At 38.4% G+C, this 115,343-nt stretch carries 105 protein-coding genes, 23 tRNA genes, 1 pseudogene and 2 other annotated features (2 of these 131 running past the window's edge); of the genes and pseudogenes, 31 read left to right on the top strand and 98 right to left on the bottom strand.

Going from position 1 to position 115,343, the window contains the following annotated elements; genetic code table 11:
- Nucleotides 1-404, bottom strand: the 5' end (the start) of a protein-coding gene (locus tag IGJ24_RS01695; RefSeq protein WP_129193940.1) for an o-succinylbenzoate--CoA ligase. Its footprint begins 1,054 nt before the window's first position; only the first 404 of its 1,458 coding nucleotides appear in the window; it begins with the start codon at nt 402-404; its stop codon lies off the left edge, out of view.
- Between the two features lie 4 nt (nt 405-408).
- Nucleotides 409-1,278, bottom strand: coding sequence for a 1,4-dihydroxy-2-naphthoyl-CoA synthase (gene menB, locus IGJ24_RS01690; RefSeq protein WP_002391106.1), 870 nt, complete (start codon nt 1,276-1,278; stop codon nt 409-411).
- Nucleotides 1,279-1,376: 98 nt separating this feature from the next.
- On the opposite strand from menB, the gene IGJ24_RS01685 reads away from it, so the two are divergent.
- Nucleotides 1,377-1,757 (top strand): PaaI family thioesterase, encoded by a 381-nt coding sequence (locus tag IGJ24_RS01685; protein ID WP_156190052.1) that lies wholly within the window; start codon nt 1,377-1,379, stop codon nt 1,755-1,757.
- A gap of 69 nt (nt 1,758-1,826) precedes the next feature.
- On the opposite strand, the gene IGJ24_RS01680 is transcribed toward IGJ24_RS01685, so the two are convergent.
- Nucleotides 1,827-2,426: a LysM peptidoglycan-binding domain-containing protein gene (locus IGJ24_RS01680; RefSeq protein WP_002355317.1), complete on the bottom strand. Its 600-nt coding sequence runs from the start codon at nt 2,424-2,426 to the stop codon at nt 1,827-1,829.
- Between the two features lie 817 nt (nt 2,427-3,243).
- On the opposite strand from IGJ24_RS01680, the gene IGJ24_RS01675 reads away from it, so the two are divergent.
- Together IGJ24_RS01675 and IGJ24_RS01670 are read left to right on the top strand one after the other, a co-directional pair.
- Nucleotides 3,244-4,725: a peptide MFS transporter gene (locus IGJ24_RS01675; protein WP_002355315.1), complete on the top strand. Its 1,482-nt coding sequence runs from the start codon at nt 3,244-3,246 to the stop codon at nt 4,723-4,725.
- A gap of 105 nt (nt 4,726-4,830) precedes the next feature.
- On the top strand, nt 4,831-5,031 hold the full coding sequence (locus IGJ24_RS01670; protein ID WP_002355314.1) for a hypothetical protein: 201 nt from the start codon (nt 4,831-4,833) through the stop codon (nt 5,029-5,031).
- A gap of 61 nt (nt 5,032-5,092) precedes the next feature.
- Here IGJ24_RS01670 and IGJ24_RS01665 read toward each other — a convergent pair whose 3' ends face one another.
- From IGJ24_RS01665 to IGJ24_RS01640, 6 genes are all read right to left on the bottom strand, one after another.
- The gene (locus IGJ24_RS01665; RefSeq protein ID WP_002362994.1) at nt 5,093-5,881 is read right to left on the bottom strand and encodes a gluconate 5-dehydrogenase; all 789 of its coding nucleotides are present in this window, start codon (nt 5,879-5,881) and stop codon (nt 5,093-5,095) included.
- A 21-nt stretch (nt 5,882-5,902) separates the two neighbouring features.
- Nucleotides 5,903-6,742 carry a 5-dehydro-4-deoxy-D-glucuronate isomerase gene (kduI, locus tag IGJ24_RS01660; protein ID WP_002355301.1) on the bottom strand — a complete coding sequence of 280 codons (840 nt, stop codon included), beginning with the start codon at nt 6,740-6,742 and terminating at the stop codon, nt 5,903-5,905.
- A 12-nt stretch (nt 6,743-6,754) separates the two neighbouring features.
- Nucleotides 6,755-7,762: a sugar kinase gene (locus IGJ24_RS01655; protein WP_289865492.1), complete on the bottom strand. Its 1,008-nt coding sequence runs from the start codon at nt 7,760-7,762 to the stop codon at nt 6,755-6,757.
- A 4-nt stretch (nt 7,763-7,766) separates the two neighbouring features.
- Nucleotides 7,767-8,414: a bifunctional 4-hydroxy-2-oxoglutarate aldolase/2-dehydro-3-deoxy-phosphogluconate aldolase gene (locus IGJ24_RS01650; protein ID WP_129193899.1), complete on the bottom strand. Its 648-nt coding sequence runs from the start codon at nt 8,412-8,414 to the stop codon at nt 7,767-7,769.
- Between the two features lie 160 nt (nt 8,415-8,574).
- Nucleotides 8,575-9,327: an IclR family transcriptional regulator gene (locus IGJ24_RS01645; protein WP_002355294.1), complete on the bottom strand. Its 753-nt coding sequence runs from the start codon at nt 9,325-9,327 to the stop codon at nt 8,575-8,577.
- A 130-nt stretch (nt 9,328-9,457) separates the two neighbouring features.
- Nucleotides 9,458-9,925, bottom strand: a complete 468-nt coding sequence (locus tag IGJ24_RS01640; protein WP_002383688.1) for a MerR family transcriptional regulator — start codon at nt 9,923-9,925, stop codon at nt 9,458-9,460.
- A 100-nt stretch (nt 9,926-10,025) separates the two neighbouring features.
- Between IGJ24_RS01640 and IGJ24_RS01635 the strand changes: the two genes are divergently transcribed.
- Nucleotides 10,026-11,543, top strand: coding sequence for an MDR family MFS transporter (locus IGJ24_RS01635; protein ID WP_002389910.1), 1,518 nt, complete (start codon nt 10,026-10,028; stop codon nt 11,541-11,543).
- Nucleotides 11,543-12,247: a DUF4811 domain-containing protein gene (locus IGJ24_RS01630; protein ID WP_129193898.1), complete on the top strand. Its 705-nt coding sequence runs from the start codon at nt 11,543-11,545 to the stop codon at nt 12,245-12,247. Before IGJ24_RS01635 ends, IGJ24_RS01630 begins: the two co-directional genes overlap by 1 nt.
- 54 nt (nt 12,248-12,301) lie before the next feature.
- Here IGJ24_RS01630 and IGJ24_RS01625 read toward each other — a convergent pair whose 3' ends face one another.
- Genes IGJ24_RS01625 through IGJ24_RS01615 form a run of 3 tightly spaced genes read right to left on the bottom strand, consistent with a single transcriptional unit; the run spans nt 12,302 to nt 15,426 of the window.
- On the bottom strand, nt 12,302-13,531 hold the full coding sequence (locus tag IGJ24_RS01625) for an ABC transporter permease (RefSeq protein WP_002355288.1): 1,230 nt from the start codon (nt 13,529-13,531) through the stop codon (nt 12,302-12,304).
- Nucleotides 13,528-14,238, bottom strand: a complete 711-nt coding sequence (locus IGJ24_RS01620; RefSeq protein WP_002383683.1) for an ABC transporter ATP-binding protein — start codon at nt 14,236-14,238, stop codon at nt 13,528-13,530. Before IGJ24_RS01620 ends, IGJ24_RS01625 begins: the two co-directional genes overlap by 4 nt.
- Nucleotides 14,239-14,247: 9 nt before the next feature.
- Nucleotides 14,248-15,426, bottom strand: a complete 1,179-nt coding sequence (locus IGJ24_RS01615) for an efflux RND transporter periplasmic adaptor subunit (RefSeq protein ID WP_002355284.1) — start codon at nt 15,424-15,426, stop codon at nt 14,248-14,250.
- A 320-nt stretch (nt 15,427-15,746) separates the two neighbouring features.
- Here IGJ24_RS01615 and IGJ24_RS01610 point away from each other — a divergent pair, with 320 nt between their 5' ends.
- Complete coding sequence (locus IGJ24_RS01610) at nt 15,747-16,385, top strand: NAD(P)H-binding protein (protein ID WP_129193897.1); 639 nt, start codon at nt 15,747-15,749, stop codon at nt 16,383-16,385.
- A 78-nt stretch (nt 16,386-16,463) separates the two neighbouring features.
- Nucleotides 16,464-17,579 carry an NAD(P)/FAD-dependent oxidoreductase gene (locus IGJ24_RS01605; protein ID WP_129193896.1) on the top strand — a complete coding sequence of 372 codons (1,116 nt, stop codon included), beginning with the start codon at nt 16,464-16,466 and terminating at the stop codon, nt 17,577-17,579.
- 67 nt (nt 17,580-17,646) lie between these two features.
- On the opposite strand, the gene IGJ24_RS01600 is transcribed toward IGJ24_RS01605, so the two are convergent.
- Genes IGJ24_RS01600 through IGJ24_RS01590 form a run of 3 tightly spaced genes read right to left on the bottom strand, consistent with a single transcriptional unit; the run spans nt 17,647 to nt 21,040 of the window.
- Nucleotides 17,647-18,801 (bottom strand): mannitol-1-phosphate 5-dehydrogenase, encoded by a 1,155-nt coding sequence (locus IGJ24_RS01600; protein ID WP_002355280.1) that lies wholly within the window; start codon nt 18,799-18,801, stop codon nt 17,647-17,649.
- Nucleotides 18,802-18,815: 14 nt separating this feature from the next.
- A complete protein-coding gene (locus IGJ24_RS01595; RefSeq protein ID WP_002355279.1) occupies nt 18,816-19,253 on the bottom strand; it encodes a PTS sugar transporter subunit IIA in 438 nt (145 codons plus the stop codon).
- A gap of 14 nt (nt 19,254-19,267) precedes the next feature.
- On the bottom strand, nt 19,268-21,040 hold the full coding sequence (locus IGJ24_RS01590; RefSeq protein ID WP_289865491.1) for a PTS mannitol-specific transporter subunit IIBC: 1,773 nt from the start codon (nt 21,038-21,040) through the stop codon (nt 19,268-19,270).
- Nucleotides 21,041-21,861: 821 nt separating this feature from the next.
- Between IGJ24_RS01590 and ltrA the strand changes: the two genes are divergently transcribed.
- Nucleotides 21,862-23,337: a group II intron reverse transcriptase/maturase gene (gene ltrA / locus IGJ24_RS01585; protein WP_438775344.1), complete on the top strand. Its 1,476-nt coding sequence runs from the start codon at nt 21,862-21,864 to the stop codon at nt 23,335-23,337.
- Between the two features lie 90 nt (nt 23,338-23,427).
- Nucleotides 23,428-23,523, top strand: coding sequence for a type I toxin-antitoxin system Fst family toxin (locus tag IGJ24_RS01580; protein ID WP_015543884.1), 96 nt, complete (start codon nt 23,428-23,430; stop codon nt 23,521-23,523).
- 255 nt (nt 23,524-23,778) lie between these two features.
- Here the strand turns inward: IGJ24_RS01580 and IGJ24_RS01575 are convergent, their stop codons facing one another.
- Genes IGJ24_RS01575 through IGJ24_RS01565 form a run of 3 tightly spaced genes read right to left on the bottom strand, consistent with a single transcriptional unit; the run spans nt 23,779 to nt 27,990 of the window.
- On the bottom strand, nt 23,779-24,213 hold the full coding sequence (locus IGJ24_RS01575) for a PTS sugar transporter subunit IIA (RefSeq protein WP_002358391.1): 435 nt from the start codon (nt 24,211-24,213) through the stop codon (nt 23,779-23,781).
- A gap of 10 nt (nt 24,214-24,223) precedes the next feature.
- Complete coding sequence (locus tag IGJ24_RS01570; RefSeq protein WP_002361171.1) at nt 24,224-26,257, bottom strand: BglG family transcription antiterminator; 2,034 nt, start codon at nt 26,255-26,257, stop codon at nt 24,224-24,226.
- Nucleotides 26,248-27,990, bottom strand: a complete 1,743-nt coding sequence (locus IGJ24_RS01565) for a PTS transporter subunit EIIC (protein ID WP_289865488.1) — start codon at nt 27,988-27,990, stop codon at nt 26,248-26,250. The genes IGJ24_RS01570 and IGJ24_RS01565 overlap by 10 nt, the downstream gene beginning before the upstream one ends.
- 183 nt (nt 27,991-28,173) lie before the next feature.
- On the opposite strand from IGJ24_RS01565, the gene IGJ24_RS01560 reads away from it, so the two are divergent.
- On the top strand, nt 28,174-29,007 hold the full coding sequence (locus IGJ24_RS01560; RefSeq protein ID WP_002355273.1) for a Cof-type HAD-IIB family hydrolase: 834 nt from the start codon (nt 28,174-28,176) through the stop codon (nt 29,005-29,007).
- A gap of 42 nt (nt 29,008-29,049) precedes the next feature.
- Here the strand turns inward: IGJ24_RS01560 and IGJ24_RS01555 are convergent, their stop codons facing one another.
- The 6 genes from IGJ24_RS01555 to IGJ24_RS01530 all read right to left on the bottom strand — a co-directional run bounded on the left by IGJ24_RS01555 (nt 29,050) and on the right by IGJ24_RS01530 (nt 34,409).
- Nucleotides 29,050-29,685, bottom strand: a complete 636-nt coding sequence (locus IGJ24_RS01555) for a nitroreductase family protein (RefSeq protein ID WP_002358386.1) — start codon at nt 29,683-29,685, stop codon at nt 29,050-29,052.
- Between the two features lie 4 nt (nt 29,686-29,689).
- Nucleotides 29,690-30,124, bottom strand: coding sequence for a MarR family winged helix-turn-helix transcriptional regulator (locus tag IGJ24_RS01550; protein WP_002362972.1), 435 nt, complete (start codon nt 30,122-30,124; stop codon nt 29,690-29,692).
- A gap of 153 nt (nt 30,125-30,277) precedes the next feature.
- A complete protein-coding gene (gene nhaC / locus IGJ24_RS01545) occupies nt 30,278-31,723 on the bottom strand; it encodes a Na+/H+ antiporter NhaC (RefSeq protein ID WP_002383673.1) in 1,446 nt (481 codons plus the stop codon).
- 89 nt (nt 31,724-31,812) lie between these two features.
- Nucleotides 31,813-31,988, bottom strand: a binding site (T-box leader).
- Between the two features lie 136 nt (nt 31,989-32,124).
- Nucleotides 32,125-32,766: a pyroglutamyl-peptidase I gene (gene pcp / locus IGJ24_RS01540; RefSeq protein WP_025187812.1), complete on the bottom strand. Its 642-nt coding sequence runs from the start codon at nt 32,764-32,766 to the stop codon at nt 32,125-32,127.
- Between the two features lie 15 nt (nt 32,767-32,781).
- Complete coding sequence (locus IGJ24_RS01535) at nt 32,782-33,726, bottom strand: DUF979 domain-containing protein (RefSeq protein WP_002355267.1); 945 nt, start codon at nt 33,724-33,726, stop codon at nt 32,782-32,784.
- Nucleotides 33,723-34,409 (bottom strand): DUF969 domain-containing protein, encoded by a 687-nt coding sequence (locus tag IGJ24_RS01530; protein WP_002355265.1) that lies wholly within the window; start codon nt 34,407-34,409, stop codon nt 33,723-33,725. Before IGJ24_RS01530 ends, IGJ24_RS01535 begins: the two co-directional genes overlap by 4 nt.
- 192 nt (nt 34,410-34,601) lie before the next feature.
- Here IGJ24_RS01530 and IGJ24_RS01525 point away from each other — a divergent pair, with 192 nt between their 5' ends.
- The gene (locus tag IGJ24_RS01525) at nt 34,602-35,117 is read left to right on the top strand and encodes an HdeD family acid-resistance protein (protein WP_002381189.1); all 516 of its coding nucleotides are present in this window, start codon (nt 34,602-34,604) and stop codon (nt 35,115-35,117) included.
- A 15-nt stretch (nt 35,118-35,132) separates the two neighbouring features.
- On the top strand, nt 35,133-36,317 hold the full coding sequence (locus tag IGJ24_RS01520) for an AI-2E family transporter (protein ID WP_002355262.1): 1,185 nt from the start codon (nt 35,133-35,135) through the stop codon (nt 36,315-36,317).
- A 51-nt stretch (nt 36,318-36,368) separates the two neighbouring features.
- Here IGJ24_RS01520 and IGJ24_RS01515 read toward each other — a convergent pair whose 3' ends face one another.
- Both IGJ24_RS01515 and IGJ24_RS01510 read right to left on the bottom strand, forming a co-directional pair.
- Nucleotides 36,369-37,496 carry a 5-methyltetrahydropteroyltriglutamate--homocysteine S-methyltransferase gene (locus IGJ24_RS01515; protein WP_169062916.1) on the bottom strand — a complete coding sequence of 376 codons (1,128 nt, stop codon included), beginning with the start codon at nt 37,494-37,496 and terminating at the stop codon, nt 36,369-36,371.
- A gap of 60 nt (nt 37,497-37,556) precedes the next feature.
- Nucleotides 37,557-37,786: a binding site (T-box leader), on the bottom strand.
- Nucleotides 37,787-37,903: 117 nt separating this feature from the next.
- A complete protein-coding gene (locus tag IGJ24_RS01510; RefSeq protein ID WP_289865486.1) occupies nt 37,904-39,277 on the bottom strand; it encodes a PcsB-like coiled-coil domain-containing protein in 1,374 nt (457 codons plus the stop codon).
- Between the two features lie 185 nt (nt 39,278-39,462).
- Between IGJ24_RS01510 and IGJ24_RS01505 the strand changes: the two genes are divergently transcribed.
- Nucleotides 39,463-39,642 carry a hypothetical protein gene (locus tag IGJ24_RS01505; protein WP_016632398.1) on the top strand — a complete coding sequence of 60 codons (180 nt, stop codon included), beginning with the start codon at nt 39,463-39,465 and terminating at the stop codon, nt 39,640-39,642.
- A gap of 91 nt (nt 39,643-39,733) precedes the next feature.
- Here the strand turns inward: IGJ24_RS01505 and IGJ24_RS01500 are convergent, their stop codons facing one another.
- The 9 genes from IGJ24_RS01500 to fdrA all read right to left on the bottom strand — a co-directional run bounded on the left by IGJ24_RS01500 (nt 39,734) and on the right by fdrA (nt 53,695).
- A complete protein-coding gene (locus tag IGJ24_RS01500; RefSeq protein WP_289865485.1) occupies nt 39,734-42,028 on the bottom strand; it encodes a WxL domain-containing protein in 2,295 nt (764 codons plus the stop codon).
- A gap of 446 nt (nt 42,029-42,474) precedes the next feature.
- Nucleotides 42,475-43,698: an amidohydrolase family protein gene (locus IGJ24_RS01495; RefSeq protein ID WP_289865484.1), complete on the bottom strand. Its 1,224-nt coding sequence runs from the start codon at nt 43,696-43,698 to the stop codon at nt 42,475-42,477.
- Between the two features lie 24 nt (nt 43,699-43,722).
- Nucleotides 43,723-45,144, bottom strand: coding sequence for a hypothetical protein (locus IGJ24_RS01490; protein WP_002385370.1), 1,422 nt, complete (start codon nt 45,142-45,144; stop codon nt 43,723-43,725).
- A complete protein-coding gene (gene allD, locus IGJ24_RS01485) occupies nt 45,144-46,205 on the bottom strand; it encodes an ureidoglycolate dehydrogenase (protein WP_002413499.1) in 1,062 nt (353 codons plus the stop codon). The genes IGJ24_RS01490 and allD overlap by 1 nt, the downstream gene beginning before the upstream one ends.
- Before the next feature lie 89 nt (nt 46,206-46,294).
- Nucleotides 46,295-47,515, bottom strand: a complete 1,221-nt coding sequence (locus tag IGJ24_RS01480; protein WP_002361159.1) for a dicarboxylate/amino acid:cation symporter — start codon at nt 47,513-47,515, stop codon at nt 46,295-46,297.
- A 6-nt stretch (nt 47,516-47,521) separates the two neighbouring features.
- Entirely contained in the window at nt 47,522-48,460 is a 939-nt protein-coding gene (gene arcC / locus IGJ24_RS01475) for a carbamate kinase (RefSeq protein ID WP_002355252.1), read from the bottom strand.
- Nucleotides 48,461-48,594: 134 nt separating this feature from the next.
- A complete protein-coding gene (locus IGJ24_RS01470; protein ID WP_002355251.1) occupies nt 48,595-49,848 on the bottom strand; it encodes an MFS transporter in 1,254 nt (417 codons plus the stop codon).
- A gap of 9 nt (nt 49,849-49,857) precedes the next feature.
- Nucleotides 49,858-50,691, bottom strand: coding sequence for a DUF2877 domain-containing protein (locus IGJ24_RS01465; protein WP_129193891.1), 834 nt, complete (start codon nt 50,689-50,691; stop codon nt 49,858-49,860).
- The gene (gene fdrA / locus IGJ24_RS01460; protein WP_002355249.1) at nt 50,684-53,695 is read right to left on the bottom strand and encodes a DUF1116 domain-containing protein; all 3,012 of its coding nucleotides are present in this window, start codon (nt 53,693-53,695) and stop codon (nt 50,684-50,686) included. The genes IGJ24_RS01465 and fdrA overlap by 8 nt, the downstream gene beginning before the upstream one ends.
- 122 nt (nt 53,696-53,817) lie before the next feature.
- Between fdrA and IGJ24_RS01455 the strand changes: the two genes are divergently transcribed.
- From IGJ24_RS01455 to tnpA, 3 genes are all read left to right on the top strand, one after another.
- The gene (locus IGJ24_RS01455) at nt 53,818-55,410 is read left to right on the top strand and encodes a PucR family transcriptional regulator (protein WP_002355248.1); all 1,593 of its coding nucleotides are present in this window, start codon (nt 53,818-53,820) and stop codon (nt 55,408-55,410) included.
- Complete coding sequence (locus IGJ24_RS01450; protein WP_164980800.1) at nt 55,385-56,197, top strand: alpha/beta hydrolase; 813 nt, start codon at nt 55,385-55,387, stop codon at nt 56,195-56,197. Before IGJ24_RS01455 ends, IGJ24_RS01450 begins: the two co-directional genes overlap by 26 nt.
- Before the next feature lie 192 nt (nt 56,198-56,389).
- The gene (tnpA, locus tag IGJ24_RS01445; protein WP_002411089.1) at nt 56,390-56,845 is read left to right on the top strand and encodes an IS200/IS605 family transposase; all 456 of its coding nucleotides are present in this window, start codon (nt 56,390-56,392) and stop codon (nt 56,843-56,845) included.
- 125 nt (nt 56,846-56,970) lie between these two features.
- Here the strand turns inward: tnpA and IGJ24_RS01440 are convergent, their stop codons facing one another.
- The 5 genes from IGJ24_RS01440 to IGJ24_RS01420 all read right to left on the bottom strand — a co-directional run bounded on the left by IGJ24_RS01440 (nt 56,971) and on the right by IGJ24_RS01420 (nt 62,600).
- Nucleotides 56,971-58,182: an amidohydrolase family protein gene (locus IGJ24_RS01440; RefSeq protein WP_113803160.1), complete on the bottom strand. Its 1,212-nt coding sequence runs from the start codon at nt 58,180-58,182 to the stop codon at nt 56,971-56,973.
- 51 nt (nt 58,183-58,233) lie between these two features.
- Entirely contained in the window at nt 58,234-59,037 is an 804-nt protein-coding gene (locus IGJ24_RS01435) for an ankyrin repeat domain-containing protein (protein WP_164980799.1), read from the bottom strand.
- A 173-nt stretch (nt 59,038-59,210) separates the two neighbouring features.
- The gene (locus IGJ24_RS01430) at nt 59,211-60,254 is read right to left on the bottom strand and encodes a DUF4822 domain-containing protein (protein WP_010817001.1); all 1,044 of its coding nucleotides are present in this window, start codon (nt 60,252-60,254) and stop codon (nt 59,211-59,213) included.
- A gap of 218 nt (nt 60,255-60,472) precedes the next feature.
- Nucleotides 60,473-61,438, bottom strand: a complete 966-nt coding sequence (locus tag IGJ24_RS01425; RefSeq protein ID WP_289865482.1) for a DUF4822 domain-containing protein — start codon at nt 61,436-61,438, stop codon at nt 60,473-60,475.
- 184 nt (nt 61,439-61,622) lie between these two features.
- On the bottom strand, nt 61,623-62,600 hold the full coding sequence (locus tag IGJ24_RS01420; RefSeq protein ID WP_002367855.1) for a DUF4822 domain-containing protein: 978 nt from the start codon (nt 62,598-62,600) through the stop codon (nt 61,623-61,625).
- Nucleotides 62,601-62,924: 324 nt separating this feature from the next.
- Between IGJ24_RS01420 and IGJ24_RS01415 the strand changes: the two genes are divergently transcribed.
- Both IGJ24_RS01415 and IGJ24_RS01410 read left to right on the top strand, forming a co-directional pair.
- Nucleotides 62,925-64,268 (top strand): sensor histidine kinase, encoded by a 1,344-nt coding sequence (locus tag IGJ24_RS01415; protein ID WP_164980811.1) that lies wholly within the window; start codon nt 62,925-62,927, stop codon nt 64,266-64,268.
- The gene (locus IGJ24_RS01410; protein WP_002355236.1) at nt 64,265-64,957 is read left to right on the top strand and encodes a response regulator transcription factor; all 693 of its coding nucleotides are present in this window, start codon (nt 64,265-64,267) and stop codon (nt 64,955-64,957) included. Before IGJ24_RS01415 ends, IGJ24_RS01410 begins: the two co-directional genes overlap by 4 nt.
- Nucleotides 64,958-65,011: 54 nt before the next feature.
- Here the strand turns inward: IGJ24_RS01410 and IGJ24_RS01405 are convergent, their stop codons facing one another.
- From IGJ24_RS01405 to IGJ24_RS01395, 3 genes are all read right to left on the bottom strand, one after another.
- On the bottom strand, nt 65,012-66,157 hold the full coding sequence (locus IGJ24_RS01405) for a cysteine desulfurase family protein (RefSeq protein ID WP_002358363.1): 1,146 nt from the start codon (nt 66,155-66,157) through the stop codon (nt 65,012-65,014).
- Between the two features lie 125 nt (nt 66,158-66,282).
- Entirely contained in the window at nt 66,283-68,019 is a 1,737-nt protein-coding gene (gene ezrA, locus IGJ24_RS01400; RefSeq protein ID WP_010822459.1) for a septation ring formation regulator EzrA, read from the bottom strand.
- A 185-nt stretch (nt 68,020-68,204) separates the two neighbouring features.
- Complete coding sequence (locus IGJ24_RS01395; RefSeq protein ID WP_002355232.1) at nt 68,205-68,891, bottom strand: HAD family hydrolase; 687 nt, start codon at nt 68,889-68,891, stop codon at nt 68,205-68,207.
- Nucleotides 68,892-69,077: 186 nt separating this feature from the next.
- On the opposite strand from IGJ24_RS01395, the gene IGJ24_RS01390 reads away from it, so the two are divergent.
- Nucleotides 69,078-70,430 carry an aspartate kinase gene (locus IGJ24_RS01390; protein WP_002385384.1) on the top strand — a complete coding sequence of 451 codons (1,353 nt, stop codon included), beginning with the start codon at nt 69,078-69,080 and terminating at the stop codon, nt 70,428-70,430.
- Between the two features lie 22 nt (nt 70,431-70,452).
- Here the strand turns inward: IGJ24_RS01390 and IGJ24_RS01385 are convergent, their stop codons facing one another.
- Genes IGJ24_RS01385 through IGJ24_RS01375 form a run of 3 tightly spaced genes read right to left on the bottom strand, consistent with a single transcriptional unit; the run spans nt 70,453 to nt 72,624 of the window.
- Nucleotides 70,453-70,989 (bottom strand): HAD family hydrolase, encoded by a 537-nt coding sequence (locus IGJ24_RS01385; RefSeq protein WP_129193885.1) that lies wholly within the window; start codon nt 70,987-70,989, stop codon nt 70,453-70,455.
- Between the two features lie 16 nt (nt 70,990-71,005).
- The gene (locus tag IGJ24_RS01380; protein ID WP_002358361.1) at nt 71,006-71,839 is read right to left on the bottom strand and encodes a DUF72 domain-containing protein; all 834 of its coding nucleotides are present in this window, start codon (nt 71,837-71,839) and stop codon (nt 71,006-71,008) included.
- A gap of 50 nt (nt 71,840-71,889) precedes the next feature.
- Nucleotides 71,890-72,624, bottom strand: coding sequence for an acyl-ACP thioesterase domain-containing protein (locus IGJ24_RS01375; protein WP_002355227.1), 735 nt, complete (start codon nt 72,622-72,624; stop codon nt 71,890-71,892).
- Between the two features lie 273 nt (nt 72,625-72,897).
- Between IGJ24_RS01375 and IGJ24_RS01370 the strand changes: the two genes are divergently transcribed.
- Together IGJ24_RS01370 and IGJ24_RS01365 are read left to right on the top strand one after the other, a co-directional pair.
- Nucleotides 72,898-73,482, top strand: coding sequence for a lytic polysaccharide monooxygenase (locus IGJ24_RS01370; protein ID WP_002355225.1), 585 nt, complete (start codon nt 72,898-72,900; stop codon nt 73,480-73,482).
- Nucleotides 73,483-73,524: 42 nt separating this feature from the next.
- The gene (locus IGJ24_RS01365; protein WP_289865481.1) at nt 73,525-74,571 is read left to right on the top strand and encodes a chitinase; all 1,047 of its coding nucleotides are present in this window, start codon (nt 73,525-73,527) and stop codon (nt 74,569-74,571) included.
- Between the two features lie 95 nt (nt 74,572-74,666).
- Here IGJ24_RS01365 and IGJ24_RS01360 read toward each other — a convergent pair whose 3' ends face one another.
- Together IGJ24_RS01360 and IGJ24_RS01355 are read right to left on the bottom strand one after the other, a co-directional pair.
- Complete coding sequence (locus tag IGJ24_RS01360; RefSeq protein ID WP_002355223.1) at nt 74,667-74,978, bottom strand: DMT family transporter; 312 nt, start codon at nt 74,976-74,978, stop codon at nt 74,667-74,669.
- On the bottom strand, nt 74,975-75,331 hold the full coding sequence (locus IGJ24_RS01355) for a DMT family transporter (protein ID WP_002386054.1): 357 nt from the start codon (nt 75,329-75,331) through the stop codon (nt 74,975-74,977). Before IGJ24_RS01355 ends, IGJ24_RS01360 begins: the two co-directional genes overlap by 4 nt.
- Before the next feature lie 265 nt (nt 75,332-75,596).
- On the opposite strand from IGJ24_RS01355, the gene IGJ24_RS01350 reads away from it, so the two are divergent.
- Complete coding sequence (locus IGJ24_RS01350; protein ID WP_002355221.1) at nt 75,597-76,571, top strand: ring-cleaving dioxygenase; 975 nt, start codon at nt 75,597-75,599, stop codon at nt 76,569-76,571.
- Between the two features lie 21 nt (nt 76,572-76,592).
- A complete protein-coding gene (locus IGJ24_RS01345; protein ID WP_002361147.1) occupies nt 76,593-77,213 on the top strand; it encodes a flavin reductase family protein in 621 nt (206 codons plus the stop codon).
- 43 nt (nt 77,214-77,256) lie between these two features.
- Here IGJ24_RS01345 and IGJ24_RS01340 read toward each other — a convergent pair whose 3' ends face one another.
- The gene (locus IGJ24_RS01340) at nt 77,257-78,585 is read right to left on the bottom strand and encodes an aminopeptidase C (RefSeq protein ID WP_002358357.1); all 1,329 of its coding nucleotides are present in this window, start codon (nt 78,583-78,585) and stop codon (nt 77,257-77,259) included.
- A 149-nt stretch (nt 78,586-78,734) separates the two neighbouring features.
- Between IGJ24_RS01340 and IGJ24_RS01335 the strand changes: the two genes are divergently transcribed.
- Together IGJ24_RS01335 and IGJ24_RS01330 are read left to right on the top strand one after the other, a co-directional pair.
- Entirely contained in the window at nt 78,735-79,124 is a 390-nt protein-coding gene (locus tag IGJ24_RS01335) for a GntR family transcriptional regulator (protein ID WP_002358356.1), read from the top strand.
- Nucleotides 79,124-80,494: a DUF5808 domain-containing protein gene (locus tag IGJ24_RS01330; protein ID WP_002355216.1), complete on the top strand. Its 1,371-nt coding sequence runs from the start codon at nt 79,124-79,126 to the stop codon at nt 80,492-80,494. Before IGJ24_RS01335 ends, IGJ24_RS01330 begins: the two co-directional genes overlap by 1 nt.
- Before the next feature lie 44 nt (nt 80,495-80,538).
- Here the strand turns inward: IGJ24_RS01330 and IGJ24_RS01325 are convergent, their stop codons facing one another.
- From IGJ24_RS01325 to IGJ24_RS01300, 6 genes are all read right to left on the bottom strand, one after another.
- Complete coding sequence (locus IGJ24_RS01325) at nt 80,539-80,745, bottom strand: heavy-metal-associated domain-containing protein (RefSeq protein WP_002355215.1); 207 nt, start codon at nt 80,743-80,745, stop codon at nt 80,539-80,541.
- Nucleotides 80,746-80,766: 21 nt separating this feature from the next.
- Entirely contained in the window at nt 80,767-83,253 is a 2,487-nt protein-coding gene (locus IGJ24_RS01320; RefSeq protein WP_289865479.1) for a heavy metal translocating P-type ATPase, read from the bottom strand.
- A 16-nt stretch (nt 83,254-83,269) separates the two neighbouring features.
- Entirely contained in the window at nt 83,270-83,710 is a 441-nt protein-coding gene (locus IGJ24_RS01315) for a CopY/TcrY family copper transport repressor (protein WP_002358353.1), read from the bottom strand.
- Between the two features lie 127 nt (nt 83,711-83,837).
- Nucleotides 83,838-85,001, bottom strand: coding sequence for a cation:proton antiporter (locus IGJ24_RS01310; RefSeq protein WP_289865478.1), 1,164 nt, complete (start codon nt 84,999-85,001; stop codon nt 83,838-83,840).
- 20 nt (nt 85,002-85,021) lie between these two features.
- On the bottom strand, nt 85,022-86,389 hold the full coding sequence (locus IGJ24_RS01305; protein ID WP_428831518.1) for a TrkH family potassium uptake protein: 1,368 nt from the start codon (nt 86,387-86,389) through the stop codon (nt 85,022-85,024).
- Nucleotides 86,390-86,520: 131 nt separating this feature from the next.
- Entirely contained in the window at nt 86,521-87,111 is a 591-nt protein-coding gene (locus tag IGJ24_RS01300; protein ID WP_002386047.1) for a dihydrofolate reductase family protein, read from the bottom strand.
- 198 nt (nt 87,112-87,309) lie between these two features.
- On the opposite strand from IGJ24_RS01300, the gene genR reads away from it, so the two are divergent.
- The 3 genes from genR to genA all read left to right on the top strand — a co-directional run bounded on the left by genR (nt 87,310) and on the right by genA (nt 91,036).
- Nucleotides 87,310-88,071 (top strand): transcriptional regulator GenR, encoded by a 762-nt coding sequence (genR, locus tag IGJ24_RS01295; RefSeq protein WP_174090871.1) that lies wholly within the window; start codon nt 87,310-87,312, stop codon nt 88,069-88,071.
- A gap of 173 nt (nt 88,072-88,244) precedes the next feature.
- On the top strand, nt 88,245-89,579 hold the full coding sequence (gene genB, locus IGJ24_RS01290) for a PTS sugar transporter subunit IIC (protein ID WP_002355207.1): 1,335 nt from the start codon (nt 88,245-88,247) through the stop codon (nt 89,577-89,579).
- Nucleotides 89,580-89,605: 26 nt separating this feature from the next.
- Nucleotides 89,606-91,036: a 6-phospho-beta-glucosidase GenA gene (gene genA, locus IGJ24_RS01285; protein WP_002355206.1), complete on the top strand. Its 1,431-nt coding sequence runs from the start codon at nt 89,606-89,608 to the stop codon at nt 91,034-91,036.
- 36 nt (nt 91,037-91,072) lie between these two features.
- Here genA and IGJ24_RS01280 read toward each other — a convergent pair whose 3' ends face one another.
- The 4 genes from IGJ24_RS01280 to efp all read right to left on the bottom strand — a co-directional run bounded on the left by IGJ24_RS01280 (nt 91,073) and on the right by efp (nt 94,096).
- Entirely contained in the window at nt 91,073-92,209 is a 1,137-nt protein-coding gene (locus IGJ24_RS01280; protein WP_174090873.1) for a cystathionine gamma-synthase, read from the bottom strand.
- 13 nt (nt 92,210-92,222) lie between these two features.
- Nucleotides 92,223-93,140 (bottom strand): PLP-dependent cysteine synthase family protein, encoded by a 918-nt coding sequence (locus IGJ24_RS01275; protein WP_002361143.1) that lies wholly within the window; start codon nt 93,138-93,140, stop codon nt 92,223-92,225.
- An 89-nt stretch (nt 93,141-93,229) separates the two neighbouring features.
- On the bottom strand, nt 93,230-93,367 hold the full coding sequence (locus IGJ24_RS01270) for a hypothetical protein (protein WP_002355203.1): 138 nt from the start codon (nt 93,365-93,367) through the stop codon (nt 93,230-93,232).
- Between the two features lie 168 nt (nt 93,368-93,535).
- Nucleotides 93,536-94,096: an elongation factor P gene (efp, locus tag IGJ24_RS01265; RefSeq protein WP_002355202.1), complete on the bottom strand. Its 561-nt coding sequence runs from the start codon at nt 94,094-94,096 to the stop codon at nt 93,536-93,538.
- 353 nt (nt 94,097-94,449) lie between these two features.
- Here efp and IGJ24_RS01260 point away from each other — a divergent pair, with 353 nt between their 5' ends.
- Entirely contained in the window at nt 94,450-95,097 is a 648-nt protein-coding gene (locus IGJ24_RS01260) for a FusB/FusC family EF-G-binding protein (protein ID WP_002355200.1), read from the top strand.
- Nucleotides 95,098-95,135: 38 nt separating this feature from the next.
- Here IGJ24_RS01260 and IGJ24_RS01255 read toward each other — a convergent pair whose 3' ends face one another.
- The 5 genes and pseudogenes from IGJ24_RS01255 to fabF all read right to left on the bottom strand — a co-directional run bounded on the left by IGJ24_RS01255 (nt 95,136) and on the right by fabF (nt 100,335).
- Nucleotides 95,136-96,104, bottom strand: coding sequence for a dihydroorotate oxidase (locus IGJ24_RS01255; RefSeq protein WP_002386045.1), 969 nt, complete (start codon nt 96,102-96,104; stop codon nt 95,136-95,138).
- Between the two features lie 58 nt (nt 96,105-96,162).
- Entirely contained in the window at nt 96,163-97,053 is an 891-nt protein-coding gene (locus IGJ24_RS01250; RefSeq protein ID WP_002361140.1) for a hypothetical protein, read from the bottom strand.
- Nucleotides 97,054-97,173: 120 nt separating this feature from the next.
- Nucleotides 97,174-98,576: pseudogene (locus IGJ24_RS01245) on the bottom strand (IS3 family transposase).
- An 84-nt stretch (nt 98,577-98,660) separates the two neighbouring features.
- The gene (gene fabZ, locus IGJ24_RS01240) at nt 98,661-99,095 is read right to left on the bottom strand and encodes a 3-hydroxyacyl-ACP dehydratase FabZ (protein ID WP_002355197.1); all 435 of its coding nucleotides are present in this window, start codon (nt 99,093-99,095) and stop codon (nt 98,661-98,663) included.
- Nucleotide 99,096: 1 nt separating this feature from the next.
- Nucleotides 99,097-100,335: a beta-ketoacyl-ACP synthase II gene (fabF, locus tag IGJ24_RS01235; RefSeq protein ID WP_002358339.1), complete on the bottom strand. Its 1,239-nt coding sequence runs from the start codon at nt 100,333-100,335 to the stop codon at nt 99,097-99,099.
- Nucleotides 100,336-100,632: 297 nt separating this feature from the next.
- On the opposite strand from fabF, the gene fabI reads away from it, so the two are divergent.
- A complete protein-coding gene (fabI, locus tag IGJ24_RS01230) occupies nt 100,633-101,385 on the top strand; it encodes an enoyl-ACP reductase FabI (protein ID WP_002358338.1) in 753 nt (250 codons plus the stop codon).
- A 98-nt stretch (nt 101,386-101,483) separates the two neighbouring features.
- On the opposite strand, the gene IGJ24_RS01225 is transcribed toward fabI, so the two are convergent.
- The 5 genes from IGJ24_RS01225 to IGJ24_RS01205 all read right to left on the bottom strand — a co-directional run bounded on the left by IGJ24_RS01225 (nt 101,484) and on the right by IGJ24_RS01205 (nt 104,708).
- Nucleotides 101,484-101,897, bottom strand: a complete 414-nt coding sequence (locus tag IGJ24_RS01225) for a DUF4809 family protein (protein WP_002355192.1) — start codon at nt 101,895-101,897, stop codon at nt 101,484-101,486.
- Between the two features lie 29 nt (nt 101,898-101,926).
- Nucleotides 101,927-102,862, bottom strand: coding sequence for a cation diffusion facilitator family transporter (locus tag IGJ24_RS01220; RefSeq protein ID WP_002355191.1), 936 nt, complete (start codon nt 102,860-102,862; stop codon nt 101,927-101,929).
- A gap of 142 nt (nt 102,863-103,004) precedes the next feature.
- On the bottom strand, nt 103,005-103,679 hold the full coding sequence (locus IGJ24_RS01215; protein ID WP_002355190.1) for an HD domain-containing protein: 675 nt from the start codon (nt 103,677-103,679) through the stop codon (nt 103,005-103,007).
- A gap of 12 nt (nt 103,680-103,691) precedes the next feature.
- On the bottom strand, nt 103,692-104,204 hold the full coding sequence (locus IGJ24_RS01210; protein ID WP_002355189.1) for a DNA-3-methyladenine glycosylase I: 513 nt from the start codon (nt 104,202-104,204) through the stop codon (nt 103,692-103,694).
- 12 nt (nt 104,205-104,216) lie between these two features.
- Nucleotides 104,217-104,708 carry a methylated-DNA--[protein]-cysteine S-methyltransferase gene (locus tag IGJ24_RS01205; RefSeq protein WP_002387648.1) on the bottom strand — a complete coding sequence of 164 codons (492 nt, stop codon included), beginning with the start codon at nt 104,706-104,708 and terminating at the stop codon, nt 104,217-104,219.
- Nucleotides 104,709-104,818: 110 nt separating this feature from the next.
- Here IGJ24_RS01205 and IGJ24_RS01200 point away from each other — a divergent pair, with 110 nt between their 5' ends.
- The gene (locus IGJ24_RS01200) at nt 104,819-105,412 is read left to right on the top strand and encodes a bifunctional transcriptional activator/DNA repair enzyme AdaA (RefSeq protein ID WP_289865914.1); all 594 of its coding nucleotides are present in this window, start codon (nt 104,819-104,821) and stop codon (nt 105,410-105,412) included.
- A 17-nt stretch (nt 105,413-105,429) separates the two neighbouring features.
- Here IGJ24_RS01200 and IGJ24_RS01195 read toward each other — a convergent pair whose 3' ends face one another.
- The 29 genes from IGJ24_RS01195 to IGJ24_RS01055 all read right to left on the bottom strand — a co-directional run.
- Nucleotides 105,430-106,173, bottom strand: coding sequence for an alpha/beta hydrolase (locus tag IGJ24_RS01195; RefSeq protein ID WP_010816987.1), 744 nt, complete (start codon nt 106,171-106,173; stop codon nt 105,430-105,432).
- A gap of 137 nt (nt 106,174-106,310) precedes the next feature.
- A complete protein-coding gene (locus IGJ24_RS01190) occupies nt 106,311-107,129 on the bottom strand; it encodes a histidine phosphatase family protein (protein WP_002358330.1) in 819 nt (272 codons plus the stop codon).
- Between the two features lie 20 nt (nt 107,130-107,149).
- Nucleotides 107,150-108,616 (bottom strand): glycoside hydrolase family 1 protein, encoded by a 1,467-nt coding sequence (locus IGJ24_RS01185; RefSeq protein ID WP_194178197.1) that lies wholly within the window; start codon nt 108,614-108,616, stop codon nt 107,150-107,152.
- A gap of 122 nt (nt 108,617-108,738) precedes the next feature.
- Entirely contained in the window at nt 108,739-110,169 is a 1,431-nt protein-coding gene (locus IGJ24_RS01180) for a 6-phospho-beta-glucosidase (protein ID WP_129193872.1), read from the bottom strand.
- A 23-nt stretch (nt 110,170-110,192) separates the two neighbouring features.
- Nucleotides 110,193-112,091 carry a beta-glucoside-specific PTS transporter subunit IIABC gene (locus IGJ24_RS01175; protein WP_002358327.1) on the bottom strand — a complete coding sequence of 633 codons (1,899 nt, stop codon included), beginning with the start codon at nt 112,089-112,091 and terminating at the stop codon, nt 110,193-110,195.
- A 73-nt stretch (nt 112,092-112,164) separates the two neighbouring features.
- Nucleotides 112,165-113,007 (bottom strand): BglG family transcription antiterminator LicT, encoded by an 843-nt coding sequence (gene licT, locus IGJ24_RS01170; RefSeq protein ID WP_002355181.1) that lies wholly within the window; start codon nt 113,005-113,007, stop codon nt 112,165-112,167.
- A 242-nt stretch (nt 113,008-113,249) separates the two neighbouring features.
- Nucleotides 113,250-113,321, bottom strand: a tRNA-Glu gene (locus IGJ24_RS01165).
- 15 nt (nt 113,322-113,336) lie between these two features.
- A tRNA-Ser gene (locus IGJ24_RS01160) sits at nt 113,337-113,424 on the bottom strand.
- Between the two features lie 10 nt (nt 113,425-113,434).
- Nucleotides 113,435-113,508, bottom strand: a tRNA-Ile gene (locus tag IGJ24_RS01155).
- A gap of 13 nt (nt 113,509-113,521) precedes the next feature.
- A tRNA-Gly gene (locus IGJ24_RS01150) sits at nt 113,522-113,592 on the bottom strand.
- A gap of 14 nt (nt 113,593-113,606) precedes the next feature.
- Nucleotides 113,607-113,679, bottom strand: a tRNA-Phe gene (locus tag IGJ24_RS01145).
- A gap of 5 nt (nt 113,680-113,684) precedes the next feature.
- A tRNA-Asp gene (locus IGJ24_RS01140) sits at nt 113,685-113,758 on the bottom strand.
- 48 nt (nt 113,759-113,806) lie between these two features.
- Nucleotides 113,807-113,880 (bottom strand) — tRNA-Met (locus IGJ24_RS01135).
- 33 nt (nt 113,881-113,913) lie between these two features.
- Nucleotides 113,914-114,003 (bottom strand) — tRNA-Ser (locus IGJ24_RS01130).
- 12 nt (nt 114,004-114,015) lie between these two features.
- Nucleotides 114,016-114,087 (bottom strand) — tRNA-Glu (locus IGJ24_RS01125).
- A 14-nt stretch (nt 114,088-114,101) separates the two neighbouring features.
- Nucleotides 114,102-114,175, bottom strand: a tRNA-Ile gene (locus IGJ24_RS01120).
- 9 nt (nt 114,176-114,184) lie between these two features.
- A tRNA-Gly gene (locus IGJ24_RS01115) sits at nt 114,185-114,255 on the bottom strand.
- A gap of 1 nt (nt 114,256) precedes the next feature.
- Nucleotides 114,257-114,333 (bottom strand) — tRNA-Asp (locus IGJ24_RS01110).
- Nucleotides 114,334-114,371: 38 nt separating this feature from the next.
- Nucleotides 114,372-114,445 (bottom strand) — tRNA-Met (locus IGJ24_RS01105).
- A gap of 33 nt (nt 114,446-114,478) precedes the next feature.
- A tRNA-Ser gene (locus IGJ24_RS01100) sits at nt 114,479-114,568 on the bottom strand.
- Nucleotides 114,569-114,601: 33 nt separating this feature from the next.
- Nucleotides 114,602-114,675 (bottom strand) — tRNA-Ile (locus IGJ24_RS01095).
- A gap of 20 nt (nt 114,676-114,695) precedes the next feature.
- Nucleotides 114,696-114,769 (bottom strand) — tRNA-Met (locus IGJ24_RS01090).
- Between the two features lie 23 nt (nt 114,770-114,792).
- Nucleotides 114,793-114,865, bottom strand: a tRNA-Ala gene (locus tag IGJ24_RS01085).
- Between the two features lie 13 nt (nt 114,866-114,878).
- Nucleotides 114,879-114,952: transfer RNA gene (locus IGJ24_RS01080), tRNA-Pro, on the bottom strand.
- An 11-nt stretch (nt 114,953-114,963) separates the two neighbouring features.
- Nucleotides 114,964-115,037: transfer RNA gene (locus IGJ24_RS01075), tRNA-Arg, on the bottom strand.
- A gap of 14 nt (nt 115,038-115,051) precedes the next feature.
- Nucleotides 115,052-115,137, bottom strand: a tRNA-Leu gene (locus tag IGJ24_RS01070).
- 15 nt (nt 115,138-115,152) lie between these two features.
- Nucleotides 115,153-115,224 (bottom strand) — tRNA-Gly (locus tag IGJ24_RS01065).
- A 4-nt stretch (nt 115,225-115,228) separates the two neighbouring features.
- A tRNA-Thr gene (locus tag IGJ24_RS01060) sits at nt 115,229-115,304 on the bottom strand.
- A 6-nt stretch (nt 115,305-115,310) separates the two neighbouring features.
- Nucleotides 115,311-115,343, bottom strand: a tRNA-Leu gene (locus IGJ24_RS01055); it runs 49 nt beyond the window's last position.

The raw sequence follows: 115,343 nt of genomic DNA, 5'->3' as shown, positions 1-115,343 counted from the left end.
GGCTGTTGAAACTCCTGACGTGAAAGACTATGCTGTTTTTTAATCATTGGCTGAACGTCGACAAAAGAAATTTCTTCTAACAAAGCCTGCGTTTCAGGCGCACCAATAATCGTTTTAACTTGCGCATCTTTTAACTGAAAAGTCAGTTCAGCAAGTGTCAAATGCGTATTTAAAAATAATAACTCTTTCCCCAATTCCCATAAGGCTAGAATTGAAAAATACAACTCTTTGCTGTTCTTACTGAATAAAGCCACACGTTTTTCTTCTGGTGCAAGCACCTGTTGATATGTGGCTACCCAATGGCTGACTTCTTGTTGCACTTCTAAAAACGTCCAAGATTCATCCTGAAAATAAAAAGCAGGATGATCGGGACGTTTTTGTACTTGTTTATTTAACCAAGTCATTGGTTTATGGGAATTTAGGGAATTGATCGAAATCTGGTGTCCGTTTTTCTTTAAATGCATCTCGGCCTTCTTGTGCTTCAGCCATTGTATAGTAAAGAAGTGTCGCATCACCAGCTAATTGTTGCACACCAGCCAAGCCATCTGTATCGGCATTTAAAGAGGCTTTAATCATCCGTAAAGCAATCGGGCTTTTGGTTAACATTTCTTCTGCCCACTCCATTGTCACATCTTCTACTTGATCCAATGGAACAACGGTATTAATCCAGCCCATATCTAAAGCTTCTTGGGCAGAATATTGTTTACACATAAACCAAACTTCTTTCGCTTTTTTATGGCCGATAACGCGCGCCAAGTAACCTGAGCCGTATCCACCATCAAAGCTACCGACATTTGGTCCTGTTTGCCCAAACTTAGCATTTTCAGCCGCAATTGTTAAATCACAAACTAATTGTAAAACATTGCCGCCGCCAATGGACCAGCCTTTCACCATTGCGATTACTGGTTTGGGAATGACACGGATTAACCGTTGTAAATCTAACACATTTAAACGTGGAATGTTGTCTTCGCCAACGTAACCACCATTACCTCGAACTTTTTGATCGCCACCAGAACAGAATGCTTGGTCACCTGCGCCTGTTAAAATAATAACCCCGACATCTTCTTTATCACGACTAATGTTGAATGCATCAATCATTTCCATGACTGTTTTTGGTGTGAATGCGTTGTGAACATGCGGGCGGTTGATAGTAATTTTTGCTACTTTGCCTGCTTGCTCAAATAAAATTTCATCATATTCTTTAATTGTTGTCCAGTTTCTCATTAGGAAACCTCCTTCATTAATCTCATCTTTTCTATTATACACAAGAATCGGCACTTTAGAGAAAAAGTCGCTTGAATTTTAAGAAAAAACATGGCTATTTCAAATTTTCTTCATTCCTGTATAATAAATAAAAAACCTTTTATTAGAAAGGACTGATTACTATTCATCTTTTAGAGTATTTAGGCATCACGATTCAACAGGTTTCTGCTGAGAAATGTCAGCTTACTTTAGCGGTAAAAGACGTGCATAAACAACCCTATGGCCTTGTCCACGGGGGCTTAAACGGCGTCTTAATTGAAACTGCCTGTAGTTTAGGTGCGAACGAAAACGTTCCTGAAAACACTTTTGCTGTCGGCATAGACTTACAAGTAAATCATCTTCGTAGTGTCCATGATGGTAGCCTTACCGTGATTGCGACACCCGATCACTCGGGAAAGACCCTTCAAGTTTGGGAAGCAAAAATATATAACGCAGACCACCAATTGACGAGCGTGGGGCGTTGTACCTTAACAAATCGACAAAAAAAACAGTAATCTTTACAGGTTACTGTTTTTTTGTTTATGGTTTTTAATAAGTAATTAGATTACTTCGTTTATTTAATTTTAGTACCAACCATTTGCTAACCAGAATGATTTAGCTGCATCCCATGAACCATAGCGACCTGCTACGTACTGATCTGCCACGCGTTCTTGGTTGGCAGGTGAATAGTCACCATTTAAATAAGAGGCAGATAATTGGTAACGACCGATATACTGACCGTTTGTTGCATCGTAAGAACCACTAGATTCACGTTGTGCGATCCACTCTTTTGCATCACTGCTTGCGGCAGGTGCTGCTGGTTGCGCTACTTCTTGAGCAACAGGTTGTTGTACTTCTTGTTGTACTGGTTGTGCAACAGGTTGTTCAACTACTTGTTGAACTGGTGCAACTTCTACAGCTGGTGCTGGAGTATTAGCAACTTCTTTTTCTGAACGAATAACTAATTGTTCTCCTTCAAAAATTAAATCAAGGTTTGGCAATTTGTTATCAGAAGCAATTTTTTGAATTAAGCTATTGTCTCCTGCAAATTGATGAGAAATTGTTGATAAAGTATCTCCTGCTTTAACTGTATATAAGCTTTCTGCGTTTGCGTCTGTTCCTAAGAATAATCCTAAACCTGCGGCCAAAGTTGTTCCAAGTAAAATCGTTTTGATTGATTTCATGTATGTTTCTCCTTTGTAATTAAAAATATTTGATTGTTGCTCTTAGCACTCGGCAACAACCACGTCTGCTTCGCTTTATCGAAACGACTTCACATACTTTATCATCGAATGGCCGGCCGTAGGTGAATATCTCGTGACAATTTATTACTAGAATGTCGGTTTTGTTACATTTTGTAATAAAAAGCTGCTGGAAGCTTGATATTATCCTGTTTATATTTTGCGAAAAAAAGTTAAAAAAACAGGATTTTATTTTTGAGAAACCGTTTTCCAACCCTTGATTAGCCCTTAAATGTCGGTTTTTTTACATTCGTTTCAGTCAAAAAGTAACAAAATGTTAAAGATACTAGACATAAGAATGTTTTTTTCAAAAACTCACGCCTAAAAAGAACAGGTGTTTTCTTTGAATTTTTTTATCATTCACTATTTATATTTTTCCTTCTATTATATAGATAAATTTTTTGTCGTATTCATTTTTCGATTCTGAAAAAACACTAAGCACTTCCTATTGAAACAAAAAGAGTTAAACAAAAAAATCTTATATTTTGCTTGTTATTTATTCATTTTAATCTTATTCAAAAAAGGAACAGCTAAAGCAACTATGAAAACAAAGTATTGAAAATAAAGCAGAATAAATATTTATTTTTATTGTAATTCACGAATAAAAAACAAACAATCACTCGAACGCTTGTTATTTAAAAACGTAATCAGTTTTTTCTCTTTCTATTTTCCAATCTATGAGTAATAAAATATATGAATCTACATTTAAGTCATTTTATTATCAAATATTCTGAATATTATAAGAATTGGAGTTTTATCTATGAGTGACAAAGAACAACTTGAGAAATTAGACAAATCCTTTCTGGGACAACCGAAAGGACTAGCAACACTGTTCTTCACAGAAATGTGGGAACGTTTCAGTTACTACGGCATGCGTGCTATTCTAATGTATTACATTTACGATACCGTAGCCAATGGCGGTTTAGGTCTCCCCAAAGCAACTGCCTTAGCCATCATGTCCATTTATGGATCAATGGTTTTCATGTCCAGTATCATTGGCGGTTGGGTCTCTGACCGTGTCTTAGGTTCAAGGAAAACTGTTTTTATTGGTGGTTTGTTAATCATTGCTGGACATATTGTTCTCGCTACCCCATTTGGTGTCCCCGCCTTATTCGTTTCTATTATGTTAATTGTATTTGGGACTGGGATGTTAAAACCAAACGTTTCAGGGATGGTTGGCCATCTTTATTCAAAAACTGACTTACGTAGAGATGCAGGCTTCTCCATTTTTTACATGGGGATTAATATCGGAGCCTTAATCGCTCCCCTTGTTGTCGGAACTTTAGGACAAGAATATAATTATCATTTAGGCTTTTCCGTTGCCGCAGTTGGGATGTTCTTCGGGTTACTACAATATTATTTCCAAGGACGTAAATCTCTGGCTGGGATTGGTCAGGCCCCAACTAATCCAATGTCTAAAGAAGAGCAAAAGAAATTTGCTAAAGCATTTATGTTGGCAATTGTCGTTGCTTTACTTATTTTTGGTGGCGCCTATGTCACAGGACATTTAACAATTGATTTCTTTATTAATACCATCAGCGTGTTAGGAATCCTGTTACCTGTTTATTATTTCAGCAAAATGTTAACGTCTAAAGATGTCACTGCTGAAGAAAAACCAAAAGTTCTGGCTTACTTGCCATTATTCTTAGCAGCAATTGTTTTCTGGTCATTGGAAGAACAAGGTTCGTCTATTCTTGCTCTATTTGCAAATGAACGGACGCAAACGAGTTTGTTTGGCTTCCCGATTGCCGCTAGCTGGTTCCAATCATTAAATCCTGTATTCGTAGTTATTTTGACCCCTATTTTTGTTACATTATGGACAAAACTAGGTAAACGTCAACCATCAACAGTTGTGAAGTTTTCACTAGGGCTAGTCTTTGCTGGTCTTTCCTTCGTCTTATTAATGTTGCCAGGTCTACTTTATGGTACCGAAGGACGGGTGAGTCCACTTTGGTTATTCTTTAGTTTCTTCATTATGATTGTCGGAGAAATGTGTTTATCTCCCGTTGGCTTATCGATTACTACAAAATTAGCACCGAAAGCTTTTGAAGCTCAAACCGTTGCTATTTGGTTATTAGCAGATGCCGCTTCACAAGCCATTAATGCTCAAATTGCTCGTTTCTATACACCTGGAACAGAGTCAGCCTATTTTGGGATTGTCGGACTTGTAGCTGTCGTTGCCGGGATTCTCTTATTCATTGTGAAAAAACCAATCCAAAACTTAATGGGTGACGTCCGTTAAACCGTCAAAAAGTTGCCTTTCTCTTTTTTTAAAGGCAACTTTTTTATACAGTATTTTGATAACGTTTTCAACAAGTGGTATACTAAATAGAAGGAGGACGAGGACATGCGTTACTTAATTGGCGGTATTTTTTTATTGATTAGTATCTGGCAATTCATTGTTACTGGACGGACATTTTCCTACTTAAAGAAAGAGGGCGGTAAAAGAACCTCACCATTTATTCTGTTAGGACTATGGAGTAGTTTAGTGTTTGCTATTATTTCATTTGCTGTGGCGATTGCTTCTTTCTTTTATGTGAGTTTTTAGTAGAAGGCTAGCCATAAGTAAAAGGAGCGAGATTGCTAGTCTCGCTCCTTTTACTTATTTTTTATGGTTGTTTTCCAATATAAGCTAAAATTCCACCATCGACATATAAGATATGTCCGTTAACAAAGTCAGAAGCGTTAGATGCTAAGAAAACTGCTGGGCCAGCTAAGTCTGCTGGTGTGCCCCAACGATTAGCAGGTGTTCGTCCCAAGATGAATTCGTTAAATGGATGCCCTGGTTCTCTTAATGGCGCCGTCTGTGGCGTTTCAATGTAGCCAGGTCCAATCCCATTACATTGAATATTATATTGTCCATATTCAGAAGCAATATTTTTCGTTAACATTTTTAGTCCGCCTTTTGCTGCCGCGTACGCACTAACTGTTTCACGACCTAGTTCACTCATCATTGAACAGATATTGATAATTTTGCCATGACCCTTTTCAATCATATCTGGAATAACCGCTTTTGCCATAATAAATGGCGCATTCAAGTCAACATCAATCACTTGACGGAACTCTTCTGCTGACATATCCACCATTGGAATTCGTTTAATAATTCCCGCATTATTGACTAAAATATCAATAGAGCCGACTTCTTCTTTAATCTGAGCAACCATCGCTTGAACTTGCTCTTCATCAGTGACATCACACACATAACCACGTGCTTCAATCCCTGCAGCCCGATAATTTTCCAAACCTTGTTCAACTGATTCAGGAGATAAGTTATTAAAAACAATTGTTGCTCCTGCTTCAGCTAGGGATTTCGCAATCTCAAAGCCAATCCCATAAACAGCACCTGTAATTAACGCTACTTTTCCATCTAATTGAAAATCATTCATTTTAAATTCCATGTTTTCTCCTCTTTCTTTGGTTTATTTTAATTGATCCATCGCAACCATATCCATGTCTGTGTACGTAATATTTTCTCCGCACATGGCCCAAATAAAGGAATAATTACTTGTACCAACCCCAGAATGAATTGACCAGCTTGGTGAAATGGCTGCTTGTTCATTACTCATTACTAAATGTTTCGTTTCATCTGGTTTACCCATCATGTGGAAAATCCGCGTATCTTCTTCCATATCAAAATAAACATACGCTTCCATCCGACGTTCATGTGTATGACAAGGCATTGTATTCCAAGCGCTACCTGGTTCTAAAATGGTGTAACCCATTTGTAACTGGCAACTTTCACAAACGTTCGGATGAATGTATTGGTAAATTTTACGTTGGTTCAATGTTAATGGATCACCCGTTTCCATTGGGGTAATTTCATCAATACTAATTTTTACGTTCGGATATTTATGATGTGCTGGGACACAACTAATGTAAAATTTCGCTGGATTATCAGGGTTTTCTGAAGAAAAACGAACATGTTTTGTTTCTTTCCCAATATAATAGCCATCTTGTTTTTTCATTGTTTCTTTGGCGCCATCAATTTCAATAAAGCCTGGTCCCCCAATATTAATAACTCCTAGTTCACGGCGTTCTAAGAAATAATCAACTCCTAATTCCTTGTCCAAAATAATTTCTAATTCTTCTGTGGTTGGTGTCACACCACCAAAAATCATCCGATCATTATGTGTGTAGGTTAAGCTGATTGCACCTGGAATAAAAACTTTCTCTACTAAAAATTCATCTCTCAATTGTTCTGTTGAATAGTGACGGATATCCGCCGGACTATGTGTATAACGTGTTTCCATATTTTGCATAACTAAAATCTCCTATCTATTTATTTTTCCTGAGCCCGTTGCCAAAAAAGCAAGGACTTCTTTTTGACTAAATTGATTACAATCACCATGGACAGTATGTTTTAACGCACTAGCTGCTGTCGCAAAATCAATACAGGTTTGTGGATCATAGGCAGCTAATAAACCATGTAAAACCCCACCAGCAAACGCATCACCGGCACCGACACGGTCAACAATCGGTTGTAATCGATGACATTTAGACGTATAATACGCACCTTTGTACCATAGCGTTCCGATTAATTCATTATCTGTCGCTGAATGAACTTGACGTTTGGTTGAATAAAATACTTGAATGTTGGGATAACGTTCTTGCATTTTTCGGTAGTACCACGTTAATGCGTCTTCAAGTTCTTCCTCTGGTTCTGGAATCTCCAGTAAATAACGAGCATCTAATACCCCAGCTGAACAAATATCAACAAATGGAAGAATGGCCTTCAATGCCACGCTCGCTTCTTTCTGGGACCAAAGTTTCCCTCGATAATTAATGTCAAAACTTACTTGGCACCCTGCTTGCTTCGCTACTTTAACTAGCGCAACCGTCATACTTTGCCACGTTTTTGATAACGCCGCTGTAATCCCTGAAATATGAAAGATCTCTACTCCTGAAAACAGCTCATGTAAGTCCCATTCCATTTCTTCGATTTGAGCAAAGCTTGAATAGGCGCGATCATAGACAACACTGGCTGCTCGTTCTCCTGTACCAGTTTCCAAGTAATACGTTCCTAGACGTGTTCCGCCAGTTCGTACAAATTCCGTTGAAACCCCATAACGACTTAAATGCTTTTTGGCGGCTTCTCCTAATGAATTATCGGGCACTTTACTAGCAAAAGTCACTTGGTGGCCATAGTTCGCTAACGAAATCGCTACATTCGCTTCACCACCGCCGTAATGTACAGCGAAATTTTCTGTTTGTGCTACGCGTATTCCGACAGGCGTTGACAAACGCAACATGAGTTCTCCCAATGTTACGACTTTCCCCATGTGCCTACACCCCTTTGATTGCTTGGAATTTTTCCATATAGGTTTGGGCAACCTCACGAACTTTTTCAAAATCCCCAGTTGCTGCTGGCGCTAACAGATTGCCACCAACACCGACAGCCGTCACACCTGCAGCAAACCACTCGGCCATATTTTCCAAACTGACACCACCCGTTGGCATAATATTTAACTGAGGAAATGGCGCTTTAAATGCCGAAATAACACTCGGTCCATAAACACTTCCCGGAAATAGTTTAATAATATCTGCTCCGCTTTTCAGTGCTTCTTTCATTTCTGTGATGGTCATACAGCCTGGCAAATAGGGAACTTGATATAAATTGCAAATTTTAGCGGTTTCTTCATCGAAGCTTGGACTCACAATATATTCAGCTCCTGCTACAATAGCTAAACGAGCAGTCGTAGCATCCAAAACTGTCCCCGCACCAATGACTACGTCAGGATTCTCTTTGTATAACGCAACTAATTCCTGAATCACTTCTGTTGCTTGAGGAACAGTAAAGGTTAACTCAATCCCCCGCATACCGCCTGCTACAATGGCTTGACTAGCTTTTAGCGCTTCCTCTTTTGTCTTTCCGCGAACCACAGCAATCACGCCAGCATTTTCTAATTTTTTTAAAATTGATACTCGCTTCAACAGACTCCCTCATTTCTTATTTAGAAATATATATTTATTATAAAGAAATTCACAACTTCATTATACAGATAAAAAAAGAAAATGCAAACGTTTTTACAAAAATAAAAAAAGAAAGACAAACAAAAATCCCAATCGACTTTTGTTTGTCTTTCTTTTTCTACTATAATTTCGCTTCAATCGCTGCTTTTGTTGCTAAAAGGGCTTGATTAATCGTCGTTTTATTTTCCTCTGTCAAACGATATTTCGGCATGCTTACACTAAAAGCACCCGCAATTTCGCCATCTTTCATTAAAGATACTCCGCTACAGAAAATATCTTGTTCAATTTCTTCATCATCGTAAGCAACCCCCGTTTGTTGCACTTGTTTTAATTCTTTTTTCAAACGCAAGGGATTGGTAATCGTATTTTCGGTATAGGGAATTAATGTCTGCGTGTCTAAATATTGTTGCACTTGTTCTTCCGAAAATTCTGCTAAAACGGCTTTACCCATGGCCGAATTATACAAAGGTCGAGTAATTCCCACTTTCGAGGACATGCGAATCGTTTGATTTTTCGGTTCTAATTTATTGATATACAGAATTTCATTATTATTTAAAATCCCTAAATGAATGGTTTCATCGACCGTATTTTGAAGGTTTTCTAAATAAGGTACCGCAATTTCAGCTAAATCGATTTGCTCCACACTTTGATTCGCATAACGAATCAATTTTGTTCCTAAGCGGTACGTTTTGTTCGTGTCTTTTTGAACATAGCCAATTAATGTTAAGGTTTCTAAAATTTTGATTGCCGTTGATGCCGTCATTTCGGTATTCTTTGCAATTTCCTGTAAGGTTTGATCGGGTTGTAAACTTAGACAGTCCATGATTTTAGCCGCTTTTAACAAGACTGTTCCGTAAGGTTTTGTTTCTTTCATCGAAACCCTCCTTTTCCATATAAGAAATTATATAGAAAAATAAAGAAATTGCAAGAAAAAAAGAACTCGAAGATTCATTCAGTAACGTTTTACTTTCACTTCAGGTCTTTCTCCCAGTCCTATTTCATTCTTATTTTCTTTTCTTTAACTCATCAGAAACATCTGCATCCTTAGGGATTAAAAGATACTCACTGACTTCTGTGGTTTCATTAAATACGACATATAATTTTTGTTCTTCATCGAAATCGCCCAAATCAATCGCTACGTAATTGGGACAAACTTCTGAGATACCATGAAACATTTGACTAAAGATTTTTTTCGTCATCCCCACATTACGATGCTGCTCTTCTGCTTTTTCCACCGCACTTTGTAACGTATATCCTTCATCTAAAAAACGCTTGATCCAATGCACTTTGACGACTGTATGTAACCGATATTTCCGTGGGCCGTTTGCGTCTTTCGCAATGGAAGAAATATACCCTTTTTCTTCCCAATAACGAAGTTGACGTGGCGAAACTTCAGCAATTTCACTTAGTTCACTAATTCCTATCAACAAATTTTCTTCATTTAACAAACGCTGAATCATTTTTGACCACATTAGTTTAACTTCCTTTCCCTTATCCTTTCCTTAATTGTAGTTTTTTTTACACCTTTGTCAAGTAAGTTGACAAAGATTCTAATTAGTTGTAAAGTAGTTAATGCAATTTAATTTGAAACTTACAGAAAAAGGAGCGATATATGTGACTTCACAACAACCTGTGGATATTCACGGAAAACCTTATAACCGGTCGTTACTAGTCGGTGTTTTACTAATCGGAACATTTTGTACGATTTTAAACCAAACACTTTTAACGACGGCCTTACCTACATTAATGAAAGAATTTGATATCTCAGCTTCAAGTGTACAGTGGCTAACCACTGGATTCCTACTTGTGAACGGCATTATGATTCCCATCAGTGCTTGGTTGATTAACAAATTCAGTTCAAAAAAATTATACATAACAGCGATGTCAACGTTCTTAATCGGAACCATCATCTGTTTTGTAGCTCAAGACTTCGGCATGTTATTGACTGGACGTCTTGTTCAAGCCGCAGGGGTCGGCGTATCTATGCCTCTTTTACAAACAATTATGCTTTCAATTTTCCCGCCTGAAAAACGTGGCGCTGCCATGGGCACAACGGGAATTGTTATCGGATTAGCACCCGCTTTAGGTCCAACATTGTCTGGTTGGATTATTGATTCTTATACATGGCGTGACCTTTTTGGGATGGTCATTCCAATTGTTGTTTTAGTCCTAATTTTGGCTTCATTTTTAATGAAAAATGTCATCCAATTATCTAATCCAAGTATCGATGTCTTATCGGTCATTCTTTCTACTCTCGGCTTCGGTAGCTTACTTTACGGCTTCTCAAGCGTTGGTGATAAAGGGTGGGGTAGCCCGCAAGTCTATGGATTCTTAATTGTTGGTGCGATTGTTTTATGTCTTTTTACATATCGACAATTGCATTTAGAACAACCTTTCTTAGAACTACGCGTTTTTAAATCAAAAGTCTTTACTGTTGCAGCCATTTTATCTGGCGTAACCAACATGGCAATGATTGGTGCCGAAATGGTTTTACCTTTGTATATCCAAAATATTCGTGGCGAATCTGCCTTCCATTCAGGGTTAATGCTTTTACCAGGAGCGTTAGTCATGGGACTTATGATGCCAGTAACGGGTCGCATTTTTGATAAAATTGGTGCCCGTCGTCTTGCGATTACTGGGATGTTTATTTTAACAGCTGCAACGTTACCGTTTGCTTTCTTAACAAAAGCAACACCTATTATTTATATCATTGTCCTATATGCGATTCGGATGTTTGGTATTTCGATGGTCATGATGCCTGTGACAACTTCTGGCATGAATGCTTTACCAATGAATTTATTAAGTCACGGAACTGCTGTAAACAACACCTTCCGACAAGTAGCCAGCTCAATTGGAACAGCTGTTTTGATTAGTGTTTTAACAAATGTTACCAAAGACGGCTTACCTGCATCGGACTTATTAAAAACAGCCCCACTCGCTTATCGCGACCAAGCAACAAACGCAACACTAAACGGTTATCACGCAGCCTTCTTCGTGGCAACAATCTTTGGCGTTCTCGGCTTGGCGATCACTTTCTTCTTAAATAAAAAAGAAGCGATGCCTGTTAAGGAAGTAGGTGCAATGAAATAATGATTATTTTCCTTTTAATCCTTTGCGTGTTAGGCTTTGCCTATACGAATGTATTTGGCCGAAAAGTCTGGCATAAATTCTGTATGGTTATTTTTGGTTTAGGGTTCTTAGCTTCGTTAAGTCTTATCGTTTTAAACGATAAAGATCATTTTGGTATGACCGAAGTTACTCAGGACAAAACGTTTGAACTAAAAAGCAGTAGTTCAAGCAAAGATGGCCCCAACATGTTATTGTACCAGCCGTTGGGCGATGGTTCCGAAAAAGTTTATTTATATAACACACCAGATAAAAAGAAACTACAAAAAACAGGAACGGAAAACGTCACAAACACAGTTCAAAAAGATGCTCAAAAAGCCACATTAGTCCAAAAAACGACGAAATGGTCCTATCAAGAGTCTTGGGCCAAAACACTATTTGGCCTTGCTGATAACGATAACCAATTTGCAAAACAAGAAAACACCTTCAACGTTGCTAGTGACTGGCTAGTTTTAAGTGCTGATCAAGCCAAAAAATTAGGCGAATATATGGAACAACATGCCGCTGATATCAAAAAAGAAGGGACTGAAACAGTTGGCAAAAAAATGATGGCCGCTATGATGGCGAATCCATCAATGTCCCAAGAAGAACAAGCAAAACTCACCGAACAATATACCAAAGAGTTTCAACAAGAATTGATTCAGAAAATTCTTAGTGATATGGAATAAAAAAGCGAGCTTGATAGGATCATCAAAAAAGATGTGACTACCAAGCTCTTCTTTTTAATTATAAATCGCTTTAATCGGATCCATCCTCGAGGCACCAATTGCTGGAATAATCCCGAAAAAGATACCTGTGAAGACCGAAACCAATGTTGAAATAGCAAAGATGGACGGCGTAATAATTGGCGTAATCGAAATATACCCACCGACCACAGTTGCCAATAAGTAGCCGCAGCCGACACCAATCAAACCACCAATCAATGTGATAAACGCTGCTTCCATTAAAAATTGGAATAAAATGACTCGTGGTTTAGCACCAATGGCCCGACGAATCCCGATTTCTCGTTTCCGTTCCGTGACAGACACATACATGATGTTCATGACGCCAATTCCCCCGACTAATAGGGAGATTGCAGTAATTGCCATCAGAAACATTGTCATACCCGTGACCATTTCTTCCATTTGTTGTTGGAGTTGTTGGTCTTGGTCGTTTTCTTTAAACGTTCCTTTCACTTCAGGATGATTTTCACTTAAAATAGTGATTGCCTGTCCTAAAATTGCTTCACGGTCCGCTCCCTCACGAACCTTAATATTGATGCCGCTAATTGCTTTTGTTTTTGCTAATTTATTGTATGATTCTCGAGAAACAAAACTGCTCATAGCAGTTGCCCAATCATCATTCATACCCAAACTATCTAAATCTTTTGGTGCTAAAATACCAATCACCTTGTACATATAACCACCAATTGAAACAGCTTTTCCAATGAGTTGGCTAGGATCATCAAGCCGAATTTGCGCTTCAAAGATATCATGATTTAAGACAATTGCATCTGTATTTGCATCGCTCGGTTGAAAATCACGACCATATAAAATATCATTCTGCCCTTTAGTCGACGTAATGGATAAATTCGCTTGCGCCCCAAAATAATCCATTGGTACAAACAAATTGTCTCCGCCCCCCATCATTGATTCACCATATTGAGGATAAATACTTTCAATTCCTTGAATGTCTTGTAATTTTTTCAAGTCCACTCGGCTAAACGTATAATCTGGCTCTTCATAGGACATAAAATTGTCACTGCTACCATCTGACATTGTATAATGAATCTTCAAAACATCCGCGTTCACTGCACTGGATGCCTTCACAACTTGACGCTTCATCCCTTCACCTAGCGCAGAAATCGTTACGACTGATGTAATCCCAATAATAATCCCGACCATCGTTAAAAATACCCGCAACTTATGCGCCTTTAAGCTTAAAAAAGTACTAACAAATAAATTAGCAATCATCTAATCACCTCTTCTTCCAAAAAGCGACCATCTTTCATATGAATCACTCGTGAGGCATATTTTTTCATATCTTCATCATGTGTCACCATGACAATTGTTTTGCCCTGTTCATTCAATTCTTTCAATAATTCCATGATTTCTGTACCCGTTTCACTATCCAATGCCCCAGTCGGTTCATCAGCCATAATCAATAATGGATCATTCACCAAGGAACGAGCAATGGCTACTCTTTGTTGCTGTCCTCCAGAAAGTTCAGTAACTTTTGATTTGGCTTTTGTTTCCAAACCGACAATTTTTAGGTATTTTTCAGCAATCGCTTTTTTCTCAGCACGGCTTTTTTTCCCTTCATAAACACAGGGCAATTGAACATTTTGACTAACATTTAAGGAATTAATCAAGAAAAATTGTTGAAAAATAAATCCTAGATATTCATTGCGAAAGGCTGATTTTTTATTTTCAGACAATTTTGAAACATCTGTTCCTGAAAAATGATAGCTTCCGTCTGTTAAGCGATCCAAGAAACCAATAATGTTCATCAGCGTTGTCTTACCGCTACCGGACTTCCCCATGATTAAAATGAACTCTCCTTGATGGATGGTCAAGTTCAATTCTTTTAAAACATGTAGTTTTTCCTTACCTACTGGATAGAACTTGTTAATGTCCCGCAATTCAATGAGGGGTTGATTTGTATTGTTTGCTTCCACCATCAAGCCCTCCTATTTCGACGCATCTGTCATTGATTCGTTGGTTGCTGATTCATCAGAAGCAATCGCTGCATCTGATTCCACAATATCACCGACTTTTACTGGTTTTTTTGAAGAAATAACCACTCGGTCGGCTGATTCTAAGCCAGATTCAATCGCCATTTTGTCGCCATTTTCTTGCCCGACTTGGACATCACGACGAATGATGGTTCCAAAATCATTCACTAAAACGTAGGCCTGTTCACCCTCTTTTTGAATCGCTTTTTTCGGTAACTCAATCGCCCCTAAATCGCCTAAATCAATGGTTGCTTGCATATGGTAGCCATTTTTGACTTTGTCTAAATTGGCCAACGCAATTTTGACGCTATAACTAGACATCGTCGTGCCGCCCTCTGGATTGCCACTCGCGGCATCGCTGTTGCCTTCAGGAGGATTATCATCGATGTAAGAAATTGAGCCATCCACAACCACATTGTTGGAAACAGAAGTTAGTTTAGCTTTTTGCCCAACACTAATTTTAGTCAAATCCTTTTCATTCACTTTCCCAGCTAAATAAAGATCTTCTGAAGTTAACCGTAAAATCGGTGAATTGGCATCTTTTACTTCTGGAATTGATACGCGACCTTTGAAATTAGCCTTTGTGGAAATATATTGCTTCGCTCCTAAATCCGCTAAGGTTTCATTGGTAAAGGTAATCTCTTCATCTACCGCATCGACTTCTGTTTGATATTGTTCATTTAAATCATCACCAGACATCGTGCGGTCTTCTTCTTTAGTTTTATTAAATTTATCAATGGCCCGATTCCACTTATTATAGATATTCGCCCGCTTCGTTTCTAATTTGGCTAAGCTATTTTGTTGTGCCTCAATTTCTTTTGTGACCGCCTCATCTTCATAAGTAAATAATTCTGTGCCTGCATCTACGACATCGCCGTTTTTCACCTTAATCTCTGGATCCTTTGTTATTTTTTGATCACGCGCAAAGGCTTCCATTTGTTCCGGTTGGATGACACCGTTAATATAAATTTGTTGCAAGTCGGGAACGTCAAAATAGTCAATTCCCCAGTCATCTTTAGGCGCTTGCTTGACAGCTACTTGTTGTGCATTTTTATTTAACGCATTCACAGTTACGATGCCCCCAACCGCAATTACCGCAACTGCCCCCAATATAATTATCGTTTTCTTCTTCATTTTCTTCGTTTCATCTCCTCATTCTGTCTATTTTCCCCAACAAACTAAATTGCTCGGTCGTTCACTTATAACTATTTAACCATGCTTGAATTCAAGAAACAAGGGCATTTCTCTAGGCCTTTAGTCTGATTTATTTCATTTTTGTTCATTTTTTTATTTATTTCACGACAATAAATAACCATTGTTGGGTCTTTGTGTTTCAACAATCTAAAAAGGTTATTTTTATGTTATTTATAACTAAACTATGCGCAATCGAGATTTTTTGCTTCTTTTTTTATTTAAGGTACACTAGAAGAAACAATTGAAAGTGAGGGCTTGCCATGAAAGTCATTATTTTTGGCGGTAGCGGTTTTTTAGGTCAACAAATCGCGAAAATTTTAGTCCAACGCCAACATCAAGTCATCAGTGTTTCACGTCATGGAAAGCCTGCCACGCTCTCCGCATCTTGGAGCCACCAAGTGCAGTGGGTATGCTCCGATGTTACTCGTGACACGAATTGGCAAGAACAAGTCCAGCGTGCTGACTGGGTCATTGATACAGTAGGTATTTTATTTGAAAATCCACGAAAAAAGAAAACCTATCAACGGCTAATTCTGACGCCAGTGAAAAAAATCAGCTCTTTTTTAGCACAACAAAAAAAGCCAGCTAAGTTTTTATTTATTTCAGCCAATACTGTTCCTTTCCCTTTGAGAAAATATATGGATGCCAAATTGGCAGCGGAGGAACTAATCCACCAAGAAGTCGCCGAAGCAGTAATTTTTTATCCTAGTTTACTTGTAGGTCAAGAACGTACCGGCACCATACTTTTTAGTAAATGTATTTATTTTTTTAAGAAAATCCCCTTTTTAAAGAACTTATTTATTGGCTATGATCCCGTGCCTGTAGCAGAAATGGCACACGAAATTGTTCACGTTTTAGAAGGCGGCAATTCTATTTATACACACAGAAGGACCCGTTAACAAGTTATCTCCCGATCGTCTCTGTCTAGAGGCGGTTTTTTTGTGTTACAATACAACTGTTCGGAGGAGAGAAGAAGCATGAAAAAAATTGCCATTATTGGCGGCGGCATTATCGGAATGACGTTAGCTAATTATTTAGATCCACAAAAATTTGACATTACCGTTTATGATGAAGGGCTCGGCCAAGCGACTAAAGCGAGTGCCGGGATTATTTCCCCTTGGCTATCCAAACGTCGGAATAAGAAATGGTACCAATTAGCGCGAGAGGGCGCTGCCCTATTTCCAAAACTAGTCAAAGATTTTCAGCTGACGGAGGATATTTATCGTCAATCAGGGACAGTCATTTTGCGCCCGGCAGCTGCTTTGGCAGACTTAGCCCATTTGGCAGAAGAGCGTAAGCAAACTGCACCTGAAATTGGAGAAATCACGATGTTGTCAGCGGTTCAAACAGCGAAGTTCTTACCGCTACTTAAGGAAACTCCCTCACTTTTTATTTCTGGCGGCGGTCGCCTAGATGGACCAGCTTATCTAAACCATCTTCAGAAACGCGCCGAAGCCAAAGGGGTCACTTTTTGTTCACAACGGGCGCACTTTCGACAACTGAATCAAGGGTGGGAAATTGTCACAAATTCAGAAAAAAAGAGCGTTGATTTTCTCGCTTTAACACCTGGTCCTCATTTAAAGGAATTACTCGCTACTTTAAATTTATCTGTGGACATTCGTCCCCAAAAAGGACAATTATTAGTTTTCGAGACCCCTTTTACAAACAGTCAGCAATGGCCTGTTGCTATGTTAGATGGCGAAGCCGATTTAATTCCTTTTAATCAAGGAAAAATTTTATTAGGTGCCACCCACGAAAATGAACAAGCCTGGGATTTAGAAGAGACTGTTAGCGCTTTTCAACAACTAACTTCTGGGACTGCGCCATTTCTAAAAGAAGCAGAGCAGCTTTTTAAGCAACCCATGCATTACCGCGTCGGTACACGTGCTTATACATCTGATTTCGCTCCGTTTTTTGGCCCTTTGCCAGAAATGCCCCACCTTGTGGTTGCTAGCGGACTTGGTTCATCAGGACTCACTACTGGCCCATTCATTGGTTACCAATTAGCTGAATACTTCAATACAGGTACCTTCAAAGGAGAACTTTATCAAAAACCACTTAGTCAATATGTTAAAAACAACCCCTCACTTTAATCAGCGAGCGGTTGTTTTTTCCTTTTAATTAAGAAATGTGAAGTATCTTGGTAGAAGGATTTTGTTATTATGCTACTTGTGGTCGCGCATAGCGTTCTACGTTTTGTTTAATATTTTTAACCGTTTCTGGATCTTCAATGCCCGTTACTTCAGCGATCACTGTATCAACGCTTTCTTGGTCAAGCATTTCCTGTAATTGACGGCTTTGTTCATCTTCTGGATCATGATAATTAAAGACAATACCAATCATTGCTAATAAATGCGGCGACACTAGATTGCGTTCCTGTAATTCACGGATTGGTCGAATAAACCGTTCTTGCGCACCTAATTTTCTGATTGGTGTCCGTGCTACACGTGTAATAGCATCTGAAATATATTTATTTTGGAAACGTTGAATAATTTTTTCAATATAGGCTGCATGTTCTTGTTCATCAAAATTCCATTTAGCCACTAAAAGTTTACCGGTTTCCTGCAAAACTGATTTGAGTTGTGCTACCACTAAGGCATCCTGCATCGCTTCGTCAATGGTTTGATAGCCTAACAACGCCCCTGTATAGGCAACTGTAGCATGGCCAGTGTTTACACTAAATAATTTTCGTTCAATATACGGCTCTAAATCAGCAACGTAATGAACACCTTCTAACTGAATCTCTTTGGCTTTTCGGTTGGTATCATCAATGACCCATTCACAAAAAGGCTCAACTTGAACAAAAAGTGGGTCTTCATGTTTTTGTAATGGAACAATCCGATCAACCGCCGCATCAGGAAAACCAATCCATTGTTCAGCATAAGCTGGGTTTTTCAAATATTTGGCCACTTCTTCTGCTAAAAAGGTTGAACCACCAATCATATTTTCACAAGCGATAATATCCAGCGGCTTTTGACAATTTGCTTCGGCACGTGCATCAATTCCTTGAGCAATTAATTCAGCAATTCTTGGTAAAATATTGGGACCAATTGCCGTCGTGACTAAATCGGCTTCCGCAATTGCTTCTACTACTTTTTCTGGTTCTGTCATGTTATTTAACCCGGTCACATTTTCAACGTTAATTTGTTGATGTGAGGCATCGGCCAATTCAATTGTATAACTTTTACGTTCTTTTAACGCTTGAATGATGGTTTCATTAACATCCACAAACGTAATATGAAACCCGTTTTTAGCTAAAATTTCGCCGATAAAGCCGCGTCCAATATTTCCTGCTCCAAAATGTACTGCGTTCATTCTTATTCTCTCCTTTAAGCAATGGCTAAATTTTCTGTTATTTCTTCTTTACTTAATGCGTCGGCAAGTTGCACCACGTTATCCATATCACTACAATAAAGTGCAATTTGTTGGACTAATTGCAAATGTTCTTCACCGACTCCGGCAATCCCAAATAATACGGTAGCAATTTTTTCATCTTCTTCGGTGCCAAAATTAACGCCCTCTGGGACTTGCACTACACAGATTCCTGATTTTTTCACTAATTTTTTGGCTTCTTCTGTTCCATGAGGAATGGCAATAAAATTCCCCATGTAAACAGATAGCAATTGGTCTCTTTCAATCATTGCTTCAATATAAGCGGGCTCAACACAGCCTGCCTCGACTAGTTTTTCGCCGCAAAAGCGAATAGCTTCTTCTTTTGTATTAAACTGTTGATTTAATTCAATTGAAATATTCGTAAGATTTTCCATTGTTTTCTTCCTCTCTAGGCACTTTCTTTTAAGAGCGAAACCACTGTTTCATATTTTTGGGGATTAACCATACTTTTTACTGATAAGTGTGTCGCTTTCGGTGCTTTTTTACGGGCTTGTTCCGTTAGTTCAGCTTTTGTGACAATTAAAGCCTGTGTTTGTTGAGTTAATTCATTAATATTAATTTTTCGAATCGGCATTGAAATTTTCTCTTTATCTAAAATTTCTTCTAAGACTTTCATTCCCATCGTCGCTGACCCGACACGATCATCGTGAACCAAAAGAATCTCATTGACATTTGCTAAATCTCCCTCAATTTCAGAAGCAGGTGTTGCTTTGGAGACTGTTGGTTGTGCGTCGTTTTTTTCTTTGGTACCTGATAGTTCAGCCACAATTTCATCATAACGTGGTGAGTTCAAGAAGTTTTCAACTGCTACAAAGGTTGCATTAGGTGCTTTCTGTTTGGCCCGTTCTTGCAATTCCGCTTGTGTGACAATCAATGTATTTCCCTCATCGGTCAAATTATTAATGGCCCGATTTGTCACAGTTTGTACTAAACCAGCCTCTTGGACCTTTTTCCGTAAGATAGACGCACCCATTGCACTAGAGCCCATCCCAGCATCACAAGCAAAAATAATTTGTTGAATTCCTGACAATGAAGCACTACCATTTGTGACAGTTAATCCTTTTGATGCTGCTTTAGCAGCTTGGGTTTCTTTCACTTTTTGGGCAAATTCATCACTTTCTTCTTTCGCATCTGCTTTTAAAATGACTGCGGATACTGCAAAGGAAACTGCAGTTGCTGCCAAAACACCTAAAATAACTGGTAAGTAAGAACCCATTGGTGTCATCGCTAAAATAGCTATAATGGAGCCTGGTGAAGCGGGCGCACGTAAACCAGCATCTAACGTTTGGAAAACCAAACTACCTGTCACGCCACCTGCAATAACCGATAAGAATAATAACGGTTTCATCATTACATATGGGAAATAAATTTCGTGGATACCACCAAGGAAATGAATAATTATTGCTCCCGGCGCAGAAGATTTTGCCGCACCTTTTCCAAAAAACATAAATGCTAATAAGACACCTAACCCAGGACCAGGGTTTGCTTCTAATAGGAAAAGAATTGATTTACCAGCCGATAAGACTTGTTCTGTCCCTAAGGGTGTTAAGATGCCATGATTAATCGCATTGTTTAAAAAGAGCACTTTTGCCGGTTCAATAAAAATACTCGTTAATGGAATCAAATGAGCATTTAAAATGATTTCCACACCACGTGCCATTGCAGCAGTCAGCGCATCGACAATTGGGCCAATCGCTGAAAAACCAAGTAAAGCTAACGCAAAACCAATTAATCCAGCTGAAAAATTGTTTACTAACATTTCAAAACCAGCTTTAATCCGATGTTGGAAATACTGATCAAATTTCTTAATTGTAAAGCCACCAAGTGGACCCATAATCATGGCACCTAGCATCATCGGAATATCGGTTCCCACAATCACGCCCATTGTCGCAATTGCGCCAACTACGGCACCGCGATCACCTGCAATTACTTTCCCACCAGTGTAGCCAATTAATAATGGAATTAAATAGGTCAACATTGGGCCAACCATCGTGGCAAAGGCTTTATTTGGCAGATATCCATCTGGGATAAATAGCGCTGTCAAAACGCCCCACGCAATCAACGCCCCGATATTGGGCATCACCATGCTAGATAAGGTACTGCCAAGTCTTTGGACTTTTGCTTTAATTGATACTTTATTTTTTTCTGGTACTTGTTCCATTTTTATTCCCCTTCTCTCAAGTAACTTTTCTTGTTGACTAAATTGTATCCGCTTTCCGAATCTAGAAAAAGTCGTACTTTGGCACAAACCATTGTGCCAAAAGTTGAAAGAAAAAAGCACGTGTTCTCTAGTTACGAAAACCAGAAAACACGTGCTTATTCTATTTCTAATAATTTCAATAATAAATGAACAACTTTTTATGCTATACTCAAATTGGCGACTTGCCTCGAAAGGAGGTTTGCGACCTGAAAAGTCGTCTACAAAATTGCTCACAAGGAGCTATTACTTCCACTTGTAATATTCCTACCGGTACATGCGTGAAAAGTAATTTTTAGGTGTGATAGCTACCGGGACAATGTGGTAGAACAGTACTCACAACTGGTAATACTGCTAGGAAAAGTGCACATGGTTAACATAAGTGAACTACTGCTGGGCCGTGACGGGAACGGGTGAAAAGTGAGTGATACACCCCGGCCAAAATGGCATGAGACAAAGGCTACAAGGCAACCTCCACCTTGTTAGAAAGTGGACAGAGTCTCCGGTCTACGGGTAGAACCTAAATGCACACAATTATTTTGTAGTCTGAAACAGGGTAAGTCCTATGAACTCCCCAAGGGTAGGTATTTCGTAAGAAATATACAATGTTCAGAGGATAAGGGATTTCGGAAAAAGCGAAGGTTCAGCTGTAATCGCTGAAATAAGGATTCAAAATTTGTCCTATACTGAAAGGTAGCTGACTTCCGAAGAGCATTCTATTACATGAACTAGCTGATATCGTCTAACAAGCAAAGTTCAACGACACGAAAGTGAGGACAACTTGCATGGGCAATTCTACCGTTAACAAAACGTGGAAAACTATAAATTGGAAACAGGCAGAAGAGTACGTGAAACGATTGCAACTAAGAATTGTAAAGGCCACCCAACAAGGAAAATGGAGACTCGTTCGACGACTTCAATATTTGATTACACATTCGTTTTATGCAAAAGCATTAGCCGTAAAAAAGGTAATATCGAATAAAGGGAAAAATACTGCTGGAATTGATGGGGTAATCTGGAAAACAGATTATCAGAAGAAGCAAGCAATTGAACAACTAAATCCTAATCATTACTCACCAAAAGCTGTAAAAAGAATATATATTGCCAAATTTGGCAAGAAAGAAAAGAGGCCTTTGGGTATTCCATGTATGCTCGATCGAGCCATGCAGGCTCTTTATTTACTAGCATTGGAGCCAGTGTCCGAATGCACCTCGGACTCTAACTCTTATGGTTTTAGGAGATTTAAAAGTGCCAGAGACGCAGGAGAAAAAGTTTTCAAAGTGTTGTCCAGACAGTACTCAGCCCAATGGATACTAGAAGGCGACATAAAAGGATGTTTCGATAATATCAGCCATCAATGGTTAATTGATAACATTCCCTTAGAAAAGAACATGTTGAGAAAGTTTTTAAAAAGTGGATACATGGAAAAGAAAAAGCTATTCCCTACTACACTGGGAACAGCTCAAGGTGGAATTATATCCCCCACGCTGGCAAATATTACTCTAGACGGCTTAGAAAAAAGGATAAAATCTAAATATTGGTCTAATAAAAAAGGAACGATTGCGGTCAGATACAACAAACACAAAATAAATTTTGTGCGTTATGCAGATGACTTCATTGTTACTGGAGACTCTCCAGAAATACTCTTAGAAGTAAAAAACATGATCAATGAGTTTCTGAAAGAACGTGGGCTTTCATTATCAAATGAAAAAACTCTCATCACTCATATCAATCAAGGATTCGACTTCCTTGGGTGGAATTTCAGGAAATATAAGCGCTACAAGCTGATTGTTCAACCTTCGAAAAAGTCTATAAAGAAAATAAAACAAACATTGAAACAAGTTGTTAAAGTGCATTATTCTTCATCCCAAGACCTATTAATTCAAAATTTGAACCTCACATTGCGAGGTTGGGCTAACTATTACTCGTCAATGTGTTCAAGTGAGGCTTTCGGTGAAGTAAACAAACAATTATGGTTATATCTCCGACACTGGGCAAGACGTAGACATCCGCACAAATCATCCTCGTGGATGATGAAACGATATTGGTCAACGCTTTACGGGGTTAAAATATTTTGCTCTAAAACAGCAATATTGTATCCAATACACTTAACTCCTATTGTTCGCCATACAGTACCTTGTGAAAATGTCAATTGTTTTCTTGATGAAAAATATTTCCGTCTTAGGAAAAATAGATTACGGGCGGTCAATCAAAAAGCGCTACAAAATTCTAAGGCCGGGCAACTACTTAAGTTGCTTTAAGAATGCGCGAGCGGAGTGCGGTGAAAGTCGCACGCTCCGTTCTACGAAGGGGGAATCTCTGTAAGGAGGTTCCCCTATTCTGCGCATCACATGTACGAGATTGTCACAAAAATTCTTGTGCCGATTTTTGTCGGGATTGTCCTGAAACTTGTAACCATTTGGTTGGAAAAACAGAACGAGGAATAAACAAGTTGCTTCCAGCCGCTACTGTCTAAACAGCAAAAAAAGACACCCTACTACTGATAGGGTGTCTTTTTAGTGCATCCATGCACGACTTTGTCACAAGTTACCTTAAATTTATCATAGGGCCTATTTTTTGTCAAGGAATCTTCTTATCTTTTTTGTTTGATCTCTTAAATTAAAATATTTTATTTTTTAATATAAAATTATTTCAATAATTATTGAACATTTCAAATTGAATTGATTTTTTCAGACGTAACTTTAGGCTTGAGCCAGAATTTTTTGCGCTTCATCTATTGTTCGACAATCACTGAGCCGCTGAATGTTTTCGAGATCTGAACAGAAAAAAGCTAATTCTTGAAGCATGCTTAGTTGCCGTTGACTTTTTAGAGCAACGACAAATAACAAAGTAGCTATTTTTCGATCTGCTTCCGTACCAAAGTTGACCCCATCAGGCACTTGAATAAAGCAAATCCCTTCTTTTAAAACTTGTTCATCTTGTCCTTCCGCATGAGGCAATGCCACGAAGTTACCGATATACACGCTGACTTTTTGTTGACGTTGATACATTGCTTTGACATAGTCAGGCGTGACCAACTGATTTTTTAGCAGTAATTCACCAGAAGCTGCAAGTGCTTCCTCCCAACTAGCATACGATTGATTCAACATTATTTGCTCCGCTGTAATTTCAAACATCTCTCAACACCTAGCCTTTCATTTCTTCAATTAATAATGACGAAAGCAACTGATAAACAATGGCTTCATTTCCTGAATGAAAAATTTCTGTATTTAAATCATTCATAATAATCGCACCACTGATTTTTCCTAAAATTTTCCCGATTGTTTCATCAATCGGCATTGGCGCTAGCATGAGTAACATACGTTGTAACTGCATCGGCTTTTTATCCATACCTTCAATCATAAGTGGCTGGGCCAGATTAAAAATACAAAAAACAGGCTGTGTCACTGCTGTACTTGAGGTATGGAATAAGGCCATTTCCGTCTGAGGAATCCCAATAGGCGCTTGCTCGTAACGTTTCATCAATTGCTGACAGACGATTGCACTATCGGTGATTAAATCTGCGGAAAGTTGCGCGAGAGCTTGTTGAACGGTTTCTGCTAAATCCGCTTGATTATTTAAATCTGCTATGAAAAATGTTTCTAATAGTTTACTAATTTCTTCCATGAAAGCGACCACTGTTTCGTAGCTTTCTTCGCCACCTATTTTTTTCACAGGCGCTTTCCTAAGCGATCGTTTTTCGTGACTAATCCGCTTAAACTCTTCTTTCAATTGGCGGATTTCATCGTCTAAAAGTAACGGTGAGATCAATTTATATTTACCATTGTATCCTGGTAATAACGAAGTGGAAATCACTAAGTCATAGTTTTCCTCAACATTCACCTTACCTAAATCCGCAATCCGAAAAAAATGAATCTGGTTGATAAAAGGAAAGTAGCGCCGTAATCGCATTTCCAGCATACTTGTCGAAGCCAAACCGCTAGGAGAAAAACCAGCAATATCAACTTCCATAATTTTGGGACTCCGCTCTAAAGAATTGGCAAAATGAAGTACCATGTAGGCAATTTCCTCTTCCGATAAATTCTTTTGCGGAAAAATTTGCGGCAACGCTTGGCGTAAAGCCGCAGCTATTTCTTGATATTGATTCATAATCCGTTCTAAAATGGGATTCGTTAAATCTTCTTCTTGTAAAACCGCCCGAGAAAAAACACCTGATAAATGCGTCAACAACATTTTATACAAATTGGTATCTTCGAAAAAATTAACTTCCGTTTCTTGACTTACTGCTTCAATCAGTTGTTTCACTTCATAAGCCAGCTGAGTGTCAAAATGTTCATCAAAAAAATCTTCATCAAAAGAATTAGAAAAATCACTTAATAAGCTAGCAAAAAAAACAATCTCACTGACAGCGTATAGTTGTTTCGTTTCAGCAGCGACTTTTGAAAAAAGTCGTTTAGAACAATTTAGAAAGGCCTTATTCATCTGCCCAGTATAGGTCTCATCAGCTAAATAAAAACCTGCAGTGACCCGATCCATCGCAATTGTTAACATTAAAATCAAATGTTGTAATTTACGATCACTTAATGCTGGAAATAAAGTTTCTACTTCTGGCTGAACAATTTTTTGTGCAAATGCTAAATGTTCTGCATGAATAAACTGAAAGAAAAAATGGTCGTTTGTCGTTAATTCGGTAAAATGAAAAAATTGGTACTCATTAATTTCCATGCTTAGAATATTCGCCATTAGAAGACGGCGATATTTTTCAGAACCAGTCACTTCATAACCTTGATTCCGAGAAATCGTCAACGGAATCCGAGCAATCCGTGTTTCTAATTGTTTAATATCGGCATAAAAAGTCGTATTACTAATACAATACGTTTCCAGAAAATAATGCATAGAGACTGGCTCTTTTGTTTGAAGTAATGTCAATAAAATCGCATGTTGCCGCGCCAAAGTAGAAAGTTCCTGTGTCTCTTCTCCTAAAATAGCAGCCTGAATTTCCGTCATCGCTGCTTCATCTGCTTGAATCGAAAAGCGCCCACGAGCTACTTTTTCCAACGTCGCGCCCATCGATGCTAGCGAGGTTTCTAAATTTTCTAATTCACGATATACCGTCCGGCGGCTAACCTTTAACAAATTCATCATGCGGTTTACTGAAACGGGGGTGGGACTATTCACTAATTCCGTTAATAGAACAGTTTCTCTTGTCGTTAAAAACATCTATCAGCTCCTCCTTCCAGCCATTCTTGATACTCTTTCTTATTCAAAAAACTAGTAACTACGTATAAATTTTGTTGCGTTAGATCTAAATGATAGGCTTGCGCCAGTTCACGAGTCACTACGTAGGTTGTCTCCTTGGTAAAAAAGACTGTTTCCAGTGGTTCTTTAGATACTTCAATCGCGACTCCTCGTTTCGCCGCTTGTTGCCGCAATAATTCCATTCCCATTGTTTGCGATCCTCGAACATTCTCGGCATATAAAAAAACAAGCTTCTGTCTTTGTTTGATCGGGTTCGTTTCAGTAGCCTCTGAACCAAGTGAAGATTGCTCTTGAGAAGAAGCAGTCAGTTTGGCTAAAACTTGCGGGTAATAGGATTTAATTTCTAAAAAATTTTGAACACTCACCATATCCTTTTCTGGGACGTACTTTTGTGCTAACTGTTTCAATTCTGCTTGAATGACCACTAATGTCTTAGGCTGCCACTTCATCTGATGAACGGACTGGTAAGTCACAGGCATCTCCAAGTTCACAGCTTTTAATTGTCGGCTTAGCAAACTAGCCCCCATGGCACTTGAGCCCATTCCTGCATCACAAACAAATAAAATTTGCTGATAGTTAGGTGTGACTGTTTCCACTTGGTCTTCCTCCTTCATCTTTATCATTGAAACTGGTTCAATTCCTCGTTGACGTTTTAATAACAAGCTTGCTATTGCAAAAGAGCACAGAAAGCTAACAAAAATTCCACTAAAAACCGCCAGCCTTGCCTCAGTCGGGGCATTGGCTAAAATCGCAACCAATGAACCTGGCGAAGCTGGAGCACTTAGCCCCACATTAAATATTTGAAAAACAAGCGTACCACTCATTCCTCCAGCAATTACTGCTAAAAATAAGCGCGGATCCATCAAAACAAACGGAAAATAAATTTCATGAATGCCCCCAATCAATTGAATCATGGTGGCGCCTCCTGCTGTTTTTCGTTGTCCTACAGGACCAAACAGCAGAAAAGCAACCAAAACGCCCACGCCTGGTCCAGGGTTTGTTTCCAATAGAAATAAAATGGACTGACCTGTTTGACTAGCACCTTCTAAACCTAGAGGCGTTAATAAGCCATGGTTAATCGCATTATTAAAAAATAACACTTTTAAGGGTTCTAAGAAAACGTGAACCAATGGTAAAAGATTGGCTTCAATTAACCAAGAAGAAAATTGATACAGCCAAAAACTAGCACTTTCAACAGCAGGAGCTACAACCAGAATACCAAAACAGCAAAGCAGTCCTCCCACAATTCCTGCTAAAAAGTTTTTAGTCAGCATCTCATAGCCTTCTTTAACTTTCGGCAAGAGAATTTGTTCAATTTTGGCGAAAGTATATCCTGCTAAAGGTCCAATAAACATGGCACCAAACAACTGTGGAACATCTGTGGAAACAATCACGCCCACTGTCGCAATAGCAGCAACGACGCCGCCACGTTGTTCCTCGAACATTTTTCCGCCTGTAAAACCAATTAAAATCGGTAAAACAACTCGAATCATTATCGTTTCGACTTCAGAAAGAGCTAGCCGTAGATTTCCAGTCGTATAGCCAGCCACCAAAGACAATAAGCTCCACGCAATAAAAATACTCAAATTTGGCATAATCATCCCACTCAAACGATGACCAAAACGACGTAAATAGGGAGTTACTTTCACAAACTTATGTTTAAAAAAGAGCGAATGCATTTCTTTTTCCTTCATATTCCTTGTCCCTCGCTCTCTATGTAGATAATTAGAATACTTCTATTATATGAAATTTCACAAAAAAATAGTATAGATTTTTGTAAAATAATTCTTTTATACACCTCACAAGAGAATCCGTTTACATTAATAGAAAAAACTTTTATACTAAAAGAAAGAAACTCTTCGGATTGGAGGCCAATTATGGCAATCAAAGCAATTGTAATGGATATTGATGGTACCTTGTTAACTTCAGAAAAAAAGATTTCACCAAAAACGCGACAAGCACTAGTAGCTGCACAAAAGCAAGGCCTCTCACTGATTTTGGCTTCTGGCCGCCCGACTAACGGTATGCGGCCCTTAGCAGATGAATTGGAGATGGCTCATTATAATGGACACTTACTTTCCTATAACGGCGCTTGTGTCACCCATCATGGCAGTCAGCAACAACTATTTAATCAGACAATTTCAAAGTCATTGAGTCAACAAATTTTAGAGCATTTGAAACAATTTGACGTAATTCCAATGATTAATGATGAAACATTTATGTATGTCAATGATGTTTTTCATAACACCTTACATTTAGAGACTGGTGATTTTAATATTATTGAATATGAATCACGGGGCGGCAACTTTCAATTATGTGAGTGGCATGATTTAGCCGCCAGACTAAACTTTCCCTTGAACAAAATTTTAATTGCTGGTGAACCCGCCTATTTACAAAAATATCATGAGGCCATCTACGCGCCTTTCAAAGAAACCGTCACCGCTGCTTTTTCCGCTCCTTTCTATTTTGAATTTACCGCCAAAAATATTGATAAAGCGCGTTCTTTAGAAAAACTAACCCTACAGTTAGGCATAACTGCTGAAGAAGTAATTGCTTTTGGTGATGGTCACAACGACTATACAATGTTGGAATGGGCCGGCACAGGGATTGCTATGGAAAACGCTGTTGACGAGCTTAAAAGCATCGCAACGGAAGTCACTTTATCCAACGACAATGACGGCATCGCTGTTGCATTAGCCAACTTTCTTTAAGATCGTTGGTTGATGCAAGCGTACGCCGTCATTTTTTATTGCCTATTCAAATGTCGTGATTTTTTCTGGTGCTAAACGAACAGATTCATAGCCAGTTTCCATGCCCTTACCCACAGATAAAATCATTACTGGGACATAGCGCTCTTGATCTAAACCAAATGTTTCGGCTAATTTTTCCGCTTCAAAACCACCGATTGGATTTGTTTCATATCCGTGAGCTCGGGCCACTAACATAAATTGCATAGCTGCTAAACTCGCATCAATTTTTACGATGTCATTCATTTGTTCTCTGCTTAAACTTTCATAATGGGGAATAATGGCTGCTAATTGTTGGTCCCGCACTTCCTTAGGCATTTTACCACTAGCATAGGCTTGATTGTAAATTTCCTCTCCTCGCTCATGGCAGTTTAGATCACCAAAAATTAAGAGCATTGCAGAAGATGTTTCATTTTGACGCGTATTAAAGCGAATTAAGGGTTTTAATTTTTCTTTGCCTGCTTCACTTTCCACTACGACAAAACGCCAGGGCTGCATGTTAACAGAAGAAGGGGCAGTGGTCGCTTCTTGAATCATTGTTAACATTTCTTCATGAGAAATTTTATGGGTTTCATCGTACACCCGAACCGATTTGCGGCCAAAAACAATCTCTGAAAAATCATTCGTTGTATATGTTGTCATTCTATCATACCTCTTTCGTTGTAATGCTTTGATCTAGTTTTGTCAAAAGTTCTTTTAACTGGCGACAGTCGTCCTTTGTAAATGTACTGGGAATAATTTCTGTTACCGTTTGTTGCTTGGCTGTACATTGCTGTAGTTCTTGTTGTGCTTTTTCTGTTAAATGCACTAGCACTTCCCGATTATTTTCTGGATTTCGCTGTCGTGTCACATACTGTTTCTCTTCTAAAATTTTCAAATGGCGAGTGACCGCACCACTATCGATTTTTAAGTGTTCTTGAATCTCCGTTTGAAGACACGGCTGACGTTCTTTTAAAATCATCAGCAACTCATAACGAGTCAAACTCAAGCCAACTTGCTCTTCAAAAACTTTGGTAATTTTTTGATCTAATACCTTTAACTGACATAATAATTGGCTGACTTCCCGTAATGATAACGACATAGTTTCCTCCTTAAAAAGATGACTCGTCAACAATTGACTAGTCAACTATAACTGTTTCTTTCTAAAAATGCAACCTTTTTTTTACAAGAAAAATAGAACAATTGACAGAGAGAAACTACAGTATTCCCCATCAACTGTTCTATTTTAATCAATCTATTTTTCGGTAACAGGTTCTGCTGATAACCGCTTAATCCCTAAACCAGTAAACGCACTGACCATTGAGAAGACAGGCGATAATAAGCTAAAGAAAACAAATGGTAAGTAAGTCAACGTTGGTACGCCAAAGGTCCCCGCTACGAAGCTACCTGCAATCCCCCAAGGAATGAGGTAGTTAATGACCGTCCCACCATCCTCCAAGGTTCTGCCTAAAACAGTCGGATCCAAACCTTCTTTTTTGTAAACTTCTTTAAAGGCATTCCCTGGTAAAATAACCGATAGGAATTGTTCACCAATAAAAATATTTACGCCAATTCCTGTTAATAACGTTGATAAAATCAATTTCGGTGTACTGCTCATTTTCTGCGAAACAACTTCCATGACCGCAGAAATCAATCCTAATTCCATTAATAAGCCACCTAGAGACAACGTTAGAATAATAAGTGCCACAGTCGGCATCATACTCATAATCCCGCCACGACTTAATAATTGATCAATTTGTGCGTTCCCCGTTTGAGAAACAAACCCATTTTCCAACGTGTTTCCTAATGCCTGCAACGATACTTTCGGATTTTGAATAATAATCATAATTACTGCCACAATAATGTTCAACAAAATCGTGATAATCGCTGGAATTTTGCGCCAGGCACAGATTAACATTAAGGCTAATGGTAACAATGACCAAATTGAAATGGTAAAGTGGTCTTCCAATACTTGAATAACTTGAACTACTTCTGTCAGACTAGTATTCGCGTACGTTTGTCCTAAAATCATAAACAAGATTAAAGAGACGATAAATGCTGGTACAGTCGACCACATCAAGTTTTTTATATGTTTAAACAAATCCGCTTCAACAATCGCTGCGGCTAAGTTTGTTGATTCTGATAAAGGTGACATTTTATCACCAAAAACTGAACCAGAAACAATCGCACCCACAACTAAAGCAGGATTTAACCCTAAGGTACTGCCAATACCGAAAAAGGCAATTCCAATTGTTGACATCACTGTAAAAGCACTACCTACTGCACTGCCGACAATCGCACAGACAATAAAAACTGACGGCACAAACCATTTAACACTAATCATTTTAAAACCAAAAACCATAATCGTTGGAATAATTCCAGCTTGAATCCAAACGGCAATCAATGCACCCACTAAAATGAAAATAAAAATTGGAATAATCCCTGGCTTCAAGCCATCAACAATCCCTTTATGCATTTGATCAAATGGTACTTTACGAAACATTGCGTAGCCTAAAATCAATGCAATCACAAACAAAATAGTAATATTTGGCGATATCTTTAAGCCAATTACTCCTGTTGCAATAGCTGCCACAATAATTAATAAAACGATACTTGCTTCTCGAACACTCACGGTCTTCTTTTTCTGTTTTTCTTTCATTTCGTTACTCTCCTCTAATCTTTTTTCTGAATACTCTGACATTAAAGGATCTTATGATAACGAATAACCCCTCCACAACTCATTGAAAACGCCTCCTAAAGCTACATAAAAAGAGAGATTCATCCTTAAAGAATAAGGACGAATCTCTCCGCGGTACCACCTTAATTAGAAGCTTACTTGCTTCTCGCTTATGTATTATGTAATTGTTACTACTTATTAGTGTAATTCACAAATAGACTTGATCGATTCGCAGCAACCATCGACTTTCTGAACAAAACATCTATTTCCTACTGGGCTAATAATTTATGAATCTCAATATACCAAGAAGAAACCGACTTGTCAACGAAAATAGCATAAAAAATTTTTTCACACGCCAACAAAAATTACTTTTTCTTTTTGTAAAAATAGAAAAGCGCCTCCGTTCTCACGAAAGCGCCTGTTAATTAGTGGGTTGTGCCACCTTGTAGTTGAATATCTTCTTGTGTTTTTACTGCTGCTTCAATCATATAGAACAAAGAATCTGTGATTGCTTCTAATGACATAGAAGCAAACGTTGGTTTATCAATTGCTTGTTCTGGTAGGAACGGAACATGAATAAATCCGCCACGAATAGTTGGATATTTAGTGTTAATTAAGTGTAGTAAGTGATACATAATATCATTACATACAAAGGTTCCTGCTGTATAAGAAATCGCTGCAGGTAATTGATGGTCATGACAATTTTTTACCATCGCTTTAATCGGTAAATTTGTAAAATAGGCTGTTGCTCCATCTTCAACCAATGGCACATCGCTTGGTTGTTGTCCTGCATTATCCGGGATACGCGCTTCCGCTAAATTAATCGCCACTTTTTCAACAGTGACTGTTTGACGGCCGCCTGCTTGTCCAACACAAATCACCATATCTGGTTGATGGGTTTCAATTGCTTCAGCCACTTTTTCACCACTAGTGCCAAAAACAGTTGGCACCTCAACTTTAATAATTTCAGCTCCTGCAATTTCAGCAGGTAATTTTTTGACTGCTTCAAAGGCAGGGTTGATTGCTTCTCCTCCAAATGGATCAAAGCCAGTAACGACAACTTTCATTTCGATCATCCTTTCTTATTTGAATAGAATCATATAAACAATTTGGAAAATTAACATGAAAAGTGCAATCGGCAATTGATTTTTAATGACGCCGTACTTATCTTTCATTTCCAACATGGCTACAGGTACGATATTAAAGTTCGCAGCCATCGGTGTTAACAGTGTACCACAAAAACCACATGTTAAGGCAACCATCCCAACTAATGCGGGATCTGCACCTAAAGAAAAGACAAACGGCACACCAATTCCGACTGTCATCACGGTTATTGCTGCAAAGGCATTGCCCATGATAGCCGTAAAAATAACCATTCCCACAGCATAAATAATAATCCCTACATTGACATTTCCTGCTGGTACTACGGCACTAACCCCTTTTGAAATAATCTCACCAACACCAGCGCTAGTAAAAACAGCACCTAAACAAGCTAACAGCATTGGCAACGTACTAAGAGGACCGACTGTTTCTAACATTTCCGCCGCATCATCAAAAAATACTTTCGGCGTATTATTTTTAGAAAAGAACATCATGATGAAAATCGCTACAAAGACACCAACACCGACACCGACTAAAGCTCCTAAAGTAGTCAATGTGGCAAAAAGAATTGCAAAAACCCCGATACTTAGTGCGGGAATAAAAATCTTCATTCCTAATTTTTGAGACATTTTTTCCATGTATTCTTTCGAAGGTAAGCGACTTTCTCCTTTTGTCACTTTTTGAAGAATTGCCGGAATTGTCATCACAAAAATAAGTACGCCACAGGCAACTGGGGGAATAAACCGACCAAAACCGATTAAGATCCCTAAGATTCCCCAGAATAAACTAGTCCCATACGCATGTTGATTGGTTTTATCACGAAAACTACGAAAACTTGTGTATAACAAGATAATCCCCATAAAAATATAAAGGACTTCCAATAACTTTGCACTCAAATCAATACTTGGATCTGTGAAAAAACTCATTTCAGTCCCTCCTGTCCATAATATTTTTTACGTAATCTTTTTTCTTTTAAAGTAAAGTAAATACTTGCCGAAATTAAGGCAACTAAGGCGACTGGTACTTCCACTAAAGCCAATTTACCTAATGTCACTTCATAGCCTAAATCTTTCAATGTTGATTGAACAAGCAATGCCCCAGCCCCACCAACAAACAGAACTTGACCAAAGAACCAACAGATATTTTCCATGGCTGAAGCCATCCCTTTTAGTTCTTCTTCATACTCTGGCACCATTGGTAAATTTTTTGATTCAATTGTTCCTAACGCCATTGGCAAAATAATCGGGCGCACAAAACCTGCTACCCCACCGAAACTTACGTTAAAAGCGGCGAAGATAATCCGAAAGACACCATAAATGTCAATAATCACACCAGCAGATACCTTTTTGAATCGTTTAATCAACGTAGCCGCTGACTCTTTCAAGCCATTTCTTTCTAACGTTCCTGTTGCTAACATAATAATAATAAAGATAGCCATGCCTCGATTATTCACAAAGGTTGTTCCTAGTGTTTCTAGCATCGATGTCAAACCAAGCCCGCCAGTAAAAGCCGTCACTATTAAAGCAACCATCACAATCAAGATAGCATCAAATTTCAATGCGAAGCCGACAATGACGATCAATACGCCTAATAAAGGTAATAAATCCATCAAATCTCTCCTTCTTAAAATAAAATTTCACTTTCCATTATATGCCAATTTTCGCTCATTTGTAAGACTTTTTTAATTTTTAATGTTATTTTTTCTAAAGACACAGTTTCCAACACTTTTTAGAGCTACCACTCGCACTTTTTTCTTTTTTCCGCTAGAATAAAAGAAACAATAACATTGAGGAGGATTTTTATGTTCCAAACTTTTAGAGAAAATTTTCGGCGCCATACCCTATTGCGCGACGCCGTCTTTATCGTTATCGGAAGTGCCATTGTCTTTAATCCCGGTGCTTTCTTCCAGTTCGTCGGTTATTTAATTGCTGGTTATTTGATGCTTTTAGGGTTAATCAATATTTATGATGACTACAAAATAAAAAAACAAACGGGTAGCTGGGGGCTTGGTTTCGTAACAGGTTTAATCTTTGTCGTCTTAGCAGTAGCCTTTTTATTTTTTGCACCGGTGATTGTTTCGATTCTGCCATTTTTATTAGGGATTAGCATTGTTATAAACGGCCTCGTTCAATTGACTTTTGCTTTAAATACTCGTCAAACAGGCGCGCTTATCTACAGTATTCTGGTTTTAATCGCTGGAGCTGTTTTAGTTTTCAACCCCTTCAAAAGTCTCTTAGTTTTGATGCAAGTCTTTGGATTTATCCTGATTTTCATGGGTGTCATTGAAATTATTGGTCATTTTAGAAATAAAGCTTAACGAAAGGAGCAACTTATGGATAAAGAAAGTACCAAGTGGATCCGCTTTTTAGGTGGGAAAAATTTACTTTACACATTAACTATCCTTTGTCTAATTGCTGTAACTATCTTTTTATTCAACACTGTTTCATTTATCTTTAAACCAATTTTTGTTATTTTTAGTGCCGTCTTAGGCCCGGTACTTTTTGGTATTATTCTATTTTATTTGCTTAATCCAATGGTGAAACGCCTTGAGAAAAAAATTCCCCGTGTTTGGGCGATTGCGATTCTCTATGTCTTAATTATTGCATTACTAGTGTTAGCTGGACTGCAACTTTTCCCAATTATCCAAGACCAGACGGAAGAATTAATCAAACAATTCCCAAGTTTTTGGAAAAGCACGCTCCAAACAGTACAAGAATTTATGGCTAAAACACCTTTTGCAAAAGATTTAGAATCTGCTAATGAGTCGATTAATCAGCTCTGGGGCAAACTTGCAAACTCCTTTAAAGACTTTGCAGGGGATTACCTACAAACAGGCGCACAAGGTCTGGGAAGCGTCTTTTCTGCAGTCTCTTCTACTTTCCTAACCTTGTTTACAGGACCTATCATCGCCTTTTTCCTTTTAAAAGACAAAGAAAAGTTTTATCGCTTTGTAAAAGGCATCATTCCCCCAGCTTTTCGTCCTGATTTTGACGAATATAGCCAAATTGCCAACATTCAAATTGGCGATTATCTAAAAGGTCAAGTCATTGCTTCGTTGGTTTTAGGGATTATGTATTGGCCAGCTTTTCTATTAATTGGTTTACAATTTGGTAGCATTTTAGCTTTAGCTGCGGGTATTTTATGTATTATTCCTTATATCGGGCCATTTATTGCCTTTATTCCTGGATTGATTATTGCCTTTCAGGATTCCACATTTATGGTAGTTAAATTTGTTATCGTCTGGTTTGCCATCCAATTGATTCATGGTGATTTTGTTATTCCTCGTGTGATGGGCGATAAATTAAAAGTCCATCCGATTACTATTTTACTTGTCTTGTTAGTTATGGGCGAACTGTTTGGTTTAATGGGCGTTATCTTCGGGATTCCAATGTATTGCCTAGTTAAAGTGACAGTCATTTATTTATTCCGCAAATTCAAACAACGCTATAACCGCTTTTATGGTGACAACGGCGAGTATGAACACACGAATTTTACTAAAGATCAATATTTAAAATAATACAATGAAAAAACTGGGACATAAGCCGTTTAGACTTATGCCCCAGTTTTTTTACCATACTTCTCTAGCAATTTCTTGAAGTAATTGAACTTTGCGCCATTGTTCTTTCTCCGTCAAACGATTTCCTTCTTCCGTCGAAGCAAAACCGCATTGCGGACTAATACTTAAGTTTTCTAAAGGAACAAACTGTTGGGCTTCTTCAATTCGTGCTTTCACTTGTTCAGTCTCTTCTAATTCAGGAAACTTAGAAGTAACTAAACCTAAAACGACTTTGCTGCCATTATTTTGCCAATGTCTTAATGGTGAAAAGTCCCCTGCACGATCTGAGTCATATTCCAAGAAGAAACCATCATAATTCGTAGCAAATAATTCTTTTGCTATCGGTTCATAACCACCTGAAAATAACCAAGACGAAGCATGGTTCCCACGGCAAATGTGCGTGGTTACAGTTAAATCTTCTGGCTTGCCAGCTAAGGCTTCATTAATAATCGTGGTACACACTTGTGCAATTTCTTCTGGCTGTATTCCTTTTGCTCGTAATTCTTCTTGTTTTGTCTGATCCGCTAGAAACGCCCAATTTGTATCATCAAATTGCAAATAACGGCAACCTATCTCGTAAAAGGCCGCAATTGCGTCTTTATATGTTTGTGCTAAATCCTTATAAAAAGCACCAATCTCTGGATAAATTGTTTGAATGCGCGAGGTGCCATCGTTAGATAAAATTTCTTGACGTAAAATCATGGTCGGACTAGGGATCGTTGCTTTGGCTACCGTGCCATCACCAACTTCCACCACCTCTTTTAAAAATGAAAAGTCCTCTAAAAATGGATGTTGCGTAGGAAAAGATATTTTATCCACTACGCGGATATTATAGGCCGGAGCTGCTTTCCCATGAAAGGTTTGGTTATACCCCGTTTCTGGGATATAGCCTGTCACACCATTTAATCCTTCTAAGAAATCAATATGCCAAAAACCGCGACGAAATTCACCATCTGTGATTCCCCGTAAGCCGCCAGCTTTTTGTTTTGCTACTAATGCTTTGATTTCTTCATCTTCAATAAGACGTAGCTCTGCTTGAGATAAAGCACCTGCTTGGACCTTTTTCCGTGCTTTCTTAATTGTTTCTGGACGTAAAAAACTTCCCACATGATCAACTGTAAAAGGAATCTGACTACTCATTTGCCTCACTCTTTCCTATTTTTATTTATAAAAAATCGCCCTTTTACTAGCCGTAACTAGTAAAAGGGCGATTATTATCGCGGTACCACCTTTTTTCGGAAAGATGACTCTTTCCCTTCAACTGACAATCATAATCAGCGGTCTTGTTAACGAAAGACATTACGTTTTTGCCTACGTTTCGACAAAAATTCCTCCTAGGCCATTTTTCGATACAGACATCTAACTTTTTTCACCAACCAAAGTCTCTCTACCAGCTGTCTTGCATTTACTTTCCTATTCAACGGAAATTATTAGATTATAATTAGAATACCACGTTTAGCAAATTTGTCAACGGAAGCGGATGAAATAGTAACGAAAAAAGCAGCTTCTTTTCAGAAGCTGCTTACGTCTATTTTTATCATTGCTGATTAGGCAGAGTGTCCTACGATTGTGCTACCTGAGTAACCAAAACCGACACGTGTAATACCTGGGTTAATTTCCCAATCACGGTGACCGCTACCTGAAGCTGTTACCATGCCTGTTTCATTGTACCATGCCATGATTACTGAGTTACCTGGCGCCCACATAATTGCGATAACTTCATCTCCACGAGACCAGTGATCATTTGGAATGCCACCTGCTTCAACTTGTGCTGCACGAGCAGTTGCAGAAGCTGCTAACCCTGCATCCCATACTACTGGACGTAAACCTAATGATTGACGTAGAACGTTCAATGCATTGATTGTTGGATCAGCAGAAGGCGCTGGTGTTGGTTGCTCTGGTTCTGGTGTTGGTTCTGGTTCTGGTGTTGGTGTAACTGTTCCACCACCAGTTTGGCCACCATTACTTCCATTACCACTTGGTGTTGTTGGTTGTTCTGATGAAGAAGAACCAGTATTTTCTGTTGCACTATTATCTGTACTTGGTGTAGTTGTTTCAGTTGTTTGTTGCGTGCTTGATTCAGTTGCTGAGCTTGAGCTTGCTGGCGCTTGCGCTTCTGTTGTTGAAGAAGAGGCAACTGGTGCTTCTGCTTTTACTTCAGCTTTAGCTTGAACTGGTTTTGCAGCAGCTTGTTTAGCTTTTTCAGCTGCAGCTTTTTGTTCAGCAGCTAAGCGTGCTTGCTCTGCTTCAGCAGCTGCTTTTTGTTTTTCTAAGCCAGCTTTAGAACTTTCAGCTGATGATTGTTCTAATGCTAATGAAGCTTTCATTACATTTAATTCAGATTGTTTAGAAAGTAAATCTTGACGTTTTGTTTCTAATTCAGCTTCTGTTGCTTCAAGTTGTTTCACTTTTTTCTCGTTTTCAGCTTTTTTATCAACAACCGCTTGTTTGTCTTCTTTTTGTTGTTGCATTAAGTCGTTGTTGGCACTTACGATTGTTGAAACAGCTTGAACACGGCTGATTGCATCTGCAACTGAGTCCGCATCTAAAACTGCATCTAGCATTGTTGTGCTTTGTCCATTAACTTGAACATCACGTGCTTGATTTTTGATTGCTTCGTTACGTTTTTCAATACGTTGATTCAAGTTTGTAATTTCTTGTTGTAATTGTTCTGACTTTGCTTTTAGTGTTTGCTTTTGTTCACGTAAAGCCATGCTTTCATCAAATACTGAAGATACTTCTGCTTCTAAAGAAGATACTTGTGAAGCTAAATCCCCTTGTTTTGCTTTTAATGATGAAATTTCTTGATTTTTTTCTTCAATTTTTTTATCAACATTGTCCGCCAAAGCGATGCTTGGGGTAGCAATTGCTGATAGCGTTAATGAACATAGTAATACTGATGCAAATAGACGTTTCTTCACTTGTCATTCCTCCGAATTAATTTCTAAAGTTTATTTAAAATATCTTAATCTTTTCTTACGACAAAAACATTCTACCACACCCATATTTCAATTAAGCAATAGAAATGTTACAAAAACATTTCAGATCACTCGTTCTTTCTCCATAATAGGTAAACTTACCTTTTGTAAGGCTTTTATGCCTTGTCATGACTGGTTTTCATGTGTTTTCAATTGTTAAACAATTCTTCGATTTTTTTTCATATTTTTTCTTTTTTTATTCAAATTTTGCTTCTTTTTTGTCGATATATGCTTTTTTTCGTAAAATTAATCATTTTTCCTTCTTTTTAGCAAACTTTTTTGTTACAAAATTCGTTATATTTTGGTAATGAATCAAGAAAAAGGCCGCTTCGTTGAGCCGCCTTTTATTATTTCTATGCAATGTTTTTGATCAAACTATTCAACTTATTTTTTATGGACTTATGGGCCTGTCACTAAATTCCAAGTCACCATTGCTTGATAAGTTTGATCTTTTCTACCTTGATTTGCTGGAATTTCTAATTTGATTTGATCAAAAGAAAAATCAAATTGATAAACATCACTTTCGTCAAACTGACCATTGGCAACAATATGGCTAGCTACACCGTTGGCAACTAATTGAATAGCGGTTGTTTTGCCAAGAGCAACTTTAGTTTCCGTTGGTTGATTGTACTGAATAAAACCTGAAACATTGGTTGTTCCTAACAATAACTTTGTCATTGATGATAGTTGATCCACTCTTCCTTCAAAGGGGGATAGTTCTGCAGTTAGTGCCCAATTGGGTTGTGATTTTTTCAAACGTAAATATGGATTTTCCTGACCATTTTCATAATAATCTGCTGCTTGCTTTAAACCATGTTGCTGCGTGTTGCTAGAAATGGCGACTTTACCAAAATCAAAAGTTGGTGTGCTGATAAAACCTTCCTCATCTGGTGCCACAATTTCTTGATTTTTAGGTTGGATTCTGACAGTATCAGCTGCGTGAACAGCAGAAAAATTTCCATTCATTTCAACAGCCGCTTGTAACACTTGGTCTGGTTCACCTGTAGCAATTGTTGTCATCATAATAGTTGCTGTCTGACCAATAGGCACTTCCGTATTTAAAGCAATGCCAACTCGCCAATTTTCATCAGTAATAGGAACAATTTTGTTTGGTTCAGATCCAACACGAATCGTGACTTGGATTGGCCGAGCTAGACCTGGTGACCAACCAATTGCTGGCTTTAAGTTTATTTTTTTTAACGGTACTTCTCCCACATTTGTAAGCATAATCTGCCAAATTTGTATATAACCACTTGGCATGACTTTGACTAGTCCTTCTATTTGCATTTCAGCTTTTGCAGTTATTTCCTTATACACTGCTGTAATAGCGTTCATTTCATTAAAAACAGGGGAGTTTATGGGTCGCTTCGTTTTTTCTAAGCTCTCTTGTTTTGTTTTATCTTGATACCAACCTTGATATAAATAAGTTTTACCGTTAACGCTGTATTGTTGTGGCAGTTTTTTTCCAGCTAAATAGCGAAAGCCATCCGTAGTTATTGGTTGTTGGTGATCCTGAATAAAATCAGATGGTGGTGCAATTTCAACACCATTGACATCCTCAAATGTATAATTTTTTTGAGGTATCTCCTTATAGACAACAGTTAAATCATCATTGTCGTCATAGGTAATATCATAACTGGGCGTTACGCTTTTTTCTAAATTTTCAGGTTTCGTTTTCCCTTTATACCATCCTTGAAATTGATACGTTTTTGAGTCAATTTCATAGCTACTTGGCAAAAGACCTTTCTGTTTAAAGGCGTAAGGGTCACGCTCAATAAGCGTTTGCTTTCCTTGTCTAAACCCCGGTGGTGGAGGGATTGGTTTCCCTTGAGTATCCACAAAATGTTCTGTCACTATGCGATTGGTAACATGATAATAAACCGGCCCTGAAAATTTAAAGTAATTCAATAGCCCAGATTGATTCGATGAATCAACCTTCACTTGGTTGTACAAAGGAACGATTAGTTTTTGGCTCTCGCTAATGTTAAACGTTACTCCTGTTTTCTGACTATATTGTTGTGCAGACATTTTTTCCAATTCAAATTGCGAAATTGTTGTTGGATATTGGTTTCCTGATGCGTCGGAAATAGTTGGCAGCGGATAATTGGGATCAATTTCCCCTTTCTTATTGTATAAGCTTAAAGAAGTATAATATCTTGGTAAAAAAAATGTTTGATTACTCGCTGCAAGCACCGTTGACATGTCGGAATAGACGGCTACTTTCTCACTTGGAATTACCACTTCTTTTAAATTAGCCACTGTAGATGCTGTCACTGGTTGACTTTCACCTTCCCACACATTTATGCCATTTGGGGAATTGCCTTGCCAACTATGATACTGTAGAAGGATCTCATTGGCGTTTACTGGCTGCCCCTCTTCATTAATAAATCCATAACGATAAGTTAGGTTAGGCGTCTCAATTCTTTCTCTAATCGTTTGACTTGTAACATTAGCCCCATTATCGATTAACTCACTTTTTGGCAATGCTAGTGGTTCTTCATCATGTAGTTTATCCTTTGTCTGTGGTTGTTCACTTTCGGCTTTTTCTGCTGTTAATGAATGATTGGTTCCTTCTCTTACTTGTTTTGTACTTGGTAATGTTTCTGCAAAAACAGTTGTCTGTATTAGTATGGGGAATACTAATATATGGCAGATGCCCGTTACTATCAATTCTTTCCATTTACTTCGCTTCATATTGTCCCTTCTTTCTAAAGAACAATCCAACAATTCTTAGTTAACTAAACATTAAGACACTAAACTTAGCAGAATGATCACTTACCATTTTCAGCAACAGTCTTGTCTTGTGGTATCGGTTTCATTTTTCTTTATACTTTGGATCATTCACTTGTTTCAGCGCTATTCGTCCAATACTTCTTTTTACTAACCAGTTATAACTAGTTTAGCAAAAAAGAATAATTTCTGAAATTCCGAATTTTAAACAGACAGGAGCATTTCCTGAAGATTCTATATATATCAAGGAAAATCGACCAAAAATAAACTGAAAATAAACTTTTCAATAGAGAATCATAGCTAAAACAGGATAAATTAATCATATTTTCACCTTCCTAGCTTTACCTTTATCAAAAAAAGCTCAAAAAGTTAGTTGCGCAAACTAACCTTTTGAGCTTTTTGTTTTTTTCTTAACGAATGATTTCGACTTTTTTGTCTGTCTTGACTGTAACACGGCCGTTTTTAATAACATATAACCGTTCTGGAATATCAATAATCGCATGTTCAACCACTTTTGTGTCTAATAGGACTAAATCTGCTTTATTCCCAACTGCGACACCGTATCCTTCTAGTCCCATCGCACGAGCAGGACTTGTTGTTACCATTGGTAGCACTGTTTTTAAGTCATCCGCTCCACCTAGGTGCCCAACAGGAATGGCTAGCATCGCTGTTTGAACAATACCCCCTGTGCCATATGGTGTAAAAGCATTGCGAATATTATTTGTAGCAATACAGACATTCACGCCACCATCGCGTAATTTACGGATTGGCGTAACCGCACGTCGAACATTGTACTGATCACCGCGAGCCCCTAAATGTAAATCCGTTGCTGGTAAAGCCATCACGCTAATATTCGCTTCCGCCATTTTTGCAATGATAGGCGCCAATTCCGCTTCAGGTAAGGCGTGCAATGCCGTTAAGTGGCCCACTGAAACACGTCCTTGGTAGCCTTCAGCGATGGTTTTTTCACATAAATATTCAATACTCATATCATCAGCTTCATCGGCAAAATCTTGGTGTAAATCTACATCTTTATCATATTTTTTAGCAATTTCAAACACTAAATCAATATGTTCTTTCGCTGGTGCATCATTATAAGGAATACCGCCGACAACGTCTGCGCCCATATCCATTGCTTCATACATCATTTGTTCTGTTCCAGGGGCTTTAAAAATTCCTTCTTGCGGAAACGCCACTACTTGCATGTCAATTAACTCTTTGTATTCTTCTTTCAAACGCATAATTGTTTTGAAGCCAGTAAAACCTTGCGCTGGGTCAAATTCTGCATGCGTTCTTAACGCCGTGGTTCCATGAACGATTAACATTTCTAAGGCACGTTTAGCACGGTCGTAAATGTCTTCTTCGGTAAATGTTGGTTTTAATTCTGCGGTTACTTCAATCGCTTCTTTCAACGTACCTGATTTATTTGGTTTACGATCAGCGATTAATGCCTTGTCCAAATGTAAATGGCTTTCTACAAAACCTGGGATTAAAACACGACCATCTGCTTCGATGACTTCTTTGGCATCGCCAGTAATAACTGGGGCGATTTCAATGATTTTTCCTTCTTTAATAGCTACATCTTGTAATGCTTCACCGTCTTGAAGACGAACTTGTTTAATTAATAAATCCATGTTTTCCACTCCCTAAATTGTTTTTTATCCAAAGATTAAACCGATAACTAATAATAGTACAGAGGCAATACTTAACCATTTCACGTTTCCTTTAACTACATCCAAAATTGGAATTTGGAAGCCTGAAGATAAAGCTTGCATAGTAATATTAACGAAACTCATTTGACTACCTAAACCAACACCCATTGCTACAAAACCTAATGCTAACGGCGGGAAGTTCAACGATACAGCAACTGGTAGCACTAAAGTTAAAACAGAACCTACGTAGGCCCCAGCTGGAATCCCAATTAAAATCCCTGTTAAAATGGCAACTGGCACGACAATAAAGGCTGGTGCATTTTCAGCAACACCTGCGATTACAGCAAACGTTCCTGTTTGTGCAATAACATTAATAAAGGCTAAGAAAATCCCTACTTGGAATAAACGAGTCAAAATATATGTAGACCCATCTACCATCGCTTCGACAGATTTGTTCATTGAGAAATCTGTACATAAGAAAATTAAAACTAATGTTAAAATCATGTATACAAGTGGCGTAAAGAAGGCAAAACCAATTAAATCATTCACAATTGGTCCAAAAATTACAGCAAACAATAAGAAAATGGCTGGCAAGGTAATTTTAAATAATTCACCATTGCTCTTTTTATCAAATTCATCATCTGCCGACTCTTTAAAGCCAACATTTCTATGTTTCGTTCCCCAAAAGGCTAAAACAATCGCTAATGCTACGAAGAATAACCAGTAAGGTCGCATGGTTGAAACATATGAACCGACACTGATATCGCCTAATTTTGAAACAATACTTGATTCTAATGAAGCGGGTGATGTTGTAAATGATACCGCAGCAGCTAAAGACATTGCTGCAATTAATTCAGGAACAACGCCAACTGCAGCAAAGGCCAATGGCGCAATAACCATCGCACTTCCGCCACCAATTCCTGACATATATGTGGCTGCGGCTAATAAGATAACAATAAAAGCTGAAACATACTCGACTTTTCCTTTTGTGCCTCGTTTGGCTAAAGTTAATGCAGCTGAATAACTACCTGCTTTAAAGACCGCCATCGCAACAGCTGAATTAATGATGGGAACGGTAATTCCTAACATCATTGGGATAGCTTCCAACATCTGTTTATTCGCTTCTTCTAGTCCAATGCCACCAATCAGCATCGCTAAGACGCCACCAATTAAACCAGCGATAATCATATCGACTTTCATAAACAATAGAACCAAAACAACAATCAATGGAATAATCACAACTAATGCCATGATTCCTGTCGGGGCAACTACATCCCCAATCTCATCAGCAAAGGCCGCAACTGGCACAAAAATACTAACTAAGAATGCAAAAATAAGTGCTACTTTTGACGATTTTTTCATCTTACTTTCCTCCAATAGAAAGAAGGCGAGAGCAACGCAGTAGCGAATACTCTCTGCGCTCCTCATTATTTGGCAAAGGCACCTTGCCCGCCATATTTATCGTAATGTACAATCTCACTAACTAAATAATCATAAATACTTTGTGGAATTTCAATGCCTTCTGACATGGCTTTTTGATAGTTTAGCTGACCAATTTCTCCTGGATAGTAAACTTGTTGAAACCCTTCTGCTGTAGGCACACTATGAAGTTCTTCCACCATTTGATTAATATTTTCTTTAAATCGTTCAGAATCTGTAAAGCGGCTTGGATCAATGACTAAAAACATCTGACCCAGATTCCGTTTCTCCGTTAAATCCGCATACATGGAGCTGACATGTTTGCCAAAAGGTAAGCCTAACAACGAACCAGCTAAGACATCGACCATCATCATTAGTCCATATCCTTTTGGTCCTGAAATCGGCAATAAACCTCGTACTTCATAAGGATCAGTCGTTGGCTGGCCTTTTTCGTCTACTGCCCATGTGTCGGGAATTTCAACATCTCTTGAACGTGCATCTAAAATTTTTCCCCAAGCCTGTACTGTCGTAGCCATATCAAACACGACTGGTTCATGACCTGCTCTAGGTGCTGCAAAAGCGATTGGATTTGTTCCAAAATAATTGCTTGTACCACCAAACGGTACCACCATTGGATCAGATTGACACATCGAAAGAGCAACCATGCCTTGTTCCGCTGCTTTTTTAACATAATACGATAACGTCCCGCTATGACTCGTTTGAGAAACGCCAACATACGCTAACCCTGATTCTTTGGCTAGATCAACTGCAGCAGCTAATGCTTCGTTACAAACAAATTGACCCACGCCATTATCGCCATGAAAAATGGCAGTGGACGGTCCAGTTTTTTCAAATGATAATTCGGGGTCAATCGTGATCCCGCCTTTTGCAATCCGTTCCGCATAATAATCCATACGAACCGCCCCGTGTGAATGAATACCGCTAGCATCTGCAAAAGTTAAATGTCGAGCAACTTCTTCGGCATGTTCAGAATGTAAACCAGCAGCTTCTAATTTTTGTTTCATCAGCTTTTCTAATTTTTCCGGTGTAACGACAACCATTTCTTCCATTGCGCTTGCTCCTTTATCATTAATCTTAAAAAAGGGAAAGAAAACAAGTGATTTTCTTCTTCGTCCTTGCATTTCCTCCCCTTTTTTCACTACTTATTGCTACTGTTAAAGACAGTATAGTCAATTTCATCCACTGATTTTGCAACTAGAATAGCAGAGTAAACATCTGAATTGACATTTAAAATTGTTCGTAACATGCCAACAAACCATTCGACGCCTGCAAAAATTGCAATACTCTCAATGGGTAAACCCATTTGCGGAACAATCACTGCCAGTGAGACTAAGCCCGCACCGGGAACAACTGCGTTTGCTAGTGAGACAAACGTTGCTGTAATTGCTAAGTAAATCATTTTCGTAATATCAAACTCTAGCTGATACATCTGCGCGATAGTCATTACAGTAAAAGCCATATGCATCGCTGAACCGTTACTGTTTAATGACATACCTAACGGCAACACTAAGTTAGTAATTCGCTTACTTAAACCTAATTTTGTTTCTGTTTCTTCCAAAGCTACTGGTAAAGTAATTGCTGAAGAAGTTGTCGCCAAGGCCATCACAGACATATTTTTCATGTTTGTAATTAAACGTAGTGGACTTACTTTACAGTACAATGTGATAACCAAAATCCAGATGCCCAAAAATAAAATAGTTCCTAATCCATAGACCAATAGATACTTCACTAACGGTAAAATAATTTGAAGGCCTAAGTGACTAATTGTTGAAGCAATTAAAGCAAAAATCCCCAGAGGTGCTAGATACATGACGTATCGAATGACTGTAATGATAACTTCATTAAAGTCCACAATTATTTGGAAGAGTTGTGTCTCTGGATGGCTTTGTAAGTATTTATTCAGTGCTAAACCAAAAAATAATGCAAAGACAATAATTTGAATAATCGATCCTTGAGTCAGTGAATCAAAAATATTTTTCGGAACGAAATTTAAAATCGTATCAGTGATTGAGATTTCTTGCGCTTTAATAGAAGCATCTTGGAAGCCAGTCATTTTAACACCGTATCCTGGATTAAAAATGACTGCCATTAGGACGCCCCATAAAGCGGCAGCTAAGGAGGAAATCCCGAAAACAGCGATTGTTCTACCCCCAAGGCTCGTTAATTCTTTTGGATTAATACTGCCAACTGCTTGGACAATTTGCCCTAAGATCAAGATAGGAATAGCCATTTGCATCAGTCGCAAAAAGACATCTCCAACTATTTTCAAGTAATTGCCGCTAGCAGGAATCAAGAGTCCTACGAGGATTCCTACGACAACAGCAATTGCAATTTGGGTGATCATGGACGGTTTTTTCATGGTAAACTACCCCTTTTGACTGATCACAGTTCCTGCTTCTTTATCGATGTTTTCTAAGTTTTCGATAGAAGTAATGATTGCTTTCCGTTTGTCATCACCTTTTACGAAGTCTAAGGCAGCTTCGATTTTTGGTAGCATACTACCAGCAGCAAAGTGACCTTCTTTAATGTATTCTTCTGCTTCGGCTACACTGATTTGTTCTAATGCTTTTTGATCTGGTTGATTGTAATTAATGTAGATGTTATCAACGCCTGTCAAAATAATCAAACGGTCTGCATCAACGTTTTCAGCTAAAACACGTGCAGAGAAATCTTTGTCGTTAACCGCTTCCACACCTACGTATTGTCCGTCTTCTGCTACGACCGGAATGCCCCCGCCACCAGAACAGATAGTTAAAACGTCCGCCTCTACTAAAGCACGAACCGCCTCTTTTTCAACAATTTCTTTAGGCATTGGTGATGGAACAACTTTTCGGTAGCCACGGCCAGCATCTTCCACATACGTAGAGCCATCTTTGGCTGCTTCCGCGTCAGCTTCTTCTTTTGTATAGAATGGACCAATTGGTTTTGATGGTTTTTTAAACGAAGGATCTTCTTTGTCCACACGCACTTGTGTAACTACAGAGATAACTGGTTTAGCAATGTTACGTTTTTCAAACTCATTAGTTAAAGCATTTTGTAACCAGTAACCGATGCTTCCTTGTGTCATCGCAACACAAGTATCCAATTTCAACGCTGGATTTTTTTCACTTTCGCCTGCTTTTTGTTGTAAAAGCAAATTCCCTACTTGTGGTCCGTTTCCGTGACAGACAATGACTTGTTCCCCTTTAGCAACAAATTCTGCAATATATTTGGCCGCGTGATTAACGACGGCTTTTTGGCCTTCATCTGTTGGATCCGTATCTAAAATAGCATTCCCACCTAGGGCAATTACGTTTAAACTCATTGATTGATTCGCTCCTTTTTAGTAAAGCAAAGACAAAATCTTTTCAGTATCGACGGATAAGAAATAATTTGTTTACGAAATGAAAGATTTTGTCTTGCTCATTTTGATTGTTTCAGTCATTATCGAAGGGATAATTAACCTAATTTCGGTTTACTCTCATCTTTAGCTAAGAAAGCAAAAGCTAGTAAACCAATAACTAATAGTACACAAGAAAGATAGAAGCCAACTTGCATTGAGCCTGCTGTATCTGCTAAATATCCTGTGACATACGGTGCTAGGATTGACCCTGACATCCCGATAAAATTATAGGCACTTAACGTTGTTCCTAAGGCCGCTTTTGGTGCATGTTTGGTAACAAAAGTCACCATAATTGGATCTAACGCTAATTTCCCTGTTAACCCATAAAGAATTAAAACAGAAATTAACAATGTCCGATTTGTTACAAAAGCAATCGCAAAGACAGATAGGATTGCTAAAGGTACTAATGTAAAGACTAATTTTTTCGTCGCACCTGTTTTATCATTCAAACGAGCAAAGATTAAGGCGCCTGGAATAGAGGCCCATGGTACAAGTGATGAAATAAAACCAACGCTCGCTCCTGTAAAGCCACGTTCAGCAATTAAAAATTGTGGCAACCAAGTAATAATAACAAAGTTTGCATAAATACTTGTGAAACATAAAATAAATGCGGCTAATAAATTACGATTTGAGAAAATTTCTTTTAATGAGATCTTTTCTTGCGGTCCTTCTTCAGCAGCTGCTCGTGCGGCTTCTTCGCCAGGACGAATCACTTTTTCTTTCAAAATTGTATAGAAAAGAATTCCTACGATAAACGTTGGAATCGCCATGATAAAGAATGGTTTGCTCCAATGTTCACCATTTTCTAAAACCAACTTACTTGAAAGTAAGTACCCACCTGATGTACCGAAGGCCATCCCACTATTGATGATGGCATTACCGATGGTCCGTTTACTTGCTGGAATCGCTTCTGTCGATAGCGCATATTGCGGGCCATAGTAAGCGCCTTGACCAATACCAGCAATTGCACGAATGACTAAAAACATAACAAAGGTTGTCGCTAATCCACTAAAATAAGTAGAAATAGCAAGAACGATAAACCCAACAGCAATGACTAATTTCCGCCCAATTTTATCGCCAATCATCCCAAAAGGAATCTGTGCAACAGCATAGGTTAGAAAGAAGATACTATTGGCTAAACCAAGTTGTGTGTTACTTAGACCAAATTGTTCTCCAATGACCCCCATCACTGGATTAAAAATAGTTCGTGTTGCGTACATTAAAATCCAGCCTACGAAGAAAATGGCTACGACTTTAATCCAGTAACTATTGCTCACTTGCACTGCTTGATTTTTTTTACTATTCTCCATGTCTTCTCCTCACTTCTCATCTAACTCTACAGATTGTAAAGCTAGTAACATTCCAAATGACATATCTTTACCAGAGGAATGTCCGATTTGTATAATTCTGTCAATATTTTCGTCAACTCTATTATCCCGATGGTTCTCCAAATCCAAGAGTAACTGATACAACAATGAATTTACATATCCTTTAGCCGAGCTTGCAATATAGCCTTTACTAACATCTGTTGTGGATAAATTTGCTGCCGAAAGAGTAGCGGCTAACGCCGAAGCTCTTTCATCAGCAAGTATGAACAGAATTGTTTGATACGCTACTAAAATGTCATCACCACTCGGGGTTAACCCTTTGCCCCGACCAATCAGATAATTCGTTACTTCTTGCCATTCCGATAGTGTCCAAACTTTTTGTTTTTGGCTCATTTTTTTGAAAATATGCTTTGCTCGTTCGTCTAAAGGCAGGCCAATTCTACGTTCTAAGTTTCTCGCTAATAAGCGGTCTCGCAACAAGCGTAATTGGTCTTTTTCTAACTTGAAATGAGTAATGTTTAAAGAAACGACCTCGGCAGGTGTGAGTTGGATCGTTTTCACGCCGACTGTACTGTAAAAGGTCAACTGATTTTCTGTGATTTTGACTTTATTACCTTGTTGTACATACGGAAAGATTTCTTGAAACAATTGATCTGGCAAAAACATACCAAAGCTTGATAAATAATTATGGAAGTTTGCAACATTGATTAATTGATCCTGGACTTTCAGATTAAATGAACGTTCAAAAACACTGTGAATGGTTCCCATCTTGCCATATTGGTGGATAGGAAAAATGTAGTCACTAATGACTAGTTGGTTATTCAACCGTAATGCCTAGTTTCTCAGCATACGCTTCTAGGGCTTTTTCAAAACAGCCTAGAGGTGCTCTAACTGTCCCTGCACCAATTTGACCAACACCGGCATTTTTGTGTGCAATCCCTGTATTGATAATTGGTGTAATTCCTAATTCCACCACTTTACGGATATCAATTCCTAAACAAGTTCCTTGGAAATCCCAAGTTGGAATTGAGAATGTTGGGTTGTGTCCTTCACAGATTTTTGCCATTTCATTTGAGGTTGCTAACGCATCTTCAAAGCCACCTGCACCAACAAACCGTGTTACGCCAGGTGCAGCTACCATAGCCATTGCTCCAACGCCTACTGTTTCAGTAATTGCACTATCCCCGACATCAGGATTTCCGTCTTCTTCGCTGAAACCAGTGAAGTAAAGACCTTTTGGTGTATTTACTGGTGCGGTATGCCATTGATCGCCTGTTTCTGCAATCCGGACCCCAAAGTTCACGCCGTTACGAGTCATCGTTGTGACAATCGTTCCGTTGGTATCTTTACGGGCACCATCAACAATTGCTTTTCCAGTTGCCATCATGACATTTAAGAAGAATTGATCTGTGTCAGCTAAGAATTTGATTACTTCGTATTTTTGATCTTCTGGAATATCTGTTTTGATAATTAATGGAGACAATTCTTTTAAGAAGTTCAAAGATGCGGCAATATTTCTTTGGTGGAACTCGTCACCCATTGTAATAGAGCGCGCAATCAATACGTTTAAGTTCAAGCCTTCTTCAGAAAGTTTCAAGGCTTTCGCAATAGTTGGTCCTAAAACATCTTTAATCCAATCTAAACGATCAACCACTTCTTGTGAATAAGCACCAAAACGCAATACTTTACCGATACCTTCATTCAAGATACAGTATGCTTCGTTACCTTCTAAGCGATTTTCTACAACAAAGACTGGCATATTACCAGAAGTAATACCGCCCATTGGTCCAACTGCTTTTACATGGTGACAAGGAATGAAACGTACTTCGCCAGCTTCAAAAATCTTCAAAGCATCTTCTTCATTGTCTGCCCAACGTTCGAATAATGCAGCTCCGATACAAGCACCTTTCATTGGTCCAGTCATTTCAGACCATTGGATTGGTGGTCCAGCATGAAGTAATGTTTTTTGTGCATCATCATTTAATTCTGGAATCACTGATTTCGCAGGTACCACATCTACTAAGAATGGTTGTGCATTTTTAATTTTGTCTGTTACTTTGTGATTTTCAGCTTCGATTTGTTCACTGTAATCTTCCAAAGCATCCAAAATTTTAATCATTTTTTTATTGCCGTTGGCACGCGGACGCCAGTTAAATTGAACAGTTTCGCCACCGTAATCAACGATTGATTCTGTAAAGCTTTGCAACCCAACGTTAATGATTCTTGGTTTGGTTGTTAATAGTTCCATTACTTTTTCGCCTGGTTTTGGTACATCGACAGTTGGTCCGTTGTAAGCAACCACTTCTTTATCGTCTTCTGAAATTTCGATTCCTTTTAGCAATAGAGCTAATTGAACAGCTTTAGCATTGCTTTCTGCAACTAAAACGCCGCCTTCTTTCAAACGATCAACCGACGATTGGTAATTTTGCGGATCTTTCGTCGTCCCACAAACAGTTGCAACAAAGTAAAGATCACGTCCGGCTTCTTTAGCTGTGGCACGCGCTTCTTCAATTGCTGGTAATAATGCACCAACCATGTCTTCATGAGCACCGTAGCCTAACACCACATCGAATAAGATAATCCCCGTTTTTTCATCTTGTGCGTATTCACGAATTTTTTCGATACGAACATCTGGGTCAATCATTGGGTGCGGACGACCTTGTGTATACATATCATCGCCTAAGTCAATGACTTCATAACCGTGAGATTTCAAGACATAGCCTTCTGCTTTCACTAAACCGCCAAGGTCTAAAGCTTCAGAAATTAACATACCTGCTTCAGAAGCTAATGTACCACCTGAATATAAGCCTTTTACAACTTTATCTTCTGGTAATGTTGGTACAGCTGGTTTTGCTAATGCTTCAAAGTAATTTTTCTTCACGGCCACATCATTTGCTAAATCAACAGCAATTTTAGCTGTTTCTTCTAATGTATGAGCTAGATAAACTTTGCCTTCGTGACTTGTTGGTTTTTCTCCTAAGAAAATCGCAACGACTGGTTTTGAAATGCTTTGTAATAATTCAACCACTTCATCACGAACTTCTTTTGCAGGTGGTTTAGAAATAACTGTAATCACATCGGTTGGTTCGTGATTTTCTAAAGCCACAATAGCATCTTTCACTGTGATAGCGCCTACTTTGTCGCTTAGGTCACGACCACCAGTACCAATGGCGTGAACAACTCCGCCACCTAAGCGGTCAATAATCGTTGTAACTTCTTGAATCCCTGTTCCTGAAGCACCAACAACGCCAATGTTTCCTGGAGAAACAACATTTGTAAAGGCGATTGGAATACTTGAGATAATACCAGTTCCACAGTCAGGGCCCATCATTAGTAAGCCTTTTTCATGCGCTAATTTTTTCAAACGTACTTCATCTTCAATTGACACATTATCCGTGAAAGAGAACACGTGTAAATCATTTTTTAAGGCACGTTCCATTTCTGGCGCACCATATTCACCAGGAATACTGAATAGCGCTACATTCGCCTCTGGTAAAAGATCAAACGCTTCTGACCAAGAAGTTGCTGCTTGTGCTTCTTCACTAGTTCCCTTTGCTGATAAATCATCTAAGAATTCATCAATCGCTGGCATAACTTCTTCCATGATGTTTTCTTTTTCACTGTCAACCACAATCATCATGTCGTTTGCAGATGCACTATTGGCCTCATCCGTTAACAAGTTCGTGTTGTTAAGGATGTCTTTGTTGGCATCTGTTCCCATCATGATTTGACTCATGGTTACACCATCTAATGCATTGATTTTATTGGTCAATAACATTAAGTTGATAGAGTCTTGGTAATTGTTTTTCAAAATTACTGTGTGTAACATTGTTCATCCTCCTATCTATTCCTTACAATGCTATTGTATCGAAACGAGAAAGTGTTTTCATCGGACATAATTCTAAAAAAATGGTATAATTTTTATCCATAAGAGGAAAAAAGGAGAAAACGATGAAATTAAGAGAGTTATTATCGATAGGTGACTTAAAAAAAGGTAAAATTTTGACGAAAGAGATTGGTTTAGACAATGAAGTTGACTCGGCAATGGTCTTAGAAGCGATTGATATCGAGAACTGGAGTAGAAAGAATCAGTTAATTTTGACTTCTTTCTACGCATTGCATGATCTACCCGAAAAAGAGTTGGAAAATTTTTTCGTAAAGATGCGCCGAATTGGCATCAGCGGCTTAATTTTGAAAACAGATCGATTCATCAAAATGATTCCAGAGTGGTTTATCGAATTATGTTTCAATTATGAAATTCCTTTAATTAAAATCACACAAGACATTAGCTATGAAAAAATTCTATTTACGATTTACGAGCCTTTGTTGAATTATCAGTCGCATGTCTTACGTACGTATTACGATGTGCGCCAACGTTTCACCAAATTAGAGCGCCACTACCCAACGGTTGAGACGATTATGCAAGAATTTTATGACATCATTAAATTACCCTTCGCTTTAAAAATGTTGGATAAACATCTGGAAATTAGCGATGGCGACTTACCCCATGATGCGATTGTGCTCTCAAGAGAAAAACTAAAAAACAGTGAGTTCACTAAAAATGATTACTCTCTTTTAACACTTTATTCTCATGCCAACCCCAAAAAACAGTTGGCACTAGAAGTTTCTATTTTCAATAGTTATTCCACTAATTGTTTACTTCTGGTTTATTTACAAGATGAAAAGGTTAAAGAAACGGATTTAGTGATTATCGAAAATGCGATTGATGTCTTACAAGAAAAATTCAATACCGAAAATTTGTTAAAAAAAGAACGGTATACTCGTTTGAACAACTTAGCGGATGCTATTTTACAAAATACACCGCAAAATCCTGACGAGCTAAACAGTTTGCTTCGTGAAGTGCAAATGCAAGAGCTAGATTCTTACCAAGCGATTGCTTTTTCTACCAAAGACACCAATACACAACTCATGAAAGAACGAATTATTGCCTTACTTCGTACCCTGCGTGTGAAATCCATCTTCTTCGATCAGCTAAATTATTCGGCGGTCCTTTTTAACTTCAATGAAAGTGATGGAAAAATTACAAAGCTGCAATTAAGCCGTTTATTAGCTGAACTTTTAGAAGAAAACGACACGCTTACCGTTGCCGTCAGCAGTTTAAAATCACGAGAAGGGATTAAAGAGCTATTGATTGAATGTCTGGACATTCTGCGCTTTAATGAAACTTTTTATAACGGACCAATTGTAACCTTAGCCGATATTGGGGTATTTAAAAATTTTATCCGCGAAGACCAATTGGAAAATTTAGACGAATTAATTCCTCGCGCACTTTATCAATTAGCCGAAAATAACTACGATTTGTTTGAAACCTTGTACAGTTTTTTCCAAAATAATCGCAACTATAAACAGACCTCTGAAGCGATGTTCCTTCATTCAAAAACGATTCGTTATCGTTTAAACAAAGTGGAACAACTTCTTGATATTGACTTAGCCAATCCCTTGCAATTGTTAAATTATGAAATTGCCACATACATTATAAAGATGAGGAGACGTGCACTTGAAAAACAATCAAACACTCGCTAATGGCGCAACAGTTACTATCTACCCCACTACGACTGAACCAACGAACTATGTCGTCTATTTACATGGTGGCGGGATGATTTATGGAACCAAAAGTGATTTACCAGAAGAACTGAAGGAGCTGTTTACAAACAATGGCTATACCGTTTTAGCGCTGGACTATTTGTTGGCTCCAAATACAAAAATCGATCACATCTTAGGGACGCTAACAGAAACCTTCCAATTGCTAAACGAAGAGATTATTCAAAACCAGTCCTTTGGTTTGTGCGGGCGTTCCGCTGGCAGTTATTTAATGTTACAGTTAACCAAACAATTACAAACATTAAATTTGAGGCCACAATTTTTAGTCAATTTTTACGGCTATACAGATTTAGAATTTATTAAAGAGCCACGGAAATTATTAAAGCAAGCCATTTCCGCTAAAGAAATAGCTGCTATCGACCAAACAAAGCCTGTTTGGGATGATCCTTTTCTTTCTCGCTATCTGCTGTATCATTACAGTATTCAGCAAGCGCTATTGCCGCACTTTTACGGATTACCAGAAAATGGGGACTGGTCTGCTTACGCACTGTCAGACGAAACATTAAAAACTTTTCCACCTTGTTTCAGTACAGCTAGCAGTTCAGACGAAGAAGTGCCGTTCCGCTATAGCAAAAAAATCGGACGGACCATTCCTAAGAGTACCTTTAAAGCGGTTTACTATTTAGAACATGATTTTTTAAAACAAACCAAAGATCCTTCGGTCATCACTTTATTTGAGCAATTGGATAGCTGGTTGAAGGAGCGATAAGCATAATAAAAAAAGAAGCGAGAAATCTCGCTTCTTTTTGTTAATGACTTTAGTCAGTTGAAATCTCTAAAGAGATTTCGACAAAAAAACCACGCGTACTGCGCGTGGAGGCCAGAGCTTTAGCGATAAAAACTCCTTTCGATATAATAGATAAAGGCTACCAACCGTTATCAAATCGAAAGGAGTTTTTGAATGTCGAACGACGATAAAAGTTTAGCACATACTCGTTGGAATTGTAAGTATCATCTTGTGTTTACACCAAAATATAGAAGAAAAGTAATCTATGGTCAATTGAGGCGAGATATAGGGAAAATACTAAGGAAATTGTGTGAGATGAAAGAAGTCGAAATCATTGAAGCGCATGCAATGCCCGACCATATCCATATGTTGGTAAGAATTCCACCGAAGTTGAGTGTATCAGGTTTTATGGGTTTCTTAAAAGGAAGAAGTGCGGTAATCATTCATGAACGTCATGCGAATTTAAAATACAATTATGGAAATCGATCCTTTTGGTCAAAAGGTTATTATGTGAGCACTGTAGGACTGAACCAAAAAACGATAGCAAAGTATATACGAGAACAAGAAGCAGAAGATCGAGTAAGGGATAGTATAAACAAAAGAGAGTATAAAGATCCATTTAGGAAGTAACAACTAGATAAGAATAGAATGGTAGCGGTTGGCGGTCTCTAAAAAAAGCTCCCTTAAAGGGAGCAGCAGGTAGCGAGCCCTTCTAGGGCTATTAAAGAGCCACCCGCTATGCGGGTGGATATTTACTATTTTTGATAAAGTGTGGTTCCTTTTACCACACTGATTTCCACCGGTGTCTGACGAGCGACAAAAGCCGCCGCACATTCTGCTTCAGTGAGTAAGTAAGTTGCTTCAGCACCAACTTGCGGCCAATTTGCTTGCCCTTGTTCGTCTAAAGTTGTGACACCATCTGTCACTAAGCCCAATAATTGGGTTAAAGCATCTTGATCTTTCACATTAAAAAGTTCACCTAAACGAGCCAATTTTTCTTGTAATGAACCATCACCATAGGGAGACCAGCAATCGTAGATATTGTCACAACCAAGATGGACATTGACTCCATGACGTAACAATTCCATAATTGGCGGAATCGTATTAGGTGTGATTGGCACGCTGGAATTAATATGAATTTTTTCTGCTGCTAAAGCATCATAAACTTCGGCACGTTCTTCACCAATGAAATCATTTAACCCGAAGGCATGGCTGATAAATACTTTGTCTTGTAGGCCATATTCTTTCGTTAAACGGATAATTTCTTTAATCGTTGTTGTCCCAGCTTCGTGACGGTCATGTAAATGAATATCCACACCGACACCATGTTTATCTGCTAAGCGGAATGTTTCAGCCAATGATTTTTTGTAATCACCATCTAGTGAATAAGGATCCACGCCACCAATAAAATCGGCGCCTTTTGCCAATGCTTGATCAACTAATTCAACGGAATCTGAACGCAGTAAGCCGTGCTGTGGAAAGACGACAATTTCTACCGCAAATGGTTTCGTTTGGGCCAATGCTTGGACTTCATCAAAATAACGTAAGTCTGTCATCGGTTCCACGTCGACATGTGTTCTGAAGGCTGTCGCGCCATGTGGTAATTCTAAGTCAATTAAATGGTTGGCGCGTTCTGTTAAAGAAAGTTCTAAACTATCTAAATAAGGGATTTCTGCTTCGACACGTTCCACAATTGACTTCGCTGGCGTCACCGGATACCACGGAACGCCTAGTTTACTTTTATCAAAGTGACAATGTTTTTCAATCAAACCTGGTAAAATCAATTGATGGTGCCCATCAATAATTGTCAACCCAGGTTCTTCTACCAATTCTTCATTGGGGATGATTTTCGTAAATACTCCATCTGTTACTTCAATTGCCACTTCTTTGGTTACTGTCCCAGATAACCAGTCACCTTCTTTTTGATACCCTGTTTCAATTCGAACATTTTTTAACCAATAATTCATGCTTTCCTTCACTCCTACCTGTATTTATTCCTTCCCGAAAGGACACAATACTTAGTTGTACTGTGCTAAAATTTTACTAATTTCCGTATAACCTTTTTGATTGGCATAGTCCATTGCTGTTCGACCAGAATTGTCTTTAATGGATTGATCCGCACCATTTTCCATTAACAATTTTACAATATCTTGGTAAAGTTGGTTCCCTTCACGTAACCCCACTGCCTCAATCAATGCTGTATAGCCAAAGTCATTTTGGAAATCTATGTCTTCTCGTCCATCTTCTAACAAGAGCTTCACATTGTCAATATGTCCTTTTTCAGCTGCCGGAATTAACGCATTGCCACCGTAACGGTTATGCTTATTTAAATCTGGGGTCGCATTTTTTAACATATACGCTAAAATTTCCGTACGTCCTTGCGCTCCCGCATAAAGATAGGGACTATCACTAATGCTGTTTTGCAGATTAATATCGGCACCCCGATCAATCAACGCTTTTGCAATCTCAATGTCATTATTGTGCACAGCGATATTGAGCGGTGTGTTGCCTTCTGTGTCGACTTCATCCACTTGATAAGTAGTATCTTGTAAAATTTCCTTGACCTTCTTCGTATCTCGTTGATTGGCTGCTTCTAAAAGCGCACCCACTTCATAGGTCTTCATCGGTTCTTTCACTTCCTCTTTTGATGTTGTTTGAGCCACCGAACGGGTTGTACTGGTGCTTTCAGTTTTTGCACTACTTTGAGTAGTCACCGTTTGACTATTTTTTGACGCTGCGGAGGGTGTTTCTCCTCCTTGACACGCAGCAAGTAATGGAATGGTCATGACACTTAATAGCCCCATTAAAATTTTTTTGTTCATTGTGCTCAACTTCCTTTCCTCGAGAGAAATATGAGATTTTTCTCCAGTGGTTCTAATCTAACGAATCTTTTTTTATTTGTCGATTAAAACGCTTTCTCTGTTTTTCTATTTTAAAAAGAGAGAAACCAAAAGAAGTCGAAACTTTTTTTGGTTTCCATTCGTATGTTTTGTTCTTAAAAGGTAAATTCAGGATTAAAAGTTCCTTGGTATGGTTCATGTTCCACATAGACTTGGATATCGTTTCCTTCGTTATCTTTACCCATTCGTGTGTACGTAAAACGATTATCATTCAATTCTGTTAATTCTAAGACAGCGCCATAGCGATTGGTTCCAATGGACACATGGGCACGGAATTTATTTTGATTTCCTACTTTAAAGTAGCCATAGTCGCCACGAGTTTCACCAGTTTGTAAATTGAAAAATTCATATTTGCTGCTATCTTGGTCAAATTTCGCTAAGCTGATAAAGTTTTGGTTGGCCGAAGTTACGTCATTGCCATCTTTATCCACTACTTTTGTGCCATTCCAAAGAAGTTGCGGTGTCCCATCAAAGGAAGTTTTACCAATAATTTCATCCCCTTGTCGATTTACATCAATCTGGCCTGTTTGTTCTGTCATGGCACGGCGACCATTCGTAAATTCCAATGTTCTCGGACGATTATTTGGGAAAGGTTGTGGACGGCCATAGACTGGTCCTGAGGTTGCTTTATTTTCTACAAAAACTTCCACATCATTTCCTGCTTTGTCTTTCCCTGTTTGGCTATACGTAAAGGTATCTTGGTACAAGGTTTTCAGACGATAAACGCCTTGATAATTTTTCGTTTCCGAGATAAGTACCAGACGAGAAACATCCGTAATACCAGCAGTCATAAAGAAGGTTCCTTCATCTCCTGTGGATTCTCCAGTCTCTTTATCAAAAAATTCATAGAAACTAGTGGTTGCATCAAACTTGATTGCATGCAATAAATCCTGATTTTCAGCGGTTAAGTCGGTCCCATTTTTATCATAGACACGTTGACCTGCCCAATCTTTTTCCGATAACATTTCATCTTGCCGAATACCAACCGAGCGTAAATACTCAGGTAAATCTCCTAAATTATTGGGATTAGCCATTGCTACAGGCGCATATGCCTGTGCTGTGACAGAACTCCCTACTCCACCAACTAACATTGCACTTAGGGCCAATAATGTAATTGTCCCCACCATTTTTTTCTTCATAAGCTACTACTCCCTTTCCTTTTGATAATTTAAGGATAGCAAGTAGTTATTAACTCCACCTGTCCATAATATGAACAAATTATTAAATAATAATCATTATAATTATCTTAATAATAATGTTTAATTGTAACTAATAACAATTTATTTATAGAAGAAGAGAAAACAAAAGAACGTTGGGGGACGTTCTTTTGTTAAATAAGAGAGAAGACAAGAGACTTTTAGAAAGTAAAGGCTGGATGATATGTGCCTTGGTAAGGTTCATGTTCTACAAACACTTGAATATCATTACCAGCATTATCTTTACCCATTCGAGTATACGTAAATCGATTATTGTTTAGTTCCGTTAATTCTAGCGCCGCGCCGTAACGATTCGTCCCTATAGATACATGGGCCCGAATCTTGTTATTGTCCACCACTTGGAAGTACCCAAAGTCGCCGCGGGTTTCACCTGTTTGTAAATTGAAAAATTCATATTTACTTGTGTTTGGATCAAATTTCGCTAAACTAATGAAATTTTGATTGGCCGCTGTCACATCATTACCGTTTTTATCTACGACTTTTGTGCCATTCCACAAGGTTGTTCCTAAAATTTTATCCCCTGATTTATTTGTCACAATTTTGCCAGTTTGATTGGTTAATGCTTCACGTCCATTTGTAAAAGCTAATTTTTTCCCGTGATAAGGGATGTGTTCCACGTAAACTTCAACATCATTCCCCAGTTTATCTTTCCCTAAACGCTTGTAAGTAAATTTGTCTTTACTCACTTCGGTTAAATCCACTACGGCTTGATAATTTTGTGTCCGCGAAATTAAAATTCGTTTTGTGCCATCACCTGTCACAAAAAATGTTCCTTCGTCACCACGGGTTTCCCCAGTATTTTTGTCGAAAAACTCATAAAAACCGGTTTCACCATCATATTTTGCTAAACCAATAAAATTAGCATTTTCTGCCGTTAAATCATTACCTGCAGCATCATAAACTCGGGTTCCTTGCCAGTCCGTGCCAGATAAAATCTTAGTCGCCTTGTCGCCTCTTGTTTGGCCATTGTTTTGATGTTTGCCTAAATTTGCTGTAGCACTATTTGGATTGGCTGCATGACCTGCAAATGCTGGACTTGCATAACCTGCTATAAGTAACGTACTTAATGTTACTAAAGTAATCGAACTTAATACTTTCTTTTTCATAAAGCATCGCTCCTTTTCTTTGATAAACCTATCTTAACAAACGATTCTAAACTACCACTGTCAGAAAAATGAACAATTTATAAACGATTAAAAACAACTATAAACTATTTTTTTGTTAAAAATGAAGCGGTCAAAAGAATCCTTTACTTCCTTTTGACCGCTTCATCCACTCGTGATTGACTAATTAGAACGTGAAGTCTGGCGTAAAGTCTCCTTCATATGGTTCATGTTCTACAAAGACTTTAATTTCTTTGCCATTGTTGTCTTTACCCATTCGTGTATACGTAAAACGTTTATCATTTAATTCTGTTAATTCTAACGCAGCTCCATATTTATTGTCACCAATTGAAACGTGGGCCCGGATTTTGTTATTATCAATTACTTGGAAGTAACCAAAATCTCCACGGGTTTTACCCGTTTCTAAATCAAAGAATTCATATTTACTTGTTTTATTATCAAATTTCGCTAAACTAATAAACATTTTATTTGCTTCAGTAACATCGTTACCGTCTTCATCTAAAACTTTCGTGCCATTCCATAATGTAGCCCCTAAAATGTCATCCCCAGGTTCACTGGTAACAATCTTGCCAGTTTCTGTTTCTAAATCTTTACGGCCATTCGTAAAGGTTAATTTCTCGTCAGAATAAGGGATATGTTCTACAAAGACTTCTACATCTTTCCCGTCTTTATCTTTACCCATTCGCTTATAGGTAAATTTATCTTTCGTCACTTCCGTTAAATCGACCACCGCTTGATAGTTTTGTGTATCCGAAATTAAGATACGCTTTTCGCCATCGTCTGTCACAAAGAATGTGCCTTCATCGCCACGGGTTTCACCTGTTTCTTTGTCGAAAAATTCATAAAAACCTGTTTCACCATCATATTTTGCTAAACCAATAAAATTAGCATTTTCTGCTGTTAAATCATTATTATTTTTGTCGTAAACTTTTGTGCCTTGCCAATCAGTACTGGATAAAATTTCTGTTAATTCTTGTCCTTTTGATTGCTCTTTAGCTGGTTCTGCTGAACTAGAGACTGCAGTGCTTGAGCTAGCTGCACTTGATTTATCTGTTGCAGAGTTGGCTCCGCCAGCACAGCCTGCAATCAACAACGTACTAAAGGTTAATAAGGTAATCGTACTAAAAACTTTTTTCTTTTTCATAGTTGGTAATCCCCTTTTTTCTTTTTGATATACCTAGAATAGCAAAGCCTTATAAACTCCTACTTGCCGAAAAATGAACAAATTATAAACAAATGAAAAAAAGTTAATAACAATACTAGCTTTTTTTTGTTCACTTGTAATACACTATAAGTAAGAAATAGATTAAAACCACTAGGAGGGACGCTTTTGACCATTAAACGCCGCTTTTTTATTTCTTATATTAGTGCCATCATTATTACTTTAGCCTCTGTTTTAGCTGTTTTATCCTTAGCTTCTTACATCACATTAGGAACTGTCCCCAGTTTGCCCCAAGCTTACCGAATGATGAATAAGCAACGACCATTGACCGCTAACGAAGAAGAAAGTTATTTGGCCTTAGATCAATTGTTTAAAAAGTCACCGAAATTACTAGATACGCCTTTAAGTAAAGAATTAAAGGAAACGATTCAAACAATTGAGGCAAAAGGATTAAGTGTGATTATTCGAAAGAATGCACGGTTTCCTTATTATTCGGATAATTTAGTAGAAAAATCTTTGTCTGTACATATTCCAAACTACGAAATGAATAATATTATGCCAACTGGCACACTGGATAATGCAGGGCGTCTATATCATTATGTCAAATCCGATTTTCATTATTTAGATGGTTCTAACGGGAGCTTTATTGTCTTGAAACGCGAAAGCAGCCTTTTTGAATTCTTCACACGCTGGATTATCTGGATGATTTTGTTAATTATCCTTGTAGCAATTGCGGCAGCTTGGCTCATTAATAAGCGCTTAACCAAAACCACTATCGAGCCATTAGAAGCATTAGAAAAAGCGACTAAAACATTGGGTAAGGATGCCCAAAAAGAAAATCCATTTACACCAACTAGCCACCAAACCGTCTCAACAGAAGTCAAACAGCTCCAACTTAGTTTTGAACAAATGTGGCAAGATTTAGAAGAAGCCAATGCGGAACGCGAAAAATATGAAGCTAATCGGAAAGAATTAATTGCAAATATTTCTCATGACTTAAAAACACCAATTACTTCTATTATTGGTTACGTTGAAGGTTTGATGGATGGCGTTGCCAATACTGAAGAAAAAAAACAGCGCTATTTAACGGTCATTCATGAAAAAAGTTTAGGCCTCAATGATTTAATTGAAGAATTATTTTTGTATTCTAAATTAGACCTAGACCGTGCTGTCTTTACAATGGAAAAGACCAATTTCACTCGTTTTATTGCACATATTCTTGAAGAATACCGTTTGGAACAAGAACTCGTGATCACTTCTGTACTTCCCACCGAAGCTTTATACGTTCAAATGGATCCAACGCAGATGAATCGCGTGATTACCAATCTAATTCAAAATAGCATTAAATTTGCGGATCCAAATAAAGAGCAACTGGCCTTTACGATTTCTTTAACGCATAATCAAACAGATTTAGTTTTAACCATTGCAGATAACGGCATTGGTATCGATAAAAAAGAATTACCTTATTTATTCGAACGTTTCTATCGTGTAGACAAATCTCGAACCCCAACAGTTAAAGGAAGCGGCTTGGGATTAAGTATTGTCAAACAAATTATTGACTATCATCAGGGAACAATCACTGTCACAAGTAAAAAAGGAGACGGCACCAACGTGATAATTACGCTGCCGTTGTTGGAGGATGAAAAATGAAACCACATGTATTAATTATTGAAGATGATCCAAGCATTGCTGATTTGCAAAAAGATTATTTAGAAATTAATGATATGACTGTCACAATCGAACATGATGGAAAAAAAGGATTGGAAGCAGCTTTAAATGAGCCCTTTGATTTAATTATTTTAGATGTGATGCTGCCAACTATGGATGGTTTTGAAATCTGTCGTGCAATTCGGAAAAAAAAGCAAACGCCGATCATGATTGTTTCGGCTAAAAAAGAAGATATTGATAAAATTCGTGGGCTTGGCTTAGGTGCTGATGATTATATAATCAAGCCGTTTAGCCCCAATGAATTAGTCGCTCGAGCAAAAGCCCATATGAACCGTTATCAATTGCTAAGCAAAGCAGAACAACCACCACAATTACTAAAAATCAATGAAATCGCTGTCGACACTGCCGCCCACAAAGTGTTTGTTTTAGAAAATGAAGTTATTTTTACAAGCAAAGAATACAAATTATTGGTTTTCTTGATGGAACATCCTAACCGTGTGTGGAATAAAGAAGAACTTTTTGAAAGTGTCTGGGGGTTTGATGCCTTAGATACTGAGGTTTCGACTGTCGTTGTTCACATTAAACGGATTCGGGAAAAATTAAAAAAAGCCAATCTCTCTGATTCTCCGATTGAAACACTCTGGGGAAGTGGCTACCGCTTCAATCGATAAAGAAAGCAAAAAAATAAGTCAGAGCCTAGAAATAGGCTCCGACTTATTTTTTTATTAATTTACACGAGAAAATTTTTGATAAAGTTGGTTGAAAACAATCATAAATTGTTCAATCTCTGCCATTGTATTGCTTTCATCTAAACTAATGCGCACAGCGGAAGTCGCTAATTCCCCTGGCACATGCATGGCATATAAGGTGCTGCTAGCCATTTTTTTCCGGCTAGAACAAGCACTCGTAGTCGAAATATAAATCTGTTTTTCTTCCAATGCATGGACTAGCACTTCGCCGCGGATCCCTTTCAAAGCAAAACATAAAATGTGTGGCGCAAAATGTTCATTATCTTGTGAAAAAACAGTCACATTTTGAAATTCTTCTAGCGCCTTTAATAAATAACTCCGTAATGTCGCCACATGTTGCGGCCGTTGTTGTTCGTTCTCTAAATGCAAACGCAACGCTTTGGCCATTGCCACAATTGCTGGTACGTTTTCTGTCCCACTGCGTTGGTTGTTTTCTTGCCCGCCTCCTGTTAAAAGCGGCGCTAAACGTTTTCCTTGTTTCCAATACATAAAACCAATGCCTCGTGGTCCATGAAATTTATGTGCAGAAAACGTTGCAAAATCCACCCGATCCGTTAACCACTCTGAGTAATTAACTTTCCCAATTGCTTGAACCGCGTCTACATGAAAATGAATTTTAGGAAACTCCGCTAAAACCTCGCTGATTTCTTTAATTGGTTGAATCGTTCCCACTTCATTGTTGACTGCCATAACAGAAACCAAAATCGTTTCTTTTCTAATTAATTTCTGTAATTCCTCGACTTTCACACGACCTTCTTTATCCACTGGCGCATAAGAAAGTTCAAAACCTAGTTCGACTAATTGTTCCGCTGTTTCTGTAACTGCTGGATGTTCCACTGCAGAAATAATGATGTGATTACCAAATTCTCGTTTTTCGATTGCCGTTCCTTTTAAAACCCAGTTATCTCCTTCAGTTCCGCCACTTGTAAAATAGATTTCATTTGCTGAAACATTGATTAGCTCCGCAATCTGCTTCCGTGCTTGTTGTAAGAGCCGATTCGCTTGGCTGCCTAAGTCATGCAGACTAGACGGATTGCCAATAATCCGCTGACTGGTTTTTACATATGTATCTAAAGCCTGGGGGTAAATCGGTGTAGTTGCACTATTATCAAAATAAATCATTTGTCACCCTTCTTTTTTAAAATTCTTTCCCATTATATACTTTCTAAAGTATCACTTCAAGTCACCACCACGCCATAAAAACAGAGGCTTGTCTGTCGACAAACCTCTGTTTAGTGATTGTTTAATTAAATTGCTGTTAGATTAGGGTTATTGATATTTTTAAAATAAAAATCTTCGATTCGTTTGAACGCTCCTGGCTCAACAGCTTCCAATGCCGTTCCAATTTCATCTAATGCATCTTGATAACGGAATTCTGTCGAGAATAAATACATACTTTTATCTAAAGCCGCTCGGACGTTTTCGTGAGTATGACGATAGCGGTTTGCATATTGCATCATTTGTTCTGTCAGAGCTGCTGCATTGACTAAATCTTTTGTTTTCTTATCTAATAACTCTAAATCATCTTCGCATAAGTCACACAAACGATTGATTTCATCCATGTTAATGCGCATTTTATTTAAGGCTCGGCTTAAATCTTCAATTCGATCTGTTGCCACATAGAAAAATTCTAAGTAATCAGCAGACAAACCTGGTAATCGTTGCTTTTCAACATACCGTTTGATACTCCGTAAACGGAATTCGTATTCGTCGACTTTTTCTTGGGCGACTTTTTCGCCTTTTCTTAGTTCTTTCAATGAAGCATCAATTTCTAATTGTTGATTTTCAATATCATCTAAAATCTTATAGCATTCTTTATAGAACGCTTGAATTTCAGAGTAAGGAACGGTATGTTCTTTCATTCGAGGTTCCAAGTCTTTTTGACGGCGGATAATTTCTTCAATTTCCGTTTGGAAGCCACGACTACGTCCTAGCTCGTTGTTGTTTAAGGTGTAGCTTTGTGATACATGGTCCAATTCAATCATTAATTGACGGTTATTTTTTAAGGAATGAGAAATATAATCGTCAATAATTTTTTGATTGGTTACGACATATTTCTTCGCTTCAATTTCACGTTCCATCACTTCATATAATGCATCAATCGCCGTTGCTGTGTCGCGATTTGCGACCTCTACTGCAGCAATCTCTGTTTTCTCTAAATCAGCCATTGAATTCTCGACACGTTTTTTCGCATGTTGAATTTCTTCAGCAAAGTTTTGTTCAGGGAACACATAATCGTCAGCTAATAATTGGTTGTAGCCTTCTTCGATTTCTTTTAATTGATCTGGGAAAGTTTCATTTAATTCTTCATACATTGGTGGAATCCGTTTCATTAAGTCTTCCAATTCATACGTATGACGTTCCGCATCTTCTAGGACTTCTCGAGCCTCGATTGGGTCCCCCGATGTATTTAGTGTGACAAATTGTGTGAATTCAATTTCGACGTTTCTTAATTGTTTTTGGATTTCGGAGTAAGCTGGACCAAAGCTAGCTTTATCATCTTTTAGTGATTTACTTAATTCTTCATAGACATCCAAAGCTTTTTGAACTTCTAATGAATTGCGCTCTTCACTTTCACGTAATTCTTTCAAGCCATTACGAATGACTTCCACTTCGGCTTCCATTTCGGTCATCGTTTCATTCGCTTCCACGACTGCTTTCTTCGCTTTCATGAAACGGAAAATTTCATTTTGATTTTCGACTTCATAAATTTGACTCTCTAGTTCGGCGAAAGAACGCGTCGATAGTTCTACCCAACGTTGATTCCATTCACGGAAACTATTTTGACTCTGTCCAACTAGATGCATTTTTTTAATGTCATCGATTTCTTCAAAGACTGGCAAGTCAAACAGGGCTTCTTTACGAACTTCTAATTCATCTAATTGTTCTTGATTTTTTTTGCGCATAAAATAACCAATTAAGTATAGCACCGCAGCAATAATAACGATTACTAGTACTAAAATGATAATCCAATTATTCTTCATTTTGGCTCCTCCGATAATTTTTCTATAATAAAAGAAAGGTTGTTTGTTCTCTTCACACGGTTATCTATTGTTCCTGACCCTTGAAAAAGGGCATTCTTGCAGAAATACCTATAGAAAATTATAGCACAAACTGTATATTCATTCACTAGTTATAACAAACTTTTTTAAGAAAACCCGCGATCTTCTTACGAAGGGGTTGATTCACTGCTTTCATCGATCCGATTTTCACTAATTTTTTTACAAATATCACTTAGTTGTGTTAAGAAGGCATCCGCTTGACTTTGATCCATCCCAAAGTGTTCATCGCGCATAGCCCAAACTTCTAGCCCAGCTTCTTTGGCAGAGGCAATGCCTTTTTCTGAATCTTCAATGGCTATACATTCCTGTGGCGCAACAGCTAATTCTTGTAACGTGTGCAGATAAATATCCGGCGCCGGTTTACTTTCTTCGAAATCTTCCCCACTCACGACCGCATCAAAATAACTACTTAATTGCCCCACTGTCAAAACCTCTTCAATTGCGTCTTTTGTGGAAGAAGAAGCTAATCCGATTTTATAGCCTTGTCTTTTTAAAAATTGTAAAACACGTTTCGCATTTTCATCAAGCACAGCTAAATAATCTATCGGATGCGCTTTTTTATAGGCTATGTATTGTTCATTTAAAAAAGCAATATCTAGCTCTTTTTTGTTGACTTGTTCAATCTTTTGCCATAATGAACGCATATCCGCACCGACTAATTCTGGCAAGGTTAGGCCCTCAATGGTCAAATCAAATTCCGCTAAAAATGCTTTACGTCGCTCATAATAATAAGCTTCGCTATCTACTAGGACACCGTCCATATCAAAAATAATGGCAGTTTTGGATTCTGTCATACTATTTAACTCCTTCGTTACGACTCATATCTTTACAGTTTAACAAAATTTTAAGGAAAAATGAAGAACAAATATTTTCATGATTTCCTAACTTTCTGAAAATAAGTGGTTGCTTTTCTAAATGTTTTTCGGTATCCTTTTACTAATCTACAAATGAGAAAATAATTAAAAACAGGAGTGATAAACGTGAACGTAGTTAAATTCGGCGGTAGCTCGCTAGCATCAGCACCACAGTTACAGAAAGTCTTACAAATCGTCAAGGAAGAGCCGCGCCGAACGTTTGTCGTTGTATCCGCTCCTGGAAAGCGAACCCCGCAAGATATTAAAGTGACTGATTTATTGATTCAATACTATCAGCGCTACTTAAATAATGAGGAAATTGAATCGACAATCTCTGCCATCATTCGTCGTTATGAAGATCTTTTTGATGAATTACACTTGGATAAAGCAGTTTTAGCTGATATTGCTATTTCGATTCGCCAATTAGCCACTTTACCAAAAGAAAACAATGCTTTTTTATTTGACTATTTTTTAGCTAGCGGCGAGGACAATAATGCAAAAGTTGTTGCCAGTTTTTTCAATCAGAATGGCTTAGATGCTCGCTACATTAGTCCGAAAGAATTGGGTCTCCTAGTGACACCTGAGCCAGGCAATGCCCGTATTTTACCAAAAGCTTTAGAGAAAATTAGTGCCTATCGTGAGACTCAACAAATCTTGGTTATTCCAGGTTTCTTTGGTTATACAGAAGCAGGCGAAATTTGTACTTTTTCTCGTGGCGGTTCCGATATCACAGGGTCCATTGTTGCCGCAGGTGTTCAAGCAGATTTGTATGAAAACTTTACCGATGTGGACGGAATTTATGTCGCCCATCCTGGAATTATTGAACAGCCTCAAACGATTCAAGAATTGACCTACAGAGAAATGCGGGAGTTAGCTTATGCAGGATTTGCCGTCCTCCACGACGAAGCCTTAATGCCTGCCTATCGCGCAAATATTCCAGTCGTTATCAAAAATACTAACAACCCACATCATCCTGGCACCCTAATTACCACTTCTCGCAAAGTGAAGCATGCCCCTGTTGTAGGAATTGCTAGTGATCAAGGGTTCGCAAGTATTTACATTAGTAAGTATTTAATGAATAGAGAGTTAGGTTTTGGGCGACGGCTTTTAGAAGTACTAGAAAAATTAGCCTTAAGCTATGAGCATATGCCCTCAGGAATTGATGACATCACGATTGTTTTAAGAGAAGACCAGTTAACAACTGAAATTGAAAATCGACTGATGGCCCAACTCCAAGAAGTTTTAGCGCCTGATGAGTTACGCATCACGCATCACCTTTCCATGATTATGATTGTCGGGGAAGGCATGCGCCAACGAATTGGGGTTACTGCTGAAAGTACAATGGCGTTAGCCAAAGAAAAAATCAACTTAGAAATGATTAACCAAGGATCTTCGGAAGTAAGTATTATGTTTGGTATCAAGAAAGAACAAGAGGAAAAAGCCATCAAAGCCTTATATCGGACGTTCTTCCATGATTAATGAAAAAGACGAATGAGAAAACTCATTCGTCTTTTTCATTGGTTTCAGTAATTTTCAATTGGCGTTGAATTTCCGCTTTAATTTTAGCTTCTGGCGCAAAATCTTGTTCCCAATTTTCAGGTTTTAATACTTTATTTGTTTCCGGATCATAATGTGGCTGCCCATCTGGAAATAATTTCCCCATATTGGCTTGATGAACGATTTCAATAATTTTTGTTGGATTGACGCCCATTAAGCAAAACGAACCATAAGTAAAATACAATAAATCGACTAGTGCATCCACTTCCTCCACTAAAGGATCAGATACTGGTTTGCCTTTCGCCAAGACTTTCTGCTCTGCTTTATCGACAGATTTTTTTAATCCGTCGACCAATTGTTGAAAAAGCACTTGGTCATTATTAGCTGCACTATATAAAAATTCCACAAGTTCTTCGACTTTAAACTCTGCTCGTCGACTGGCTAGCTCTGGCGAAAAAGCAGTTGGTTGCTCTGGTTGTTCTGGATTAAAAACCTCGTGGAATGCACAAGCCATTTCATAAGGGGATTGCTTTTCAGACATTCAGCTACCTTCTTTCTCAAAATAAATCTAATTGTTTTGGATTCAAATCATCGTAACTCAAATTCAAGACTTTTTGCATCTGTAGGGCGTTTTCTGCAGCATCGCCGCCAGAATTATTATTAAAAATTACGCCCACTTCTTTAGCTTCTTGCGACATTTTTAAAACAGCTTCGCTTAAATCAGCGATTTCCTGCGTATTATAATGATAGAGGGTTCTTTTTTTACGCCACTCTGCATCATTGGCTAACCAGCCAGCCGCATTACGTCCGTGAAACCGGAAGAGCACGAGATTAGGATTCGTTACATACGGATAAAAGGGCACTGGATTCGTAGGAATCTGCGGTTCATCTACAATCACAAGGGAAAATTGATTTTCTTTCATAAATTGCAACATTTGTTTTACAAAGTTTGGTTGATACCATGAATTATTTCGTAATTCAATGGCGATGGGTAGGTCTTTAAACCAGTGACGAATTTTTTGCAAGTAAGCGACATTTTCTTTCGTACAACCAAATGTTCCTGAAAATTGTACCAGAAAGGCAAATAATTTTTTACTTTCAATTAATGGGGCCATACTTTCTAAAAAGGCGGTGATCATTTCTTCTTCACTTGCATAATAGGTCTGCCACTCACCTTGACAACTGATTCCACTATAAACTTTCATGACAAAGCGAAAGTTTTCGGGAACTGCTTTGACCCATTCAGCTACTCGTTCTTTGGGAGGAATCCCGTAATACGCCGTGTCCATTTCAACTAGCGGTAAATGACTGGCATATTCATAAAGCGTGGCCCGTTTTTTTCCAGTTAAATAGTCGTGTTCACTAAAAGATGTTAACCCTAAGCGAATCATGTCCTTCCTCCTCTGCGTAACTTTTTATTTTTCTAAACCGTTATCTCAACTTAGTTGGTCCAATCGATATTCGCTTCACAATAGGTTTGACCATCAATCCGAATCTCATGGCGCGTTTTCAACTGATTTTCTTGTTCGACAATTTCGTAATGACTTTCGACTTCTTGCCCATATTCTACTTCTTTATCAAATTTCACAAGAATTTTTTTCGGTTGATGCGTTGTTAAAAAGTCATACCCTAACACATCCAATAACCAATTAAAGTAAATCGCATTATTAACATGTTGATTGCCATCAATATCAAAAAAACGCACACGATAAGGTAAAAAGTTCCCCTCTGTGACCTTTTCAATTTTTTCATGGCGATAAATTTTAGTGATTTTTTCAGAATCAAAAGGTGCAATAATTTCTGGTAGCACACTACTGATTTTCCGATTTTTTTGATCCATTAAGACAAAGGTTGATTTCACAAAGACACATTCATTGCCTTCTTCATCATGAACCCAAAAGTTACGATAACAAAAATACTTGTTATAACTCATAGCTTGCGTTGTAATTGCTACTTTTTCACCAACTTTTGGTAAGCGGTGAATCTCTATTTCATAATTGGTGATGACCCAGCCTAGACCAAATTGAGCGACATAAGCCGCATCTCTTCCTAGTAATTCTGTTTGTTCTTCTGATACTTTAATGACAACCGCTAACAAAGCCGGTATCTTCATTGCACCAGTAAAATCGCCGTCATAGTAGGCAACTTCATAAGAGGATGTATGTTTTTTTCCCACGAAATAATCTCCTTTTTCCAATGGCTACTTTCGTGTCATTGTTTCTTCTTAAAAGTATACCACGTGATTTCTTCAATTGCGATTCCGAATGAAAAATTAACAAAACTTTGAAAAACACTATTATTTATATTATTTAAAAACGTTCTTAATATTACTTTAAAAATATTTTTTTATTTTTAAAAATAACATTTCTTATTATTTGTATCCGAAAGATTATTATGTTATATTCCTATCTGTAAGCGTATACAAAATAATTTTTTAGGAGGTTTTTTCATGAAAAAGAGTTTATTAACAATCGTCCTGGCTTTTAGTTTTGTTTTAGGTGGCGCTGCATTGGCCCCTACTGTTTCAGAGGCTCATGGTTACGTAGCAAGTCCTGGAAGTCGTGCTTTCTTTGGTAGTTCTGCTGGTGGTAACTTAAATACAAATGTTGGTCGTGCACAATGGGAACCTCAAAGTATCGAAGCGCCCAAAAATACGTTTATTACTGGTAAATTAGCCAGTGCAGGTGTCTCAGGTTTTGAACCTTTGGATGAACAAACAGCTACTCGTTGGCACAAAACAAACATTACAACAGGTCCCCTTGACATCACTTGGAACTTAACTGCCCAACATAGAACTGCTTCTTGGGATTACTATATTACTAAAAATGGCTGGAATCCCAATCAACCATTAGACATTAAAAACTTCGACAAAATTGCTTCAATTGACGGTAAACAAGAAGTTCCTAATAAAGTTGTTAAACAAACAATTAATATTCCGACAGACCGCAAAGGTTATCATGTCATTTACGCTGTTTGGGGCATTGGTGATACGGTGAACGCCTTTTACCAAGCGATTGATGTGAATATTCAGTAAAAACACTCACATCTTAAACTAAATTAAAGGAGTTCTCAAAAAATGAAGTTAAAAAAAATAATTCCTGCTTTTCTCCTTCTTTCAACCGTTACAGTTGGCTTGTGGTTAACGCCTACTCAAGCTTCTGCAGATGCTGCGGATACGATGGTAGATATCTCTGGCAAAAAAGTGTTGGTTGGATATTGGCATAACTGGGCCTCAAAAGGACGCGATGGTTACAAACAAGGAACATCAGCATCACTGAACCTTTCAGAAGTAAATCAAGCCTACAATGTCGTCCCGGTTTCCTTCATGAAAAGCGATGGTCTGACACGGATTCCTACGTTCAAGCCTTATAACCAAACGGACACTGCCTTCCGACAAGAAGTCGCACAATTAAATAGTCAAGGTCGCGCAGTTTTATTGGCACTTGGTGGAGCAGATGCACATATCCAATTAGTCAAAGGCGATGAACAAGCCTTTGCGAATGAAATCATTCGTCAAGTGGAAACATACGGCTTTGATGGTTTAGACATTGACTTAGAGCAATTGGCGATTACTGCTGGCGACAACCAAACCGTCATCCCTGCTGCGTTGAAAATAGTCAAAGACCATTATCGAGCACAAGGAAAAAATTTCATCATTACGATGGCACCAGAATTCCCTTATTTAAAACCTGGTGCCGCTTATGAAACATACATTACTTCCCTAAATGGTTATTATGATTACATTGCCCCACAATTATATAACCAAGGCGGCGACGGTGTCTGGGTTGATGAAATTATGACTTGGGTTGCTCAAAGCAACGATGCTCTAAAATACGAGTTCCTCTATTATATGTCTGATTCATTAATCCATGGCACGCGCGGCTATCTACAGATACCAAACGATAAATTAGTCCTTGGTTTACCAGCAAATCGGGATGCTGCTGGTAGCGGCTATGTCGTTGAGGCTACCCCTGTAGCCAAAACTTTTGATCAGTTAGCAAAAGACGGTAATCCTATCCGTGGCTTAATGACTTGGTCTGCAAATTGGGACGTTGGTCAAGATGTCAACGGCAAGTCCTACAACAATGAATTTGCGACACGTTATAGTAACCTTGTAAAATAAAAGCTATTTTGAGACAGAACACCGCATTTGGTTCTGTCTCTTTTTAAATTTTACTCACCTGTCTTTCAATAATCCAAACAATGTTCTCTCGCCGTCTAACCAATTAATTTTAAACCAATCACAGAAACAATGATTAAAAAAATAAAAAATATCCGTCGTAGGTCTTTTGATTCACCTAAGAGCATTCCTAAAATAGCGCCTCCTGCTGTACCAATTCCTGTCCAAACTGCATAAGAAACGCCCATCGGTAATTGTCTCATCCCTAAATATAAAAATAAGAAACTACCACTAAACGCTAGAATTAAAATTAACAATGAACGTAAGTCTTTTTTTGTTGTAAATAATTTAATTGAACCTACGCCAAAGATTTCAAAACAGCCTGCAATAACTAAGTATAACCAACTCATCTTGTTTCCTCCTCTTTATTTCCAGTTACCATTTTTAAGCCAATTACACCTATTAATAACAGCAACAGAAAAAGAACTTTTCCTATGCCCAATGGTGTGTGGAATAAAAAATGATCTGTTACAATAGTTCCAGCACTACCTAAGCCGACAAATACAGCATAGGCTGTGCCGACTGGCAATTCCTCTCCTGCTTTAATCAGCGCATAAAAACTGATAAAGATTGCGATTACTGTCCCTAAAATCTCCCACCATGTTGTGCTATGCTTCATGCCAATGACCCAAATCACTTCACAAAAAGCGCCAAAAATAACTTTTAACCAAGCTTTACTCATCTTGTTTTCCTTCCCTTCCAAACAAAAAAAGTGCCAACAAACAGTTCAGCTATGGCCTAAGAACTGTTCATTAACACTTTAGTCGCAAGCATCCGGCGATGTTTACGAAAGTTTATGTATTAAAATATCTCAGGTCATTATATTCTTATTTTTTTAAAAAATCAACTAAAAAACAATAGTTCGAATTCGAGACATTTCTTTTGCATTTTTAGGACTAATCATTTAAACTTACTTTTAGTAAGTTAATTAGTTAAAAAATTATTTTTCTTTTAGGAGGATTTTTATTATGAATACACAAATTTTAGGTTTACACCACGTCACTGCCATGACTTCAAGTGCTGAAAAAATTTATCACTTTTTCACCGATATTTTAGGTCTACGTTTAATTAAAAAGACTGTTAACCAAGACGATATTGAAACATATCATTTATTTTTTGCTGATGATGCCGGCTCTCCCGGAACAGATATGACTTTCTTTGACTTCCCAGGCTTACCTAAAGGAACCAAAGGAACCAATACAATTTCTCGTACTTCCTTTCGTGTAAAAGATGATGCTGCTTTGGATTACTGGGTATCACGCTTTAATGAATATGCAATTGATCATGGAGAAATTCAAGAACGTTTTGGTAAAAAGTATTTAGAATTTGAAGACTTTGACAATCAACGTTACCAACTTATTTCTGATGAAAAGAACCAAGGTGTTGCAGCCGGCACGCCTTGGAAAAAATCTAACGTCCCTAGTGAACATGCTTTAATCGGCTTAGGACCAGCCTTTGTAACTGTCGAAAATTACGAACATCTGCAACTAGTTTTAACTGAAGTTTTAGGGTTCAAATTGATTGATGCTGAAGGTAGTTTCCATTTATTTGAAGTTGGCGAAGGTGGGAATGGTGCCAGCATCATCGTAGAGCATCGGGAAGATTTGCCAGCGGCTCAAGAAGGCTACGGCAATGTCCATCACTTAGCCTTGCGCGTTGCCGATGAGGAAGCACTTCGTTTCTGGATTGAAAAAATTAATCGTTTGGAATTTCCTAATTCTGGCTTTGTGGAACGTTTTTACTTTAAATCTGAATATTTCTTGGCAGCAACACATGTTTTATTTGAACTGGCAACCGATGGTCCTGGATTTTTAGAGGATGAAACCTATGAACACGCTGGCGAAAAATTATCATTACCGCCATTTTTAGAACCAAAACGGGCAGGGATTGAAGAATTTGTGCGTCCTTTCGATACTTCAGATGCGAATGTTCAAAGAAATTAGTATTTTTTCTAGGAGGCTCCTATGATTCATTACAATAGTAACGAGTTATCTGCAAAAACAGCGTATAAATTTTTATCAGGAAGTATTATTCCTCGGCCAATCGCTTGGGTTACAACACAAGATACAGCTACAGGTGTCGTCAACGCTGCTCCCTTTAGTTTCTTTAATGCGGCGGCAGCTGAAATTCCTTTAGCAACGTTGTCCATTTTACGACCAGACAAAGCGCCTAAAGATACGGCACGAAATATCTTGGCTACTAAAGAACTTGTCATCCATTTCGTTAACGAAGACGTTCTTACTCAAATGAATCAGACTTCGGCACCTTTAGCAGCAGAGATCAGTGAAATTGACACATTTGGTATTGAAACCATTGCCAGCCAGACTGTTGCTGTTCCAGCAATCAAAGCCGCGCCGATTCGGATGGAAGCTCGCTTACATCAATATGTACCTATTGCTAACCATGAAGGTCAAATTATTACGGATTTATTCATTGTAGAAATTACCGATTTCTATTTTGATTCAGCCGTTTTCGATGAAGAACATCAGTACATTTTACCTGAAAAACTCCAACCGATTGCTCGTTTAGCAGGCAATGATTATACAACATTGGGCGAAATCCGTGAAGTTCGCCGCCCAACGTAAAAAGAAGGCCCCGCCATGACGGCGAGGGCCTTCTTTTTCTGTTTTATGCTAATGCTCCCATTGGATCCCAAGGTGCCAAAACAGTTGGCGCTTGTTCCCAAGCTTTTTTCTGTTCATCAGTTAATAAATCTTTGTGCACAACGATTTGATAAGTGTATTCGTCCATCCACGCATCGCTCATAACGAAGAAGCCATTTTCACCGACTTTTTCGCCCCAGCTATTTTCCACTTTCCATTTTGTTGTTTGACCATCAACGATATCAACACCTGTTAAAACCATGGCGTGTGTCATTAAGCTTTCACCAAAGTCTAAACGTTCTGCTTTAGTCATCGTAAAATCAATATCAAAAAGATCGTTCATATCGTAAACGTCTAATGCCATAATTCCTGTGTCACGTGTTGAAGATTGTCCGACATCACAACCAAACCAAACAGATTCGCCTTGTTCCAATTGTGCAGCAGCTAATTTTTTGAAAGCAGCCATTTCTACATTTAAATATTTAACTTCTTTGCCGCCGACAACATTCCCTAACATTTCAACAGTGTATGTTTTGTTGAAGGGTTTATCTTCTGTAGGAGCATTAATAATACTTACATAATCATGTAAATTAACGCCAACGTATTTTTCAAAGAATGTTTGCGGTGTTAGATTTTGATCCAAATGATAATTTTTTTCTTCGTCACGGTATTCAAAATCAAAGGTTTCTGGCGGTGTTCCTAAAGAGATTGCTAAGAAATTATAAATTTCTTGTAACATTGCTTCTTTGTTTTTTTGGACTTCTTCAGCAGAAGCGCCTTTTTCAATTAAACTACGTAAAATTGTTGCATCTTTGCGTAATTTTTTATTTAAATAGTTGTTTAAATCACGTGAATTGGAACTGTTGCTGCTTTCAGGCATTGCCGTTTTAGGCACTACGCCATATTTATCAAAAATTGAAACGATCATATCCCATTGCCCACCATCTTGTTGTGGTGTCGCTAATAAAAAGGCCACTTTACGACTAGTCAACGGTTGATCGGCTGTTGCAATAATATTTTCATAGAAATAATTTGATTTTTCATATTTATCCCAGAAAAATGTATAGTTTTGTGATAATTCAAAATCTTTTAATTGAAACGCATTTAACATTCTATGTCTAAATGTATTTAATGCCGCAAACATCCAGCAGCGACCGCTTTGTTTTTGATTGGCCACTTTTCCAGTAGCTAAGTCGACTGAAAAGACGGGTACGTTATTCACGGCTCCTTGTACAGATTCACCTGAAGCGCTGATACCATTTTTTACTACACTACGTTGTAAGGCATTTTGTTTATTATTGTTCAAGAAATCTTGATGGAATTTCTCTGTTAATTTTGGTTCAATTGCTGTCATATTTTCATCGTCCTTTCATTTTACGTTCTTCTTCATTATATGCTTCTCTTTAAACAGAAACAACCATTTACTCTAAATTCCTTGCTTTCCAACTCTTTTTGTATTAGTATATATAATACAGATAGCACAAATAAGACAGGAGTGATTCGATGCTTTTAGAAATAGATGAACAAAGCGAACAGCCCATCTATCAGCAACTCATTGATCAAATCATTGTAGGCATTGCCAAAGGTGAACTGGTTCCCAATGAAAGTTTGCCTTCTATCCGACAATTGGCGGACGAAATCGGGGTCAATATGATGACTGTTTCAAAAGCTTATAATAAGTTAAAGCAATCAGGTTATATTGTGACTGATCGTCGTAACGGCACCAAAATTGCCGCAAAGTTACCTGCTACCGCTGTTTGGCAACAGCAATTGCATGAGCGTTTAGAACTTCTGTTGGCTGAAAGTTTTTTACATCAGCAATCCGAAGCAGAAATCCAAGCACTTATTCAGAAAATTTATCAAAATTTTGATTCGAAAGGGCGTGCATTATAATGGCGGTATTCTTTTATTTCATCCTAGTTTCTGTCGCTTTTTTTATGGCATTTACTATGGGGATTTATGCAAATCCTCACAAAAATATTATTTTGGAAAACACTTTACCAGAAGATAAACTACAAGATCCCAGCGTTCAAGCAATCCGGAAACGTTATAAAAAACGCTTGGTTCAACTAGCAGCCGTTTTTAGTGTTCTTAGTTTGCCTTTGTTATTTATTCCTTATGATTCGATTTTATTGTTCCTTTTTCTGTTACTTTTATTTAGTTTTATTGGCAGTGGCTACTATCTGCAAATCGTTTATATTCGCAAAATGGCCGCTTTAAAAATGCAAAACGGCTGGTTGCTACCTAAGCGTCCTCTCTTAATCGATACGCAATTAGTTTTAAATAAAAACCAGAAACTTATTTCATTTTGGTGGTTTTTACCTGCAATTATTCTTACTTTTGCTGGGGGCTTTTATTCCTTGCAAACGGCGATTGGTTCCTGGATTCTTTTCTTAATTACTGTTTTGATGTTAAGTTTGTTCATTGGCGGCTATTATTTTATTGCGCGCTTACCTGTCAAACCGCTAACTAGTGACTCAAAAATTAATCAGCAAATCAATGATTTATTTCGTCATCATTGGTCTGTTTTAATGGTTTTATCAGCCTTAGTTTTTGCACCGCTAACCATTTTACCAACTTTCACAATTGTAATTGATTATACGGTTGCGATGGCTCTTACTTTTTGTTATTTTATTCTTTTGTTTGTTTATGTAGGCTTTCTCTTCTACTACCTATTTTCAATGCGCAAAAAACAAGATCAATTCGTTTTACAGGCTGGCGATTATCGCTATGGGGATGATGATCAATATTGGCGGTATGGGATTTATATCAATCCAAAGGACCCCAAAATCATGGTTCCTGATCGCATTGGTATGAATTTATCTATTAACCTAGGACGGCCTGCTGGGAAAATTATTCTAGCCGCTACTGGCATTTTAACGATTGCGGTGCTGTTCTTTGCCACAGTGCCGATGTTTATAAATGATTTTTCTAGTCATGCCTTTCAAGCAACTATTGAAAATAAACAAATTGAGTTATCTGCCCCATTAGCAAAAACAAGGTCAATTCCTTTTAACCAAATCACTGCTGTTTCTTTGATTGATGACTTACCTCAAGAACGCATCCGCACAATGGGTGCTGCGACAGATAGTTACTTAACAGGAGAATTTAAAGTCGCTGGAAAACCTGCTTATTTACTAATTTATACAAAAAGTCATCCGATTCTGAAAATAGAAACGCGGGAAAAAGTTTATTATTATACTGCGCGTGAGGGTCAAGAAACGACTAAGATTTATCAGGAAATCAAAGCAAAGCTTCCATAACAAAAAACCAGGGCCTACTCATGATGGTAGGCCCTGTTTTTTTGTTATTCGCTGACAACCTTAAATTTTGTATCTGCCAACGTGGTATTCAGTTCATCCTGGCTTACTTCACGATCTGCTGTCACAACGGCTGTTTGATCTGCCAAGTGAACCGCAACATTCGTTACGCCGTCAATTCCACTAAATTTTTCAGTGACCGCTTGAACACAGCCATCACATTTCATCCCATCAATTTTTACTGTTTTTTCCATTTCACTTCATCCTTTTCAATTTTATTTTTGACTTCCACTAGTTTTTTTCACCGTCGAAGGTTTAAATCCTTTCAATCGTAAGGCGTTTAGTAAGACAGAGACTGAACTAAAACTCATAGCTGCTGCTGCAATCATCGGACTTAACAAAGGTCCACCAAATAAGTGTAACACACCCATAGCCACTGGAATACCTAATGTATTATAGGCAAATGCCCAGAAAAGATTTTCTTTGATGTTTTTGATGGTCGCTTTACTTAATTCAACTGCTGTAGGCACATCCATTAAATCACTACGCATTAGCACAATATCGGCCGATTCCATTGCAACATCTGTGCCTGAACCAATAGCAATCCCCACATCTGCTTGGGCAAGTGCTGGTGCATCATTAATCCCGTCACCCACCATCGCAACTTTTTTGCCTTCTGCTTGTAGTTTTTTCACTTCTAACGCTTTATCTTCTGGTAAAACTTCACTTAAGACACGATCGATACCTACTTGTTTCGCAATCGCCTCTGCAGTACGCTTGTTGTCTCCCGTAATCATCACGGCTTCGATCCCCATTTTATGCAAACGTGCAATGGCTGTTTGACTGCTATCCTTCACAGTATCTGCTACCGCAATGATACCCGCAAACGAACCATCTTTTGCCACAAACATTGGGGTTTTCCCTTCTTCTGCCAAACGATCCGCTTGTTGAACAAACGTTGATAGCTCGATGGCCTCTTCTTTCATTAATTTTATATTGCCCAAAAGTAGGACTCGTTCGTTGACTGTCACACGGATGCCGTGACCTGGAATCGCTGAAAAATCGCTTCCTTCTGCTAATGGCAATTGACGTTCTTTAGCCGCCCCCACAATTGCTTCACCTAGAGGATGTTCTGATCCTTGTTCTGCAGAAGCTGCTAATGTTAGTAACTCAGCTTCTGAAAGTGCTGAATCAGCAACTAAAATATCTGTAACCACCGGTTTGCCTTCTGTAATAGTTCCTGTTTTATCAAACACGATTGTTTGAATTTTGTGAGTGGTTTCTAAAGCATCCCCACTTTTAATTAAAACGCCATTTTCAGCGCCCTTACCTGTTCCCACCATAATCGCAGTCGGCGTTGCCAAGCCGAGCGCACAAGGACAAGCAATCACTAACACAGAAATGGTAATTGTCAAAGCGAAAATCCATGACTCTTGTCCTAAAAAGAACCAAGCCAAGCCAGAAAGAATAGCCAAACCAATAACGATTGGGACAAAAACACCCGAAATTTTATCAGCTAATTGTGCAATCGGCGCTTTTGAGCCTTGCGCATCTTCCACTAATTGAATGATTTGGGCAAGGGCCGTCTCTTTTCCCACTTTTGTCGCCTTGAATTGAAAGCTGCCATTTTTATTGATGCTAGCACCAATTACTGCATCACCGACTTTCTTTTCAACAGGCAAACTTTCGCCCGTTAACATGGCTTCATCCACAGAACTACTGCCTGAAACAATCACTCCATCAACAGGGATTTTATCTCCTGGGCGAACAATCACAATGTCATCCAACTGAACAGCATCAACTGGCACTTCAATTTCTGCGCCACCACGTAAAATATGAGCAGTTTTCGGCGCCAAACCCATTAATTTTTTTATCGCATCTGAGGTTTTCCCTTTTGAAACAGCTTCGAAATATTTTCCTAATGTAATTAAAGTTAAAATAACACCCGCTGATTCATAATAAAGAGCCATTGTAAAACTTGTGTCTCCTAAAAATATCATGACTGTGCCATATAAACTATACACAAAAGCAGCACTGGTTCCTAAAGCTACCAAAGAAAACATATTCGGATGCCCTTTAAATAATGCTTTAAAACCAACTGTGAAAAATTCTCTGCCGACATATAGAACGGGTAACGTCAAAATCAATTGAACCATTGCAAAGGTCGTCGCATGTGTCATTGGATTCAAAAAAGCCGGCAATGGTAAGCCTACCATATGTCCCATCGCAATATAAAGAAGGGGCACTGTAAACACCGCTGAGATCCAAAAACGTTGCCACATCTCAGCAATATGTTTTTGTTTCTTTTCACGATCTTGGTCCGCTGTTGCACCGGCAGCGACTTCTTCTGTCGCCTGATAACCTGCATCCGTAACTGCTTTGATAATTTCAGCACTCGTTACTTGATGGTCGTCATAACTAACCACCAGTTTTTCCGTGGCTAAATTAACAATCGCTTGTTGAACACCAGATAATTGGTTCACAGCTTTTTCAATCGTTTGGGCACAGGAAGCACAACTCATTCCTTCAATCGCAAACGTTCGTTGCTGGGCTGGGCTAATCGCCTTGTAACCAGCATCTGACACAGCTTCCTTAATTTCTTCTTCTGTGACTTCCGTCTGATCATACGTGACACTTAATTTTTCCGTAGCTAAATTGACACTTGCCTTTGCCATCCCAGGTAACTTCGCCGTAGCCTTTTCAATCGTTTGGGCACAGGAAGCACAGCTCATCCCTTCAATATCAAACGTTTTACTTTCCATTTTTTTCACTCCTTTTTTAAATTAAATGACATTGGCATTGACCAGGAATACAGTTGCAAGGGACGGATTCAACCGCCGTCTTGCGCTTCTCTTTCAAGAGTTCCTCTAATCGATCCAAATCGTCATAACTCAACTGACTCTCTGTTAAAATTGTTTCTACCACGGAACCAACTTTACGGCTGCACACCTTGGCTAAAAGTTCGTCTGCCACCGTTTCAACGCTCCGACGTTCTTCTACTAGCGGATAATAAATATATTTATTGCCTGCTTTCTCCGTTCCAACTAACCCTTTATCTGTTAAACGACTTAGTAACGTCTTGACGGTCGTTGATTTCCATTCTTTCTTCTCATTTAAAAGTGTATGCACTTCACGACTCGTGGTCTTGCCTTGAGTCCAAATAACCCGCATGACTTCCCACTCTGCATCAGTAATTGTCGCTAATTTATCTTTTGCCATACTCGTTAAATTCCTCCTTCATCAATAAAAAAAGAGTTCAAGGTTATCGACTACAAACGTAGTCGTTTATCTTGAACTCATCATATAGCTATTTTATTTTTTTGTCAACAACTTCTGCTCATCTTTTTTATTGCAACGCAGATTCTTGTTTTTTAACAAAGTATTTCAATAAGAACGGTGCAACTAAGGTCGTTAAGATAATTACCACAATCATGCTCGTATAATACGCTTCTGAAAGTAATTTAGATTGGTAGCCAATTTGCGCAATGATTAATGCCATTTCCCCACGCGAAACCATCCCAGCACCGACCATTAAAGAACTTGTATTGGAGAAACCAACCATTTTCGCTCCCCAGGCACCGCCCAGTAATTTCGTTAAAATCGCCATAATCGTCATTACCAAAATAAAAGGTAAATCTTTTCCTAACGTGTTAAATGTCACTGATAAGCCAATGCTGGCAAAGAAGACGGGAATAAACACGGCATAGCCAATAGCTTCAATATTGAAATCAATTTCTGTTTTTGCATCCGTTTGTCCCACAGCAATCCCTGCAAAAAAGGCACCCACGACAGAACTTAAACCAACTAAATCAGCCAAATAAGCCATGCCCAAACAGATAATCAATGACATGATAATAACAGACGACCCAATGTTCATTTTTTGACTTAAACGTAGTAAATAGGGAGCAATAAAGCGGACCAAAAAGAAAATCCCAATAAAGAATAAGCCTTGTTCAATTAACTTAACAATAAAGCTGACTTCTGTATTGCCGCCTGTACTTGCACCAATCATGCCGACAGCAACACTTAAAATAATCACGACCACGATATCGTCAACGACAGAAGCCCCAAGAATCGTTGCACCTTCTTTACTACTTAAAACATTCAACTCTCTTAATACTTCTACTGAAATGCTGACCGACGTTGCTGCTAAAACTAACCCAAGGAAAAAAGCTTCTTTCCAAGAAAAAGCAAACAGCTGACCAATCAACATAGTAAAACCAACCGGTAAAACGACGCCCAAAATAGCGACCATGACACTAGGTTTCGCATATTTTTTCAATAATTCCAATTCACATTCCATTCCAGCAATAAACATCAGCATAATGACACCAATTTCTGAAAAGTCATGCACAAACACATCTTGATGCACAATATTTAACATCGCTGGACCTAACACAATCCCTACTAGCAATTGCCCAATTACTGCAGGAATTCCTACTCTTTTACAAGCAACACCTGCTAAAGTCGTTGTAATTAAAATCAAACATAAAATACCTAAAAATTCCATTCTATTTCCCTCTTTCTCTATTAACCAATCATCACTGATTCTTTTGGATATTGAACTTTCGACTGACTTTCCAAGCCTTTCTTAATTAATGACAATAACACCGTGTACACACCCACACGACCGACGAACATTAGAAAAATAATCACCAGTTTACCAAAAACAGTTAAATCTGGTGTTAACCCCATTGTTAAACCGACCGTTCCAAATGCAGAAATCACTTCAAAAACGATATACTCAATCCCGTTTTTTAAAGGTAATGTTTCTGTAAACGAGAGAATAACTGAAGCAGTTACACATAAAAAAGTTGCCAAGAAGAACAAAGTAAATGCTTGGAGCACTACTCGCTCAGGAATTGTGCGTTCATGGAATTCCACTCGCTGTTTCCCTTTAAAAATTGCACGAAATTGTAAAAATAACACACCAAACGTAGTGGTTTTCAAGCCGCCAGCGGTTGATCCTGAAGTGCCACCAATAAACATCCACAAAATCGTGACAATCAGGCCTGGATTACTCATTTTCAAATAATCAACCGAATAAAAGCCAGCCGTTCTTGGTGTAACCGACAAGAACCAACTGTTGACAAGACGCTGCCAAAAAGACATGTCAGCTGGAAAATGGCGATATTCTGAAATGTAAAAAATAACGGTCCCTAATATTAAAAAAGTGGCAGTCACCGTTAAAGCAAGGCGTGTATGAATACTAACACGGTGCTTAATTTTATTTTTATAGCCTTTAATCATTGCAAAAATATCGCGCCACACAATAAATCCTAAGCCGCCAGCTATAATTAAAAAGCTAATGACTAGTAAAAGATAAGGCGAATTTTGATAAGGAACCATACTATCCCCTAGCAAATCAAAGCCAGCATTACAAAATGCCGAAACGGCATGGAAGAGACTAAAAAACATCCCTTTTTTCCACCCAAATGTTGGCACAAATTGAAAGGACAACAAGAAGGCTCCAAGTAATTGAATAATGGCCGCAAACTTCATAATATATTTCATTAAACGAAAAACTCCGGAAACTTCACTAACATTTAACGCTTCTTGATACAACATCCGTACACTTAGTGACGCTTTTTTCCGCAGCAAACTAAAGAAAATCGTGGCAACGGTTAAAAAGCCTAAGCCGCCTAATTCAATCAAAATCATAATAATAACTTGCCCGATAGAACTCCAATGTTCCGCCGTATTCAAAGGCGAAAGCCCTGTAACACAGACGGCGGAAGTTGCCACGAAAAAAGCATCAATCCATTGCGTTTTTTGTCCAGCTTGTGCAGAAAAAGGCATCATTAATAAGATTGTGCCTACAACAATTAATAGAAAAAAGCCTAAGACAATTGTTTGAACAGGTGAAATATACAACCTTCTTTTGATCTGATGTTTCATTTTTTTCTCCTCTACCATTTCTTTGTCAATCAAAAACAACACAAACGGCTAGACAACTGTTGCTTTGTTCCTCTCGCCCTATGAGAAACTCAAAACCTTGAAAGCAACTTGCCCAACCGAATAATTATTTTTTAATTTTTGTTTTCACGTTGATAAATCGAATAAACCAACTCATTTTTTTGATAAACCTGTTTTAAACGAACTGGGATTGATTGAGCCATTGTCTCGTATAGAGCAATGCCCTCACCCAGAAACAGTGGTATTGTCGTCAAAATGAAGGTATCAATTAAATCAGCTGCCAAAAGCGGTTGAACCACTTTTGGGCCTCCAACAATCCAAATTCCCGCGCCGTCTTCTTCTTTGAGACGACGAATTAATGTGACTGGATCTTCCTTGGTAAAAGTTCTTGAAGCAGTTGATGGTTCTGGATGAGAGGTAATGATATAAGAATGCTTGTCTTCATAAAAATACACATCTGGGGACAATTCTTGTGTAACTTGATCATAAGTAGTCCGCCCCATTACCACAGTGTCTATTTTTTCATACATTTCATCGTAACTACGATCTTCTTCATCGCCACGAATATTCTCTTCTAACCAAGCAACACCGCCCGCTTTGTCCGCAATGAAACCATCAATACTCGCTGCAATAAATAAAATTACTTCCCGTGCCACATCAACGCCTCCTTTTCTCTTCTTATCTATTTTAGCTTGTTTTCTCAAAAAACTCTAGGGGTGCGCATTGTTATTTTTAAAAGAAAAAAGAGAAAAACTAGGATAATTGGGCTACTTTTTGTAAAATAGGAAATAAGAAACTTTTTATTGAGTTATTTTACATTTTTTTCAAGAAAAATAAGAATTGGTTTATTTGATTTACACAAAAAAATAACATATTCAGTTTTTATATAAAGGAGGATTACTTTGTTTGATTTAGAGAAGGTTCAGACCTTGAATGAATTAGAAATGCTCGTTTACCATTATGTATTGGAACACCTGCACCAAATCCCTCAACAGACCATTCGCCAACTGGCTACTTCCTGTCATGTCTCCACCTCAACGATTCTACGATTTTGTAACAAAATGGGCTATGCTGGTTTTTCCGAATTAAAATATGCAGTGAAAGAAGAAGCCAAACAAACACAAACGTTTGAAAATTTTTATGATGCCACAGTTCACGTCGATGCTTTTTTGAAAAAATTAAACCAAGAAACCTATTACGAAATGCTTCGTCCAGCAATTCAAATGATTGTTCAAGCACGTCACGTTGCCTTTACTGGCATTGGTACTAGCGGAATTTTAGGTAGTTATGGCAGTCGTTATTTTGCCAACTTAAATATCAATTCTTACAGTATTGCTGATCCCTTTACGCCTATCCCCAAGCGCGGATTTGAAAATACATTAGCCTTGATTCTGTCTGTATCTGGGGAAACCAATGAAATTATTAAACAAATGACCGATTTTAAAACAGCTGGTGCCAAAGTGCTAAGCATTACCAACAATCAACATTCAACTATTGCCCGCTTGGCTGACTACAACATCTCCTATTATATGCCCGACGAACGTTCTCCATTTGCAGATAAATCAGTCAATACAACCACTCAAATCCCTGTCATTGCTTTAATTGAACTCCTAGCTCATCAAGCAAGTCAACTTTTAAAGGAACTAGATGAAACACCTTCCTAGTTGTTTTTCACAAAAGCTCATGCTGTCTAAAACAGCATGAGCTTTTTTGTTTTTTTTCTTGGTACATGTTTCTCATTCAAGCAAAAGTCTATTTTTTCTTCAAATAACCTTATATAGTAAATATGTAAACGGATACATTTGCATTTATATTATTCTTCAAAGGAGAGATTTTTATGAACGAATGGATTAACGAGAAATTATTACCTCCAGTACTAAAATTCGTCAATACCAAAGCAATTACTGCCTTACGGAACGGGATGCTTTACACGATGCCTTTTACCATTGTTGGTTCCGTGTTTCTTCTATTAGCGAATTTCCCAGTTACAGCTATTTCTGAATGGGTTAACGCAAGTGGCCTGGCTGTTTATTTCAATCAAGCATATGGGGCATCTTTTGCGATTATGTCGTTATTTGCGGTCATCGGTATTGCCTACTCATATGTAAAAAGCGAGGGATTTGAAGGCCTCCCAGCGGGCATGATTGCCATGGTGGTTTTCATTTTGTTTATGTCATCTGAAGTCAAAGATGCGGTTTCTGGCGCAGTAGTTGGCAATGTCATCAACAAAGATTGGACAGCTGGCAAAGGGATGATTACAGCTATTATTGTTGGTTTGTTAGTCGGCGTTGTATATAGTTGGTTTTTACGTCATGATATTCGTATCAAATTACCAGAAGCTGTACCAGAAAATGTGGCCAATTCCTTTACTGCGTTAATTCCTGCCAGCGTCATTGTAACTGGTGCAATGCTAATTTTCATTCTTCTAGATAAAGTCTTCAATACGACATTCTTTGACTTTATTTACGAAGTGCTACAATCACCACTTCAAGGAGTCACAGATTCACTAGGTGGCGCATTACTATTAGGTTTTGTCATTCCCCTCTTTTGGTTTTTCGGTGTTCACGGGTCAACAATCGTTGGCGGTATCATGGGCCCTATTTTACAAGCAAACTCTTTAGAAAATACCGAAATTTTGAAATCAGGAAAAGACTTAACACTGGCTAATGGTGGCCATATTGTTACACAACAATTTTTAGATCAATTTTTAACGGTCACTGGTGCGGGCATGACAATCGGGTTAGTCGTGTTCATGGTTTTCTTTGCCAAATCAGCTCAGTTTAAGCAATTAGGTCGGCTTTCAATTGGGCCAGCTGTTTTCAATATTAACGAGCCAATTGTCTTTGCTACACCTATCGTGATGAACCCAATCATGGCTGTGCCATTCATTATCACACCGATTGTTTCTTCTGTTGTGACATATTTTGCCTTGTACACAGGACTGGTTCCTCTCTTTACTGCGGTACAAGTTCCCTGGACTACTCCTCCAATCATTTCTGGACTTTTAGTTGGTGGTTGGCAAGCCGCGTTGCTTCAAGTAGTGGTACTGACGATGAGTTTCTTTATCTATTTACCGTTTGCTAAAAAAATGGATGCACTTAATTACGCAGAAGAAACCAATCAACCAATTACTGAAGAAACCCTTGAAAAAGTCGAAGCACAAAACGTATAAAAATTTGAACAAAGGACTGAAACGATATGTCAATTTTGAAAAATGATTTTCTTTGGGGCGGCGCTGTTGCTGCTCATCAATTAGAAGGAGGCTGGGACCAAGGCGGTAAAGGGGTGAGCGTGGCGGATGTAATGACTGCCGGTGCACATGGCGTCCCTCGTAAAATTACCGCAGGCGTTTTACCAGATGAACACTATCCTAACCATGAAGCGATTGATTTTTACCATCGCTATCAAGAAGATATTCAACTATTCAAAGAACTTGGTTTAAATTGTTTCCGAACCTCTATTGCTTGGACACGAATTTTTCCTAACGGAGATGAAGAAACGCCCAATGAAGAAGGCCTTCGTTTTTATGATGCACTTTTTGACGAGTGTTTGAAAAATGGCATTGAGCCAGTCGTGACACTGTCTCACTTTGAAATGCCTTATCATTTAGTCACAAAATATGGCGGCTTTCGCAATCGCCAGGTCATTGATTTTTTTGTCAAATTTGCTGAAGTCTGTTTCACTCGTTACCAGAAAAAAGTCAAATATTGGATGACCTTTAACGAAATTAACAACCAAGCCAATTATGAAGAAGATTTTGCACCTTTTACTAACTCTGGTATTGCTTACCAGGAAGGAGAAGACCGCGAAGCAATTATGTATCAGGCTGCTCATTATGAACTAGTCGCTAGCGCACGTGCAGTGAAAATTGGCCACGCTATCAATCCCGACTTCCAAATTGGCTGTATGATTGCGATGGTGCCTATTTATCCTTATTCTTGTAATCCTGAGGATATGATGATGAGTGTTAGCGCAATGCAAAAACGTTATTGGTTTACCGATGTTCATGTCCGCGGTCATTATCCAAGTGCAATTCAATGCTATTTGAAACGAAAAAACATTTCATTAGATGTCACAGAAGAAGATTTAACTGATTTGGCTAATGGCTGTGTTGATTATATTGGCTTTAGCTATTACATGTCGTTTGCTGTGAAAGGTGCAGAAAAGGCCCCTACTTTTGACTACAATGAAGCAAAAGACTTGGTGCGAAATCCTTATGTAGCAACATCTGATTGGGGCTGGCAAATCGATCCTATGGGCTTGCGCTATGCAATGAATTGGTTCAATGATCGGTATGAATTACCACTTTTTATTGTCGAAAATGGCTTTGGTGCTATTGATGAGTTAGAACCAGACGGAACGATTAACGACACTTACCGAATCGCTTATTTACGTGAACATATTGAGATGATGAAAGAAGCCGTTGCGTATGACGGCATTGATTTGATGGGCTACACACCTTGGGGATTCATCGATTTAGTGAGTGCTAGTACAGGCGAAATGAAGAAACGGTATGGCTTCATTTATGTAGATAAGGACAACGATGGTCACGGAACGTTGGAACGGCGAAAGAAAAAATCGTTTGCTTGGTATCAACAAGTGATTGCTACGAATGGTGAAGAATTATAAACAAAAGGCCTTCGTCTAAAGACGAGGGCCTTTTGTTTATGCTTGTAATCCCTTTTCTAAATCAGCCAACAAATCTTCGACTGCTTCAATTCCTACAGATAAACGAATGAGTCCATCTTTAATTCCCACAGCTTCACGATTTTCTTTGGGAATAGATGCGTGAGTCATAATGGCAGGTACTTCAATTAAACTTTCTACGCCACCTAAACTTTCCGCTAAAGTAAAAATTTCCAACGCTTCTACGAAAGGAACGACTTGCTCATCCTTGGCTAATTCAAAAGAAATCATACCACTAAACCCCGACATCTGTTTTTGTGCAATTTCGTGACCAGGATGACTCGCTAGTCCTGGATAATACACCGTTGCTACCGCTGGATGCGCTTCTAAAAATTCTGCGATTTTTTGAGCATTTTGGGCATGCGCTGCCATCCGGACGCCTAATGTTTTTAAACTACGTTGGACCAGCCAACTATCATGTGGTCCTAAAACAGCACCAATCGCATTTTGTAAAAAGGCAATCTTTTCTGCGCTTTCTGGATGATTCGTTACGACTAAACCAGAGACTACATCACTATGGCCCCCTAAATATTTTGTCCCGCTGTGAACCACAATATCAGCACCTAACGCTAACGGCCGTTGAAAATAAGGCGTCGCAAATGTATTATCGACAATAGTTAACAACTGATGTTTTTTAGCAAGCTTAGCTGCCGCTTCAATATCTGTAATTTTTAACAGTGGATTACTTGGTGTTTCCAAAAACAAGGCTTTTGTATTTGGCTGAATTGCGGCTTCAATTGTTGATAAGTCGCTGGCGTTTACAATCGTGTAGCTTAACCCATTTGCTACAAATACTTTATCCAATAAACGGAAACTGCCCCCATAGACATCGTCACCTAATAAAATATGATCTTCGGGTCCAAACATAGAAATGATTGCATGAATACCAGCTAAGCCTGAACTAAACGCAAAGCCATGGTTCCCACCTTCTAACTCAGCAATTAAGGTTTCTAACGCGTGACGTGTGGGATTACCTGAACGAGAATATTCATATTCTTTTGGCTGGCCCACGCCATTTTGTTCAAAGGTTGACGTTTGATAAATAGGAACACTCACTGCACCTGTTGTTGTGTCTTTGCTAATGCCGCCATGAATTAATTTGGTATTGAATTTCATAAAAGGTTTCCTCCTAAGAATAAATATTTTTTGATAAATAACGGTCACTACCGTCAGGAAAAATAGTTACAATTGTGCTGCCTGCTGGTAAGCGGCGCGCCTCTCTTAATGCCGCCGCAAATGCTGCGCCGCTGGAGCTTCCCACCAACAAAGCGCTTTTCTTGGCTAATTGTTTGACCCAGAAAAAACCATCCTCGTCTGAAATGGTATAAAAGCCGTCCACAGGAATCTGTTTAAGAAAAGGCGGCACGAACTCCACACCAATGCCTTCGATTTCATGTCCGTGTGCAGGTCCGCCATTTAAAATCGAACCTTCTGGCTCCACGCCCCATAATTGCGTCTTACTATTTTGTTCTTTGAGATATCTGCCAACACCTGCAAACGTTCCACCACTGCCTAAACCTGCGACAAAGCTAGTAATCTTCCCGCCTAGGTCTTGAACAATTTCAGGTCCTAATCCTTCGTAGTAAGCAGCAGGATTATCCGGATTTTCAAATTGTAACGGCACGTAACTATTAGGAATTTCCTTGGCTAAGTCTTGGGCACTAGTTATCGCTCCGACAATCCCTTGCTCTGTTGGCGAAGGGACAATTTTAGCACCTAACGCTTGCATCAGCTGTTGTTTTTCCTGACTAAATTTTTCTGGCACAACAAAGATTGTCTTGAGGCCCAGTTGACTGGCAGCTAATGCAAGTCCAATCCCTGTATTCCCAGCTGTCGGTTCAATAATTGTTGTGGCTTGATTTATCTTTCCCGTTTTCATTGCCTCTTTGAGAAGATGCACACCAAGCCGATCTTTGACACTGCCACCTGGATTCAAATATTCTAGTTTCGCATAAATTTTAGTGCCTTCTGGCATAGGATATTGTTCACTTGTAAATTCAAATAATGGTGTTGCTCCGATTGTGTCTAAAATTGACTGAACAATCATAGCGAATTCCTCCTTCTAATACATGTACATAAAACAAAAAGGTGCTGATCGCATCAGCACCTTTTTTGTTTATTTCTGGTTGTCTAGATTCAGAGAGGAATCGTGTTAGGCAATTTTTCAGAAATAACGGAGGTTTTCCCCATCACAAAAGAGTATGCTGCACTATTTTGCACCATACAACAACAGCTTTCCGTTTCTAAAAAAGGGCTAGCTTGTTTTTTCGTCATGGTTGATTTCCTCCTTCGTCATGTGTTGACCAAACTATACCATTTCCCATTTTCTAGTGTCAACGATTCTAACGATTGCTATTTCCTATCACACCAATGGTTTTCTTATAGGTAAAAGAATTAATAGACCAAAAAAAACAGAAGGCTAGCCTTCTGTTTTTCTGCTACTTATTTAGCACGTTTTAAATACGTACCTTCCGCAGTATTGATTTCTAATAATTCGTCTGCTTCAACAAAATCTGGAACGTTAACAACTAATCCTGTTTCCATTGTAGCGGGTTTACCAGAACCAGTTACTGTTGCGCCTTTGATTGAAGGTTGTGTTTCAGCAACACGTAAGATTACCGTTGTTGGTAAAGTTAAACCAATGACTTCTTCACCATAAAATTGAATTTTTACTTCCATATTTTCTAATAAATATTTTAATTCTTCTTCAATTAAAGCAGTTGGTACTTCATATTGTTCATATGTTTCTAAATCCATGAAAATAGCCATATCATCTTGGCTGTATAAATATTGAACCGGTTTTGTATCGATGTGCGCTTTTTTCACTTTTTCATCTGGGCGCATTGTTGTATCTGTTGTAGAACCCGTACGAACATCTTTTAATTTCATACGCATAACTGTGTTACCTTTACCTGGTTTGTGGTGGCTAGCTTCCATTACTTTAATTAATTTGCCGTCTTGCTCAAAAGTCATACCGGCTTTTAAATCGCTTGCTGCAATCATTGTAATTTCTCCTTTTCTCTGGTTAATTCTTCATTATTGTAGCAAATAACCTAGGATTAATCTAGGAAATCACGTATCTTTTTTAGAAGTTTATCACTCCCCAGACATGAATTGGGAAATAAAACGAGTTTAACTTGCCTTTTTTCTTGAATTGCGTTAGAATTACCAAGCTTTCATCAATTATTTTCACTTTTTACATAGAAAAAATCAATCATTAAAGGGGGTGATGATATGATACGTCAAACGCTATCTTTATCAAAAACACATGAGGTTGTCTGTCACTAAACATACGTTGGTGAGACAAATTGCCTTTCAGCGTATGTACTCGGTCTATTTGAAAGGAATTTAAAATCATGAACCCAACTATTCAACCTTACCAATTTAACATAATTAAAGAACAAGTCGCTGTGTTACTAAATACCTATACGTCTGTTAACGATGCTACGACTGTCAAAACTGTCCAGGCCTTATGTGCCGAAAAAATCAATGGGTTATTTCCAGAAGAACACCCTGCTGTTACGATTTTGTTGGACAAAGTGATGGATCGTCGTTTAACACGCGCGCGTGCTGAAAAATATTTAGACGAATTAAAAGAAACCGTGTTGCCCTTTAAAGAACCTTCAACACCACAAGTCACGAAAGTCTTTCGCAAAGTGAAAAAGTTAAAGATTCCTGAGTGGGAAAACATGGATTTACGGAACAATACCTATGTCGGTTGGAACGACGCTGGGACTCAGAAAAAATTTATCTTAGCTTATCGAGAAAATAAATTAATCGGCGTCCACGGCACCCTTTCACCCACCATTGTTAAAGGTGTTTGCTCCATCTGTCAAACAATCACGAATGTGTCTATGTTCCTAGCTACCACCAAATCAGGCGGCGACGGAACCTACACGAAAAAAGGCAATTACATTTGCCATGATAGCGACACCTGTAACCAACAATTAACACAACCTGAATATTTGGAAGCCTTTATGGAAAATGTTAAGGCTGTGAAATAACAAAAAACCGTCAAGAAAATTTCTTGACGGTTTTTTTGTTACATCTCTTTCAATTTCCCACGAAATTCTTCAATACTTTCATAACCTTTTGCTGCCATGATTTCTTGTAATTCTTTGGCTAGACGTTCAAAAACTTGTGGACCTTCTTGATGCAATTGTGTGCCGACTTGTACTAATGTCGCACCACATAAAAGATGCTCAAAAACATCTTTTCCACATGTAATACCGCCCGTTCCAATAATTTTGATTTCTGGTTTCAAACGTTGCGCAAACGCACGAACATTGGCTAACGCTGTCGGTTTGACATATTCGCCGCCCAGTCCACCGAAGCCTCCTTTTGGTTTAATGACCACTTCTTCCTTGTCACTGTCAATATATAAACCATTACCGATGCTATTAATACTATTCACGTATACTAAAGGGAATTTATTTAAAATTTCAGCCATTGCGTCAAAATGTGCAATATCAAAAAATGGGGGTAATTTTACACCTAATGGTTTAGTAAAAAATTGGAAAACTTCTGTTAAAAGCTTTTCTGTTAATTCAAAATCATAAGCAATTTGCGGTTTACCAGGCAAATTGGGACAAGACAAATTAAATTCTGTCACTCCTGTGTATTCACTTTCTTGCACTTTTTTTAAAATAGCGATATTTTCCTCATAATTCATACCAGATACAGATAAAAAGCGTAACTCCTCAGGAAATTCCTTTTGACGTGCAATCTGATAATCTAAATAATAATCAATCCCTAAATTAGGCAAGCCCATTGAGTTAATACTTCCTAATGGTGTATCAAAATACCGTGGTTCCTCATTGCCCTGACGAGGATTAGGTGTTGCCGTCTTAGCGACAAAAGCACCTGCTTGAGAAGCCGCTAACTCATCCATTTCCTTAATTGTCATACAATGGATGCCTGATGCGTTCATTAACACATTCGCCAATTTATGTCCCGAAAACTCTACTGAAATATCCAAAAGAAAAACCCTCCTGTAAATTGTTTTACTCATAAGCTTACCACCTTCACGTAAGCTTTTTATGATTATAGCATGTTTTTTTGCGTTAGTGTTATTTATATTTGCGACGAGCATTTTTTTGTATTTGGTGTTTTTTTGTATTTCTTTTAAACTCTGTTTCATTTGTTCTAGCCACTTCTTTATAAAGTTCTATTAATGTGTTTACAGGTTTAAATTTCAACAGATATTTTTTTCCTAAAATATATATTATTCCTAAGATACATAAACGTATTAACCCTTTACTAAACCAGATTCTGTAAAATTCTAGCGAGTCTTCTGGAAAAAAATATAAACTAATTTTATTAATCCAGCCACAAGATTCTAAAATATCTGAAATAACAAATGAACTATAAAGCATTACCGACCATATGACTATTAAAAATTTTGTCCTTCTCCATTTTTTTTGTAAAAAATTTGGTATTTTTATTTCAGTAAGTTCTTCTTGAGCAAAGTAATCTATTCCTTCTTTAGAGTAAAATAACAAAACAAAAGCAGTAAATAATGGTATTACAGTCCACCAATCTCTATCAAAAAAACCTAAACTATACACAACAGCACTTATTTTTAGAATATTTTTCAATTTAATCTTAGGGTCACTTTTTAGTTCATATACTATAAATATTAGAATTATTGATAAAATATAAACTAAGCTGAAATATAGCGTAATTTTGCCGCGTATATTTAAATAATAAGTAACATCTACCAATGCAAAAAATCCCGAAATAATTAAAATCCATATTGCCAAGTCCCCTTTATTCCCTGAAACACTCTTTCTATTTTTCATATACAAAAAAATATAAGTAAACGACAAAATACCGAAAACTATACGATTTAGTCCTTTAGGAATACTCTCAAAAAAATAGTTAAGCGTTCCCCAAAAGACAAATAACAAACCATAGATAACTGTTTGTTTAAAAAATTGAGGTTGTAAGTTTTTCAACATAATTTACCTCCAGCACCTTTTTTTATTAATTTTATCATACCAGAACAAAAAAAGAGCAAGCCTTCTGTAGTGACCCCAAAAAGTTAGACTTTTATAGAGTGGATTTTTCCACTCTATTTTTTATGCAGTTTTTTGATTGAATTGTCGAAATTCTACTGGGCTTTTCCAGTTAAGTTTTTCCTTGATTCGGTGATGATTGTAATAATAAATGTAGTTCTCAATTGCTTCTCTCAATTCATTTTGACTTTGATAGATTTTTCCATAGTACACTTCTTGTTTTAGGATACTGAAGAAATTCTCCATAGGAGAATTATCTAAACAGGTTCCTTTTCGAGACATACTTTGAAAGATATTGTTGTCCTTTAATGTTTGTATATAGACATTCATTTGATAAGCCCAGCCTTGATCAGAGTGAAAGGTGCGCCGATAGGGACAATCATTTGTTTGAGAAATTGCTTCTTTCAGACCTCCCATAACTGTTTTACCATTTGGTTGAGTAGAAAGGCTATAGCTTAGAATTTCACTATTATACATATCCATAAATGGATCTAAGTATAGTTTTTTCTGACGAAAGATGCCTGCGTTATCTGCTTCAAAGTACTTAAATTCAGTTGTATCAGTTGTAATTTTTTGATGAGGAACAGAAGTTTTAAATCGGCGACGAATCAAATTTTTAGCGATTTTACCAACGGTTCCTTTATAGGAATTATATTTTCTGGATTTCTTAGTAAAAGCTTTGACTTGTAACTTTAACTTTTGTATTAATCGCTGGACTTTCTTTTTATTCACTTGAAATCCACGTCGTTTCAATTCTTGGGTCATCCTTCTATAGCCATAATGTTGATGTTTTTTACGAATCGCTTGAATTTCTTCTTCAATGATTTGTGTTGAAGCTGTTCTGTCGAGGCGTTTTTGCCAGTACATGTAAGTAGATTTTGGAAACCTTAGGGTTTCCAAAATATCTTTTAATCGAAAGTGTCTTCGGAGACTGTGAATGATTCGTGCGATTCGTTCATTTTTTGTTCGTCCTCTAAACGCAGTCTCCTCAATTCTTTTAAATAGGCATTCTCAATTTTTAACATTCTATTTTCTTTTTCTAGTTTCTCTACTTGAGATCGTTCACTTGGTAGTGATTGGGGTTCATTTCGTTTCTTTTTAGACATGGTAGGTGGACGTCCTTTCTGTTTAGAGAGTCCCTCTATACCAAACTTCTGATACGTTCTAAGCCAATTCGCAATCAATGATGGATTGTTCATTTTTAGAAGATTAGCTACTTCTTGATAGGACAACTCTGTTGTTAAATATAACTCTAACGCATCTAGCTTAAATTGAACAGAGTAATTCTTATTTTTTCGACTGCGAAGTAGGCCTTCTTCACCAAGTTCTTTATAGGCATTTATCCATTTGCTTATTTGAGAACTATCTTTAAACCCATACTTCTTTGCGAGAAACCTTAGACCTCCTTGACCAGATAAGTAGTCATGAACAAGTTTAAGTTTAAATTCAAAACTGTATTTTGCCATACAAAAAAACCTCCAAAAGTTAGATTTCTAGGTCTAACTTTTGGGGGTCGGCTCATTCACCGCTTGCTCTTTCTAATTATCTTTTTATCGTCCCACAATAAACGTCAATTCACATTCGCAGACCTTTTTATCTTCCACGTAAGCAGTCGCTTTGCCGATGCCGACAAAGTCACGTAATTTGACGATTTCAAAATGTAATTTCAAGACATCACCAGGGACCACTTTTTGACGGAATTTGGCTTTGTTGATACCGCCAATATAGGCTGTTTCACCTTCAAATTGATCCATTTTTAAGATTAAAATCGAACCTACTTGTGCCAATGCTTCAATAATCAAAACGCCTGGCATTGTTGGATTTCCAGGGAAATGTCCTTGGAAAAATTCTTCGTTAATTGTCACATTTTTTGTTGCAATAATCTTTTCATTTGGAATAATTTCATCCACATAATCAATATAACAAATCGGATAGCGATTAGGAATCATTTCCATAATTTCTGTTGCAGTCATTACTTTTTTCATACTAGTTTTCCTCCCATTTCTTCAAGCAAATTACACCATTATGGCCACCAAAGCCAAACGAATTACTAATTGTATAGTCCGCTGTAATGTCACGTGCACCTTCTGTGACATAATCTAAATCACAATCTGGATCAGCAACTTGGTAGCCTACTGTCGGATGAGCTTTTCCTTCTTGCAATGTTTGCACACAAGCGATCGCTTCGATACCGCCAGCCGCGCCCAATAAATGTCCAGTCATACTCTTTGTACTTGAAATTGGAATTTGCGATGCTCGCTCACCAAAGACACGTTTGATGGCCGTTGTTTCCGCAGCGTCATTCGCTGGGGTTGACGTACCATGAGCATTGATATACCCAATTTGTTCCGGTGTAATCCCTGCTTCTGCAATCGCCATTTCCATCGCAGCTGCCGCGCCACTACCGTCTTTTAAAGGAGCGGTCATGTGGCTAGCATCACAGTTGCTGCCATATCCAACAATTTCGCCGTAGATAGTTGCGCCACGTTTCTGTGCATGCTCGAGTTCTTCTAAAACCAGCATTCCTGCGCCTTCACCCATCACAAAACCTTTTCGTTCTTTATCAAAAGGAATCGAAGCCCGAGTCGCATCTTCTGTTGTATTTAAAGCATTCAATGCTGCAAAGCCTGCAATCCCAATTTCACATACTGTGGCTTCTGTCCCCCCAGTTACCATCATGTCCGCTAAACCATATTTAATCGTGCGAAAAGCTTCACCAATCGCATTCGTCGCAGAAGCACAAGCAGTCACGATAGTTTGAGAAGGTCCTTTTGCACCTAGACGAATCGAAATATTTCCCGCTGCCATATTAGCAATTACCATGGGCACGAAAAATGGTGTTACGCGTTTTGCGCCTTTTTTATCCATTACCCGTACTTGGTCTTGTAAGGTAGTCATCCCGCCAATCCCACTACCGACAATCACACCTAAACGAGTCGGGTCAATCGTTGCTTCTGTTAAACCACTCATTTCCCACGCTTCTAAAGCAGCGACCAAGCCATATTGAGAAAATAAGTCCATTCTTTTTTGCTCTTTGCGTTCTAAAACAGCACTTGGGTCAAACTCTTTCACTTCACCAGCCAAAGCCACCCCAGTATCTTCAGAATCAAATTTAGTAATTTTGCCAATTCCTAGCTTGCCATCCACTAGATTATGCCAAAATTCTTTTACGGTATTGCCTAATGGTGTTACGGCACCCATGCCGGTTATGACCACTCTTTTCATACTGTACCTCCGAGTTTATTTTGATTATCAAACTATTATTTCATGCGGTTTCCAGCACTTTTTCTTAAAAAATAAGAAAAATAGTTTGACTTTCAAAGTATTTTGGTTAATAATTCAGACATCAGGAAAAATGTCTGTTTTTTTCAAGATTAGAAAATTGAGAAGATTTTGTTATCATTCTCACACAGATAATACCAGTTGAAATTTTATTCGTCAACTCAATAAATGTAACTTTTACATTTTGATGAAGAAAAGCCTATTCTATCAACAAAAATTTTTTATTAAAGGAGATTTTATATGTTTTTACAAAATAAGAATGTCGTCGTAATGGGTGTTGCCAACAAAAAAAGTATTGCTTGGGGCTGTGCAAAAGCATTAAAAGATCAAGGGGCCAATGTTATTTATACGTATCAAAACGAACGCATGAAAAAGCAAGTGGTTAAATTAGCAGATGAAAATGATTTGTTGGTGGAGTGCGATGTTGCTTCTGATGCGTCCATTCAAGCAGCCTTTGAAACAATTAAAAATGAAGTGGGCACGATCGATGGACTAGTCCATGCGATTGCTTTTGCCAAAAAAGAAGAATTGTCTGGAAATGTTAGTGACATCACTCGTGATGGTTTCCTATTAGCACAAGATATTAGTAGCTACTCTCTTTTAGCAGTCACTCATTATGCGAAACCTTTGTTAAATCCTGGTTCAGGAATTGTCACATTGACGTATTTAGGTTCCGAACGTGCGATTCCTAACTATAATATGATGGGGATTGCTAAAGCATCTTTAGAAACTGCCGTGAAATATTTAGCTTTTGAATTAGCTGCAGATAAAATTCGTGTCAACGGAATCTCCGCAGGAGCGATTAAAACATTGGCTGTGACTGGTGTAAAAGACTACGATCAATTGATTAGTATTTCTAATGAGCGGACACCAGATAAAACAGGTGTAACCATTGAAGAAGTCGGAAACACTTGTGCCTTTTTAGTCAGTGAACTAGCTAGTGGTGTGGTCGGTGACATCATTTATGTCGATAAAGGCGTTCACTTAACTTAATCATTTTTTGTCTTTATTTTCTATTTATACATTAAAAAACAGAGATTGGACAATCTCTTTCACTCATTGATTGTCCAATTTCTGTTCTATTTTTTACTTTATTCTATAATAAAATTGACAGTTTCAATTCCAAAAACAGTTGTTAGAATTTGATTGACTTGTTCAAAAAGTTCTGGTAAATCTTCCAGTTTATTTTTAGATTGGATTTTTTCAGAACCGTTATCGTAGCTTAAATGATTGTACGCTTCTTTAAAGGTTACTGCTGTGTCTTCTTTTCGATAAAGGATATATTCGTCATCTAGCATATCCATTTGTAGCTCCTGTTTAAATCCATTTCTGGCAACAACAGCAGAAACTAGATGAGCAACTGTCAAGCCATCTAACGGAATGTCCACTCCATTCATTGCTAATGTGTAGACGGTATCTTCCACTAAACCACAGGCGTTGCAACCACCACTGGTTAAATCTACTGTACTTGTTATAATTGCCTCTTGCATCGTTTCTTCCCCCATATTATTTTTTAAAATTATTCTTTCATTTGTTATTTACGAACGTAATTCACATCATAATCGTCAACTTCAATATAGATATAGATTTTTTTATCAGGCATTTTACTGCGAATGTCTCGTTCAATCGCATTCACAACATCAGGTGCATCTTCTTCCATTGGTTCTACCACATCAATTTTTGCCGCTACTAAAATTTCAGTTGGGCCTAAATGAACGGTTTTTACATCAATTAGTTTTTCAACATCCGCCCGATCAAATGCGGTTTTAATTTTTGCTAAATCTGTAGCGGTCACACTTTCTCCTATAATCAAACTATAAAATTCTTTCGCTAAGAAAATGGCTGCACACATTAATAGTAAACCAATCAGTAAACCACTGATAGCATCAAATGCAGCAATCCCAGTTACCATTGTTAAAAGGGTTCCCACCAAAGCTAAACACAAACCAATAACCGCACAAAAGTCTTCCGTAAAAATAATTAAAATTTCACTGTGACGACTTTCTCGCAAAAATTTTAAGAGCGATAACTTCTCTGTATTCAATTCTTTGATTTCTTTCATCGCTACACGCAAAGAGCTACCTTCCACAAGCAAACCAAAAATTAAAATACCAATGACAATAGCCACATTTTCTACTTCATGAGAGGGATGCAGTAACTTCTGAATAGCCTCCATTACGCCTAACGCGCCCCCACCAAAAAAGAGCATCGTTGCAACAATTGTACTAAAAAAGTATTTTGCACGGCCTTCTCCAAATTGATGTAACGCACTTTGCCCACGAGAAGCGCGCTTATTCCCAAAAAGTAATAACACCTGATTACTACAGTCCACGACACTGTGGATACTTTCATTCATCATAGCGGTACTACCACTTAAAGCAAAACCAACAAATTTACTAATCGCTACTAAAATATTCGCAATCAGTGCGGCAATAACTGCAAACATGCCACTCGATTTTTTTGTCTCCATAATTACCTCCTATATGTAACGTAAAACTAAGATAAACCACCCGTTTATTCATCCATCATTTTACCACTTCTGAGGTATTTGTAAAAAAGAGTTCTCTTAAAATTCAAAAAGAAATGTACTGACTGTTTTAGTTGGCCCTCATTTATCGGTGTCCATCCCACTCTTGATAAAATTCCTCCAGATAAAGTTCCATAAATTGATGACGCTTTTCCGCCAATAAGCGACCATAATTTGTATTCATTTGTTCCTTTAACTTTAAAAGTTTCTCGTAAAAATGCATAATAGCAGTATCTTCCCCATTCCGGTATTCTTCTTGGGTTAACTGTTCACGAGGTTGTTTGTGAGGATCGTGAATTAAACGGCCTTTATTTCCCGAATAAGCCATCACCCGTGCAATTCCAATCGCACCGATGGCATCTAATCGATCCGCATCCTGGACCACTTTTCCTTCTAATGTAGTAACTGTTTTCCCAGTATTTCCTCCTTTAAAGGACATATTAGCAATAATGGAAAGGATGTGATTCGTTTGCTCTGTTGATACGTTATTTGCTTCCAACCATTGTTGCACCTTTAGTAAGCCAGCCTCTTCACTTTCGTTAAATTTTTCATCGCCAATATCATGTAACAATGCTGTTAATATACATAAAAATAAATTTGCTTGTTCTTTCTCTGCAATTGTTTTTGCTAATTGTGTCACCCGATAAATATGCCACCAGTCATGGCCACTTGCTTCGTTGGCTAATTCTTGTTGAACATAACGCTCTGCTGCTTGAATAATTGTTTGTTCTTCAAAACTAAGAGATTCATTTTCAAACATCCTAACACTCCTTTATTCTGGATTTAAAATTTCCACTTGGATAATCCCGCTAGCTTTCAGAAACATATTGGTGACAATCGGACCTACAAAAGAAAATCCTCTTTTTTTTAAGTCTTTTGCTACGTTATCTGATAAAAGCTGTGTGCGTGGGACTTGGTATGCTTCTTCATAAATAGATAAAACGGGGACGTTTTTTACAAATTGCCATAGATAATTGGCAAAACTGCCAAATTCTTCTTGTACTTTTAAAATTGCTTGCGCATTTTTAATGGTTGCTTCAATTTTGCGCCGATTGCGAATCATATCTGGATCAGCTACTATTCGATCGACTTCGTCAGGCAACAGCGCGGCAACTTTTTCCGGCTTCATTTGGCAAAAATTTTTCATGAATGCTACTTTTTTCCCTGCTGCTGCTTTCCAACTTAAACCAACTTGAAAAACACCCACCGTCAACAATAAAAACAGCAAATCATCCTCTCTTGTAGGTTTTCCCCATTGTTCTGTATACCATTGATAGTTGTTCATCGCCGCCTCCTTTTAAGACTGTTCAAATGTTAATAATGCTTGTTTCATTGCTAAACCACCACGGTAACCGGTTAATTGTCCCTTGCTGCCGATGACTCGATGGCAAGGAATGACCATTAATAAAGGATTTTTCCCAATCGCTGTGCCAACTGCTCGAACCGCACGTGGACGCCCAATTTTTTCTGAAATTTCCTGATAGGTCATTGTCACACCATAAGGGATTTCTTGCAACGCTTGCCAAACTTCTTTTTGAAAGGGCGTTCCTTCGATGTCTATGGGGCAAGCAAACGTTGTCGAGTGTTGGTTAAGATAACTTATTAGTGCTTCTTTATAAGGCGCAGTTTTCTTTTCAGAAGCTTCTAATTGTGCTTGAGGGTACCAGTTTTTCAGCTCTTCTATCGATTGATTGGCTGAACCTACAAAAGCTAGTCCAGCATCTGTCACACCAAGATAATAGTGATCGTTCTGCCATTCTTGTTGCGCATAATAAATTTTTTTTGCCATATTTCTACACTTCTTTCTCGTATTTTCTTATCTTCATTATAATTCTTTTGGCTTTCAAAATCTTGCGCTCCCATCACTTTTTACTTGTTTTTATTAGGGATTCTTTTACAATGAAGAAAATGGGAGGTGTGCTTACAATGAAAATAACGTATCGACTTACTCAGAAACGTTGGGAAGCCATTCAAAATAATAATACGCAATTTGATGGTGATTTTTTTTATGGTGTGACCACAACTAAAATTTTTTGTCGTCCTTCGTGCCCTTCCCGTGTGCCCAATAAGAACCACGTTCTGATTTTCAAAACGGCTCAGGAAGCTTTAACACTTGGTTTTCGTCCATGTAAAAGATGTCAACCAACCGGGCAAGTCGTTCCTAACGAGGAATGGGTTGCTCAAATTAAGCAATTTATTGATCGGCATTCAGCGGAACCATTAAGTTTAGACTATTTAGCGCAAGCCTGCCACGGTAGTCCCTTTCATTTGCAGCGAACCTTTAAGGAACAGACGAAACAAACCCCGTTAGCTTATTTAACAAGTGTCCGAATTAGGCAAGCCAAAGAATTGCTTCTCCATTCACCCCTTACGATTCAACAAATCGCGAAAAAAGTTGGCTTCCAAACCGCAGCATATTTTGCCACCACTTTTAAAAAAGAAACAGGCGTAACCCCCTCTGTTTATCGCAGTAAAAATGAGCCGAAAAAATAACATTTCGGCTCATCGGATTATTTATTGGGGCGTGATTGTAGCCATGCTACAATCAACTGACTGATTTCTGTTTGCTGTTGCTCGTTAGAAATTGTCGCTTTGTTGTCTCCTTTTTGGACACCGTAATTACCAAACCCTGCATGATTCCCACCTTCGATAGATACATACTGCGTATCTTTTGGCAAAAACTGTTTGGCTTTTTGATAGCTAGTCCAATTTAAAACACCATCGTTTGTGGCTGTTATTGACAGAACCGGCAGATTTTGCTTGTTTAGTGCACCTTTTTCGTCAGGATAGCTGGCTAAATAAATCATGCCTTTGATTCGTTGCTCATTTTCCGCTACAAAACGACTAGCCATCACACCACCCAGAGAATGCCCAGCCAAAACGAAGTTTTGTTGTGGATGATCCTTTATAATTTGTTCTGCAGCATTTGGTGCAAGAACCGCTAAATTCAAAGGAAAATGAACAACATAGACATCGTAACCTTTCGTAGCAACTTCTTGCGCCCATTCACTATAACTAGCGGGCACAACCAATGCACCTGGATAAAAAATCAGTGCTGTATCATTTTTTTGCCCGTTTGTGTAATAATCATAGTTTTTTTCTTGCGTGGCACTTTGACTTATTTTTAAGGCCGAATCGGTTGCTTGATACGTACTATTTTTAATAAAAATAGTCAGACCGATGACTAATACCGCTAAAAAAAGCCCGATTCCTAGGACAATTTTTTTCCAACGTGATTTTGTTCTATTTTTCATCTCATTACCTCCCAATGAAAAAATTCTTCTTTCTGATTCTACCTTTAATAAAAAAAGAACACAACAATAGGAGTTGATGGAGCAACCCTTTTCTTGCTCCACCAACTCCTAACTAGACCGTTTCTCGATTCCTTAGATTATTTTGATTCTTTTTCGCCTGCTTCTAAGTAGCTGACATCATTGACTTTATCCAAAGTATATTCGCCATTTTTGTAATGAATTGTTGTGACACTAGCATTCTTCAAACCGCCTTCTGGGACTTTAAAATCATCAAATAAAGTTGCTAACAACGCTGAAATACTCAAGCCATGAGAGACCACTAAAACATTGCCATTCCCGGGATTGGCTGATTCTGTGGCAACAATTTTATCTAAGCCTTTTTTCAAACGTTTGGTAATTGTAGCATAGTCTTCTGCAGGCCAGTTATTCTTGCTTTCCTCGCGCTGTTGATCCAGTTTAGCTACACTGTTGGCAAAGGATTCAGGAGTCATGTTTTTCATAAATTCTTCTAAGGAAACACCTTGATCATCAGCAATATCCTGCCACATTGTCTTGTTTAAATCACCTTCATAGCTACCAAAATTAAATTCACGTAAATCTGGGTCACGCACGACTTCAAGGTCTTTGCCTGCTTTATTTTGATCTAAAATAAGTTGAGCAGTTTGCAAGGCGCGGCCACTATCACTACTATATGCATTTTGAAAGGCAACATCTTTCAGTCCAATCCCAGTTGCTGTCACAACTTTTTCACCTTCTGGTGTTAGGACCGCATCTGACCATCCTTGTACGCGGTCCGTCGTATTTAACATGGTTTTTCCGTGGCGCACAATGTAAAGAGTTAGTTCTTCAGGTTTTGTCTCTTTTTCTTTTGTCGTTGCTTGCTGATTTTTACCACAACCAACCATTACTAAAATGGCCAGAAAAAGCATCCCCACAATCGTCAATCGTTTTTTCATTTTTTATTTCCCCTCATCTTCTACTCTGTTGTTAAGTTTTCACCATTACTAGCGATAACTTGTTTGTACCAATTAAATGATTTTTTCTTAGTTCGTTTCAAGGTTCCCTGACCTTGGTCATCCATGTCTACATAGATAAAGCCGTAACGTTTTTTCATTTCGCCAGTCCCTGCTGAAACTAAGTCAATACAACCCCATGGCGTATAACCAATTAAGTTAACCCCGTCTTCTTCTATTGCGGTTCTCATGGCTTCAATATGTTGTTTAAAATAATCAATGCGGTAATCGTCGACAATCGAGCCATCCTCTTGCAATGTATCCACCGCGCCAAACCCGTTTTCAACCACAAACAATGGCATATTGTAACGATCTGACAACTGACACAATGAAATTCTTAACCCTAAAGGATCGACAGCCCAGCCCCATTCAGATTCTTGCAAATAAGGATTTTTAACCGCAGGCATTTGGTTGCCTCCGACATATTTTACTTCTTCGGGATAAGCAGTCGAAACAGTCGACATATAATAACTAAACCCGATATAATCAACTGTTCCTTTTTGAATAATCGCTAAATCATCTGACTCCATTTGAATTGTCATTCCTTCACGCTCAAATTCTTTGAGCTTATGCGCTGGATAATAGCCCTTAGCCTGGACATCCATATAAAATTCTTGCTCTCGGTTAAATTGAACAGCTGCTATCACGTCCTCAGGTTTGCAGGACAAAGGATAACTTGGAATATAAGCCACCATCATACCAATTTGGAAATCTGGATTGATGGAATGTCCTAATTCAACTGCTTTCGCACTTGCTACAAATAGATGATGCGCTGCTTGATATTTACTTTGTTTATCATTATTGTGAATCCCAATTTGCGTCCAACTTCTTAAAAAATTAATTTCATTAAAAGTCATCCAATACTTCACTTTATCCTGATAACGTGTAAAAATGGTTTCGCAAAAGAAAACAAAGAAATCAATCACTTCACGATTTTTCCAACCATCATATTCATCGGCCAAATACATCGGAATATCAAAATGGTTAATCGTCACAACGGGCTCAATTCCATGGCGCAGCAAAGTATCAAAAACTTTATCATAAAAGGCTAAGCCTTCTTCATTAATCTCTTTTGTTCCATTTGGGCAAATCCGGCTCCAGGCGATAGACAGCCGAAAACATTTGAAACCCATTTCTGCAAATAAGGCGATATCTTCTTCGTAATGATGGTAAAAGTCCGTCGCTACATGACTAGGATAGTATAACTCTTCATCGATATAGCCAATCGCTCCTTCGGGTAATGCTTGATCGCGCGTACACGAAGCTTTTTGGCCTTCTTTAGTTAAATACGTAATCCGTCGCGGTTCTGTTTGACTACCACCAGTAATTGCATCTAATGTACTCAGACCTTTGCCTCCTGAAAGATAGCCACCTTCATATTGGTTAGCAGCTGTTGCGCCGCCCCATAAAAAATTTTCTGGAAATCCCATAAAATCCCTCTTTCCCTCTGTTTTTAGGCATAACAAAGAAACCATCAAGGGAATTGACGCTGGCAGAAGAGTCCTTGTTTTTTCTACCAACGTCAAACGCCCTTTAATAGTTGCTAATTTTATTAATTACTTAAATCTTCACCATTTGTTGCGATTACTTTTTTGTACCAATCAAACGATTTCTTCTTGCTTCGTTTTAACGTACCATTTCCTTCGTTATCGCGATCCACATAGATAAAGCCATAGCGTTTTTTCATTTCACCTGTTCCAGCTGATACTAAATCAATACAGCCCCAAGTCGTATAGCCTAACAAGTCGACACCATCTTGTTCAACGGCATCTTTCATCGCTTGAATATGCGCCGCCAAATAATCGATACGATAATCATCGACTACATAACCATTTTCGTCTGGTGTGTCTACCGCTCCTAAGCCATTTTCAACAATGAATAGTGGTTTTTGATAACGATCATATAAGTCATTCATCGTAATTCTCAAACCAAGCGGATCAATTTGCCAACCCCATTCACTGGCTTTTAAATAAGGATTTTTCACAGAGGCAAAGATGTTACCAGCTGTTTGTTCATTAATTTCTGGATCTGTTGATGTGACACGAGAAGAATAATAAGAGAACGAAATGAAGTCCACCGTATGTTCTTTTAAAAATTCTTCGTCGCCTTCTTCCATTTCAATTTGAATACCTTTACGGGCCATTTCTTTTAAAGCATACGCAGGGTATTCCCCGCGTGATTGGACATCAATAAAGAAATAATTTTCACGATCTGCTTGTCGAGCAGCGAAAACATCTTCTGGTTTGCAAGTATAAGCGTAGTTGGAACCAGCCGCTAACATACAACCTACTTGGTTTTCAGGATCTACCTCATGAGCAATTTTTGTCGCAATTGCACTTGCTAGTAGTTCATGATGGGCCGCTTGGTATTTCACTTGTTCTTTGTTTTCGCCTTCTTCAAAGTATAGACCTGCTCCCATAAATGGTGCATGTAAAATCATATTAATTTCGTTAAATGTTAACCAATACTTGACTAATCCTTTATATCGGTTGAAAATTACACGGCAAAGATTTTCATAGAAACCTACTAACTTACGACTACGCCAAGCGCCATATTCTTCCACTAAGTGCATTGGACAGTCAAAGTGTGTAATCGTTACTAGTGGCTCAATCCCATATTTATGACATTCTTTGAATAAGTCTTCATAGAACTTCAAGCCTTCTTCATTCGGCTCTGTTTCATCTCCCATTGGAAAAATTCGACTCCAAGCAATGGATAAACGGTATGTTTTAAAACCCATTTCACCAAACAAGGCGATATCTTCTTTATAGCGATGATACATATCAATCGCCTCTTGTGCAGGATAGAAATGTTCCTCATCAAAGTTAAACATTTTCTTTTCACCAGTGATTACTGGAAAACGATCTGGACCAGTTGGCGCTAAGTCGACGTTTGCCAAACCGCGTCCGCCTTCGTTATAGCCACCTTCACATTGATTGGCTGCTGTTGCGCCACCCCATAAAAAGTCTTTTCTAAATGCCATAAATTCTCTTCCTCCACATCTTTTTATATTAAAGCGGTCAGCAAATCATCGCTTGTTGAAACTTCATTACTGCCGACTTCCAAAATATCTAAATAATCCGCTGTATTCGTCACAACGATTGGAATTTGTGTACTAAACCCAGCTTTTTTAATTCCTTCTAAATCAAAGGTTACTAATGTTTGACCTTTTTTCACGCGGTCACCTTGTTTTACAAAAGCTTCAAAGCCTTCGCCTTCTAATTGAACTGTATCAATCCCAATATGAATCAATAATTCTGTGCCGTTATCTGAAATCAAACCTAATGCGTGTTTTGTTGGGAATAGTGTGACAATCGTTCCATCAAAGGGTGCAACCACTTTACCTTCCGTTGGTTCAATCACGACCCCATTTCCTAAAGCTCCATTTGCAAAAGCAGGATCCTCTGCATTTTTTAAAGATAACACTCGTCCTTTGACTGGACTTGTAATATTTTCTTTTTTAATCGTTGTTTTATCAATAATCACTTCTTCTTCCTCAACTGTATTGTCTTTCCAGAAGAAGAATGTTAGACCAAAACCAACGACCGCTGCAATGGCAATTGCAATAAAGGACTGGATCATCCCACTTGCATCATCACCATTGATAAAGTTTAGCACACCAAAAATTCCTAAACCACCCATTGTATAAGCTGTCACATTGTTGATCATCAAATATAAACCACCGACAGCGCCACCAATCATTGAATAAATAAATGGCCATTTTTTTGGTAAAGTGATTCCATAAATTGCTGGCTCTGTTACACCAAAAATACCAGAGATAATTGCTGGCGGACACAAAGCTTTTAACTTTTTATCTTTCAATTTGAAGAACATCGCTAAAACAACCGCTGTTTGCGCAAAACTAGCTGCAAATGATCCCGTTAATACTTGGCTTGAACCTTCTTGTGTCACTTGCATAATAGCTAATGGCACAACGCTCCAATGTAAACCAAAAATAACTAAGACTTGCCAGAAGAAACCAAGAATCAAACCATACAAAGCTGGTGAGAAACTCATTAATGCTGTAAAGCCAGCGCTTAATAAATCTGTTAGCATGCTAACGATTGGCCCAATTACTAAGAAACCAATTGGTAAGGCAATCAACAAGACGAAAAACGGTACTAAGAACGTTTGAACAACTTCTGGAATAATCCGTTTAAACACTTTTTGAACTTGTGCCGCAAAAGCAATAATGAAGATGATTGGTACGACACTACTTGTATAGTTCGCACCGACCCAAGGGATCCCCATAAATGTATTATAGGCAGGTAAGCCGAATAAATTATACGGTGCTGCGGCTCCGGCACCCGCTGTTGTTTCAAAGGCCGTTTGTAATGCACTTCCTTGAATCGTTGGGTAACATAAAGCTGCGCCAATCACGATCCCTACCATCGGATGCAACCGGAATTTTTTAGCTGCTGTATAACCTAAAATAACTGGCATAAAGTAGAAAATTGCATCGCCAATCCCATTTAACATGGTATAAGTCCCTGACGTAGCCGTATAGAGCTTTAAGAAAACCAATAAGGCATTTAACCCTTTGACCATCCCAGCCGCTGCTAACGCCCCTAAAAAGGGTTGGAAACAACCACTTAAAATATCTATTAAGCGATCAAATAAATTCCCACTGGAAGCTTCTTCTTCACGTTCTCCTGACAAGCCTGCAATACTAACTACTTCTTCGTAAACGGCTGGAACATGGTTCCCAATAACGACTTGGTATTGTCCACCGCTTTTCATAACAGTTACCACACCGTCCATATTTTTTAAGACATCATCATTCGCTTGACTCTCATCTTTTAATTTGAAGCGAAGACGTGTGATACAATGTGTCAAACTATTAATATTCTCTTGCCCACCGACATTTTTTACAATTTTTTCTGCTAGTTCATGATATTTTCCCATCTTTTTTTCCTCCAAAAATTTATTTTCATTTGAAGGTTTAGCCAACTGAATGTCACTATCCAAAGTGGTGCGTTTATTGTTCCGTTGTTTGTACAATTCGTGCAATGTGAATCGTTAGGTACAAGCGTTCTTCATTTGAAACTTGATAGTCATAGTTCTCATTTAAATACAAGCTGATCTTTTCCACGCAACGATAGGCGTTGAGATATTTCTTTTTAATTACCGCATACAGTTCTTCATCATCATTTTCGACAACTTCACGTTGGTGTAATAAGCGATAACAGAAAAATTTTAAATGTGTGCTAAATCGATAAAAGTAGACAGAGTCTTCATCAAAACTTACCTTAAAATAGTATTTGACGATATTTGTAATCTCTTGCATCAACTTTGTCAATTCATAAATATTACCGACTTCTTCCTCCATCTCCGCATTCACCAAGTGCAATGCGATAAAACCTGCCTCATCCGTTGACAATTCCATTCCTACGCGCTTTTGTACCATTTTTAAAGCATTTACTCCTACTTCGTACTCTTCAGGAAAAAAACGTTTAATATCCCATAATAATAAATTCTTAATTGCAATTCCTTGTTTTTTTCTTTCTAAAGCTGTGTACAAATGATCCGTCAGAGAAATATAAATGGTATCATTCAAACTCTTTTTCAACGTTGATTTTGCATAAACAATAATGTCATCCGAGAGTTTCATCATCTCTAAAGGAATATTTCCTAACAATTCTTGAAACTTAAGTGATGTTTCTTGATTGGCTAAATAAAAAACTTGATCGATACTTTCATCAGGAACCCAATCACCAATGCGTTTCTTAAAAGCAATTCCTTTGCCCATAACAATTTGCTCTCGTTTATCATCATCTAATGTAATAACCACATTATTGTTTAAAATTTTGTGAATAATCAATGCCCCACCTCCTTTGTGTTTCGTTGAAAAAAGAAAAACCCAATTTCTTCAAAAAGAACGACACATATGTCGCTTCATGAAAAAATTAGGTTTAGCTTGTCTTTAAACAATCACTATCCATCTATTTACTTATCCCTACATCCAAAGAATAACATATTTACAACAAATGTCAACGCTTTCAACGACATTTTTTTGTAATAAAAATAAAAAAAGCATACAAACAATGTTTGTATGCTTCACTATGACCCGTACGGGACTCGAACCCGTGTTACCGCCGTGAAAGGGCGGTGTCTTAACCGCTTGACCAACGGGCCATTAAAAAGAAAAAACGGAGAAGGAGGGATTTGAACCCTCGCGCCGGTTTCCCGACCTACACCCTTAGCAGGGGCGCCTCTTCAGCCACTTGAGTACTTCCCCAAGAAATAAATGGGCCTAAATGGACTCGAACCATCGACCTCACGCTTATCAGGCGTGCGCTCTAACCAGCTGAGCTATAGGCCCCAAATAAGAAAAAAGCGGGTGACGAGAATCGAACTCGCGACAACAGCTTGGAAGGCTGTGGTTTTACCACTAAACTACACCCGCAAATTTTTCTTGGATGGCGCGGGACAGAATCGAACTGCCGACACATGGAGCTTCAATCCATTGCTCTACCAACTGAGCTACCGAGCCAAAAACGGTCTGGACGGGACTCGAACCCGCGACCTCCTGCGTGACAGGCAGGCATTCTAACCAGCTGAACTACCAAACCAATTCGTTTTTGCTTTATGCAAATGTATGCTTTAAAAAATAAAAGCAATTGCGGGGGCAGGATTTGAACCTACGACCTTCGGGTTATGAGCCCGACGAGCTACCTGACTGCTCCACCCCGCGATAATTAGACTAAGGAAATTTAATTCCTAAGAAAGGAGGATAAGGGATTCGAACCCTTGCACGGTTTTACCCGCCTGACGGTTTTCAAGACCGTTCCCTTCAGCCGGACTTGGGTAATCCTCCGTAACAAAACTATGACCCGTACGGGACTCGAACCCGTGTTACCGCCGTGAAAGGGCGGTGTCTTAACCGCTTGACCAACGGGCCATTTTATAAAATTATGGGCCTAAATGGACTCGAACCATCGACCTCACGCTTATCAGGCGTGCGCTCTAACCAGCTGAGCTATAGGCCCAAAAAGAAAAGCGGGTGACGAGAATCGAACTCGCGACAACAGCTTGGAAGGCTGTGGTTTTACCACTAAACTACACCCGCATGGCGGTCTGGACGGGACTCGAACCCGCGACCTCCTGCGTGACAGGCAGGCATTCTAACCAGCTGAACTACCAAACCATACTTTTCTTTTTATGTGCTTTTGAATTCAAAAGCAATTGCGGGGGCAGGATTTGAACCTACGACCTTCGGGTTATGAGCCCGACGAGCTACCTGACTGCTCCACCCCGCGATAATTAGACCAAGGAAACTTAATTCCTAAGAAAGGAGGATAAGGGATTCGAACCCTTGCACGGTTTTACCCGCCTGACGGTTTTCAAGACCGTTCCCTTCAGCCGGACTTGGGTAATCCTCCATGATAAAAATAAAACTATAAACAACGTCACAATGGACCTTGTAGGACTCGAACCTACGACCGGACGGTTATGAGCCGTCTGCTCTAACCAACTGAGCTAAAGGTCCAGGCTCTTCCAAATGTATAATCGCGGCGGAGGGGATCGAACCCCCGACCTCCCGGGTATGAACCGGACGCTCTAGCCAGCTGAGCTACACCGCGAAACTCTTATATTAAAATAAGAATGGAGCCTAGCGGGATCGAACCGCTGACCTCCTGCGTGCAAAGCAGGCGCTCTCCCAGCTGAGCTAAGGCCCCATGAAAATTATTATCGGGAAGACAGGATTCGAACCTGCGACCCCTTGGTCCCAAACCAAGTGCTCTACCAAGCTGAGCTACTTCCCGTATATAACTAATGCACCCAAAGGGAGTCGAACCCCTAACCTTTTGATTCGTAGTCAAACACTCTATCCAGTTGAGCTATGGGTGCTAAATATAAAACAATGCCGAGGACCGGAATCGAACCGGTACGGTGATCACTCACCGCAGGATTTTAAGTCCTGTGCGTCTGCCAGTTCCGCCACCCCGGCGTAATGAATTGGCTAAGCGGAAAACGGGGTTCGAACCCGCGACCCCCACCTTGGCAAGGTGGTGCTCTACCACTGAGCTATTTCCGCAAAATGGTGCCGGCTAAAGGACTTGAACCCTCGACCCTCTGATTACAAATCAGATGCTCTACCAACTGAGCTAAGCCGGCTAAATATGCGGGTGAAGGGACTTGAACCCCCACGCCTTG

The sequence above is a fragment of the Enterococcus sp. DIV0546 genome (assembly GCF_051712785.1).
GTDB lineage: Bacteria > Bacillota > Bacilli > Lactobacillales > Enterococcaceae > Enterococcus > Enterococcus faecalis.
The sequence above is the reverse complement of the archived record's forward strand: the minus strand, read 5'-3'. Positions and strand labels throughout refer to the sequence as shown.

Coding starts and splice junctions, on each gene's coding strand:
- IGJ24_RS01680 (WP_002355317.1), bottom strand. CDS start 2,426: ATGAAATCAATCAAAACGATTTTACTTGGAACAACTTTGGCCGCAGGT.
- IGJ24_RS01675 (WP_002355315.1), top strand. CDS start 3,244: ATGAGTGACAAAGAACAACTTGAGAAATTAGACAAATCCTTTCTGGGA.
- IGJ24_RS01670 (WP_002355314.1), top strand. CDS start 4,831: ATGCGTTACTTAATTGGCGGTATTTTTTTATTGATTAGTATCTGGCAA.
- IGJ24_RS01665 (WP_002362994.1), bottom strand. CDS start 5,881: ATGGAATTTAAAATGAATGATTTTCAATTAGATGGAAAAGTAGCGTTA.
- kduI (WP_002355301.1), bottom strand. CDS start 6,742: ATGCAAAATATGGAAACACGTTATACACATAGTCCGGCGGATATCCGT.
- IGJ24_RS01655 (WP_289865492.1), bottom strand. CDS start 7,762: ATGGGGAAAGTCGTAACATTGGGAGAACTCATGTTGCGTTTGTCAACG.
- IGJ24_RS01645 (WP_002355294.1), bottom strand. CDS start 9,327: ATGAAAGAAACAAAACCTTACGGAACAGTCTTGTTAAAAGCGGCTAAA.
- IGJ24_RS01640 (WP_002383688.1), bottom strand. CDS start 9,925: ATGTGGTCAAAAATGATTCAGCGTTTGTTAAATGAAGAAAATTTGTTG.
- IGJ24_RS01635 (WP_002389910.1), top strand. CDS start 10,026: ATGCAATTTAATTTGAAACTTACAGAAAAAGGAGCGATATATGTGACT.
- IGJ24_RS01630 (WP_129193898.1), top strand. CDS start 11,543: ATGATTATTTTCCTTTTAATCCTTTGCGTGTTAGGCTTTGCCTATACG.
- IGJ24_RS01625 (WP_002355288.1), bottom strand. CDS start 13,531: ATGATTGCTAATTTATTTGTTAGTACTTTTTTAAGCTTAAAGGCGCAT.
- IGJ24_RS01620 (WP_002383683.1), bottom strand. CDS start 14,238: ATGGTGGAAGCAAACAATACAAATCAACCCCTCATTGAATTGCGGGAC.
- IGJ24_RS01615 (WP_002355284.1), bottom strand. CDS start 15,426: ATGAAGAAGAAAACGATAATTATATTGGGGGCAGTTGCGGTAATTGCG.
- IGJ24_RS01610 (WP_129193897.1), top strand. CDS start 15,747: ATGAAAGTCATTATTTTTGGCGGTAGCGGTTTTTTAGGTCAACAAATC.
- IGJ24_RS01605 (WP_129193896.1), top strand. CDS start 16,464: ATGAAAAAAATTGCCATTATTGGCGGCGGCATTATCGGAATGACGTTA.
- IGJ24_RS01600 (WP_002355280.1), bottom strand. CDS start 18,801: ATGAACGCAGTACATTTTGGAGCAGGAAATATTGGACGCGGCTTTATC.
- IGJ24_RS01595 (WP_002355279.1), bottom strand. CDS start 19,253: ATGGAAAATCTTACGAATATTTCAATTGAATTAAATCAACAGTTTAAT.
- IGJ24_RS01590 (WP_289865491.1), bottom strand. CDS start 21,040: ATGGAACAAGTACCAGAAAAAAATAAAGTATCAATTAAAGCAAAAGTC.
- ltrA (WP_438775344.1), top strand. CDS start 21,862: ATGGGCAATTCTACCGTTAACAAAACGTGGAAAACTATAAATTGGAAA.
- IGJ24_RS01580 (WP_015543884.1), top strand. CDS start 23,428: ATGTACGAGATTGTCACAAAAATTCTTGTGCCGATTTTTGTCGGGATT.
- IGJ24_RS01575 (WP_002358391.1), bottom strand. CDS start 24,213: ATGTTTGAAATTACAGCGGAGCAAATAATGTTGAATCAATCGTATGCT.
- IGJ24_RS01570 (WP_002361171.1), bottom strand. CDS start 26,257: ATGTTTTTAACGACAAGAGAAACTGTTCTATTAACGGAATTAGTGAAT.
- IGJ24_RS01565 (WP_289865488.1), bottom strand. CDS start 27,990: ATGAAGGAAAAAGAAATGCATTCGCTCTTTTTTAAACATAAGTTTGTG.
- IGJ24_RS01560 (WP_002355273.1), top strand. CDS start 28,174: ATGGCAATCAAAGCAATTGTAATGGATATTGATGGTACCTTGTTAACT.
- IGJ24_RS01555 (WP_002358386.1), bottom strand. CDS start 29,685: ATGACAACATATACAACGAATGATTTTTCAGAGATTGTTTTTGGCCGC.
- IGJ24_RS01550 (WP_002362972.1), bottom strand. CDS start 30,124: ATGTCGTTATCATTACGGGAAGTCAGCCAATTATTATGTCAGTTAAAG.
- nhaC (WP_002383673.1), bottom strand. CDS start 31,723: ATGTCAGAGTATTCAGAAAAAAGATTAGAGGAGAGTAACGAAATGAAA.
- pcp (WP_025187812.1), bottom strand. CDS start 32,766: ATGAAAGTTGTCGTTACTGGCTTTGATCCATTTGGAGGAGAAGCAATC.
- IGJ24_RS01535 (WP_002355267.1), bottom strand. CDS start 33,726: ATGAGTTTTTTCACAGATCCAAGTATTGATTTGAGTGCAAAGTTATTG.
- IGJ24_RS01530 (WP_002355265.1), bottom strand. CDS start 34,409: ATGGATTTATTACCTTTATTAGGCGTATTGATCGTCATTGTCGGCTTC.
- IGJ24_RS01525 (WP_002381189.1), top strand. CDS start 34,602: ATGTTCCAAACTTTTAGAGAAAATTTTCGGCGCCATACCCTATTGCGC.
- IGJ24_RS01520 (WP_002355262.1), top strand. CDS start 35,133: ATGGATAAAGAAAGTACCAAGTGGATCCGCTTTTTAGGTGGGAAAAAT.
- IGJ24_RS01515 (WP_169062916.1), bottom strand. CDS start 37,496: ATGAGTAGTCAGATTCCTTTTACAGTTGATCATGTGGGAAGTTTTTTA.
- IGJ24_RS01505 (WP_016632398.1), top strand. CDS start 39,463: ATGACTGGTTTTCATGTGTTTTCAATTGTTAAACAATTCTTCGATTTT.
- IGJ24_RS01500 (WP_289865485.1), bottom strand. CDS start 42,028: ATGAAGCGAAGTAAATGGAAAGAATTGATAGTAACGGGCATCTGCCAT.
- IGJ24_RS01495 (WP_289865484.1), bottom strand. CDS start 43,698: ATGGATTTATTAATTAAACAAGTTCGTCTTCAAGACGGTGAAGCATTA.
- IGJ24_RS01490 (WP_002385370.1), bottom strand. CDS start 45,144: ATGAGGAGCGCAGAGAGTATTCGCTACTGCGTTGCTCTCGCCTTCTTT.
- allD (WP_002413499.1), bottom strand. CDS start 46,205: ATGGAAGAAATGGTTGTCGTTACACCGGAAAAATTAGAAAAGCTGATG.
- IGJ24_RS01480 (WP_002361159.1), bottom strand. CDS start 47,515: ATGAAAAAACCGTCCATGATCACCCAAATTGCAATTGCTGTTGTCGTA.
- arcC (WP_002355252.1), bottom strand. CDS start 48,460: ATGAGTTTAAACGTAATTGCCCTAGGTGGGAATGCTATTTTAGATACG.
- IGJ24_RS01470 (WP_002355251.1), bottom strand. CDS start 49,848: ATGGAGAATAGTAAAAAAAATCAAGCAGTGCAAGTGAGCAATAGTTAC.
- fdrA (WP_002355249.1), bottom strand. CDS start 53,695: ATGTTACACACAGTAATTTTGAAAAACAATTACCAAGACTCTATCAAC.
- IGJ24_RS01455 (WP_002355248.1), top strand. CDS start 53,818: ATGAAATTAAGAGAGTTATTATCGATAGGTGACTTAAAAAAAGGTAAA.
- tnpA (WP_002411089.1), top strand. CDS start 56,390: ATGTCGAACGACGATAAAAGTTTAGCACATACTCGTTGGAATTGTAAG.
- IGJ24_RS01440 (WP_113803160.1), bottom strand. CDS start 58,182: ATGAATTATTGGTTAAAAAATGTTCGAATTGAAACAGGGTATCAAAAA.
- IGJ24_RS01435 (WP_164980799.1), bottom strand. CDS start 59,037: ATGAACAAAAAAATTTTAATGGGGCTATTAAGTGTCATGACCATTCCA.
- IGJ24_RS01430 (WP_010817001.1), bottom strand. CDS start 60,254: ATGAAGAAAAAAATGGTGGGGACAATTACATTATTGGCCCTAAGTGCA.
- IGJ24_RS01425 (WP_289865482.1), bottom strand. CDS start 61,438: ATGAAAAAGAAAGTATTAAGTTCGATTACTTTAGTAACATTAAGTACG.
- IGJ24_RS01420 (WP_002367855.1), bottom strand. CDS start 62,600: ATGAAAAAGAAAAAAGTTTTTAGTACGATTACCTTATTAACCTTTAGT.
- IGJ24_RS01415 (WP_164980811.1), top strand. CDS start 62,925: ATGAATAAGCAACGACCATTGACCGCTAACGAAGAAGAAAGTTATTTG.
- IGJ24_RS01410 (WP_002355236.1), top strand. CDS start 64,265: ATGAAACCACATGTATTAATTATTGAAGATGATCCAAGCATTGCTGAT.
- IGJ24_RS01405 (WP_002358363.1), bottom strand. CDS start 66,157: ATGATTTATTTTGATAATAGTGCAACTACACCGATTTACCCCCAGGCT.
- ezrA (WP_010822459.1), bottom strand. CDS start 68,019: ATGAAGAATAATTGGATTATCATTTTAGTACTAGTAATCGTTATTATT.
- IGJ24_RS01395 (WP_002355232.1), bottom strand. CDS start 68,891: ATGACAGAATCCAAAACTGCCATTATTTTTGATATGGACGGTGTCCTA.
- IGJ24_RS01385 (WP_129193885.1), bottom strand. CDS start 70,989: ATGTCTGAAAAGCAATCCCCTTATGAAATGGCTTGTGCATTCCACGAG.
- IGJ24_RS01380 (WP_002358361.1), bottom strand. CDS start 71,839: ATGATTCGCTTAGGGTTAACATCTTTTAGTGAACACGACTATTTAACT.
- IGJ24_RS01370 (WP_002355225.1), top strand. CDS start 72,898: ATGAAAAAGAGTTTATTAACAATCGTCCTGGCTTTTAGTTTTGTTTTA.
- IGJ24_RS01365 (WP_289865481.1), top strand. CDS start 73,525: ATGAAGTTAAAAAAAATAATTCCTGCTTTTCTCCTTCTTTCAACCGTT.
- IGJ24_RS01360 (WP_002355223.1), bottom strand. CDS start 74,978: ATGAGTTGGTTATACTTAGTTATTGCAGGCTGTTTTGAAATCTTTGGC.
- IGJ24_RS01350 (WP_002355221.1), top strand. CDS start 75,597: ATGAATACACAAATTTTAGGTTTACACCACGTCACTGCCATGACTTCA.
- IGJ24_RS01345 (WP_002361147.1), top strand. CDS start 76,593: ATGATTCATTACAATAGTAACGAGTTATCTGCAAAAACAGCGTATAAA.
- IGJ24_RS01340 (WP_002358357.1), bottom strand. CDS start 78,585: ATGACAGCAATTGAACCAAAATTAACAGAGAAATTCCATCAAGATTTC.
- IGJ24_RS01335 (WP_002358356.1), top strand. CDS start 78,735: ATGCTTTTAGAAATAGATGAACAAAGCGAACAGCCCATCTATCAGCAA.
- IGJ24_RS01330 (WP_002355216.1), top strand. CDS start 79,124: ATGGCGGTATTCTTTTATTTCATCCTAGTTTCTGTCGCTTTTTTTATG.
- IGJ24_RS01325 (WP_002355215.1), bottom strand. CDS start 80,745: ATGGAAAAAACAGTAAAAATTGATGGGATGAAATGTGATGGCTGTGTT.
- IGJ24_RS01320 (WP_289865479.1), bottom strand. CDS start 83,253: ATGGAAAGTAAAACGTTTGATATTGAAGGGATGAGCTGTGCTTCCTGT.
- IGJ24_RS01315 (WP_002358353.1), bottom strand. CDS start 83,710: ATGGCAAAAGATAAATTAGCGACAATTACTGATGCAGAGTGGGAAGTC.
- IGJ24_RS01310 (WP_289865478.1), bottom strand. CDS start 85,001: ATGGAATTTTTAGGTATTTTATGTTTGATTTTAATTACAACGACTTTA.
- IGJ24_RS01305 (WP_428831518.1), bottom strand. CDS start 86,389: ATGAAACATCAGATCAAAAGAAGGTTGTATATTTCACCTGTTCAAACA.
- genB (WP_002355207.1), top strand. CDS start 88,245: ATGAACGAATGGATTAACGAGAAATTATTACCTCCAGTACTAAAATTC.
- genA (WP_002355206.1), top strand. CDS start 89,606: ATGTCAATTTTGAAAAATGATTTTCTTTGGGGCGGCGCTGTTGCTGCT.
- IGJ24_RS01280 (WP_174090873.1), bottom strand. CDS start 92,209: ATGAAATTCAATACCAAATTAATTCATGGCGGCATTAGCAAAGACACA.
- IGJ24_RS01275 (WP_002361143.1), bottom strand. CDS start 93,140: ATGATTGTTCAGTCAATTTTAGACACAATCGGAGCAACACCATTATTT.
- IGJ24_RS01270 (WP_002355203.1), bottom strand. CDS start 93,367: ATGACGAAAAAACAAGCTAGCCCTTTTTTAGAAACGGAAAGCTGTTGT.
- efp (WP_002355202.1), bottom strand. CDS start 94,096: ATGATTGCAGCAAGCGATTTAAAAGCCGGTATGACTTTTGAGCAAGAC.
- IGJ24_RS01260 (WP_002355200.1), top strand. CDS start 94,450: ATGAACCCAACTATTCAACCTTACCAATTTAACATAATTAAAGAACAA.
- IGJ24_RS01255 (WP_002386045.1), bottom strand. CDS start 96,104: ATGAGTAAAACAATTTACAGGAGGGTTTTTCTTTTGGATATTTCAGTA.
- IGJ24_RS01250 (WP_002361140.1), bottom strand. CDS start 97,053: ATGTTGAAAAACTTACAACCTCAATTTTTTAAACAAACAGTTATCTAT.
- fabZ (WP_002355197.1), bottom strand. CDS start 99,095: ATGAAAAAAGTAATGACTGCAACAGAAATTATGGAAATGATTCCTAAT.
- fabF (WP_002358339.1), bottom strand. CDS start 100,335: ATGAAAAGAGTGGTCATAACCGGCATGGGTGCCGTAACACCATTAGGC.
- fabI (WP_002358338.1), top strand. CDS start 100,633: ATGTTTTTACAAAATAAGAATGTCGTCGTAATGGGTGTTGCCAACAAA.
- IGJ24_RS01225 (WP_002355192.1), bottom strand. CDS start 101,897: ATGGGGGAAGAAACGATGCAAGAGGCAATTATAACAAGTACAGTAGAT.
- IGJ24_RS01220 (WP_002355191.1), bottom strand. CDS start 102,862: ATGGAGACAAAAAAATCGAGTGGCATGTTTGCAGTTATTGCCGCACTG.
- IGJ24_RS01215 (WP_002355190.1), bottom strand. CDS start 103,679: ATGTTTGAAAATGAATCTCTTAGTTTTGAAGAACAAACAATTATTCAA.
- IGJ24_RS01210 (WP_002355189.1), bottom strand. CDS start 104,204: ATGAACAACTATCAATGGTATACAGAACAATGGGGAAAACCTACAAGA.
- IGJ24_RS01205 (WP_002387648.1), bottom strand. CDS start 104,708: ATGGCAAAAAAAATTTATTATGCGCAACAAGAATGGCAGAACGATCAC.
- IGJ24_RS01200 (WP_289865914.1), top strand. CDS start 104,819: ATGAAGAAAATGGGAGGTGTGCTTACAATGAAAATAACGTATCGACTT.
- IGJ24_RS01195 (WP_010816987.1), bottom strand. CDS start 106,173: ATGAAAAATAGAACAAAATCACGTTGGAAAAAAATTGTCCTAGGAATC.
- IGJ24_RS01190 (WP_002358330.1), bottom strand. CDS start 107,129: ATGAAAAAACGATTGACGATTGTGGGGATGCTTTTTCTGGCCATTTTA.
- IGJ24_RS01185 (WP_194178197.1), bottom strand. CDS start 108,616: ATGGGATTTCCAGAAAATTTTTTATGGGGCGGCGCAACAGCTGCTAAC.
- IGJ24_RS01180 (WP_129193872.1), bottom strand. CDS start 110,169: ATGGCATTTAGAAAAGACTTTTTATGGGGTGGCGCAACAGCAGCCAAT.
- IGJ24_RS01175 (WP_002358327.1), bottom strand. CDS start 112,091: ATGGGAAAATATCATGAACTAGCAGAAAAAATTGTAAAAAATGTCGGT.